Below are 115,343 nucleotides of genomic sequence, written 5' to 3' on the forward strand. Positions count from 1 at the left end.
AGTGAAGCAGCCCGTACCGTAAACCGACACAGGTAGTTGGGATGAGAATTCTAAGGTGCTCGAGAGATTCATGGCTAAGGAACTAGGCAAAATCGACCTGTAACTTCGGGAGAAAGGTCGCCCATCTTCGGATGGGCCGCAGTGAAAAGGTCCAGGCGACTGTTTATCAAAAACATAGGGCTTTGCTAAATCGAAAGATGATGTATAAGGCCTGACACCTGCCCGGTGCTGGAAGGTTAAGAGGAGGGTTTAGCTTCGGCGAAGATCTGAATTGAAGCCCTGGTGAACGGCGGCCGTAACTATAACGGTCCTAAGGTAGCGAAATTCCTTGTCGGGTAAGTTCCGACCCGCACGAAAGGCGTAATGATTTGGATACTGTCTCAGCCATGAGCTCGGTGAAATTGTAGTATCGGTGAAGATGCCGATTACCCGCAGCGGGACGAAAAGACCCCGTGAACCTTTACTATAGCTTCGTATTGACTTTGGATAAGTAATGTGTAGGATAGGTGGGAGACTTCGATCATGTGTCGCCAGGCATGTGTGAGTCGTTGTTGAAATACCACCCTTTGCTTATCTGAAGCCTAACCTCGCGAGAGGAACAGTGCGTGGTGGGTAGTTTGACTGGGGTGGTCGCCTCCAAAAGAGTAACGGAGGCTTCTAAAGGTACCCTCAGCACGCTTGGTAACCGTGCGTAGAGTGCAATGGCATAAGGGTGCTTGACTGAGAGAGATACAGCTCGATCAGGTTGGAAACAAGAGCATAGTGATCCGGTGGTTCCGCATGGAAGGGCCATCGCTCAACGGATAAAAGTTACTCTAGGGATAACAGGCTGATCTCCCCCAAGAGTTCACATCGACGGGGAGGTTTGGCACCTCGATGTCGGCTCATCGCATCCTGGGGCGGTAGTACGTCCCAAGGGTTGGGCTGTTCGCCCATGAAAGCGGTACGCGAGCTGGGTTCAGAACGTCGTGAGACAGTTCGGTCCATATCCGGTGTAGGCGTTAGAAATTTGCGTGGATCTGACTCTAGTACGAGAGGACCGAGTTGGACTAACCTCTGGTGTATCTGTTGTTCCGCCAGGAGCATTGCAGAGTAGCTACGTTGGGAAGGGATAAGCGCTGAAAGCATATAAGCGCGAAACCCACCACAAGATGAGATTTCTTTAAAGGGTCGTGGGAGATGACCACGTTGATAGGCTACAGGTGTAAAGGCAGTAATGTCATAGCCGAGTAGTACTAATTACCCGTAGGCTTATGTACTGGCTTCTTATTATTTTTCGTATAAAAACTCAAAAAAACTCAAATTTATCTCAATATGTTACCTTATTAAATAGTAGTGAGAGGTTAGTAGTGAGAAATTAGATAAAAAAGTCTAATTTACCTCAATACTAACAACTCAAATCTCAATACTATTAAAAGTTTAAGGTGGTTATAGCAATGGGGCTCACCTCTTACCATTCCGAACAGAGAAGTTAAGCCCATTAGCGCAGATGGTACTGCAGAAATGTGGGAGAGTATGTCGCCGCCTTTTTTTAAAAACCCTTATCCTAGAAATAGAATAAGGGTTTTTTTTATATCCAAAATCTTCACCGAAAATTGTAAAAGAAGGTGTTTCCTTTGAGGTTAGTCTTGCTAACTATTAGTGTGAGCTTCTTAAAGCTGGTCTTATTTTTATACTGAATTAGTATAGTTATACCAATTTTACTATCATCTGCAACTAATCATTAATCTTAATTCTATACATCGCATTTTATAGTAGAATTGGTATAATTTCTCAAAAGGAACCCAAACATAGATATGATGTAATAGTTCACTTTTTTTGTTAAAAACATATTAAAAAGCGATTATATTAGTTAATTAAAATTTAAACATATATTTAGAAATAACACGAAGAGTTAATTTTGTAATAAAAAATTAAGGTTATGAAAGTATTTTATTATGTATTGGTTTTTCTATTTCTTTTTAGTTCATGTGTTGTAGTGCGTCAAGACGAAGTCGCTGTGAAACGTCGGCAGGGAAAATTGATTGGAGAACCCATAAGTCAAACAGCTAGGATTTATAATCCTTTAGTGACGACTTATATAAAAGTGCCAACTCGTATTGTTAATTTTAAGATTAATTTAGACATCCCATCAAAAGAAGGGTTAACGATTGGTTCTGAAATGTCAATTTTATATCGTGTAAAATCGAGTGAGGTAAAGGATTTACTTGAAAATGTAGGAATGAATTATGAACAGGAATTAATAGCTCCTGTATTTCGTTCTGCATTAGCAGATGTAAGTGCAAGGTTTATGGCAAAAGATATGCATACAGGAAACCGAGCTTCTATTGAAGAAGAAGTTAAGAATATGATTAATGGGACTTTAGATAAAAAAGGAATTGTGATTGAGCAAGTGTTGATGAAGCGTATTGTACTTCCAGAGTCTTTATCTGCAGCAATTGAACAAAAACTTACGGCAGAGCAACGTGCACAACAAATGAAATTTGTTTTAGAAAGAGAACGTTTAGAAAATGAACGTAAACTTATTGAAGCAAAAGGTATAGCACAAGCTAATATTGTGGAAGCAGAAGGAAAAGCTAAGGCAAATCAAGAGTTAAATAAAGGTTTAAACGAATTAATTTTGCGCTTACGAGCGATTGAAGCTTTTGAAAAGCTCAGTAAATCACCAAATGCTAAAGTGATTATTACGAATGGAAAAACACCTTTTATTGTTGACGATAAATAATTTTTCGTTTTTGTATGAAAATATAAAGAAGAAACTGTCTCATAGCTTGAGGCGGTTTTTTTTATCTGGAAGTGAAGTATGATTTGTTAGATTGTAATATTGGATTGAAACTTTGTAAGATCAGTTGAACATGGAATCCATTATTTTTTTTAAGCCTTTAAACGCTAAAAATATGGCAGTCGCCGCAATTAGTAATCCCACTATGAGTACAGGAATGTAGAGTGGATGTTCTTGATTTTTGAATGCAGAATGTATTATTGTTGGACCAGCAAACATGCAGAATAACGAGCCAAACATCAACTTGATTCCTTTTGATAATACTGCTTTATTTGTTCTTTTTGTCATAGCTTGAGATTGCTTTTCGTACGTTTTTGTATTTGTTTAAAAGGTCCTTGGCAACTTCTACTGAAACTTGTAATTCTGCCATAATCATTTTTACTCCGCGTTCTACAAGTTTGTGATTGCTTAATTGCATGTCTACCATTTTGTTCCCTTTTACTTTTCCTAGTTGAATCATTACGGCGGTAGAAATCATGTTTAGCACTAGTTTCTGCGCAGTTCCCGCTTTCATTCGCGAACTTCCTGTTACGAATTCAGCGCCAACGATGACTTCTATAGGATGTTGGGAAACTTTTGATAATGGACTGTTGTGATTACAGGTAATACAACCTGTAAGTATGTTATGTGTGTTACATTGTTTTAAGGCACTAATGACATACGGAGTTGTGCCAGAAGCAGCAATTCCAATAACAGTATCGTTTTCGGAGATTTTGTGTTCTTGAAGATCTTTCCAGCCTTGTTGGGTATCGTCTTCGGCGAATTCGACAGCTTTGCGAATGGCAGTATCGCCACCAGCGATGAGTCCGACTACGAGTTCATGTGGAACTCCGAAAGTTGGTGGACATTCAGAAGCATCTACAATTCCGAGTCGTCCGCTTGTGCCAGCACCAATGTAGAACAAACGACCGCCATTTTTCATTCTTGAAACAATTTCAGTAACTAAATTTTCTATTTGTGAAATTACTTTTGAAACTGCAAGCGGAACTGTTTGATCTTCCTTGTTTATGTTCGTTAGTAGTTCCGAGACGCTCATTTTTTCTAAATGATTGTACTTTGAATCTTGCTCTGTTGTTTTGATGAATTCCATCCTACAAAAATACAGTATTTCGCTTAGAAACGGAATGGTTTTTTCGCGTTAGTGATAGAAGCTTTGTTGGAGCTCTTTTTGTGATGGGATTCCTGCCTGCGCAGGAATGACAGCGCAAAAAAGCGACTGCTGATAGCACGACCGTTTACGGGAACGCCCTTGAGATTTTAAATTATAAATGTTGATTTTTGAATGTAAAAATATTTGCTATGGTTTCGCTTGATACAAATTAAAAAAAGCTCCTTACGGATAATACCAATTTTACTATAGGAAGCTTTTGTATTATGTATTTGCTTATTAATTTTAGATAGATGCCAAAATTGTATTAAATGTTTCACTTGGTCGCATAGCTTTCGCTGTTACGTCGTCATTTGGCATGTAATACCCACCAATATCCATAGGCGAACCTTGTGCATTGTTGAGTTCTTTGACGATTTTTTCTTCATTTTCCGCTAATTTTGCAGCAATAGGAGCAAAGTGTGCCTTTAGTTCGGCGTCCTTGTTTTGAGTGGCCAACGCTTGCGCCCAGTATAGTGCTAAGTAGAAGTGACTTCCTCTATTGTCTAGCTCGTTTACTTTGCGTGAAGGCGATTTTTTGTTTTCTAGGAATTTATCTGTGGCATCGTCCAACGTTTCCGAAAGGATGATTGCTTTTTCATTGTCATAATTGGATCCTAAATGCTCTAAGGAAACCGCTAGGGCTAAGAATTCTCCTAAGGAATCCCAACGTAAGTGTCCTTCTTCGTTGAATTGTTGCACGTGTTTTGGAGCGGATCCACCAGCGCCAGTTTCAAACAATCCGCCACCATTCATTAATGGAACAATTGATAACATTTTTGCACTCGTTCCTAATTCTAAGATTGGAAATAAGTCTGTTAGGTAATCACGCAATACGTTTCCGGTTACCGAAATCGCATTTTCCCCTTTTTTGATACGCTCTAGTGTGAATTGTGTTGCTTCTGCTAGTGGAAGAATATGAATTTCTAATCCTTCTGTATTGTGATCTTTTAGGTATAGATTTACTTTTTTGATGAGTTCTGCGTCGTGAGCTCTTTCTGCATCCAACCAGAATACTGTTGGCCAACCTGTAGCGGTTGCTCTGCTAACAGCTAGTTTTACCCAGTCGCGAATTGGTGCATCTTTTACTTGACACATTCTCCAGATATCTCCAGTTTCTACTGAATGTTCTGTAAGCGTATTTCCTTCGGCATCTACGACACGAACTGTTCCATCTGCAGTAATTTCAAAGGTTTTGTCATGCGAACCGTATTCTTCGGCTTTTTGTGCCATGAGTCCTACATTTGGTACTGTTCCCATCGTGGCAGGATCAAACGCACCGTGTTTTTTGCAAAAGTCGATCGTAACTTGGTACAATGCTGCATAACTACTGTCTGGAATGACAGCTTTCGTATCTTGCGTTTTTCCGTCTGCATCCCACATTTGTCCTGAAGTACGAATCATGGCTGGCATGGAAGCATCAATAATGACATCACTTGGTACGTGTAAGTTGGTAATGCCTTTATCAGAATTTACCATAGCGATATCTGGACCGTTTTCCATTGCGACAGCAATATCACCCACGATTTCTTCTTTCTTTTCAGCGGATAATTCTTCAAGATTGTTTAGTAAGTTTCCAAAACCATTGTTGACATCTACACCAATTTCCTCAAACGTAGTTTGGTATTTTTCAAATAAGTCTGCAAAATATACACGCACTGCATGTCCAAAAATGATTGGATCGCTTACTTTCATCATGGTTGCTTTCATGTGAAGCGAGAATAGGATTCCTTTGTCTTTCGTGTCTGCAATTTCTCTTTCTAAGAATGAGAGCAATGCTTTTTTGCTCATGAGAGTTGCATCAATAATTTCGCCGTCTAATAATGCAATTCCTTCTTTTAAAATGGTTTTATTTCCGTGAGTATCTGTGTGTTCAATGTTTGCTAAAGTAGCTTTTTCAGTCGTGACTGATTTTTCGTTTGCGCGAAAATCTCCTGCTTCCATCGTTGCTACATGCGTTTTAGAATCTGCAGACCAAGCGCCCATTCTGTGTGGATTTTTCTTTGCGTAATTTTTCACCGCTTTTGGCGCTCTACGATCAGAATTTCCTTCACGTAATACAGGATTTACGGCAGAACCTTTTACTTTGTTATAGTTGGCTAAGATTGCTTTTTCTTCTTCTGTTTCAGCTTCTTCTGGATAATCAGGAATGGCGAAACCTTTGGATTGTAATTCGGTAATAGTGGCTTTTAATTGTGGAACAGAAGCGCTAATGTTTGGTAATTTGATGATGTTTGCTTCTGGTTTTTTTGCTAATTCTCCTAATTCAGCCAATGCATCTGAAACGCGTTGTGCTGGAGTTAAATATTCTGAGAAGTTTGCTAAAACTCTTCCTGCTAAAGAAATATCTTTTGTTTCAATGTCGATACCTGAGGATGCTGTGAATGCTTTTATTATGGGCAATAATGAATGTGTTGCTAATGCTGGTGCTTCGTCAGTTTTCGTGTAGATAATCTTTGTTGATTTTGCCATGTGTGTTTGTAGATATTATTTAGGTATTATAGATGTAATTTTTACGAAAGGCAAATATACAAAATGATGTGAGATTTAGGTAATGATAAACAATCTAGTATGGAAAGTTGTTGCGTTTTTTCGCATAATAAAAGCCGTATCATTGCAATTTGTGATCTTTATATGGTTTTTTCGAAACCTAGATCACTTATTTTCTGGCTTATTGAGTTGTTTTATATAGTAAGAAGGAAGCAAACCGGTTCTTTTTTTAAAATGTTTGTTAAACGTGTCTGAACCTCTATAGCCGATTTCATTACTGATAGATTCAATTGAAAACATTCTAAACTTTGTGTCTTTTTTGAGGCGAATTAAAGCATAGTTAATTCTAAAATCATTTATATAGGTTTTAAAATTTTTATCGTGTTTTATTCTTATTACATAGGAAATATATTTGGGATTTGTTTTTAGTTTTTTAGCAATGGAAGTAATAGTACATTCCGAATTTAAAAAATATTCTTGTGCTTCTAACTTTTGCAGCCCTTTTGAAATTTTTTCAATAGTGTTTGCTTTTAACGAAACATCCGCACTTTTTTCTATATTTTTTTCTTGAGTATTGATAATAGTAGGAGTGTTAACTTCCGCTATTTTTTGTAGCAATACCTCAAATCGGCGTTTGTTTTGTTTTCGTTTATAAAAAATATATACTAGAAAAGCTACTAGAAGCAAACAACTCAACAGGATACTGTAATTTATTTTGCTTTGTTGACTTTCTTCTTTTTTTAGCAATAATTGAATCTCTTTTTGATACTGTAAAGATTCTTTAATTTTATAGGATTGTATAACCTTATCACGCAATCGTTGAAGCTCCAAAATTGAATGAATATGTTTTTCAAAATAGTGCGTTGCTCGCTCATAATTGGCTAACTTTTTATACGCTTTCCCTAAATATTGATAGCTATCTTTTGTAAACATTCCTTCGTTGTCAGTAACACAGGAGTTAATTTCCAAATGTGCTTCTATGATTTCTACACATTTAGCATATTTCTTTTCTTCAAACGCAATTCTTCCTAATAAGTATGATTTTCGGAATTCGAAACCAATATTATCATTCACCGTAGTATATATGAGTGATTTATTGAAACTTTCTTTTGCAGCCTCGTAATCACCTTTTAGAAAATTAATTTCAGATGCATTCAAATAAAATTCTTTCTCAAAATGAGCATTTTCTTCTGTGTTGTTGAAAATTTGTTTTTTTAGTAGCTCATTGTAATAACTTGCAGAATCTACATCTTTGAGATTTATGTACCCTTTAATAATAGCATTATAAGATTTTTTTAAATTTAGATTTGCTTTTAATTTTTCTAATTCTTCAGAAGAAAGATTGTCGTTATCGGTATACTGTATCAATTCTTTATTCAGCATAATAGAATTTACCGATTCTCCAGTTGAAGACAATGTGCCTGCAATTCTATTTTTTATAGTGTACTCATAGAATGATCTTTTGTGTCGTATAGAAATATCTAAAGCGAGGTATAAATAATCTAGTCTATTTTTAAAATCCAACAGATCACCTGTAATAGATTTGTACATGTATGTAGAAATTAAATCATCATAAAGCGTATTCTGTTTGCACAAAACAATCATGCTATCCGAAATTTTATGACTCAATGCATATCTTTTATGAATTCTGTAGATATTACTTTTTATACGCAATCCTCTCAATTCTTTTTTAATATCGCTTTCTTGTCGTGCTTTTTCAATATACATGTCTGAAATAGAAGCTGCCTTTACAGTATCAATCATTCGATACTTTTTTACACTATCGGACAAAGCGGAATAGGTAAGATTGCGAAAAGATTCTTTGTTTGTTTGCGCATTGATTTGAAAGCTAACAAAGAAAAGAATGGTAGTTAAGAAAAAATATTTCATGGGGAATTTTATGGAAAGTATGATTTGATAGTTTTTTATAGGATTAAAAATAACACAAATCCACTTTGAGAACAAGAATATTTTAACTAGTAATTGAAAAGAATGTATAAAAGACTGAATGAGTCGTATGTAAAAAAACAAAAGCCATATCATTGTAATTGCTTACCTTGACATGGCTTTTTAGAAATGTGTGTTATCAAACGCGTCACTAATTTCTCAGCTAATTCATTAAATAATACGCCATTTCAATTCGAACTAAGCTTCATTGTTATTGGCATTTTACCCATATTGAAACTTACCTCTATTGTTTTTTAATATACCTACTTGTATATATCGACTTTCGTGATATATCCTTTTATACGATTTCGTATTCTTTGCAGAATCTTTCCTCATATAACACTTTATTCGCATCTTAGCAATACCAATAAATTTCGGCGTCATTCCTTGAGTCTATTGTAGCAAGCTACGCTAGAAATGGAATTCCATTTTCTTTGATGATCTTCTGTACCCAAAAAATCACTGCCAGAAAACTTATTAAAATAACAACTGTTTAGAACGTTCTTGTAGAATGTACAAAAAACGATTTGCACCTTTTTTTGTTTATTCTGATATAAATGTAGTATAAGTTTTTTAAAAAGCAAGAAATATAACAAATTAGAAATCAACAAGATATGAACCTAAGTTATGAACAATTGTTTATAACGAAAAAAGTCCCGCAAATTTGCAGGACTTTTTATGTGTGTATTTTGAAAAATTTTATTTAAATCTTCTCTCTTTAATTCTAGCTTTCTTACCAGTAAGACCTCTAAAGTAGAAGATACGTGCTCTACGAACTTTACCTCTTTTGTTTACTTCAATACGTTGAAGTGCTGGCAAATTAACTGGGAAAATACGTTCTACACCTACTGTTCCAGACATTTTTCTGATAGTAAAAGTTTCCGTTGAACCTGAACCTCTACGTTGAATTACAACGCCTCTAAAAAACTGAGTACGTGTTTTTTCACCTTCACGGATTTCATAATAAACTGTAATAGTGTCTCCTGCTGCAAATTCAGGAAAATCTTTTGTTGTAACAAATTCGTCTTGTACAAATTTAATTAAAGCTTCCATTTTAAACTTTTTATAAATATTAATTTAAACCAACATTCACGTCTATCGCCAGAGGTTGATCCAAAATTGAGTGCAAAAATAAGTATTTTTTTTGAATGTTTATGGTTTAAACTATAAATTTTGAAAGAGAATGATATTTTTAAAAGCTAAAAGCTAACCCAACACCTAATTAATCCTCCAACAAATCCGGTCGTAATTTCTTGGTACGTTCGTACGCTTGTTCTTCGCGCCAAGCTTCTATTTTTGGAAAGTTTCCAGATAATAAAATTTCAGGCACTTCCCAATCATTGTATGTTGCTGGTCGCGTGTATACAGGTGGCGCTAGTAAATTGTCTTGAAACGAATCGGTTAGGGCAGAGGTTTCATTTCCTAATACACCAGGAATCAATCGAATGATAGCATCACACAAAACAGCCGCGCCCAATTCTCCTCCCGATAGGACATAATCACCAATAGAAATTTCTCTAGTAATAAAATGATCGCGCACACGCTGATCCACACCTTTATAATGTCCGCACAAAATAATGATGTTTCCTTTGAGCGAAAGTTCGTTGGCAATTCCTTGATTTAGGATGTTGCCATCAGGCGTCATATAAATAACTTCGTCATAGTCACGTTGCGATTTTAAATCGGTCAAACAACGATCAATTGGACCAACCATCATCACCATACCTGCGCCGCCACCAAACTGATAATCGTCAATAGACTTGTAGTTATCGGTTGCATAATCGCGCAAATTGTGCAGATGTATTTCCACAATACCTTTGTCAATCGCTCTTTTTAAGATGGAAGCTTCAAACGGACTTCTTAATAAGTCAGGAACTACGGAAATGATATCAATACGCATTATTTGGCAGTATTATTTTTGTTCTTGTTGATTTCGTCTTGCAATTTTCTACGCACTTGTTGTTCACGTTCCAACGCACGTTTTCTATGTTCTTCGAATTCGTGTTCTGTTTCTGCTAATTTTGCCTTAGCTTCTTTGGTGATTGTGTTGCTCGCTTTGAATCGGTACGTAAAAAATAACCATAAAATTGCCAATACGCCAATAATTCCCCACATAAGGGTTTGATAATTGCCTTTGCTCAATTGCAAACCAAGCAATGAAATGCTGTCTTTTTCCGTATAAAGGTCTTCAATTTTTTGATTTACCGTCGCCAAATCTGTTTTTAATTTTTCAATCTCTATTTGTTGTGTCGCTACTTTTTCCACTTCCGTAGATAAGTCTTTCTGAATGGCGTTGATGGAATCTGCAACATTCTTTTGTAACTTCTCAATCCAATCGCGCTTTACAACTTTGTAGTTTTTATATTTATTAGAATTTTTAAGAATGAACTCAAATTGTTCGTCTATTGGTCCTTCTTTTAGTGGTAAATTAGCGTTTTTAGCTACATTTTGCGCATTTGCAAATAGCGAGAAACATAGTATGAATGCTGGGAATAGGTGTTTCACTTTCATCTTCTTTTCATGTTTAAAATAAGCGTTGACAAATAAACGAAGATATTTTTATTTATTGTGTGAATTTTTAAATAAAAAAAGAGCCTCGTTTTTGAGACTCTTTCTGTATCCTATACGTATCAATTTCTTAGTAATACGTAAAGCGTCTTACTTTTGAAATGTATTTTGCCAATCGAATCACTTGATGCGAATATCCGTATTCATTATCATACCAAACATACAAAATGATGTTTTTTCCGTCTTCACGAACAATCGTTGCTTTGCTATCAAATATGGATGGCGCTGAAGAACCTACAATATCTGAAGACACCAATTCGTCGTTCAACTCGTATTTAATTTGTTCTACCAAATCGCCTTCCAATGCATATTTTTTCATAATTGTGTTGACACCATCTTTTGAAGTAGCATTTTCAACTTCTAAGTTCAAAATTGCCAACGAACCGTTTGGTACGGGAACACGAATTGCGTTTGACGTTAATTTTCCTTCCAACGATGGCAATGCTTTTGAAACGGCTTTTCCAGCACCAGTTTCAGTAATGACCATGTTTAAAGCGGCTGCTCTACCACGACGGTATTTTTTGTGCATATTGTCTACCAAGTTTTGATCGTTGGTATAGGCGTGAATCGTTTCTAAGTGTCCGTGACGCAATCCAAAAGAATCTTCAATGACTTTTAAAACGGGCGTAATGGCATTGGTTGTACAGGAAGCGGCAGACCAAATATCCACTTCATCTGGATTATGTTCCGCGTGATTTACACCGTGTACAATATTAGGAACACCTTTTCCTGGAGCTGTTAACAATACTTTATCGGCACCATTTGGTACTAAATGTCTTGATAAGGCTTCTTTATCTCTAAACGCGCCAGTATTGTCAATAATAAGCGCACTGTTGATTCCGTAATCGGTATAATCAATATCTTCTGGAGCATTTGCCGAAATTACATGAACTGTAGTTCCATTAATGATTAAGGCAGAATTTTTAACGTCAACTCCAACCGTTCCTGGGAAATCTCCATGTACAGAATCGTTGCGTAATAACGAAGCTCTTTTTTCTAAAACCGTTTTGTCTACATTTCCGCGAGTTACAATCGCGCGCAAGCGTAATTGATTTCCACGTCCAGTACGCGTCATAAGTTCTCTAGCTAATAAACGACCGATACGTCCAAAACCATATAAAACTACATCTTTCGGTGTAATTCCATTCGATTTTTTAGCGTCGCTTAACTTGTCAACCACAAACGAAGTTGCGTTTGCATACTGATTGTCTTCTAAATGATATTCGTAGGTTAATTTCCCGATATCAATTTTAGATGGCGGCAAATCAATCTTAGCAATGGCTTGTGCAATTTCTACCGTATCAAAAATTGAGATCGGTTTTTGTACAAATTGACCTGCATATTCATGAAGATTCAAAATTTCACTAACATTTCGGTCAATCAGTTGATTTCTAAAAAGAACCAATTCAATAGATTTATCGTACCATAAATCGCTTACATTCTTAATAAATTCAACAGTAGCACGACGTCTATCTGCTTGAAAAGTGAGTTCCTTTTCGTAAATTTCATTAAAACTCATAGTCTTACGTTTGTGTAGTTGTGTTTACAATTTTGCGCAAAAGTATACAATTTCAAACGTTTTCGTAAATAAATAAAAGAGTTTTTTTGATTCACTCAAAACGTTTTTAAAGATGATACTATTTGTTTCTTGAAAGTAATGCTGATTAATATCATTAATTGTTACTGCTGAATGATTTATATTTGAAATCTTAACAATAGACATTAAATAAAATGAAGCGTAATTTTAATGATATCATAGATTCTGAAGTACCCGTTTTAGTTGATTTTTTTGCTGACTGGTGTGGTCCGTGTAAAATGTTAGCTCCCATTTTAAAACAAGTAAAAGAAGAGTTAGGAGATGCTGTTAAGGTGATAAAGATTGATGTGGATAAAAATCAGCCATTAGCAGCAAAATATCAAGTTAGAGGTGTGCCCACAATGTTGCTTTTTAAAAATGGTAAGCAATTGTGGCGACAATCTGGCGTGCTTCAAAAGAATGATATTGTTTCTGTGATTCAACAGCATTTCTAGAGGTATTTTTAGTTTTTCTTTTTGGGAAAACTAAAACCGCATGAATTTTTCTAATTTTTTTAGTTCACAATTCTCTATTTTCTTTTAAGGAGTTCATGAAATGAATCATTTGCTTGCCAAATCTGAATTCGGTGAAGCCAATCTTCGATTTCCAAGGCTTCAAAAATTTTTAACGAAAAATTCCTGCTATACTGCGGAAAAGAGAGTGTTACGATTAAAAATTTTATATCGAACTGACGTTAATTAAGTAAATGATTCTATTCTTTGTAAAACTGATATTCATCATTTCAAACTTATACTATTCGCAGTACATTTAATAAAAAGTAATGAAATTGTCATATTGCTATTTATAGTGATAAAACAATCAATTGGACAGGATTATAAAATGTACAAAAAAGTGTCATGGCATTTATAGATTATTATAAAGTATTGGGTATTTCCAAAACGGCTTCCGAGCAGGATATTAAAAAAGCCTATCGTAAACTTGCACGTAAGTATCATCCAGATGTAAACCCAAATGATAAAACGGCTGAACATAAATTTAAAGAAATTAATGAAGCCCACGAAGTATTGAGCAATGCAGAAAATCGTAAAAAGTATGATGCGTACGGAGAACATTGGCAAAATGCGGAAGCGTATGAGCAAGCAAAACAAAATCAAGAATACCAACGTAGGGCACAAGCTAGATCTGGCGGTTATTCTGAACAAGATTTTTCAGATATTTTTGGAAGCATGTTTAGTGGTGGTTCTACCAGACATAGAGAAGTTAAATTTAAAGGACATGACTACAATGCCGAATTACAACTCGATTTAAAAGAAGTATATACTTCACACAAAAGAACGCTAACGGTAAATACTAAAAATATTAGAATTACCATTCCTGCAGGAGTTGAAAATGGACAAATTATAAAAATAAAAGGGCATGGAGGACAAGGAATTAATGGAGGACCAAATGGCGATTTATTTATTCAGTTTTCCATAATAAACAATACTAAATTTAAGCGAGACAAAGAAAATTTATATACTACTGTCAATTTAGATGTGTACAAAGCAATGTTGGGAGGTGAGCTAATGGCAGACACTTTTGATGGTAAAGTAAAGCTCACTGTTAAGCCTGAAACTCAGAATTTGACAAAGGTAAAACTAAAAGGAAAAGGCTTTCCAAAATATAAAAAAGAAGGACAATTTGGTGATTTATACATCACATATCAACTACAAATTCCAACGAATTTATCTGAAAAAGAAAAAGAACTTATTAAAGAATTGCAAAATCTAAGGTAATTATGGAAAGAAAAGATTTAATATCAATTCAGCAATTTTGCATACATTATAATATTCCATCTTCTTTTATCAATGCTTTGCAGGAGTATGAATTGGTCGAAATTATAGTTTCAAACGATACACATTACATCAAAACCACTCAAATAAGCCATTTGGAAAAGATCATGCGTTTGCATTTTGAATTAAACATAAATTTAGAAGGCGTAGATGTTATTTACAATTTATTAAAACGAATAGAGTACTTACAAAATGAAGTCACAACGCTCAAAAATCAATTAAGACGTTATGAAGATTTTTAAATTGATTTTAAAAATAATCATAAAAAAAGCGAGGCACGTTATAAGTGTCTCGCTTTTTCAACATATATAAATGGCACTTTTTTATCTATTATAGATAAAACGCTCGATTTGTCCTTCCGTATTGATTAACGTCATAGTTTGTACTTGATCTTCACCATACGTTTCAATGAAGTTTTGTAAAGCTTCCGCAGATGTCACTTTCATTCCATTCACTTTCAGTAAAATATAACCAGAAGTAATTCCAGATTTTTTGTACAATTCATTAGTGCCGTCCGTTACTTCCAAACCATATTCCAAATTATATTTAGAAGCAACTTCTGGATTTAAATCTTCCAGTTGCATATCTTTAAAATTTATCGAAGTAGGAACTTCTTTTTTCTTTAATTCTACCGGGAAAATTTTATAATCTTCATTACGTAATACTGTGACATTGACAATATCTCCTGGACGTTTGGAACTTAAATAGCCTGATAAATCTGCAAAATTGGAGATTTTTATTTCGCCTAGTTTTTTGATAATATCACCTTCTTGAATTCCAGCTTCAGCTGCACCAGATTCCGCAAAAACTTTTCCAACATAAAAACCTTCCGTTTCCTCAGTTTCTAACTTTTCAGCAATCATTGAATTTAATGAACTCCCAGAAACGCCCAACAATCCTTTCTGAACATCACCATATTCTAATAAATCGGTAACAATTTTTTGCGCAATATTGCTTGGTACGGCAAACGAATATCCAATATAAGAACCTGTTTGTGAAGTGATTGCTGTGTTAATTCCAATCAATTCGCCATTCGTATTCACCAACGCACCACCAGAATTTCCTGGATTTACCGCAGCGTCTGTTTGTATAAATGATTGACTCAAGTTATCGCCTTCGTTTAAGTCTCTTCCTTTGGCACTGATAATTCCCGCAGTAACGGTAGATGTCAGATTAAAAGGGTTTCCAACCGCCAAAACCCATTCGCCAATCTTCGCATTGTCCGAATCTCCAAAAGAAATATACGGCAATTCTTCATCGGCTTCAATCTTTAACAAAGCAATATCCATTTTTGGATCTGAGCCGATTAATGTTGCTATATAATTTTTATTATTGTTCAGCGTGACTTGAATTTCGTTTGAACCTTTAATCACGTGATTGTTGGTCACAATATGTCCGTCAGGCGTAATAATAACACCAGAACCTGTGCCAATTTGTGTTTGTTGTCTTGATTTTCCGTTGTACAAATCCCAAATACTTCTTGGACCAACGGTTGTAATTTTATTTTTAACGTGTACCACCGCATTTACGGTCTTTTCGGCAGCTACAGTAAAATCAATTCCAGAAGTGGCTGCATCTGTTGTGCTACTCTTTGTTGGATTGTTAATGAAGTTCGTAGGAATGTACGATGATTTCTCAAAAACTGAAGCTTGTTCAACTTTTTCAGGGGATTCTGAAAACAATTTATAAGCTCCGATACTGATAATGCCTGCTAAAACAGAAACGAAAAGTAAACTTGCAAATTTTTTCATATTTATTTTTGTTTTTATTAACTTTTTATGATTATGACGCTATTGTTTGTCGTTTTTTAACACTTAAAATTACATATTTATTGTAGTCAGATTTTAACTTTAACGACACTTTAACAACGTAGTTAAATCAATACTTTATTTGTACTTTTGTCGATAGCAAATAGAATAAATGATACTCTCTTTTTACAAATACCAAGGAACAGGCAACGATTTTGTGCTCATTGACAATCGACAGCAAGTATTTTCCAAAAATGATACCAAACTCGTTCACTTTTTGTGCGACCGAAAATTTGGCATTGGAGCGGACGGTTTGATTCTTTTAGAAAATGACGATGTGTACGATTTTAAAATGGTGTATTACAACTCTGATGGAAATGAAAGTACGATGTGTGGAAATGGTGGCAGATGTATGGTAGCTTTCGCGAATTTTCTCGGAGTTATTAAAGACGAAACTACTTTTATTGCCATAGATGGGAAACATTACGCAACAATTGAAGGTGAGGAAGTGCATTTGCAAATGCAAGATGTTTCCACAATTGAAGATCATGAAACGCATGTATTTTTAAATACAGGTTCACCACATCATGTCACTTTTTCAGAAAATATAAGTCAACTTGACATCAAAAGAGAAGGAGCAGCGATTCGGTATGGTGCGCCATATTTTGAAGAAGGAGCCAACGTAAACTTTGTAAAAAAGCTTTCGGATACTGAATTCAGAGTGCGAACCTATGAAAGAGGCGTGGAAGACGAAACACTTTCGTGTGGAACTGGCGTTACAGCAGTCGCACTGGCAATGCATCACTTGCAAGAAACCAAGGCGAACGAAGTCACATTGCAAGTAGAAGGTGGACATTTACAAGTATCTTTTGAGCGCGACGCCAAAACCTATACAAACATCTTCCTCAAAGGAAAAGCAACTCAAGTATTTAAAGGAGAAATAACATGCTAACACTTACAGGCGAAAAACTATACTTACGCGCACTAGAACCCGAAGATTTAGATTTTATCTACGACATAGAAAATGATGAATCTATCTGGGAAATTAGTGCGACACAAACACCATATTCTAGATTTTTAATCAAACAATATCTAGAAAATGCACACCAAGATATTTACGAAGCCAAACAACTGCGCTTGGTCATGGTGAGCAATAAAAAAGAAAGCATTGGCTTGATTGATTTGTTTGAATTTGATCCAAAAAACAAACGTGTAGGTGTCGGTTTGCTTATCGCGAAAAACGAATTCAGACACAAAGGATACGGAAAAGAAGCGCTGGAAATGGTGTGTAAATACGCATTCAAACACTTACAAGTACATCAGCTTTTCGCAAACATTGGGGAAGAAAACGAAGCCAGCATTCATCTCTTTGAAAGTATAGGTTTTCAAAAAATTGGTGTAAAAAAAGACTGGAATTATGTCAATGGCGCGTATAAAAATGAACTCTTGTACCAAAAACTGAGCTAATGTACATTCGAAAAATACTCATTGGAATTTTAATGTTGGGAATTTTGGGAGGTTGTTACTTTATGTATTCCATCTCGCAAACCATCTTTAAACCTATTACAGCTTTTAATAATGAAGAAGCCTATCTTTATATTCCGACTGGCGCAGATTTTAAGGATGTAAAAGAGGAAATTTTGCCTTTGCTCAACGATATGAATGCTTTTGAAACCTTAGCCAAAAAACTTGGATATACAAAACGCGTAAAAGGAGGAAAGTATGTCATCCAAAAAGGAATGAATAGCAATGATATAGTAAAGACGTTATTAGGAAAAAGTGAATTTGTTGCGGTTACATTACCTTCTGCAAAGGAAATTACTCCGATAAAAAAAATAGCGAGAATCATATCTGCTGAAATTGAAGCCACTGAAACGGAAGTATATAATGTTATTGTTGATACAATATATCCCGTAAGCAAAGGATTTAAGCTTTCAGAATTGCAATATATTTATGACTCAAATACATATATGGTGCCTTGGAACACTTCTGCGGAAGCGTTTAGAGACACCATTTATAATAGGTTCGACAAGAAAAAAGCAAACGAGTAAATGAAAATATTCCCCAAAATCCTTTTTATGCTCTGTTTTGTAAATGTGGTTTCTGCACAACTCACGCCACCCGATTTTTTCAAAGCATCTGATACCTTACACAAACCGCGACGCAATTTTGTAGCCATTACAGAAGCTTCACTCGCCACAGCAACCTTGATTGGTTTGGACAGAATTTGGTATGCCGATTTCCCGCGATCTTCCTTTCAATTCATCAATGATAACAACGAATGGCTGCAAATGGACAAAGCCGGGCATGTATTTGCGTCATATTACATTGGCAATATTGGTGCAGATGTCTTGGACTGGGCAGGCGTTTCCAAAAAAAATCAGCTCATTTATGGTGCTACACTCGGATTTAGCTTTTTAACTGCCGTAGAAGTCATGGATGGCTTTTCAGCAGAATGGGGAGCTTCTTGGGGAGATGTGCTCGCTAACGGACTTGGAACAGGCTTATTCGTTGGGCAAGAATTATTATGGAACGAACAACGCATCAAATTAAAATACTCTTTTCATCGCACACGCTTTGCCGAAGTACGCCCAAATAAGCTTGGAAGCGGATTTTTAGAAGAAAGCTTAAAAGATTACAACGGACAAACTTATTGGTTGAGTGCGAACGTGCATTCATTCTTTAAACAATCTAAAATACCAAAATGGCTCAACGTCGCTTTTGGCTATGGTGCCGAAGGATTGGTGGCTGGAACTCCAGAAACACAACGCGAAATTTTACCACAACTAAAACGTTTTCGGCAGTTTTATCTGAGTCTTGATGTCGATTTGACAAAAATTGAGACAAAATCGAAGTTTCTAAAGAGTATTTTTAGCGTGATTAACTTTATTAAAATTCCTGCTCCAACATTGGAAATCAATAGTTTAGGAAAAATGAAGTTTCATTACAGCTACTTTTAACACGCTTTTAACAAAAATATTTGGTTTTTAAAAAATGTGTCGTATATTTGCACGCTGAAATTTCAAGCTTAATTCTCGAATTAGTCAGTCTTGAAGAAATCAATTTTTATGGTAAAAAAAGCAATAAAATTTTCAATTTTAGTAGCTGTTTTGACATTTGTAAGTTTAGGTTTCACTTCAAAAAAAGAAGCCAACGTTCTTAAAAATAATAAAAAAAATACGTCATCTGAACTGTTTACAGTAAACCCCATAGATGACAACTACTTCGGGAAAGCGCCAATTCCATTTACAGGACAAAGTTATTTGGGCTTCAAAGAAGCAGTAGGATTTAAAGAATCTCAGGGAAATTACTTTGTGGTAAATACCTTAGGTTATCTCGGAAAGTATCAATTTGGAAAAGGAACATTAGAAATGATCGGCATTTATAATCCGCAAGCATTCTTAAAAAATCCAAAATTACAAGAGAAAGCCTTTGAAGCAAATGCCTCAAGAAATAAGTGGATTCTTAGAAAAGACATTCAACGCTCCGTTGGGAAGCGAATCAACGGTGTAGTAGTGACCGAGTCAGGAATTTTGGCTGCGGCACACTTAGCTGGCCCAGGAAGCGTAAAGAAGTACTTGAGAAGCGGAGGAAGACAAGGTTTTTCTGACGCGTATGGAACGACGGTAAAATATTATATGAAGCGATTTGCTGGATATGATGTTTCATCGATCAAAGCCGACAAAAAAGCAAAAGCAAGAGTGTAACAACTCAAATTGGTTAACATTATATGAAAAACCTCAGTGTGGAAACATGCTGAGGTTTTTTTGGTTTTAGGTCGCTGTAATTTTGGGTTTTAGGTGTTGGTTAAGATTAGCGCATGCAATGTATATTCAAGCTATTAGTGTCTAACAGCGCAGCAGTCTAAGAAGTTTCAGCTTTAGCAAGAACAAGTCTAAAAGCGCGTAGCGCAGTCTAAAAGCAAAGCGTTCTAGCATCTAACAGCGGAGCGGTCTAATATCTAACAGCGATCTAACATCTAATAGCGAAATTCTATTTATCAATCACAAACATCGTAGGCCTTTTATGTAAACTTACGGATGTTTTTTTCCATTCGTTAATTGTCAATGTTTTGATGTATTCTGTAGCTAAAGTAATGTCACAAGCAACGCACAAACGGGTATTTCCTGAAAGCGTGGATGTCAAATCTGCCATGAGTTTGTCATTTCGGTAGGGCGTTTCAATAAACGCTTGTGATTGATCTAAATCTTTTGCACGTTTTTCCAATTGTTTGATGGCGCGTTTGCGTTCGTCTTTGTCAATCGGTAAATAGCCATTAAACGCAAAGTTTTGTCCGTTCATGCCCGAAGCCATCATTGCCATTAATATGGAAGATGGACCTACCAATGGAACCACACGAATTCCTCGTTCATGTGCTATTTTTACGATCTCTGAACCTGGATCGGCAACACCAGGACAACCCGCTTCTGAAAGTAATCCTACATTTTTTCCTTGATGAATGGCTTCTAAAAACGCAGGCAACTCTTGATCTTGTGTGTATTTATTCAACACATACAATTCTAAAAGTGGTTGTACTTTTTTTGGAGTAATTTTTTTAATGAAGCGACGTGCCGATTTTTCATTCTCAACAATGAAATGATTGGTTGCTTCAATGACTTTTTTTACAGATAAAGGCAATACTTCTAAAGGTTCATTATCGCCTAAAGTTGTAGGAATCAAATATAAAATTCCGTTTGGAGCTTGCATAGAGTGGAAGTTTGATTACAAATAAAACTAATTTTTGACGAATTTATGATAGGAAACGGCATCATTATTTGAAATTAGTTGCACAACATACATTCCTTTTGCCAATTGATTTGTGGTAATTTTTTGATTTTCAGTCAAAATTGTGGTTGTTGAGATGAAGCTTCCATCAAGAGAAAATATCATGACTTCTTTAATTTGAGAAGCTGCGTTTTGATTGCGAATCTGAAAATAGTCGCTTACAGGATTTGGATACAATTGATAGTTGGTCTCCAAAGAATTTTCAGCAATGCTCAACGTTGGATCGTATACTTGATATATAACGCCATCGGATAATCCTGCGGCATACATTTCTTTGTTCATATCTTCTCCAAACGTAGAAAGGTTTGCATTAAAGCCAATATGATTCATGTTCATGTTCCATCCATTGCCCATGATAGATGGCTCTAAAGTACCGACTTCATTACTGCAATAATCTGCGAAAATATACCAGCCTTGTATGTTTGGGTACATGCTTCCTCTGTAAACATAACCACCTGTAATGGCGCAACGAAAAGGCGTGCCGCCGTAATTATATTCGCTTACGGGAAATGCAATGGTGGCGATAGGTGGACAACCAGAAGTGTCGAATATAGCGTTTCCTTCATAACATTTCCAACCAAAATTATAACCAGCATTTACTATCGGAACATTGTTGATTTCTTCTCTGTTGCTTTGTCCCACATCACCAATCCACAATTCGCCATTGTCACTGTCAAAGGACATTTTCCAAGGATTTCGAAGTCCATACGACCAAATTTCATCCAAACCTGCGTTACTTCCCACAAACGGATTGCTTGGAGGAATTGTATAGCCAGTTGCGCCGCTTACATCAATGCGTAAAATTTTTCCTAGAAGTGATTGTAGGTTTTGCGCAAAATTTTGTGGATCGCCCGCGCTTCCGCCATCACCGATTGCAATGTATAAAAAGCCATCGTTTCCAAATGCCATACAACCGCCGTTGTGGTTGATGTATGGTTGTGAAATCGTTAATAAAATTTCTTCAGAGGTATCATCAGCAATGTTTGGATTGGCAGAAGTCGTAAACCGTGCAATGACCGTATCGCCGCTATTGTTGATGTAATTTACATAAAAACGGTTGTTTATAGTGTAATTTGGATCAAATGCCAAACCGAGCAAACCTTGTTCATTTCCGGTAGAACGAACACGTGCATCAATATCTAAAAAAGGTGTTGCGTTTGTAGTTCCATCAGGATTTAAAATTTTAATAATACCATCTTGTTCTACGATGAATAATCGTGAATCATTGGCATGTTTGATATCGACAGGTCTTGTGAATCCGTTAGCAAAAGGATTTAATAGCACTCCTTGAGCGCACATTAATATTGGAAATACCAATGCTAATAATAGGTGTATTTTTCTTTTCATGGCAAAGTAGGTTGGTAATTTTTATAGAAAGATACAAAAATTAGGAACTACTTTTGTTTGTAGATGATTTATGAAATTTTCTCAGCGAAAATGCTGCAAGCTTCTTCTAACATTCGATACACGTTCTCAAATCCTTGATCGCCGCCGTAATATGGATCGGGAACTTCAGCATTTGAGTTTGGTGTAATTTGGTTGAGAATCATGTGTATTTTTGCTTGATCTGTTTCCATTTCCGCCAAAGCGAGGATGTTATCATAGTTCGATTGATCCATCGCAAAGATGTAATCAAACGTTTGAAAATCGCTTTTAACGAACTTTCTCGATCGTTGGTAGGTAATGTCTAGTCCATATTGTTTCGCGATCGCAATTGAGCGTTTGTCTGGAAGTGCGCCAACATGATATCCTGCGGTTCCAGCGGAATCGACTTCAAACTTCGTAGGATCGAGTTTAGACGCTAAAATTCCTTCCGCTAAAGGAGATCGACAAATATTCCCTAAGCATACCATTAAAATTTTAGTCTTCATTTGGTGGAGTTTACAACGAAAGTTTCTTCGTTAAGTCTTCTACGTACTTGCGAAATTGCTTGTCTGTAGACGATAAATTATCAACCGTTTTGCAAGCGTGTAATACTGTCGCGTGATCGCGCTTTCCAATTTGAGAACCAATACTTGCTAAGGAAGCTTTGGTGAATTTTTTTGCAAAAAACATGGCTAATTGTCTCGCTTGTACAATATGACGTTTGCGTGTTTTTGATTGTAAGGTAGAAACATCCATCTGGAAATAGTCAGATACTACTTTTTGGATATAATCTATAGAAACTTCACGTTTTGTATTCTTGACGAATTTTTCAACAACTTGTTTCGCCAAATCAATCGTCACTTCTTTTTTATTGAAAGAAGATTGCGCAATCAATGAAATGATGGCACCTTCTAACTCACGCACATTCGATTTGATGTTTTTGGCAACATATTCAATAATGTCGTTTGGCATTTCCACGCCATCGCGATATAATTTATTTTTTACGATAGAAACACGTGTTTCAAAATCGGGTGTTTGCAATTCGGCAGAAAGTCCCCATTTAAAACGAGATAATAAGCGTTGCTCAATATCTTGCATGTCTACAGGAGCTTTGTCAGACGTTAAAATCACTTGCTTTCCATTTTGGTGTAAGTGATTGAAAATGTGAAAGAATACATCTTGCGTTCCAGATTTCCCAGAGAAGAATTGTACATCATCAATGATTAGTACATCAATCAACTGATAAAAGTGGATAAAATCGTTTCGTGTATTCTTTTTTACAGACTCTATATATTGTTGTGTAAATTTCTCTGCAGAAATGTACAACACCGTTTTTTCTGGATATTTATCTTTGATTTCGACACCAATTGCATGCGCAATGTGAGTTTTTCCTAAACCAACACCACCAAAAATTAAGAGTGGATTAAAAGAAGTTCCACCAGGTTTGTTGGCAACTGCCATTCCTGCAGAACGCGCTAGACGATTGGAATCTCCTTCTAGGAAATTATCAAAATTATAATTTGGATTTAACTGAGATTCAATCTTTACATTTCTGATGCCAGGAATGATGAATGGATTTTTCAGTTCAGGACTTTTATTTTTGATAGGAACATCAATTTCTTGTGCTTTCACATTGCTTCTATTGGCACTTGGAATTTTTTCTGTGAATGGCTTTTTATTGCCATAGGTATTTTCCATTTTAATGATATACACTAATCGTGCATTATTCCCCAATTCTTTCACTAAAGCTACTTTTAATAACTTCACATAATGCTCTTCAAGCCACTCATAAAAAAACTTACTGGGAACTTGAATGCTTAACGCTTTATTTGTTAACTTTACAGGCTTTATAGGCTCAAACCAAGTCTTATATGCTTGCGGTTGAATGTTGTCCTTTATGAAAGACAGACAGTTATCCCATACTGATTGCGCAGTTACATTCATTTATTGTCGTTAAAAGTGTTATTCTTAGGTTAGGAAAAAAAAAGAAAATTCGGGGTTTTCTCCTTTTATTTTTAGCGTGAACAAATATGTGAAAAAAAAAGTGAAAAAAAAATTTGAACGCTATTGAATTTGTTAAATTTTTTTCGCATGCTTGGAAACAATTTCTTTACAATTCATTAACATTACTAAATATATAAAAAACTTTGAGAAGTCACGAAATAAAAACAAGAATTCGCTATGCTGAAACCGATCAAATGGGTGTTGTATATCATGGTAACTATGTGCAATTCATGGAAATGGGGAGAACTGAATGGTTGCGCACACTAGGAATCTCATATAAAGAGATGGAGGAAATGGGCGTCATGCTTCCTGTAATTTCTATTCAGATCAATTATAAAAAGTCTGCGTATTATGACGAGGTGTTGACGGTAAAAACCACACTTAAAAAATTGCCGTCGGTTAAGATCGAATTTGACTACATAATTTTGAACGAAAGTAAGGAAATTATTACAGAAGCGAATGCGGTTTTGGCATTCATAAATATGGAGACTAAAAGACCTATGAAATGTCCTGCGCATTTGATCGAAAAATTATCGACGATTGACTTTAATGCATCCTAAATTTTATCAAATTTTTCAAATCGTGATTCAAAAACTAAAAAATACCTCGTTAGCTTTTACTATACAATTCTACATTTAATATTAGCATAAAATAAGTTTACAAATTTGTAAACATTTGGTTAAAAATTACCAAAATCGGAAATAAATTCGTAAATTTATGGTCATAACTGAAATAATAACGGGGAAAAAGCATCGTGTTCAAATAACACCTATCATTCATGACGATTATCGTACCATAACTAAAGCGCGTTACTTTTTCAATTGGAAACAAGAAAAGAACTTTGAAGTCTATAAATTATGTACCGTAACTTCAAATGATATCTTAGGTTTGATTTCCTTAGAACGAATTCCAAGTGAATGGCGTGTGCATATTCGATTGCTTACTGTTTCTGTTGAAAACTGTGGGAAAAAGAAGAAATTTGGTCAAATTGCAGGAAACTTGCTCACATTTGCAGCAAAAATAGCCATCTTAGAATATGCTGAACTTGCTTGCGTTTCTTTGCGTCCGAAAACAGAAATCGCGCAACATTATATTAACAGTTATAATATGACGTCAACTGGGCTTACACTCAGTATTGAAATGCCAGAAATTATACATTTGATAAACCGATTTGATCATGACTAAAGAAAAAAATTATACAGATCCAGAATTTGGCGTTGACAGTCGTTATGCGTCTGAACAAGAATACCAATCAGAAGCAACTGCCTTGATGGAAGCGCGTTTGCAACGTATGAAAGGTTTGTCTAAAGACCAAATCATTCGTGCCAAGTTGTTGCAATTAAAGTTGAAAATGCAAGAATTCATTAAGCAACCTGTATACGAGCAGCGTACTTATTTTTCTGATTTTTTACAATTATATGTAGATGCAATTTATTCCAAACGTGCTATTTTTGCAAAAGACATTGGCATTACGTCTGTTCAATTGAGCCAAATTATAAACAATCATCGTGCGCCACAAGATGATTTTATTTTAAAGTTAATGATACATTCTGAAATGATTTATAAAGATGTAAGTTCATTTCCCAAAGAACTCTGGTATCAAGTGTATTTTCATGAAAAGTTGTGCAATACCTTGTCTACACAACAAGAATGGAAATCGAAATTGGAGCAAGAAGTTTGTGTGAGTGAGCCGATTGTGAAGTATAGGAAAGGAAAGAAGTGATTTTTTTTATTAGTTGAATTTATAGAACAGACTTATCATGGGAATGTATATTTTATTATTTATAATTTTTATCTCTGCCGTTTTTTTAGAAAGAATCAAGCACCATTATACACACAACAAACAAGGTTGGAAAGTACAAAAGATCAGTTACAAACAAATAGATTATTCAGAAAAAATTAATGAAAAATGGCAAACGATTAAAATTGATGCTAACATTACTATTGGCACTTTTGAACCATTTTTTAAAAGTAAAGAAGCTTGGAAGTCATATCCCAACTGGGCACAAAATCGCTCTTTAATTATAGAACGTGTAACTAAAAAGTTTCCATTGAAAGATGAAATACGATTAATTGGTGCTGATGATGATATATGAATAAAGCTAAATTGAGTTTTATTCAATTTCCTCAATCGAAATTTCATACAAATTCTCAAATAACTCAAAAATCTGTTGGGCATCTTTTTTACGCACCGAAATGGTAATTCTGCAATCCATTTCTAATTTTTGTGAAATGATAGTTAAGTTTCGCTCTTTGATGACACGCATGACTTTGTTCATGTTTTTATAATCAAACACAAGCAAATACTCTACATTGATGGTTTTTTCAAGAATTTCAGAAGCTTCTAGCGCTAGTTGCGCGCCAGTTCTGTATGCATTGATCAATCCGCCGACACCTAGTTTCGTACCTCCAAAATAACGAACCACGACAATGAGAATATTGGTGACTTCAAACGACTGAATTTGTCCATAAATCGGCATGCCAGCACTGTTAGAAGGTTCGCCATCGTCGTTGGCACGAAAACGAAACGGTTCACTTTTTCCCAATTGCCACGCATAACACCAATGTCGCGCCGAATGGTGACTTTTCTTCAACGCTTCCAACTGTTGCTTAATGTCGTCTTCATTGGAAACCGGAAACGCATAGCCGAAAAATTTACTATTTCGATCTTTAAACAACACTTCTTCCGAAGGTTTGTCAATGGTTTTGTAGGTGTCTTTCATTTCCAAAGTTGAGATATTTTAAAAAGTTTACACCGAAACCGCAATCATCGCAATACTAACAATCGCAATGCCAATGCCGATCCAATTTTTGGTGATGAGTTTTTCTTTAAATAAGATAATTCCAAAGATAGTCGATAACATCACAATTGCGACATTGTTTATGGGAAATACGGTTGAACTATCGCCCAAGTTTTCAGGTCTGAGTGCTTTTAATAAAAATATAATCGAATAGAAATTTGGGATTCCAAGTGCAATGCCTCCCAAAATGGTTTTACCTGTAATTTTTAAGTTTCCACGAATAATTGCTACTACAATTCCAATGATAAACGCACAACCAAAAACTGTCGATGAAAAGATAGGAACTTCCCCTGCGGCCAAATATTTGGTTTCTATATATTTGATCGCAGTATCAATAACGCCAGAGCCTAAAAAGAGTAGGATAGGGAAGAGCAACTTTTTACGTTCAAAGGTATTGCCATCGTTTTTAACAGTGGTTAAATAGACCGCTAACAACGCCAAAAGAATACCCGAAATTTTTAGCAAACTCAATTTTTCTTGATACACGATCACTGCAAAAACGACAGGAATCACCACCGACATTTTACTTGCCACAGAAGCTACCGAAAGTCCGTTGCGTTGCGCTGTGGTTGCCATTACTATAAAAATTGCAATGAATAAAAACCCTAAAATTACGGAACCGAGAATCCACGGGCGTTGTGTAATTTCGGTAACAGTCATTCCGTTTCTGTAAAAGAAAAATCCGCAACAAAAAGCCGTTAAATAATTGACAACAATCGCTTGAAAGGTGTTGATTTGAAATTTGTCAAACAGTTTAAAAATGACAAATAACGAACTCGAAATGCAGACACTTAGGATGAGGTATATCAAAATAATGATTGTTTGTGTGTGAATATATCAACAATATCTTCTTTGCCAGGGATCAAATTCCAAACGTGAATTCCGAGCGTTGCCGCTGCATCTGTATTTTCTTTGGTATCGTCAATAAAAATAGTTTCTTCGGGTTTTAAATTGTTTTCATTCAACACAAATTCGTAAATGTCCACGTTAGGTTTTCGAAAATGAATTTCGTGCGATAAATAGAATTGTTCAAAACAATTTTTAAACTCATTATACAACTCCATCCCCCAATCTTCTTGAATCCACGAAATGTGCAAATCGTTTGTGTTGCTTAATATAAAAAGGCGATAGTTGTTGTCTTTTGCTAATTTTTGAATGAACTCCATACGATGTTTTGGAAAGTCTTTTAAAATCGCATTCCACGCATCAATTAAATCTTTTTTGGTAGTTTCCGGAAATTGTGCGTGATAAAAATTTACAAATTCTTCTGTTGAAATTAATCCTTTTTCATACGCTTGATTTTTTTCCATCATTTCGGTTGTGAAATCGTCAATGCCTAACTTGTCCAACTCGCGCTGTGTGGCAGGTTTGTCCAAATTGATAAAGATATCGCCGTAATCGAAAATTATATTTTTAATCATTCGTGTAAATGTCTAATGAATTGTCTAAAATTGTGGTGTTGGATTGTAACTTTCCTTGTAAAATAGGCACTTCAATTCCTTTTTCGAAAGAAATATTTCCTGTAAATACACGCGCTTCATCCCACAAATTGGCATCAATAAAAGTTTGCAACGTTTGTTTGCCGCCTTCAATAATTACAGATTGTAACTCGTTATTGTATAACACGTTACAGATTTGTTGTGCCAGGTTTTGAGAGAAATCAATCGTTTCAAAAAGCACATTTTCTGTAGAAGCTTTCGTTTGTTCCGTCAATACAATCGTTTTTACTAATGGATCAAACAGTGCATAACTTTCAGGAATTCGCAAACTTCTGTCCAACACAATTCGCACAGGATTGTTGCCAAACCAATCGCGTGTATTTAATTTCGGATTGTCTGTAATTGCCGTATTTGTTCCCACCAAAATTGCCGTTTCTTCACTGCGCCATTTATGAACCAACTGACGCGCATAAGTATTGGTAATCCAATTGGGTTGTACCGGATCGTTTTCATGGCGAATTTTATCCATAAAACCATCTTGTGTTTGCGCCCATTTCAAAATAATGTATGGACGTTTGTGCTGATGAAAGGTGAAAAATCGTTTGTTGGAAGCGATGCATTCATCTCTTAATACACCCAAAGTGACTTCACAACCTGCATCTTTTAGCTTTTCAATACCTTTTCCTGCCACTTTTGCAAACGGATCTATCGTGCCAATCACCACTTTTGGAATTTGATGCTTGATGATTAAATTGCTACATGGAGGCGTTTTCCCAAAATGACTGCACGGTTCTAACGAAACATAAATAGTAGCTTCTTTTAATAAGGATTTGTCTTTAACAGAAGCAACCGCGTTCACTTCGGCATGATTTCCGCCGTATGCACTTGTATATCCTTCGCCAATAATCGTTTCATTGTGCACAATTACAGCGCCCACGGAAGGGTTGGGCATGGCAGCCGATACACCATTCGCAGCCAACTGCAAACAACGTTTCATATAGGTTTTGTGCGTGTTTGTCATTAGATTTTAATTTTCACTTCTTGCGTTGTATTTACTTCATAATCATACGAAAACCCTAATTTTGTATAGGTAATAATTCCTTTGTATTGTACGTTTATTTTTTTGTTGAGAATGCTATTTAAAATGCCGCCCAACACTCCATTTTCGTTGTTGTCAAATACTTTTTTGGTAGGAATTACTACTTTAAGTGGAATCGTAAATTCTTCACCCGCAGGCACTTCAAACAGTTCTGAACTCATCTGCGCCACTTTTACATTGTTGATCAATATGTCGATGTTTTTGCTTTCCAAACTTCCGCCAATATCATTTTTATTGATGAAGAAAGCATCTGCCGTCAACACAATATTTTCTAACGTAGAAGAGACTACTTTCATGTTATCTACTTTTACAAATAATGGTTTTTCACGTACGTTACAACTGATAATCAGTAGCAACATTGGAATGATGATGCGTTTTTTCATGTTTTATTTTGTAAAATTTAATACGTTATTACGAGCGATAGCGCGGTAATCTGCTTATTAAGAAGCAGATTCCTGCAAGTTTATAAATAATACTTTCGTACGAATTTATAAACGTTCGCAATGGCTTTTCAAAAACATAAACAAGGTTGTAATTTCAATCTAAAACAACTAGAAATTCACAACCAAATTTAGTATCTTCACAGCATCGCAAAACTACACAATTTCTATTTGAAGCGAATACAAAATGAGTCAAGAATTCTATCAAGATCAAACTTTTACACAAATTGATTATACACAACAAACATTTCCGAAGGGCGAATACGACCATTGCACGTTTGTCAATTGCAAATTTGAAAATGTAGATATGGCAGCAATGACGTTTTTAGAATGTACGTTTGACACCTGCGATGTAACCAATGCAAAAGTGAAAAGCACCTCGTTCAACGTAGTCGATTTTGTGAATAGTAAGTTGTTAGGTGTAAATTTTAGTGTGTGCAAAGATTTTATGTTGTCGCTCACGTTTAAAGAATGCAATTTGGAATTGGCGTCCTTTGCGGAATTGAATTTGAAAGAAATCACATTTAGCGGAAGCAATTTGCAAAAAGTAGACTTTACTTCGACGAATTTGGAAAGTGCTACATTTGATGATTGCGATGTAAAAGGAGCTATTTTTGAGCAAACCAATTTGCAAAAAGCAGATTTTACGTCAGCACGTAATTACACGATTGATCCGACACAGAATCGGCTTAAAAAAGCGAAATTCTCCCGTTCGGAAGTTCATGGTTTGCTGGCGAAGTTTGATGTTACGATAGTTTAGGAGTGATGAGTTATGGGGTAGGAGTTTTTTAATTTTTAATTATAAAAAATGAACATCAGAAAAATACAACCAGAAGACAATGCAGCAATGGCAGCCTGCATTCGCTTGGTGATTCCGGAGTTTGACATGCCAAAAGTGGGCACAGCGTACGAAGATCCCGAAACGGATGTCATGTTTGAATCCTATCAAGGCGAACGCGAAGTTTATTATGTAATTGAAGAAGATGGAGAAGTGCTTGGCGGCGGTGGAATAAAGCAGTTACGTGACAATCCTCCGCATGTGTGTGAGTTACAGAAAATGTATTTTTTTCCGAAAACCCGAGGAAAAGGCTACGGAAAAATCTTGTTTGCCAAATGTTTGGAAGCAGCAAAAGAATTTGGATACTCGCAGTGTTACTTAGAATCGTCCCCAAAATTTAAAGCTGCCATTCACATTTATGAACTTTTCGGATTTAAGCATTTGGACAAACCCTTAGGTGCGACAGGACATTATTCTTGCGATGTGTGGATGTTGAAAGATTTATAGAATTAGGTCTTTGAACGCTTTGCTTTTAGGTCTTGGGTTGCTTGTATTTCCTTGAATACTATTGGCCCTTCGACAAGTTTAGCGTGAACGATATTTAGAATATTATATTTTAAATAAAAAAGATAAATTATTTTTGCGAACAGCGAACAGTTGGTTAAATTTTTAACGTCTTATTTTTAGTTATTTACAAAATAAGGAGTCCGAGAAAGTGTTGATTTCCATGCTTTTTGGTACTCTGAAACGGTACTCTTTTGACACTTTAAAATCAATATATTTTCGATTGATTTTTAGCTTTTTATCTATCGCTAAAAAAGTATCAGTTTTTCTCATGTAATTTAAACAAAAATACACGAAAAAATGGTACGTAAAGAGCAAACAAAAAGAAAGACAATTTTAGACAAACTAGATTTGGATACGATTCCTAAATCTACTAAACCACTCATTGATACAAAAAAGTATTGAAACACCCTGCGACTAAAGTAGTTATTTGTGGTGTGGCAATTTATGGAATCCTTAAAGTTTCAAAATACTTTAATAATGATTATGCAGAACTTATTCGAGCATCAAAGAACTTGAGTAATGCTCGTAAATAGTAATGAATTTAATTAAAATATAACCTACATGAAAAATTAGGTGTCATACCTAATGAAAAACGCCGTATATCAGAAACAGTATCTTGAGGATTAATTCGGTAATATTTTTCTATTTGGTTGTTCGTGTTTAGTACATTCCAGAGGGCAAATGCAAAATCTAATCGCATCTTTTCTGATAATTGGTAAGCATATTTAGCTGAAAAGTCCAATCGAAGGTACTCTTCCAATCGTGAAGAGTTTACTTTCTCATAGTTGATTTCTCCATTGGAAGTTTCATTACCAGCAACAGGCATTGTCATAGGTTTGCCTGTTCTCCAATTTAATCCTAAACCTAATTTTAAAGAATTGTAAGAATAGGTAATCCCCGAAGTTATTGCATGTGTTATGTCATAATTGCTCACAAACGGATTGGCTTCTAATGAATTGAATGTATATTCATTGTTCATATATGAATAACTAAGCCACATATTTAGACGATCAAGTCGTTTTCTGAGCAGCACATCAATTCCATAAACGCTATACTGCCCATTTGCTTTTGTAAATTCATATTGATTTTGAAAACCCTGACTTTGTGTTGTAATTCCGTCAACTTCTTTAAAATATGCTTCTGCACTTGCCAACCAATTGTTTTTTTGATAATTGAGTCCAACAGACATTTGCCTGCTGGTAAGCACAGGAATATCGTTATCATTCGATAATTGCCAACGTCTTTTTTCAATTCCTAAAAAATCATTTTGAAAGTTGATAATTTGTGACGTGTTTTGGTGCTTAAATTCTGCTTGTGCCTCAACGATAAAATCATTCAAAAACGTATGACTCAAACTAAATCTAGGTTCAATGATGTGTTTTTGAAACTTATCAAGATAGTTATAACGTCCTCCCAAACTGATTTGTGTGTTTTTGTCATTTGAACTGTAGTTAATTCCTGTAAAGAAAGCATGCGTGCGTAACACTTCAGAAATTAACAAACGAATTAAAGGAATATCAATGTCGTCTAAATTAGTTACTTCGGTTTCTACAAAATGATATCCCGCAGTAATGGTAAAGTTGTCATTATACAGATAATTCAATTTTAATTTTGCACTGGTTTCTGAAACTTTATTTTCTTGTAAAAACCGTTGCGCATCTAAAACATTGGCATTGATGGCTTTTAACTTATAGTCTGTTTCATAAATTTCAAGCGTTGTAAACAATTTATCTCTCCAATTATTTTTAAAATACAATCCTGCTGCAAAACTATTTTGTTGTAAGTTACTTTCTCTGGAATCTTCTACAGTATCCGTTGACAATGTTTCGGTAAAACGCAATGTATTAGACACAAAAATTCCATTCAATCGCAATTCATTACGATCGTCTATGTTATATAACCAACGAAAAGAAGTGTCAAAAAAATCAAAGCTTTTGTCAGAATTGATAATATTTTCTTGATTCTCTTGAACTTCTGTATCCTGCTCTATTTGCTCAAAATAGGCATTATATGCAGGCGTTTCTATCAGGTCATTAATTGATTTCCTCGCCGCAATTTGTATGGATGATTTTTTACCAAGTGGTGTGTCAAAGAATATATTGGCATCGGTAAAATTTACTCCAACACTTCCTTTAAAAGTTGTTGAAATGTTTTTAGCCGTTTCCATAGCTATTGTTCCTGAAACACCATCAGTTTCGCTCGTATCTGTACCATTTTTTAATAATTGAACGTTTTGGGTAATTTGAGGATTGTACATCGAAATCAATCCAAAAAAATGTCCTGATTGATACATTTTAATACCATCCCATTTGATTAGATTTTGATCGTGAGTGCCGCCACGTATATTTAGGTTTGAAACAGTTTCATTGGTGCTTTGAATACCTGGGAAAGCCTGAACAGCTTGCAAGACATCATTTTCTATCATTCCTGGCAACATGTCAAAATTTTTAAAATTTAAAGTGAATGAGCCATTGCTAAGTTTGCTAATTCCTGATGCGATGTAGTTGGAGATAATGACACTTGAAAGTGATTCGGTTTGTTGTATAAGATATACGCTTCCGCATCCTTTTTCGGTAAAGTTTTCACTAATACGTTGCACGGTTTTATAAGATATGTGACGTATGGTGATGATTTCTTTTGGAGAAGAAATTTGCAAGCGAAAAAAACCATTTTCATCACTTGTTGTAGCGTTTGTTATGCCTTGAACGGTCGCTGCTTCAATAGGAGCATTTGTGTCATTATTTTTTAAAAAACCACAAACGATTACTCCTTTTTTTAACTTTACAATAATGAACCGACTGTCAATTTTTTGAAATGTAAACTTTGTTTCTCTTTCGAGCTGAAGTAATATTTTGGAAAGTGATGTTGAAAAATCGGGCGTCGTTACACTTACTTCTTTGAGTTGTTCTTGTGAATAATTAAATTCGACTTGAAACTCTTTCTTCACATTTTCTAAAACTGCAATTAAAGACTCTTTGTCAGTACTTGAAATTCGATTTTGTCCAAAACTACAAGTAGTAAGGAGCAAAACCATGAAAATTACATATATGTTATTGGTTAACTTCATATACGATTACACTTTTTTTGGCACTCATTTCAAAGCGTAAATTCATAGGTTCGGTAACTGATCGCAAGGCTTTTTGCAGATCATCATGCTGAAAACCTCCTGTAAAGCGTTGATCATTGTTAATGTTTTCTGTGGAAATGTTTACATCAAATTGACGCGCTATCTCGTCAAACACTTCTTGGATCGGAACTGCCGAAAATGAACTTAGATTTTGCGTCCAATACGGTTTTGTATTGTTCAGTTTTCGTTCTGTCAATTCATTATTTAAGATCACAAATTGATCGCCTTGTTTCAAAATACGTTGACGCGTTCCTGCTAAAACTTTAACAACACCTTCATAACATGTTACCTCAAAATAGTTCGTTCGTTTTTTTACATTGAATTGCGTTCCTACAACACGAACTGTGTCTTTTTCAGCAATCACATCAAATGTTTCTCCTTTGGCAACTTTAAAAAAAGCTTCTCCATTTAGTTGTATCATTCGCTCATTGCTCCAATTCTTTTTATCATACGTAATTGACGATTCAGCGTTGAGCACAATTTCGGAAGCATCCGGTAATACAATGTTCGTTTTTTCGCTCGCCGTGGTGGTGATAGTCGTTAAGGAATCATTCAAAAAGAAAAGATAGAATCCCACAAAAACCACAAATACAGCTGCAATTTTCATCAATGGCATCCATACTTTTGAAAAACCTCTTTTTTGCGATTGCGCAACTAATTTTTTCGCTTTAAACGTTTCATAATCATCAACCGTGTGAAAGTTTGACGCTTTAAATCGTTGCGCATTTTTGATGATGGACTGATAATATTCAAAATCAGCACTTTGTTCAAAATCCTTCAATTCAGATTCTGAAAGCTCGCCATTCAGCCATTTTTGTATCAAATTATCATTGTCCATTTCTAGTACATTTTATATATAACAACTCATGGTTAAAAATCCCTGATTATTTTAAATTAAATCCTTCTAATTGTTCTTTTAGTATCATAAAAGCTCTGTGAACTCTATATTCTACTACTTTTACAGTAACTCCTAGCATGGCTGCAATTTCTTTTTGTTTTTTGTTTTCTGCCTTACTTAATAAAAAAGCGACACGGTATTCCTCTTTCATATCCTCTAAAATAGCATTGTATTTTTGTAAAAACTCTGCTTCTTGCATAATAAACTCTGGACTTTCGTGGGTATGCGTTTTGGTATTCGCTTTTTGATAATTGAGTTTTACCTTTTCATGTTTCAATTGATTCAATACCATATTATTTGCTACTGTAAACAGAAAAGATTTAGCTTTTGCGGGCGAAACTGTATTACAATTGTTCCAAAGTTTTAAAAAAGCTTCTTGCGTAGTATCATTCGGATTGCACGTACTTCCATACTTATAGTATAAAAAATCGTGTATACTTTTGGAAAGCTTTCGATAGAGGCTTTCAAAAATACGTTCTTCACAAACCGTTGTTTCTAGTTCTTTTTTCACAAAAAAAATATTGAAATCAAGATAGGTAAAAAATTTTTAAAAAAAGTCAGGGATTTTAATTTCGTGGTTGTTGTATAGTAAAAGAAGGAAAAAATAAAATCCCAAATAATTATGAAAACACTCACACAACTTTTAACAACCGCTTTATTTTTAGCGCTTGTGTTTACTTCCTGTAGAACAGAAGACATGGAAGTTATTGAAGCGCCGCAGGAACAAACATTAGATATCAACTCACCTGTAAAAACGTTGATGCAACGAACTGCAACTAATGATGGTTCTTTTGATAATATCATTGATAATGCAAACTGTATTTCTGTTCAATTGCCAGTTACAGTCGTAGTTAACGGATTGCAAATCATTGTAGATTCGGAAGATGATTTTGAAACGATTGAAGCTATTTTTGAAGAATTTGAAGATGACAATGACGATTTGATCATTGAATTTCCAATCACTATTATTTTAGTTGATTTTACAGAAGTTGTGATTAACAATGCAGCCGAATTCGCCACATTTACAGACAATTGTGCTGGCGAAAATGAAGCAGATGACGATATTGAATGTTTGGATTTTAACTATCCAATTGTTGCTTCGTTCTTTAATACAAATAATGAATTGATAGAAACGATTTCTATCATGAATGATGCACAAATGTATGCGTTTATTGAAAATATAGATGTCAATGATATCATTACGGTTCAATTCCCGATTAGCGTGACTACGTATGATGGCGAAACGATCACCATCAATAATTTTGCGGAATTGGAAAACGTTATTAATACCTACGATGATGCTTGCGATGAAGACGATGACAACGATTATGATGATGATGATTGCGACAATTGTACCAATGATCAATTAGCAACTGTGTTAAGTCAATGTTCCAATTGGACAGTTGATAAGTTAGAACGAAATGACAACGACTTGGAAGATATGTATGTAGGTTATAAATTCAACTTTGCAACGGATGGAAGTGTTCAAGTAGCGTTTGGGAATGATACTTTTACAGGAACTTGGCAATCTTCTGGAAGCGGAAATGGGATTACAGTAGCGATTACGATTCCTGATTTACCAGACTTTAACGCATCGTGGAATCTTCACGAAATAGAACAAGAAGGCGATGAAACCAAAGTTGATTTGCGATTGGGTGATGATCGTTTGCGATTTGAAAGCGACTGTTCTTCTACAGGAAATAATGGAATTGTTGATGATACTGCTTTGGTAAACGCACTCACAATGGGCGATTGGTACATTACCTATTATTTTGATGAAACGGATGAAACAGCGGACTACGCGGATTATAAATTTAACTTTTCTTCGGACGGATCGGCAACAGCTAACTTAATGGGTGCAATTACGGATGGTTTTTGGAATACTGGAGTTGGTGATGATACGCCTTTGGAATTGAACTTAAATTTTGGCACAACAATTCCACTAGATGAATTGGCAGAAGATTGGGATGTGTTGGAAGTTACCAATGACATTATACGTTTAAAAGATGTAAGTGGTGGCGATGGAAGTATTGATTACTTAACTTTTGAACGAAATCCTTCTGGCGGAGGCGGCAACACGAACTTAGATGTCATTTTAACAACAGGCATTTGGATAGTAGATTCGTATACTGACGACGGCGTAGATGAAACGGCAGATTATAACGGATATCAACTCACATTTGCTAATAATGGTACCGTACAGGCTGTCAATGGTGCAACCATTAACGGAACTTGGGATGTACAGAGTTCTGGCAGTGTTTTACTACTAAATTTTGGAGCCATTCCGTTTGATGAATTTAACGATGATTGGGATGTGATTTCTATTTCTGACACGCAAGTACAATTACAAGATGTCAGCGGTGGCGGTGGTGGCACAGATACATTAACACTTTCTAAACTATAAAAACACTTCTTATGAAAACACGACTTTATTTAGGCTTTTTAGTCATGCTGAGTTTCTCTTTGATGTCAACAACTTGCGATACAGACGATGATGTTGTCATTGACAATTCGCAAACCATTGCTGAAATTAAGGATATTGCAGAAACCAATACTTGGAGAATTACCAGTTATGTAGACTCTGGACAAGACGAAACCAACGATTTTAACAATTATACTTTTACTTTTGCTGATGGCGGAACCGTTACAGCGAGTAATGGAACCGATCAAGTACAAGGAACATGGTCAGTAACCGATAGTAGCAACAGTAATGATGATAGTAGTTCTGATGATGATATCGACTTTACTATTTCGTTCAACGTGCCTAACACAAGCAATTTCTTTGATTTGAATGACGATTGGGATATTATTAGTTATTCTTCTACCACCATAAGTTTACAAGATGTTAGCGGAGGAAACGGTGGAACAGATACCTTAGTTTTCCAAAGAAATAATTAATCTTTTTTTGCCCTAAAAAGTCTTGATAGTTAGTTTTGATTAAGAGCAATTTTAAGCTGTTTTATTACAATTTCTATCATTGTAGTATGACTTGTTTTAAAACGCTCCCAAAGTCTATCCAAAGAACCAATCACGTTAGCTAAATGTGGTTGGTTTTCTTTTGTAGGAGTGTTGTATGATGTATTTTCCTTTCTTCCTTCGATTAGCACTACCATTTTTCACAAGAGAAAAGTACTAATATTATAGATAAACCACAATGTTTTCACCCAATTTATGCAGGCAATTTATAACGCTTTTTCCCGCGAACATGCGCAATAGAAACCCCATCAATCAATAGTACTAATTGCGCATAACTCAGCTTGATACTGGTGACAGCTTCATCATAAACTGGTAATTCAAAATGACTATCTTCGCACGCAACAGATACAGTCTTGAAAAAGCACTATATTGACGAGCGAATCGTAGATAAAGCCATCAAAGAATTAGATATATTTGAAGAATGAAAAAAATAATAAAACGGTACTCTTATAAAAATCAAGAAAATAGAATTTTAAGAAAGTAAGCGTAAGTCCATATAATAGGGCGTTTGAAAATAAATTTATCGAAAATCAATAAACTAACTGACAGCGAACAGCGAAAGCGATCTAATTAAAAAACCTTGCTACTAAAAGACATACAAGACATATTTCACAAAGAATTGGACGACATTTACGGAAAGAATGAAGTGGATAGCTTCTTTTTTATGCTGACAGAAGCGTATGTTGGTTTGGAGCGATTTGCGTTGGTGTTAACGCCTGATTTTGTCATTACCAAAGCGCAAGAAACGCCGCTATTTGAAGCGTTGAGCGAATTGAAACTTGAAAAACCGATTCAGCATATTTTAGGAAAAGCGCACTTTTATGGTTTGGATTTTTTTGTCAATGAACACACCTTAATTCCACGACCAGAAACGGAAGAATTGGTGGCTTTGATTTTACTCAATATAAAAAAACTTTTTAAAGATAAACCGCTTCGAATTTTAGATATTGGTACAGGAAGTGGCTGTATTGCCATTGCTTTGCAGAAAAATTTACCCAACGCCGACGTATACGCGCTCGATATTTCAGAAGATGCGTTGAAAGTGGCACAAAAAAACGCAGAACGTAATGATGTTTCTGTCGAATTCATGCAGGCAGATGTATTGTCTTTGAAAGACTTGAACGTGTTTGAAGAAGACGAATTGTTGTTTGATCTTATTGTATCGAATCCGCCGTATGTGCGGAATTTGGAAAAAGCTGAAATGCAGAAAAATGTGTTGGAATACGAACCAGATTCCGCGTTGTTTGTAGCAGATGACAATCCGTTGGTTTTTTATGATCAAATTGCCAATCTCGCGAAAGCATACTTGCAACCAAACGGAAGCTTGTATTTTGAAATCAATCAATATTTAGGACAGGAAATGGTGGAAATGCTCAAGGAAAAGCAATTTCATAATATAGAGTTGCGAAAAGATATTTTTGGTGTGGATCGGATGGTCTTGGCAACGATATAGATGGATACTATTAAATTACAAATGAAAATATAGTTTCAATCAACAATCAACAATCAACAATCAACAAATTAACGAATCAACAAATACATGAAAAGCATCGCCATTTATTGTGGAAGTAGTTTAGGAAACGATCCGAAAATCGTTGCAGACGCTGCCGAATTGGGAAAGAAATTAGCCGAAGAAAATATTACTGTTATTTATGGTGGCGCCAGAATTGGAATTATGGGAACGGTTGCCAATACTGCTTTGAAACATGAAGGAAAAGTGATTGGTGTGATTCCTGAATTTTTGAAACGCAAAGAAGTTGTTCATACTGAACTCACGGAATTGCACACCACAGAGACCATGGTAGAACGCAAAATGAAAATGATTGATATGGCAGAAGGATTCATTGCATTGCCTGGTGGATTTGGAACACTAGAAGAGCTTTTTGAAGTCATCACCGCTTTGCAATTGGCTCAAATGGAACATCCTGTGGCAATTTTAAATAGCAATGGATATTATGACCAACTTATCGCGATGATGCAAACTATGATGCAGAAAGAATTGTTGAAACCTAAGAATTTTGACATGTTGATCATTGAAACAGACATTCAAATCTTGTTAGAACGCATGCGTAATTTTGTTCCAAAAACAACACCAAAATGGTTGAAAACCAATTAATTTATATTCTTTTCTATAAGACTTCTTACAATCAAAGGAGCATATTTGTCTTCCATTAGAAAGGCATCTACTTTGGTTCGGTACGTTACATTATTGTGTTTAAAAAATAACTTTCCTTGAATGCCTGTGAAACCATCTTCCGCTTTTTCTTCATAGGTGAAATCTACGAATTCAATAGCACTCCATTTGATCTTAAAGGTCTTAGCATTTTCTTGGAGTTCAGTGTATTCTTTAGTGATTTTTGCATGGTATTCTTCAGTGGTTAATCTATTGATTTCTCTTTTAGTATAACTTTCTTCAGCATCAACATGTTTGGTGGTATATGCTTTCAATTCCTCTAACGTTAACAAGCTATAAATAAACTCTTTATCAGAAGTGTTTTCAAAATTTTGTAAGAGCTTAAACGCATACATGCCTAATGCTTCTGGCATATCCACTTTTTTATTTATCTGAGCAAACGCTGAAAAGCTAATTGTTAGCGATAGTATGAAGAGGAATAGTGTTTTTTTCATGAGAAGTTGTGTTAAAATGTTGATAAGCTATATTATTCGGTAGGTTCTTTTTGTTTGAGTCTGTTTGCAATGACAGGAATGTACTTATTTTCAAGTTTTAAAGCAGTGGTTCGAACTTCATAAATGGTATCTTTAAACGTAAAAAGCAATTCTCCACCAATTCCTGTCAAACCATCAGCAGTACGTTCTTTAAAGTCAAATTGATAAAATGTAATGGCATTCCAATCAATATTATACTTTTCTCCGCCAGCTTTGATGTCATTGTAAGCCTTATTGGTGAGATTCTCGTAATTTTCTTTTTTAATACTTTCAATGCTTTTGATCGTTTCTTGTGAAAGTGTATCCGCATATTTTTTTCCATACGCTTTGATTTCCTCTAGCGTAAGCAGCTTGTTTTTAAAGTCTTCTAACGAAGTATTTTCAAAGTTTTTCAACAGATGTACTACATACGGACCTACATCTTCACTTTTGGAAAGGCGTTTTGATTGTTGACAAGAAAGAAAGAGTGTAGTGGCGATCAATACGATCAACACAAAAGATAGTTTTTTCATAAAACAGCCATATTCGTTGCGGTTAAAGATAAAAAAATTATAGATTCATTTCCCAGAAGGAGAACAATTCTAATAAGCCTGCTGTTTTGGGAGTGGACAACCAATGAATTTTAATGCTGTAATTTGCTTTGCTATTTTTGAAGCGTAAAACTCCTGCAATCAGCGTAACTCCATAGTCGCTATATTTTCGATATTCAAAATCAACATACTCCATATCTTTCCAAGTAATATAATTTTTCATTTCTCCTACTTTAAATTGGTGATATAAGTCGTTGATAGCTTCTGCATAACTGTCTTTGTCTAAAGGTGCATCGTAGAAAGCTTTTCTGGCAGCTGCTCCAATATCAGACATCGTGTTGTGGAGTTCATTGTACGATATAAAGTGCTTTTCAAAATTACTTTCAGAAAGCGTATCGAGCGTTTGCAATATGCCAAGCACATGTGTTCCTACATTGCTGGGCGCTACATGTTTTTCATCACAAGAAGAAAGGACGTATATATAACTCAACACAATAATAACAAGCACTAATTTTTTCATGAAAATGATTTGTTTTGAGGATAATTATTGGATTTGGCAAGTTTTAAAAGTGTATGACACATGCCAATAGGTGTTATTCCACGCGTTGCAATCCGCCCAAACCTAACAGCCCAGAAACATTTAAATCTGTCAGCCAATATATACCGATTTTGAAGTTTTCTTGATTTTTCTTAAAAAACAATGTTCCAAAATTTAGCGTCATGCTTCGGTTTCTGGTCGTTTGGTGTTTATAATCTACATACTCAATATCTTTCCAGAGGATGTAATTATTAGCTCCTTCTACACGGATGTTGTCAAAAATATAATTTATGTCAGAATTATACGTTTCTGAGGTCATTTGAGCAATCTTAGGAATTAACTTTTCACCTTCTTTAATAGTATTGATCATACTTTTAAGTTGCTCAAAAGCGATAAAGTTTTCACGGAATGTTTCTTTCGGAAGCGTATCAAGCGTTTTCAAAATTTGAAACACATGTTTGCCTACATTGGAGTGCGATACATAATTAGAGTCGCACGCATGGAACATTCCCGAAAGGGATACACAAATTAGGAGAATATATACTTTTTTCATCATGAAAAATCAAAGATTATTGCTTTCGTACAGGTTCAATGTTTGATAAATTGAACAAGCGTTGTTGGTTTTTAAAAGTAATGGAAACAATTTTAGTGACAAACTTTTTTTCGTTGAAATCAAACGCGACAAATCCGTCTTGAAAAGCAACGCCACTTTCATTTCGTACCGTATACGGATATTCTCTAAACGTAATGTTTCTCCAGTCAATATGATAACGATAGCCCGATTCTTGAATCATTTCGTAGGCTTGCTGTAGTCGCATAGTGTGTGTTTCTTTTGAAACATTCGTAATAGCATTTCTGAACGTATCTTCAATCGTACTGTCTTTGGCAAACTCCCGCAGTTCTTCTAAACTGATGAAGTAAGAATTAAATTCTTCTTGGGAAAGATTGCGCATATTCTGTAATAGTTGAAACGTATAGTTCCCAATAATTTCTTCGGGCTTTGGTTTGGAAGTGCAGGAAATAATGAAAGTTAGAATAACGATATATACAGCTTTTTTCATAAGTTGAAAGTCTAATTGAAGGCTAAAATACCAAAAAAGGCACGATTATTTTACAATAGGTTGTTGAATTCCATTCAAGGTCTTAAATGCTAAATCATCAATATGCTCAGCTTCTGTGGTAAACGTAATGGTAACTGTTTGATTTGGCAATACATCAAAGAAATTATCTGAAAAATGTCCTTTAGCTTTGGTATGAAAGAATACATCTTTTTGTAACGTCTTGGCAGAAACTTCAATGGTGAATCCAACTTCGGTTTTGGTGACTTTCGTCGAAATAGTTTCTTCAGGTAAGTTCAATTCTTTTGGACGTGCCACGTAGAATAGGGAAGTTGAGGTTGAACTCGAAGCTGAAGTTGAATTTGAAGCATTCGCAGTCTGAGCGGAGTCGAAGACTGCTTTCATTACATAATCGCTTGGATTGGCATTGATGTCTGAAACAGGCGTTTCCGCAACTAATAGACTTGTGTTTGCAGGGACTTTTATGTTTTTCTTTATTTCATGAATTTTTGATCCTTCAAAATCTAAAAAACTAAGGTTTAATTCACCTTCCAAGGCTTCTAATTTATCAGAAACAATATACGTGTGAATGGTATCATTTTCCACCACAGAAGAAATCAACACGTCTTCAAAAGACTTTTTTGTTTTGTAATGCAGCGCTTTCCAATTCCCCATAAAATCTATGCTCGACCATGAAACTACGGGCCAACAATCGTTTAATTGCCAATACAAACTTCCCATACAATACGGCATGGCACGGCGTTGTGCTTCCATGCCCATTGTCATACCTTTGGCTTGCGTTAATTGACTCGTATATACATAATCGTCACCCGAAGTTGGTACCGGATAATCGCGTTCCATATATTCACGAATCAGTTTGAAACCGCGCGGATGCTTTTGATGCGTACTATAACTGTCGTGATTGATGCTAATACTATCTTCTCCCGTAAAATACCGAATGGCTTCATACGAAGGAAACGACTGAAACCCGAATTCGCTCATAAAACGCGGTACTTTTTCTTCAAAACGTTCAAACGGAAATGCATCGTGCCAAACGCCCCAATCGTGCGCATCGCCTTCAAATTGAAAACGTGCATCGCCGCGTCCGTAACTTGGGGAACTTTCCCAATAGGAAATAGACGGATTGTATTTGGCAACCGTTTCTGGAAGAATTCGATTAAAGACTGTCACATAACTATCCCAGATTTCTTTTTTCTGAGCTTCTGTTTTATCAGTTTGCCAACCCCAACGATGCCACGCTTCATTGTTTTCATTGTTTCCACACCAAAGTGCAATAGAAGCATAGTTTCGCAATCGCTTTACTTGATCAATCGCTTCTTGCTGTACACTTTCTAAAAATGCTGCATCTCCGGGATACATCGCGCAAGCGAACATAAAATCTTGCCAGACTAGTATTCCTTTTTCATCACATAATTTGTAAAAGATATCATTTTCATAAATTCCGCCGCCCCAAACGCGCAACATATTCATATTGGCACCGACAACATCATTTAATAATTTTTCATAATGTGCATCCGTCACTTTGTCTTGCATGCTGTGTTGCGGAATGTAATTGGCACCTTTCATAAACACCGGAACGCCATTGAGTTTAAAATAAAAGGTTTCTCCTGCTTTGTCTTTATCTCGAATTAATTGAATGGTTCGCAAACCAACTTTTGCCGTTTCTTGTCCTTTGATGTCGTTTCCTTGCTTTAGTGTGACGTCAAACTCATATAAATGTGGTTCGCCCAAATTATACGTCCACCAACGTTTTGGGTTTTTAATTTGAAATCGTGTTGCGTATGTATGTGTGCCTTTGTAAATAGGTGTTTTGGCTGTATGTGTTGTTTCGCCGTATTTTATCTCGAAAGAAGCATCATTTACATCTTCATCAGAGGAAATCGTATATTCTACACTCAATGAAGCCAGTGAATCCGTTAGTGATTCTTGTTTAAAATACACATCGTCCAACTTCATATTGTTCCACGACGTAATTTTGATCGGTTTCCAAATTCCCGAAGTATTTACAATCGGTCCCCAATCCCAACCGTATTGAAATTGTGCTTTTCGTGTAAATACACGTGCGCCAGGCGGCAATATGTAATCTAATTTCGCCGTTTCTTTTTCTTCTTGAATGCTCGTTTTTTGAAAGTGAATCTGTAAGGAATTGCTCGCTTTCGCTAGATTTTTAATGTCGAAAGTCCATGTACGGAACGCATTGTTGGTTTTTCCGAGTAATGAATCGTTGAGGTAAATTTGTGCGTAGGTGTCCAAACCTTCAAAAGTCAGTTCGATATTCGATTTTTGCAACGTTTTTGCGTCAAGCTCGAATGTGGTTTGATAGTCCCAATTTTTCGTAGGAACCCATTGAACGCTGAGTTCGTTTGCGCCAAAAAACGGATCTTGGATTTTTGTATGATTTAATAAGTCTGAATATACATTGCCTGGGACACTTGCCGAATTCCATGTTGAATCTGTCGTTGCTTTGAATTCCCAGTTTTGGTGAATGTTTGCAACCGTTGGCACTTCCGTTTTTGCACAACTAATTAATATGAGGACTGCTAAGAGCGGTAAAAGTTTGTTCATAATTTGGTGTGAATGCGTGCTAGGATTTGTTTTATTTTTTCGGTGTTGGAAATTGGGATGTGTGTATCGCTTATAAATTTCTCACTATTCATGCTGATGTTTGGTGTGTTGATGGTTTGCTGAAAACTCGTAGCCGAACTGTGAATTTCTTGAAATCCAGCATCAATGAAGAGTTGCACATTTTCTGGATTGATTCCGCCGCCAGGCAGTATAATCAAACGATTTGGAACTATTTTTTGCAATGTTTGAAGCAACTCGATGCCTTTTTCTGCATTTTCTGCTTGTCCTGAAGTCAACACACGAGCTACGCCCAAATCTGCTAATTGTACAATGGCTTCTGTCGGATTTGGTGTCCAATCAAACGCGCGGTGAAACGTGAATGACATTGGTTTGGCGAGTTCTACGAGTTCTTGGGTTCGTTCTAAATCTATAGTGAAATCTTTGTGCAGCACTCCAGAAACAATTCCGCTACAGCCCAATTCTTTACATAGAATAATATTCGCTTTCATGATGTTGAATTCTGCATCTGAATAGGTAAAATTGCCACTTCTCGGACGAATTAGCACTTGCACAGGAATTTTGACATCGTGCATTACTTTTTTGAGCAATCCGTACGAAGGTGTGATGCCGCCAACTGCCAATTCCGAACACAATTCGATACGCTGTGCACCAGCTGTTGATGCATTTATGGAAGATTGATACGAATTTGCGCAGATTTCTAGAAGCATTGTTTTTTGGTTTTGGGTTTAGGTCGCTTCATTTTGCTAGGCTCAATGTGAACGCTTTTTGGTTTTTCTTTTTTGCTTCGCTTTTGTTGTCAGTTAGGAGTTGTCAGTTAGTATCTAATCATGTTCTTTGTTTTTACACTAAACTCTTCAACTTTAACTTCATTCCCAAAGATATCATTTAAAATTATTTTTTGTTGCGCTAAATCTTTCAATTATTGATATGATTTTTATTGATTAAACAGTGGAGCGTGGTCTTTTCGTTTTTAGCGGGAAGCTTGTTGCAGCGTTGCAGGAATGTTTTGTATGTTTCGGAATGCTAATTACAGTTTAGTAATTCATTTTCCGCAAAGAGAAAATTAAGAAAACAATTTTGTAATTAATATTCCGAAAGAAGTAATTATAAGAAACAGTTTTGTTTTTTAGAATCCGAATATAAATAATTGTTAAAACGTTACTGTATTCATAATCCCGAATCTAATTTATGAATGAAAATATAATTATATTAGTATGCTCGATTGAATCATTAGAAAAAACATAAAATGAACAACTTTCCGTCACCTTCGTTAAAAAACTATCGCAATAGCGAGTTTTTGCAATTTATGAAAGATGCGTTGAAATTGCTTGATAGCTATGATGTATTTGCTTTAGAGTTGATGAACGAACAAAACCATTTTGAAACTGCGATTCAAGCCTTAGCGTCGGTTTTTGAAACTGAACAAGAACGACCTTTAACAAATGAATTGACATTACTCGACAACCAACGCGATCAATTGTATGTGGGAATTCGTCATTTATTAAGAGGAAATAAGTATCATTTTGACGCAACCAAACAAGCGGCAGCTAAGCGTTTACATACACATTTTCAAAGTTATGGAAAGGATGTACACCGCATGGCATATCAATCCCAAACGGCACTGATTTCCAATATGATGCAAGAATGGCATACCGAAAAAGATTTACAAGCAGCTGTTGCATCGCTACAATTGTCAGAGTGGGCTAGTAGGCTCCAAACTGTCAATACAGAATTTGGCAAATTGTTTGTAGCAAGAATCTCAGAAATCACTGCTAATGATGCACCTACTTTCACCAGTCTACGCATTCATGCAAAAACTACCTATCGTATGTTGGTAGCGCGTATTTTAGCTTTTAAAACCTTAGATGTTCATGAAGATTATGCAAAATTGTATGCTGAAATTCATGAGTTGGCACGGGAATATAATTTGGTGTTGAAAGTGCGTGCGAAGCGTTGAGGTTGGTGACGGTGTTTTGAAGTTTATTTATAAAGTTTTGGTTAGCTTATTGTTTTATAAATCGGAAAATTGTTTGAGTATCTGTAGTTTTAACTTTCACAAAATACATTCCACTAGCAATATCTTTTATGTCAATTGTTGTGTCTGTTGCCGTTAAAACTAATTGACCATTGACTGCGTAAAATGCAATACTTTTAATTGTATTGGGTTCAATGTTTTTTATATTGACCAACGAAGTACTCGGATTGGGATACAACATCGTTTTTTCTTCAGAAATGTCCGTAATTGTCAGCGGAGCTTGGTTTTCAAGTGCGCCTATATCCAAAGTGTTTATAATTTGTTTGACTATACTATTTGTGTGCATAACATATTCATTCAATACATTATGATTTGGAAGGTGAATGGCAGGAATTGCACTTCCTGTATCAATTAATGGTGAAGTGTCTAGTAAGTTGAAATCTTGATTCGCGAAATCTACAAACAATGGATCAGAGCCAGCTAGATTATTACCTTGATCGTTCACAGTACCTGGTACTGAACCGCTGTGTGAGTTTACCCAATTTGTTTTAATCCAATTGTGATTAAGATTTAAAGTTCCGTTTGCATTGGTCATTGCCATACTGCTTCCATTATTGGAAGTATAGATTACATTGTTGAACGCGTGTATGGTCTCATCTTGCGTGGAGAGACGAGCAAGTGTCGTATTGGAATTTCTTGTGGATATAACTGTATTGTTATAAAAGTAGAGATTTCCCTTTCTATACCTGGATGTTGTTCCGCTATCTCCTCCATAATGTAGTATTTGAGAATTCCCAGCCCCATCAGGCTCTATGAGAATATTACCATATACATACGTGGAGGAATACGAGGGATCGCTATATAATTCTGATGTTCCAGATTCAACAAGATCTAGTTGACGGTTTCCGCTTTCAATCCAATTATATCGAACAACCAATCCTGCGGATCTATCTTTAAGGTTGTTACCTGTGGCTCCTGCTCTTAATGGACCAAACCTATTGTATTCATAGGTAATCCCTAATGCTTCTGTATATGTATTGTGTTCAAAAAAACTTCCCACAATTCCGTTATCATAGATATAATTATTGGCAATAAGAATATTGTTTGACTGTCCATTGTTAGCTCCAATAAAGATCCCATTTCCAGAGTCATGAATGTTGCAATTCCTAATGGTGATATGCGCTCCTTTTTCTATGTAAATGGACGCAGCATTACTTGCATAAGTATCTGTTTGACCATTATCCGTTGTAAAGTTGTAGGCAGGTCTTGCAGATTTTAGTTCTAAATTTTCAATGGTAATATAGCTCGGTAAACCATCAGCAGGAATGCTAGAGCCACCTATTTTGATAAGACCTCTTACTTCATTCCAATAATTTAGATTTGTAGGAGTGACAGCACCATTTCCATCAATTATGGGTTTTTGTCCACTTGGACCATTCACTCCAATAATTTCAATTCTATTTTGCGCTGTTCCTTGCGCATTAATCACCCATTTTTCATAATAAGGCGTGCTTTTCCAATGGATGTAAACTTTGTCTCCTGCTTGTAAGGCATCCCATGGAACTTCAGCGATATTTGCTAGTGGTTGTCCAGGACCGACGTGATAGTCTGTTGCATACATACTGTGAAACGATATTAGGGCGATTAAGGTAATTGTATAGTAGGATTTCATACGAATAAGATTTGGGCGTTATAAAGTTAAGTAATTGTAGGTCAACAACTTTATGATGTTAATATAAAGAATTCAAGAGTGTTAACAAAATTTTATTGAAGTCAAAAACCTTTTTGGAATATCAATTAAGAATAGTACGCAACAATTTTCAATGATGTAATGGCAGTGCTAAAGAATACTTTTATTGTTTTTTAGTGGTTATATCTTGATTTTCAGCAATGTTCATTTGAGGATTTTATGGAAAAACTAAAAGAAAGACATTCTTAGAAGTACTAAGAATGCCTTGTTTTTATGAACTTATTGGGTTTTGTAATGGTTGCTGGTGTTGCAGGTAGTTTTCTATTCTTGTTCAACTCCACCTACAAAATTCAAAACTTTACGAGCAGCAATTGAACCTTCTTTTAATGATTTTTCTATGTTTTTAGTTTTCAGCCATTCAATACTAAAAGCTGCTTGAAAAGCGTCTCCACAGCCTGTTGTGTCAACAATTTTATCAACTTCAATCGCTTTTTGGTAATATCTTTTATTTTCAAAAAGGGCTACACTGCCTTTCGCTCCTAAAGTTGTCACTATTAGTTTTCCCTTTTGGGAAGAAAGTTCTTGTAGTTCATCTAGCATTTCTTCTTTACCACTCAGAAACACAATGTCGATATTGTTTATATGTTCTTTGATAAAGTCGATTCCCAAGTAGTCTAAAAAATCAATCACTATTAATTGATTTTCATTTCGTCTCTTTAAAAGTTCTTTCAAGTTTGGGGCACCAGCTGGCATTGCAACAATTTTACTGTCGGCTAATGAATTCCAATCACTTTCTGATAATCTAAACTTATCAAATGCGCCTCCATTCCAGCTATCGTTTTTAAAATATCGGTCTCCTTTTTCATTAATGAAAATTTTATTTGATGCAGTCGGTTCGTTAATTTGATATAACCTAGAACGATTGATATTTAATTTATCTAATTGATTTTCTATTAGTTTTCCAAATTTATCTTTTCCAATGGCACCAATTACAGAGGTATTTTTATATCCTAAAAGTTTGCATTGAGCCGCAAAGTTCAATGAATTTCCTCCAACGTATATTTTATCCAATTCAGGAAAGAAATCGACACAAAAAGATGTTAATGCTGTTATTTTCATTTTTGTTATACAAATTATGGTTTTGTTATGTTATATTATATCAATTCTACTATAGGATGCAAAACATTCGCAGCGTTCTGTAATGCCAAAGCAACTTCGCTTTTTAAGTCGCATCTTATAGTAAAATTAGTATTGTTTAGCCCTTGATTACTGAAAGACAACAATCCTATTGAAAATATATGCTGAATTTTCTAGGAATCTAAGAACCAAGTAATGAATTCAATACTGTGCGATGCATATTTTTTATCGAGTCTGCTTTTTCAAGCGTGAGATAAAACTGGAAAACTCCATTTATTATTTTTGAAATAGTTAGCCATATCTTTAATTACAAAGAGTGTATCTCCTGTTTTTAACAAACTTCTTTCGTAATCGGTTTCATCAAATGGCGTAAATCCCAATATTACTCTTTTTATAGTTTCATCCGTTATTCGTTGAATTACATCGTTAAGTTGAACTCGTTCTTTTGAAAATACATCGCTTAAATAAAGCGTGTCATCTTCGATATCCATAATAATAGCAGTATTGAGTTTTTCGAGGTAATAAATACTATTTTTCTTATATGATAAACAATAAAACATAATTAACGATGTATTATTTTGCATTGACACTTTGGATATTGGACTTGTATCGTTTACGATACTTAGAAATAACTCCCTGTCAAATTTGGCATCTATATTAAGTTTTTTTAATGATGAATTTTGAGTTTTACTAGTGCTTAGCTCTTTCGAATATTGGTATTGATCTGTAATCTCGAAATTAAATTTTGGATAGAAATCAAGAACACTATCGTTTGCAAATAGATATATAAAGTCAGACTGTTCTTTCCATTCATTTATTACTTCCTCCATAATGAACTTGCTAAGACCTTGATGTCGATACTCTTTGTGTGTCATTACAGTACCAATTTGAACAGCTACTTTTCTCTCATTTTCAATAATAAACTCCATTTTATTAACCGAAACATTTGATATCACTTTATTTTTATGCAATAACGAATATGGAATGTAATTGTCATTCCAGTAACCATTTGAATACCATTTTTCTAAATCGAATTGAAATACTGCCTGAGTCAGCTCATTGAAACTCGCTCTAATTTCTTGGTTGTGTTTAAAATCTTTTACAAACCTGTAGTTTGTATTGTTGACTTCTATAAGTTTCATAAATGTTTACTTTTTCACCTAGTACCATTTAAATGTAAATTGGTATAATTCTCTAAAGGTTTTTCTAATTATGTGCAACGTGTTTGTGTATGGTTTGTTGCGTGTTTTAAGCACCTAATTTAGCAAATACAAATCGAATAGAAAATCCGAGAGGATTTTCGTAAGTAGGCGAGTACTAGCAATGAATTATACATGGTGTTGTACCACGTTATTCTTTCAGGCGATTATATTTTTTCAAGGTTTCAATAAGTAAATCGTGCGGTAAAGCATAGGCTTTATTTCCGTTAATTCCTTCCATAGTTTCAGCTGCTACCATTGCATTGATAATTGCTTCCTCTACTGCTTGAACAGTTGCTTCAAAAACTGGCATTAGTTGGTCATTAGGTAATGATTCAACAGTTGTGGTTTCATCTCGATTAAATGCGTTTTCATTTGCAGTAGAGAATGCCAAAAAAATATCTCCAGAGCCATTACTTCCTCGTCCGCCAACAATTCCAACTCCTAGTGGAATTCTTTGAGCGATTTTTTTTAATTGATGAGGCAAAAGAGGTACATCTGTTGCTATTATTACTATAATTGAACCATCTCCTTCTTGTCTCCTAGATTTCGGTGGCGCATTAAACTTGTAGTTTAAAGTGTCTTTTAATTCAACTCCAACTGGAACTCCCGCTATTGATAAATTTCTCTTGGCTCCGAAATTGGATTGTACAATTGCTCCAACTGTATATGTCGAATCCTTAATTTTAAAAACTCTAGAAGACGTTCCTGTTCCCCCTTTAAAGCCCAAGCACATCATTCCCGTTCCTCCACCAACATTTCCTTCAGCAATCTTTCCACTTGAGGTGTTTTCTATAGCTTCTAGTACGTGCTCTTCTTTGACGTGGAAACCATATATGTCATTTAGAAAACCATCATAAGTTTCAGCTACTACAGGATAGGTGTACCACCAATTTTCTCCGCTATACCAATCTGACTCTACATACCACTTCAATACTGCGTCTCGAACAACTCCAACACTATTGGTGTTTGTAATCATAATGGGTGTTTCCAAAAAACCTGATTCTGTTACCCAAGTTGTGCCAGTCATTTCTCCATTTCCATTAAGACTATACCAGTTAGCATATACTGGACTAAATTTTTTGGACTTTCCTCTGGGAAATATTGCAGTAACGCCAGTCCTTATAGGTCCTTTGCCAATAATGTTTTCTCCTTCTCCAGAAATTATAGTACTATAACCTACTTCAACTCCTTTAACATCCGTTATGGCATTAAATTCGCCAGTCTTACCAACAAACGGAACTCCTAAATCTCTTGCTCTTGGTTTTTGAGCATAAGATTGAGAATAAATTAGGGATACTAAAAAAACTATAAATACTCTTTTCATATTGGTTGGTTTTAATGTGGTACAACGTCAGTCTGTCTCAAAACTACCTATTAAGATTCTAATTTACACTAAATTTTAAAATTACGCAGCTATTTTAAATACTTCTTGTCTTTTATAGAATAATGATTTTAACACGCCAATATTGCTCTTTTTGGGCTCATGTAAGCGGTTGAGCCTTCTAAAATGGCACAAACAGTGTTTTTTGCTACTCCTTGAAGCTTTACGGATATTGATAATTCTTTTCAGATTATAGGCTAAAGCAATCAATCCAAAATCAGCAGATGCCGATTCAATTGTTCGTTTCGTAATAATATAATCAAAACCCCATTGTCTTTTAATGGTTCCAAAGGGATGTTCTACGATAGCTTGTCGCTTTTTGTATGTTGTTTCATTGGTTTTTACTCGTTTTGCATTGGCTTCAATTGCATAGGCATACTGACTTCGCTGTACGATCTTTCCATTGACTTTAGCTGTTGTACATAAGTTCCTAACAGGGCAAGTTTTACATGCCTTGGTTTTATATTGTTTGAACTTATAGTTACGTGTCTTATACCAATTTTGGTTACTTGTTAGTTCTTGTTCTTTTGGGCATATATAACAATCTTTGTGCTTATCATATTTAAAATATTCTACATTATATTTAGGATCAGGAGCTTGACTGGCTCTTCCTATATTTGGTATAGCTACTAAAGTTTTTATTCCTAATGTATGTGCAGTATCAAATTCACTTCCTGTATGATATCCTTTATCGTAAAGAGCTGTAAACTGATGATGCCTTAAAATAGATTTAGCTCTTCTGAGCATCATTCCCATTGCTTTTTTATCGTTTTGATTGGTCACTTTATAATCAATAAGTATGTTATGTTTTTCGTCAACAGTAGTTTGTGCAGTATAGCAAACTTCTGTTATCATTCCTCTTACTATTTGATGTCTGCTGTCTGGATCACTCGTAGATAACTGAGGATTTTCAGTAGTTGTATCAGCTTCTAATTCTTGCTTTATCTGCGTATACTTAACTTGATGTCGTTTATGATTTTCAATATTTTTCTGAATTTGAGCTTTACTATCATTATCAGCAGTAGCCAATTCTGCATTGTATTGTGATAGTTTTTTATCAATATATGCTAAATGCCGTTCAATCTTTTTCTTATTGTAATTATTCTTCTTGCTATTCTGCGCTCTTAATTTGGTAGAATCACCCGCGATAAGAACTCCACCAATCAAGTTAAAGTTCTTTGCAATGGTTACACTTTGCCTGAAAACTCGTTTGATAGCTTTTGGATTTTCTTTTCTAAAACGCGCTATCGTATTATGATCTGGTTTAAGATTTTTCAAAAGCCACATCACTTCAATATTTCGGGAGCATTCTTTTTCCAAAACTCTGGAGGATCGAGTGCGATTCATATACCCATAGATATATAACTTTAGTAAATCAGCAGGGTTGTAAGGTGGTCTTCCTTGAGAAGCTATGGCATCAAAACCTAATTCTTGCAAATTAAGTGTGTTGACAAATTCGTCTATAAATCGTACTGAATTATCTTGAGGTATCATATCGTCAAGACAAGTAGTATATAATGTAAGTTGTGTCCTAGAATCTCCTTTTAAATATTCCATACTTAAATATCGGAATATTTAAGATAAATAGAAAATTATGTGTGGGTTTTGAGACAGTCTGACGTATTTGTGTATGATTTTTTGCGGGAAAAGGATGCTAGTTCTTTTCTGTTTATGCGGAAAGATAATTAATAAGATTGAATTTCCGTAGAGAAAATTCAGCCGCAATTAATTATACACCTTGTGGCTGTTGCACAAGTCCAAGGTAAAGAATTATTATTTATCTTAATATATGCAAGGCAAGAAAATCTATCAAGAAAAGTTATTCAACAATTTTCAGTGAAGTGGTCGTATTCCTAAAGAGAATTTTTATCGTCGTTTATCTTCTTAGCTGGATTAAGACTATTTTATGAACTTACTGCTTATAACTTGAAGAAATACCTGAAATTCATCACAAAAACTACAAAAAGTGAAGCCACATCACTTACTTTAGTCATTTCCAAAATAATGCTACTATTTGGCAACTATATCTTGATTGTAAGCGATATTAATTTTAGAACTCTGTAACGAGAGTCAAAAGAAAGACACTCTTAAAAGTGCTAAGAATGCCTTGTTTTTTTTGAAATTATAGGGTTGCGCAACGGTTACCGGTGTTGGCATTAGTTTTTAATTCCGATTAATTGCTAAAACCAAAGTCGAATTCGGTAAAAGTTTTATTGCTTTTCTAATTTTGCTATCATAACGATTCATTAATTCTATTTCTTTAGTAATTCTTATAATTAGATATTCAGCACTATTTTCAGACTTATAAGAGTATTCAAGTCCATTAATAACTAAATCACACGCTCCATCGATTAACGATAAATCATAATATTCTCCTTTGAATTCAATTCCGATTGAGTTTGCGTAAGCGTAGGTTTCGTATTTAATTTCCGTTTTTCCGCTTGTTGTTTTTCCAGTATATTTTTTATAACTCACATCATAAACTTCGTCTTCATCTTTTTCTATTTCCAATTTTGCGTAACTGCCTTGAAAATCTAATAAAGATTCCTTGTTTTCAGAATCTCTCACAATTAAAACTCCGTTTATAGTTCCGCTAAAATTTCCTGATTCCATATTCTGAAAAACAGAATCAAATCCGTTTCCATCAATTGCACGTGAAGAATATTCTTGTCCAAAACATTGAAAAGAAGCAAAAATCAGTAATGTTATGATTAGTATTCTCGGTTTTTTCATAATTGTAGGTAACGGACTTGTGTTTGAAACGTAGCGTGTAAAAAGACACTAACTTTTCGGATTAACACAGAGCCAAATTTTTATATTTTGTTTTAATTTATCAGTCTTAAAAGCCAAATTTAAAAATTTGACGTTGTTTATGAGAAAGTACCAATCTTTAAATTTGACACTTAGTAGCTATGTTTTTATACCCCTTGTTACTGAACGTGTTTTTAACCATTCTACTTTTTAATTAAAGATAAATTACATTTATTTTTTGATTATTCTCTTGGTATAATATGTTGAGTCAGTTTCTATAACCAAAAAGTACACTCCATTACTTAAATTACTCATATCTACGGAATATTTTTCATTAATGGTATGTTCTATTTTGACGTGGAATTGGGATCCGACAATGGAAATAAGTGAAATATTTTTTATATTTTCTTTTGTGTTGACAATTATTTTTGAGGACGTAGGGTTTGGAAGAATAGTGAAATTATTATATTCAAATGTGTCATTGGATAAAGTAGCGGTGTCAAAGGAGAATCCTGTAGCTGTATCGGTAGCTATGGGATTACCAACGGAATCTTGATATTCTAGGGTTATATCGTAAATACCATCTTCTAAACTGTTTGAGCTAGCGATAAGAATTTCTGGAGATGATGCAAAATTTAATCCGTCAATGTTTCCACTAAAAGAGGTTATATTCGATAGTGTTAAAACAGTATCATTATTACTTGCATCAGTAAATGTTAATTTAACAGTTCCTGCAAGAGGTGTTTCTGGAATTGTAAATTGTAAGTCTATTATTGAAGATCCTGCTATCGTAGCAGCGTTATCCATAGGACTAATAAGTAATGGAGGCAAGGTAATGGAATCATAAGTAATATTAGTATTGATATCACTAAGAAAGGGATTCCCTGTTGTATCCAAATACGCTAATTGTACAGAATAGGTGTCATCTGGCAAAACAGAAGAATTACTAGAGGCAACAAAAGGACTGTTTGTGATATCAGAAACATCAAGAGTTGTACTATGTTGTCCTGCATTTTCAAAGGTGTTATTAAAGATAACTACGACTATCGATGATCCTGTAAATGTTAACGTTACGCTTCCTGGCATTGCATCTAAGGGTAATGTAAAATCTACAAAAATATCATTAGCATTAGCGGAATTGGAAGGAGGAGAATTGAGGGTCGGAGTACTTAAAACTACTGAAGTACTTCGACAAACAGGATTGAAAGAAATATGTTCTAAACTATTTACTTCTGCCGATGCATTGTAACTTCTAACTAGAGGATTACGATAGTTATGAGCTTGAGTAAAAAACCAAGAAAATAGGATCATAGACACGGTAATTATTTCTTTCCATTTAAAAGTGTAGTGTTTTTTCATTTAGAATTATTTTTTATTCAATTTATAAAAATATAGAGTATTGCTAAAAATTAAAGGAACTTATGATCAAGTACTAAACATTTTGCTTCGGTCAAATATATAGTTTTCTAGAATATATTTTTAACCATTTTAATTCTCCCTCAAACCCTTTGCAAATTCTTCTTCAAAACGGGTTCGATTTTTGAATTTCACCTACGTTTAGCATTTCAGATTTCACTAGCATCATTCGTTTTCACTTCAGCTTGCGTTCAACTTTTTCGCCTCAGTTTGCGTATCTACATTCAAGGATATTACGCCACTTAGCCGCTAAGCTTCGTTATACTTATAACATTCTCACTATGTTCTGTAACGTGTTCGTGTATGGTTAGTTGCGTGGTTAAGCAACTAATTTAGTAAATACAAACCGAATAGAAAATCCTCGAGGATTTTCGTAAGTAGGCGAGTACTAGCAATGAATTATACACGTTGTTGGCTGTAGTTTTTATTTTCAAATATATAATTTCCAATTTCTGTCTGTTTTAAATCCATGCTCGGGTTCTGCAATCTTTTTAATTTCCTTTTTATTTTTCAATTCATATTCAAAGTGCTCAATTTGTTTCTCTTTTAAATAGTCTATCTTACTTTTTCCGCTATTTTGATTCCAAGGTTCACAGTCACAAACTTTACAAATATTGTTTCTAACAGCCACAATTCCACAAACTTCGCAAGATTTCAGAGAGTCAATAATGAAATTTACTTTTTTAAAATCAAATTGCTTAAATGATTCAGGAATATTTTGGATAAATTCAAACCAACCAATTTGGTCATCATTCAAAGCGATTTCGTTTTCGGCTGTTTTTACAATTAGGACTTTGTCATTATTCGAAAAGCGAATTGATTTTACGTCATTCCATTCAAGTTCTTTAGGTTTAGCACCAAAAGGTTCATTTATCACAAATCCACTTTTAGTCAACTCGATGTCAGTTATCGCATTCGACAACTTTTTGAAAAGAAATTTTCTCATTAAGTATCCTACCATAGGGTTTGTTTAAATTACAGCCAACGTATGTATATACGGAATTCCTGTTTTTATACTAAATATGATAAATAACAGGAACTAATTTCATTTCAACTTCCTCTTATTTTCCATAAAAGTAAAACAAAACGTACACTTATACAATGTGGTTTTCCGTAAAGCTTTTTTTAGTACTGAGAATTGAGAAGTTAGTATTGAGTATTGAGAAGTTTCGAAGATCAATTCAACATCCAATAGAAAAAATATAAAATGTAAAACTCAAAATGTGTCACATCGAGCGCAGTCGAGATGTAAAATGTAAAAGTATTTTTACGAACAACGAACAACGAACAACGAACAACGAACAACGAATAACGAATAACCAATAATGAATAATGAACAACAAACAACGAACAACAAACAACAAACAACGAACAACGAACAACGAAATTTAAATTATAAATGTTAAATGCTGAATTTTAAATGAAAAAAGTATCCTAACTAACAACAGGAGCAAAGCGACCAACCCAATCACCTGACAACAATCTCATCCAAAAACGTCCACGCTTTGTTTCCTGCACCTTGCAAACCTTCAGGAATGGTTCCGTAATTTGGAATGAAAATTTCAATATGTTTGGTCGTAATTTCTGGAATTTGAAACGTATGCGGAATTATTGTAGCTTCACTTGTAGCAATTTGGTTGATTTGATGCAGCGTTCTGCCATCTTCTTCGTTTACATAACTCACACCAATTTCTTTCGGCGCATAAATCCACTGTCCGTTCGCATTGTAAAAACGTGTAGCAATACTACTAATTTTTTTAGGTGCGTCAAATTGTATGGTAATTGTGACATCTTTTCCCCAGAACCCTAGCCATTCTTTATCACCATAGCGTGTATCGCTTCCAGAAATTCCATTAATTAAACCATCTTTTCCGCTTCCAGCATACGCTTTGTGTGCTTTTGGTTCGAGTGTGATGGTGGCACCAATTGCTTTATGCTGATTAAATGTCAATGAAAAATCGCGACCTAATTTTTCTTTTTCGTCAAAAACTGCGGCTTTCAATATCGTAGAACCCTCAATTGGCAACACATTTGTATATTTTTTCGATTGTAAATTAGGAGACGATTCATCTGTTGTGTAACGAATTGTTTTGTCTCTAATAACCGTTTGTAAGTCAAACACCATTGTATTGTTTCGTTTGGCAACTTCCCCTTCAATCTCATACAAATGATTGGCATACTTTACGTTTTGCGCATCCAAACGCTTGTGAAACTGCTCCAAGCCATTAACAAAAAAATCATAATCTCTTCGTTCTGGAATTGACCAAGCAACTTCCGCCATGGCAATCGCTCTTGGAAATGCCATATATTCTACTTTTTCAGGAGAAGTAATATACTCCGTCCATACGTTTCCTTGTACACCTAACACATGTTTAGCTTCTTCTTTGGTTAATTCTTTCGGAATTGGAGTAAAATTGTATACTTTTTTCAACGGCAAATAACCACCAATCGCCAACGGTTCGTCTCCATTATCTGATTGATAGTAATCAAAATACGCATGCGAAGTTGGTGTCATAATAACGTTGTGACCTGACTTTGCAGCTTCAATAGCACCATTCATGCCGCGCCACGACATTACGGTAGCATTTGGCGCCAATCCGCCTTCCAAAATTTCATCCCAACCAATAATTTGTTTGCCTTTGCTATTGATGTATTTTTCCATACGCGTGATGAAATAACTCTGCAAACCATGTTCGTCTTTTAAATCTTCCTTTTTGATCAATTCCTGACAATATTCACAAGCTTTCCAACGGGTTTTGGGTGCTTCATCGCCACCAATATGAATGTATGTTCCTGGAAACAGCGGCATGACTTCATCCAATACATTTTCTAAAAACGTAAAGGTTTCTTCGGAAGGACAATATACTTCTTCAAAAACGCCCCATTTGGTCGCTACGTTCACGTTTTCGCCTGTACAACCCAAATTCGGATAGGCGGCAATTGCTGCTTGTGCATGTCCGGGCATTTCTATTTCAGGAATTACGGTAATAAAACGTTCAGCAGCATAGTTTACAAGCTCTTTAACTTGTTCCTGTGTGTAAAATCCGCCGTAGCGTTTGCCATCAAACTGTTGAGGTGCATCGTTGTAATGTCCCATCAACGTTTCATCGCGAAAAGCGGCAACTTCTTGTAACTTGGGATATTTCTTAATCTCAATGCGCCAACCTTGATCGTCTGTTAAATGCCAATGAAAAGTGTTCATTTTCAATTGTGACATGAGATCAATATATTTTTTGATGAACTCAACGGAAAACATGTGACGTGAAACATCTAAGTGCATACCGCGATACACAAACCGAGGCGCATCTTTTACAGTAGCATTTTGAAGTTGAATTTCCGTATTTGGAAACGTCTTATTTTCTACCGTTGGCGGGAAAAATTGGCGTAAAGTTTGAAATCCGTAAAAAGCACCTTTTGGAGTTTTCGCTTTGATTCTGATGATAGAAGAATCTATACTCAATTCATAACCTTCGTCATTTTCAATAGTTTGATCGTACGTAAAAATAATTGCATTGCGTTTAGGCATACTGTGTACTATTAGCCTAAAACCTAATTTTTCTTCCAGATAACCATTAAAAAAATCTGCCACAGCATAGAGTTCTTCATCTGCATGAAAAGTAACATTTTTATCAAGTACAAAAGTACCTTCTTGCATTGTAAAATCATTCGGAATAGGAATAATATGTGGTTTAATTGCGGGTGTTGGTTTTGAACAACCAATCAAACAAAACAAAATTAACAACCTGAAAATAAAAGTACTTTTCATTTTAGTATATTAGATGCCATAAATTTAGCAATCTATTTAATGAAACTCTCATACATCGCCATTTTTGTGGTCATTTCACTGTTTTTTAGCTGTGCGAATGATCAAAAAACACACATTGCTCAAAAAGATCAATCACTCATCAACTATGTAAATCCGTTTATTGGTACAGGCGGACACGGACATACGTATCCAGGCGCCACGATGCCGTTTGGAATGATGCAACTCAGTCCTGACACACGTTTGGACGGTTGGGATGGCTGCTCAGGCTACCACTATTCGGACGAATATATATATGGATTTTCGCATACGCATTTGAGCGGAACTGGTGTTTCAGACTATGGCGATATTTTGCTAATGCCAACGAATGAAGTGAATTTTAATAACGGTTCAAATGGAAAAAAAGGCTATCGTGCACATTTTTCACATGATAAGGAAATAGCAGAAGCAGGTTATTACAAAGTATTTTTAGACAGTACAAATATTCAAGTAGAATTGACGGTTTCGGAACGAAGTGGCATGCACAAATACACATTTCCATCTGCGGAAAATCAAGTTGTGATGTTAGATTTGGTACATCGAGATAAAGTATTGGATGCTAAAATCGAGAAGGTTTCCGATACCGAAATTGTTGGCTATCGTTTTTCAGAAGCTTGGGCTAGCGATCAACGTGTATTCTACGTACTAAAAACGTCACATCCGTTTGATGATATCTTGCAATCGCCACCAACACAAGGAATGCCAGGCGCAAGACGATCAGCACTGACATTTAAAAACCCAAACAATGAACCAATTATCATTAAAATTGGAATCTCTGCGGTTGATGTGGAAGGCGCACGAAAAAACTTAGAAACTGAAATAGGAGCGAAGTCGTTTGACGAAGTGAAGCAACTAGCACAAGACACTTGGGAACAACAATTAGAAAAAATTGTGATTGAAAGTGACAATAATGATTACAAAACAAACTTTTACACTGCGTTGTATCACACGATGCTTGCGCCAAATCTATACCAAGATGTAGATGGTCGTTACCGCGATATGGACATGAAAATTCATCAGTCTAACGATCACACACATTATACGGTTTTCTCGTTGTGGGATACGTATCGTGCGGCACATCCGTTGTATACGATTATTGAACAAGAGCGCACGAACGATTTTATTAAAACGTTTATTAAAAAATACGAATCGGGTGGCATCATGCCCATTTGGGATGTATCCGCGAATTACACAGGTTGTATGATTGGGTATCACGCCGTTCCTGTCATTGCAGATGCGTACATGAAAGGCATTCGCGACTATGATGTAGACAAAGCTTTTGAAGCCATGAAACATAGTGCGACGCGTGATAAATTAGGCTTGGACTCTTATAAGAAATTAGGCTACATTCCTGTAGAAAAGGAATCGGAGTCGGTTTCTAAAACCTTAGAATATGCGTATGACGATTGGACCATTGCGGAAATGGCAAAAGCCATGGGAAAGACAAACGATTACGAAACCTTCATTAAACGTGCACAATTCTACAAAAATGTATACGATCCAGCAACACAGTTTATGCGCGGACGTTTCCGAAACACATGGTTTGCACCGTTTGATCCGTACGAAGTCAATTTTAACTACACGGAAGCCAATTCGTGGCAATACAGCTTTTATGTACCGCAAGATGTTTCTGGTTTTATAGAATTGTTGGGCGGAAAAGACAAATTAGAAGCACAATTAGACAAATTATTCACGGCAAAACAAGCAACTTCAGGACGCAATCAGGCAGATATTACAGGATTGATTGGACAATATGCACACGGAAACGAACCGAGTCACCACATGGCATATTTGTATAATTTCATCAACAAACCTGCAAAAACACAGCAATATGTGCATCAAATCTTAACCACACTTTACAAAAACGAACCTGACGGCGTTTCGGGCAATGAAGATTGTGGACAAATGAGCGCGTGGTATGTATTGAGCAGTTTAGGATTCTATTCCGTAACGCCAGGAAGCAACGAATACATCATTGGAACGCCGTTGTTTGACAAAGCCACCATCAATCTTGAAAATGGCACAACGTTTACCATAACTGCGAAAAATCTCTCGAAAGAGAACATATATATCAAAGCAGCCACATTGAATGGAGAAGTGTATTCAAAATCATTTATTGAGCATGAAGCGATTCTAAATGGAGGAAATTTAGTTTTTGAAATGACCAACGAGCCAACCAATTGGGGAACGCAAGACGAACACATTCCGATCACGGAAATTACACAACACAAAATAGTGCCGTCACCATTTATAGCCAAAGGTGCTATTGCGTTTAAAGGAAATACGGAAGTAACTTTACAAACAGTTGATAAAGATGCTACTATTTTTTACAAATTGATGAATCCAGTGCAAGCTGCGATGCCAGATTTTAAGGAATACACGAAACCGTTTGCAATCTCTGAAATGAGTTTCTTGGAAGTATATGCGCAACGTGACGATGAAAAGAGTCCCACAATTGCGACAACATTCTTTAAAATTGATCCGAATTTAAAAATAAAACTCGAAACAGAATACGCAAATCAATACAATGCGGGTGGACAAAACGCGCTGATTGACGGCATTTTAGGAACAGAAGATTTCCGAACTGGAACGTGGCAAGGCTATTTTGATAAAGATGTGATTGCTACGGTCGATTTAGGAAAAGTAAAACCAATCAATACGATTCAAGTAAATTTCTTGGAAGATCAGAAAAGCTGGATATTTCTTCCAACCGAAGTTGAATGTTACGTGAGCGACAATCCAAACCGTTTTTACAAATCATTACCAAAACAAACCTTTGACGTTACCAAACCCAAAGAAGGTGCACATATTAAAAATGTAAGGTTTGATATGAGAGGCTACAGCGCACGTTATGTAAAAATTGTAGCAAAAAAATTAGGTGTTTTACCAGCATGGCATTTGGGGCACAAACACGATGGACGCAGTTGGTTGTTTGTGGACGAAATAGAAATAAAATAACGTGTAGAGTGCCGAGATATAAATGAAATACATTCATCAAGGCTTCTCGACTGCGCTCGAAGTGACAAAATTAAATAGTATCAAAAGAAGTCAAAATACGATTGCCAGTTTTTCATTTTATTCATTTAATTTGAAACATGTGAAAGGCAGCGTTTAAAACTAACAACATGAAACGAAGAAAGTTTATTCAAAATGCTGCATTAACAGGCTTAGGACTTACGGTAGGTGCTGCATTGACCGCTTGCGCAGATGATGAAAAATCCAAAGAAAAGGCTGCGGCTACCAAGTTTACATCTGACGTAAAACCTAGCATACCGATGGTGATTGCTACATGGAATGTGCCGAATGCCACGAAAAAAGCATGGGAAGTTATAGAAGCTGGAAATTCAGCATTGGACGCTGTAGAAAAAGGCGTAATGGTAGAAGAAGCTGACGTAAACAATCAATCGGTTGGAAAAGGCGGTTTGCCAGATAGAGATGGAAATGTAACGCTTGACGCGTGTATTATGAACAAAGATGGCGATTATGGTGCGGTTGTCTGTATCGAAAATATCAAACATCCAATTTCGGTCGCTAGAAAAGTGATGGAAGACACGCCACATGTGCTATTGGCAGGAAATGGCGCGAAGAAATTTGCGATAGAAAGTGGTTTTACACCAGAAAACCTTTTAACAGAAGCTTCCAAAAAAGCGTGGGAAAAATGGAAAGTTGAGGCTAAATACAAACCAATTATCAACGTAGAAAATCATGATACCATTGGAATGTTAGCGATTGATAAAAAAGGAAATATTTCTGGCGCGTGTACCACAAGCGGATTGTCTTATAAAATGCAAGGTAGAGTAGGAGATTCGGCAATTATTGGTTCCGGATTGTTCATTGACAATGAAGTAGGCGGCGCCACCGCCACAGGAATGGGCGAGGAGGTTTTAAAAACTGTCGGAAGCTTTTTAATTGTAGAGTTGATGCGACAAGGGAAATCGCCACAAGAAGCCTGTGAAGAAGCCGTAAAACGCGTCATTAAGAAAAGTCCAAATTATAAGGATTTTCAAGTGGGCTACATCGCTGTCAATAAAAAAGGAGAAACGGGCGCGTATTGCATTCACGAGTGGTTCAACTATACGACGTATCAAAATGGAGAAAATGTGAATCATAAATCGGATTTTTATAATAAGCAGTAGTTAGATTTTAGTATTGAGTATTGAGTATTGAGTATTTAGTATTGAGAACTTTTAAAATACAAACAACACTTTGACAGGCTCAGTGTAAACAAAAAACGAACAAATAACCACCAACATGAACACCAACAAATCATACAAAAGTGCTTTTATATTTTTAACATCCTTATTTTTTCTTTGGGGATTTATTACGGTGTTAGTCGATCCACTAATTCCAAGATTGAAAGAAGTATTCGAATTGACCTATTTTCAGTCAGGATTGATACAATTTGCATTTTTTGGCGCGTATTTATTACTCTCCATTCCCGCAGGATTTATTTTGTCTAAAATTGGTTATAAAAAAGGAATCATTCTCGGTTTGATGATCATGGGAACTGGCTGTTTATTGTTTTATCCAGCAGCTTCATCACGATTGTTTGTCCTTTTTCTGTTAGCTGTATTTGTACTGGCAAGCGGAATGACCATTTTGCAAGTAGCCGCGAATCCGTATGTTACTGCGCTTGGTTCAGAAGAAACAGCTTCAAGCCGATTGAACTTGTCGCAAGCTTTTAATTCGCTCGGAACTGCGATTGCACCTGCAATTGGCGCGATGTTTATTTTAAGTGATAAAATTAAAACGAGTGATGAAATTTCGCTATTGTCAGAAGCAGACAAAGAAGTCTATTTTGCTGCGGAAGCCTCAAATGTGCAATTGCCATTTGTGGCAATAGGTGTGTTTACGTTGATTTTAGCTGGAATTTTTATCTATGTAAAACTGCCAAAGTTATTGCAAAAAGCGCCAAAAGGTGGATATCTCAGTTTATTGAAAAAGCCTTCGTTAGTGATGGGCGCAATCGGAATTTTTGTATACGTTGGCGCAGAAGTTGCCATCGGAAGTTATTTGACGAATTATTTTAGAGATATGAATCTGGCAGAAGCCATCATGAACAGTCCGACAATGAAAAGCATTTCAGAATGGATTGTTGGTTCGGATTTGGCGGAATTAGATTCAAAAGCGATTGTTGGTGCATTTGTCACATTTTACTGGTCTGGCGCGATGATCGGACGTTTTATTGGCGCGTATTTAACCAAAATATTAGATCCAGCAAAAGTATTGATTAGCTTTGCCATCGGTGCATTATTAATGATTCTCATTTCCATGAACACGGTAGGTTTTGTATCTATGTGGAGCATTCTCGCAGTTGGATTGTTTAACTCCATCATGTTTCCAACAATCTTCAGTTTGGCGTTGAGCGGATTGGACGAATTGAAACCACAAGCTTCAGGTATTTTGTGTACCATGATTGTTGGTGGCGCCATCATTCCACCATTGTTTGGATTGTGTACAGATACCTACGGGTTTAAAACCGCATTTATTCTAGTATTGGTTTGTTATGGATATATTCTATTTTATGGGTTTATGAAACGTAAAAAGCCCGTTGTTGCATCATAATCTAACGGAAAGTATGGTTGCCATAGTATAGTTTGCTATATTTGTTATAAGACTTCTATAACAAGTATATTGCATGAGTACTATTCAAGAAAAGTTAACCGCTTTGCGCGATGAATTACGCGAACATAATTACAATTATTACATCCTAGATAACGCTACGATTTCTGACTATGAGTTTGATATGAAACTCAAAGAATTGCAGGAATTGGAAGCAAAACATCCCGAGTTTTATGATCCAAATTCGCCAACGTTGCGTGTTGGTGGCGCGATTACCAAGAATTTTAATACGGTTGCACATGAATATCGTATGTATTCGTTGGACAATTCGTATTCGAAAGAAGATTTGTTGGATTGGGAAAAGCGCATTCATAAGATTCTCGGTGTGGAAACGGTGGAATATACCTGCGAGCTCAAGTATGATGGCGCTTCTATGAACCTCACGTACGAAGATGGAAAGTTGATCAAAGCGGTCACACGTGGCGATGGTTTTCAAGGAGATGAGGTGACCAATAATATCAAAACGATTAAAACGGTTCCGTTACGCTTAAAAGGTGATTTTCCTGCAAAGTTTGACATTCGCGGCGAGATTATTCTTCCGCTTGACGGATTTAATAAAATGAACGAAGAACGTGTTGCCAATGGTGAAGAACCGTACATGAACCCACGAAATACCGCTTCTGGAAGTTTAAAATTGCAAGACAGTAGCGAAGTCGCGAAACGTCCGTTAGAATGCTTGTTATACAGCTTAAAAGGCGAAAAACTACCAATAGCTACACAGTTTGAAAGTTTAAAGAAAGCCCGCCAATGGGGATTTAAAGTACCAACCGTGGCAAAAGTTGCTAAAAATGTGGATGAAATCCTGGATTTTGTAAATCATTGGGAAGTGCATCGGCACGAGTTGGCATACGAAATTGATGGCGTCGTGATTAAAGTCAACAATCTGCAATATCAAGATGAATTGGGCTATACGTCCAAAGCACCACGTTGGGCAATGGCGTATAAGTTTAAAGCTGAGCAAGCGGTGACGGTTTTGAATGAAATTACGTATCAAGTTGGACGTACAGGTGCTATTACGCCTGTTGCGAATTTAGAACCTGTATTGTTAGCAGGAACTACCGTAAAACGTGCTTCATTGCATAATGCCGATCAAATTGCAAAATTGGATATTCGCGAACGCGATACTGTTTTTGTAGAAAAAGGCGGCGAAATTATTCCGAAAATCGTAGGTGTTCATTTTGATGCGCGTCCGGTAGATTCTACCAAAACCGTATACGCGACACACTGTCCCGAATGCGATACACCTTTAGAACGAAAAGAAGGTGAAGCACAACATTATTGTCCAAACACAATGGGCTGTACGCCTCAAATTGTGGGACGAATTCAGCATTTTATTTCGCGCAAAGCGATGGATATTGACGGTTTAGGAGGCGAAACGGTGGCATTGTTAGTCAAAGAAGGATTGATTACCAATTATGCCGATTTATACGAATTGACCAAAGAACAGATCATTCCGCTAGAGCGCATGGCAGAAAAAAGTGCAGAGAATTTAGTGAATGGTATTGAAGCGTCGAAACAAATTCCTTTTGAGCGTGTGTTGTATGCGTTGGGAATTAGATATGTAGGAGAAACTGTGGCTAAAAAATTGGCAAAACACTACAAATCTATTGATGCGCTGATGAACGCTTCGTCGGAGGATTTAGTGTCAGTCGACGAAATAGGCGTGAAGATCGCCGAAAGTGTGGCGCAATTCTTTCAAGAAGAAGCTAATTTGCAAATTATTACACGTTTACAAGAAGTTGGCGTGCAATTAGAATTTTCAGCAGCACAGTTGGAAGGATTGACAGAAACCTTGTTAGGGAAGTCATTTGTTGTTTCGGGTGTGTTTGAAAAAGTATCGCGAAATGAATTGAAAAAACTCATAGAAAATAATGGAGGAAAAGTATCATCGTCCATTTCTTCTAAAACTTCGTATGTAGTTGCAGGCGACAAAATGGGACCGAGCAAACGTGCAAAAGCAGAAAAGTTAAACATTACTATTTTGACAGAAGATGAGTTTTTGAATATGATTTAAATGAATTTTACAAAACCCACACATATTGCTTTTTTGATTGCTTCGGTGATTACAATGGTGGTGGCTATGTTTTTTGAAAAATTTTATTTGATATATGCGCAGCCGTTTACAGTGTTTACAATTTTAGTCATCTATTTTGTAGAAAAAAAAGATCCTACAAGCGTGCTGTATATTTTATCGCAGCTTATTGGTTTGGTAGGTGGAATTTTGCTCATTTTAGGCATGCGTGATCATTTGAAAGCAGTTTCTATATTATTTTCGTTGTTTTATATTATCTACTTGCGATTGATGTATGTACGTAATGAAATGACAAAGCCCGAAGTGCGCACATATATGTATGTAATATTGTTTTCAATTCCTATACTATACATTTATTATATTTTGATAAAAACTGTCTCTTCAGAGTTAAAAGATGTGGTTATCTACTTTAGTTGTTTGATGTTTTTTATGTTGAGTTACATTATTACAGCAGTATATTACTATTTAAAAGATAAAAAACCGACCAATTTATGGATGCTGATAGCCGCTGTGAATCTTGGTTTTATGAACATTTTAATCGGTTTGAATGAATTGTACATGTATGAAACTATTTTCACTGTAATTGTAACATTTTGCAGTGTGTGTATTCAAGTTTTTGTATTGAAATTTATGTTGCATGACAAAAATGATGATGCCAATGTATTGAATCTGTCGGACGAATGAAATATACACAACCAATTTATATAGCATTTTTCACAATAGCATTCATTTCGTTATTGGTAGCGCTATTTTTTGAGAAACAAGATTTGTTGTATGTATATCCATTTACCTTTATTGCCATTGCGATTGCGTATGTAATGGAAAGAAAAAAACGGATAAGTATTACTTTTTTATCAGCACTTTTTTTTGGATTGTGCGGAGGTATTTTTTTGATTTTAGATTTTAAAGAAGCTATTCCTATGATTTCTATTTGTATTTCCATTTTTTACCTTTTGTATTTGCGACTCATGTATTTGAAGAATGAAAGAAAGAAAGCACATGGAAAAACATATGTAAGTCTGCTGTTCATTTTTATTCCGGTACTCTATATCTATGATCGTGTTTTTTGTTTGGTATATGAAGAAATACATAATGGATTTGTCTATTTTACAGTAATGGCAGTGTGTATGTTGGTTTATATTATGGCTGCGATTTATTATTATTTGCGTACTAAGAATCAATCGAATTTATGGATGCTGATTACCGCCGTAAATTTGGGAATTATGAATATTATTGTCATCATCAATGAATTGTATGTATACGAACGCATATTTACGGTGATGGCTATTTTTTGTAGTAATTTGATGTTATTCTTTTCCATAAAATTTATGTTGGAAGAAGATACCAATGTGCTTACAGAAGTAGTTTAGTAGTATAAAAATAGCATTAATTAGTAAGCATATAGAAGTATTAAAATTAATTAAACATGAGCATAACAGTAAAATCATTCGTAAATGTCTAAGCAAAAAATCCTTACATATTTGTACTTTACTCTTTTAGTGTTAGATGTATTCGGAATTGTGTATCCTGAAATCATTTATAGGAAGTATGTAACATTTTTGCCTTTTCCTATATTAATGCTCTTGTATTTTGTTTCTTTAAAAAAGATGAACTGGCTATATACAATAGCCTTATTCAGTACTTTTTTAGGAATTCTCTTTTTTAAACTTTCTATGCATTTTAAAATTGCTTTGATATTTTACGGAATTGGAGTTTGTATCTATGTGGTTTTAGCACTCAAAACCGCAATAGTGATTCCTACACAGACTATTTTTAAGGCAACAATTCCTTTTCTAATAGTATATCTAGTGCCACTATTTTTGTACTATGAAGCAGTAAATTTTGAAATCTTCAACTATATATTGTTTTATGTATTCTTCGTCGGATTATTTGTTTTCATTTCTGTGTTAATTTACATTCATCAACAAAACAGAACGAACTTGTGGTTATTTAGCTCAGGCATTATCTTCTTAATTTCTACTATTATTCATGGATATCATCTTTTTATAGAGCAACTTGACGTGTTACGTGTTGGAATCGTTATCACATTTCTCATCATGCATTATACAATGTATCGCTATGTAATTTTACAGCAAATAAATGCAATGTCTCAAAATCAACCTAAAGTACACTCAAAATAAGTGTAGGATTTCTATTCAGAAATAAGTTACTTTGCGAAGCTCATGAAAAAGATAGCCAAGCTTTTAGTCATATTACTCATTTGCATTGCTAGTGTAGATCTTCTGTGGTTTTTCTTCCCAGATTACATCTCACGAAAGTATGCCATTGTACTGACGATTCCAGCAATTACCATTTGTTATTTTTTATATGTTGAGGTGAAAAACATCATGTATTTATTGGCGCTAACAGCGTTTATGGTAGCAGACTATTATTTCTTTATAGAAAAAAATCTTGGTATTGGAATTATAAGTAGTGGTGTTGCATTATCCATCTATGGTGTGCTTGTTTTAAAACAGTCGCATTATATTTCTACGAGAAAATTGCTCATTAGTACCGTTCCTTTTTTGACATTATACATGTTGCCATTTGTCTTTTTTGTAGATAGAATTAAGGATGAAATTTTTGGCGAGGTCATATTTTACACCTTTGCAATTGCATATTTTGCCTTCATGTCTACCATGGCATTCATTAGCAAAAGAACAAAAGTCACCAAAACATTACTGTTGGCAGGCTTATCAACGGCATTCATGGGTGTTTTATTTGGAGCGTTTTTATTTGTGGAAAGAAAACCAATGTATTCCATGTTTGCCAATCTGCTTTTTGTGTATTCACACTACAAAATGTGGCAATATATCATTATTAAAGATGCTTCTGAAACTGTTGAGGAAGTGTGAAGGTAGTTGGGAGTATTGAGTATTGAGAAGTTTCAAAGCGCAGTTTAAAAGTTTATAGGTTTAGTAGTTTAAGTTTCAAACAAAAAGACGAATTAACGAATAACGAAAATCAAATTATAAATGTTGAATGCTAAATTTTAAATGTAAAAAGTAATTCAACAGAAAACAGACAACACACAACAGGTGCAAAGCGACCAGAACCCAAAAGCGAAGCGACCTAACACCTAAAACCCAATTCCCAAAAAACTACACCACAATCGACTTCCCATTGGCAATTACATTTTTCTCGTCGTCAAAATAAAAATCTACGCGTCCCACATAAATGCCATAAGCACCAACTTGATTGACTAATACAGATTCTCCTTTGCTGTTTTTTTCTATCGTAGGTTTTGGTAAAAATGTATGTGTATGTCCTCCAATAATCAAGTCGATATCTTTGGTAGCCCGCGCCAATTTCAAATCAGACGGACGTTCTGGGTTTCGTTTGTAATGATAGCCAATGTGTGATAAACAAATGACCAAATCACATTTTTCTTCTTCTTTTAAGATGCGACTCATATCTTGCGCCTTCTCAATAGGATCATTGTACACAGTTTCTTTATACATGCGCTTGTCTACCAAACCTTCTAACTTTACACCAAGCCCAAAAATTCCAATCTTAATGCCATCTTTCTTAAAAATTTTATAGGGTTTTACATGCGTATCTAAAACAGTGTTTTTAAAGTCATAATTGGCAGAAACAAAATCAAAGTTCGCATTCGGTAATTGCGCGTACAATCCGTCAATACCATTGTCATAATCGTGATTTCCAATCGTTGCCAAATCGTACTTCATCATGCTCATCAGCTTAAATTCCAATTCGCCGCCATAATAATTAAAATACGGCGTTCCTTGAAAAATATCACCTGCATCTAGCAATAATGTATTTGGGTTTTCCTTTCGGATATTAGCAATCAAACTCGCTCTACGTGCGGCACCACCTTGATTTGGATTTCGTGGATGATTCGCGCCAAACGGATCAATATGACTGTGTACGTCGTTCGTATGTAAAATGGTAATATGTTTCTTTGCGGAACTCGCTGTAAAACTTTGTAAAGACAAACCTCCTAATGTCACAAAAGCACTAGAAGCCAACGAATTTTGTATAAAATCTCTTCTCTTCATTCTAATTAAGGTTATTGTTGTACAAATCTGCCATCCAAGCGCGCAGGAATGGTGTCAACACTTTTAAAATAATCAATCATGGCGTTTCTAATTTTATAATCTAACACCTCTAACGATTCGGGGTTTTTCAAGAAATTCATCCGATCACCACCATTTTGCAAATAATCAGAAGTTACCACCGTGTATGTTTTGCCATCTTCAATCGGTTTTCCGTCAATCAATGCTTCTGTAACCTTGGCGTCTTTATCGAGTTTGATGGTCAAGCCAGAAATGGGATGCGCGCGTTTTGCTTCTGCTAAATACGCTACCATATTGTGCACATTCTCCGAAGTCAATTCTGCCACAACAATTGAATTTTCAAAAGGCATTACATTAAAAGCGGTTCGTGTTTTTATCGGTCCTTGAGGAATTGGCGCGCGAATTCCACCGTGATTCAACAAGCAAACATCAATGCTTCTTCCAGTTCGTTTCTTGTACACAGGCTCACTTTGTGATTTTACCAAATCTGCCATGACATTTCCAATGGTTGTTTCTAACGCACCGTCATTCTTATGCATATCTTTGGGTGCATAACTCAGTACTTTGTTCATATCTTCTTCGATACGCTCACGAAAAGGCTTTATAAAATCTTCAATTTCCTGATTCGCAGTTAACGAATCGTTGATATTGATACGTTTTCCTTCAATTTTGGAAACACGTTGTTTTTCTTGGGAACAAGAAACTGCTATCAAAATGGCAAGCAGCACAATAATTTTTCTCATAAACAGTAAAATATGCGGCAAATTATAAAAAATACAAGATACTGTCATTGCCAAACACACTAAATAATTGTAAAAACACACACTTTTTTTGTGATTACTTGCCAAAAATCAACGCTCATTGTTAAAAAACGACGCTTACAAACTTATTTTTTTCTTCTCAAAAACTCCTTGTAACTTCGTGAATATCTAACGTTCACGAGGAAGAACTAGATTCATAAATTTTTAAAACGAAAGAGATGCATATTCATACATGCGTCTCTTTTTTATGGAAAAAGAGTATTTTTGTCCAATATCAATTTCATTTCATGTTTTTAAAAGGATTACAGCAGAAGTCTGCGAAGAAAGCACTTACGCAAAAGCTACACAAAACCACAACAAAAGAAGTGGAGGCTACACCGATTCAAACCATAGGATTGATTATAAATGCTGATATAACAGATAATGTTACGTACATTGTGCAAAGTTTGCAATTCAATGTTGCGGTAGACGTGTTGTATTATCATAAAAACGCACAAAAAAACCGCGAAGTAAACCATCCTGTTTTTTATGACAAAGATTTTGGTTGGAAAGGAAAAGCAAAAACGGAAGAATTAGCGCAATTTTTAAGCAAACCTTTCGACTTACTCATCAGTTATTACAGTGATAATATAGTAGCATTACAATTAGCATCTGGCTTGCAAGCGGCAACGTTTAAAGTTGGTATTACAGGCTGCGATCAAAAAATACATGACGTCATCATTCAAACAAAAGAAGAAGACATTGCCACATTTGCAAAAGAATTACATAGATATTTACAGATACTTAATAAATTATAATAATGAAGAAATTCATCGGAACTGGCGTTGCGTTGGTAACTCCTTTTAAAGAAGACACTTCGGTAGATACAGTTGCATTGACAAACATTGTAGAACATGTCATTGAAGGCGGCATAGAATATTTAGTGGTTATGGGGACCACTGCGGAAAATGCGGTGTTGACAAACGACGAAAAACAAGTGGTGATTGATACGGTGGTAAAAGCTAACAACAAACGTTTGCCGATCGTTTTAGGTATTGGCGGAAACAATACGGCAGCGGTTGTACATGAATTAAAAACGAGAGATGTAAGTGATATTGATGCGATTCTTTCGGTATCACCCTATTATAATAAACCTACACAAGAAGGCATTTACCAGCATTTTAAAGCAGTAGCAGAAGCCACTACAAAACCAATCATAGTGTATAATGTGCCAGGAAGAACGGCAAGCAATATTTTGCCAGAAACGATTGTAAAGTTGGCAACTGATTTTAAAAATATCATTGCTGTGAAAGAAGCCGCTGGTGATATTGTACAAGCGATGCGATTGATAAAAGATACACCCGAAAATTTCTTGGTCATTTCGGGAGATGATATGATTACCTTGCCCATGGTACAAGCTGGTGGTGCAGGCGTTATTTCTGTGATTGGTCAAGGATATCCTAAAGAATTTTCGGAAATGGTGCGCTTAGGATTGGCAGGAAACGGACAAGAAGCCAATGCGTTGCATTACAAACTGATGCCCGCCATTGATTTCATTTTTGAAGAAGGAAATCCTGCGGGAATCAAATCGGTTTTTGAAATCTTGAAACTTTCTACAGCAACGGTACGTTTGCCTTTGGTAGAAGCATCTACAGCACTCAAAGAAAAGTTACGTACATTTACGGAAGCATTGAATTCGTAAAAAATTTGAATGGCAAAAAAAGTAAAAGATCCTGGATTAGGAGAACAATCAATCACATCTGCAAGACGAATTGTTAACAAAGACGGTTCGTTCAATATAAAACACTTAAATGGTAAGACGGGAATCTCTGCGCTATATGCGTATTTGGTAGATATTAGTTGGGCGCGTTTTTTCTTGTTGGTTTTCTTGGTGTATTTTGTCATCAACATGGCGTTTGCTATGGTATATGTGACAATTGGTGTGGAATATATTTCGGTAGCACCCAAAAACTTTTTTGCGGATTTTGTAAATGCCTTTTTCTTTTCTTCACAAACCATTACTACGTTGGGATATGGAGCCATGGCACCCACAAGCATTTTGGCGGGAATTGTGTCTAGTTTTCAAGCGGTTGCTGGATTGTTGAGCTTTTCATTCGTAACAGGATTGTTGTACGGACGTTTTTCAAAACCCAAAGCGTCTATCCAATTTAGTGAAAATATCATCTATCGTGATTTTAAAGAAGGAAAAGCCTTGATGTTTCGCTTGATGAATAGTAAAAAAGATGTCATGATCAATCCGCGCGTTAAAGTCACGTTAGCAATCACCGAAGATGATGAAAAACAAGGATATCGCCGTAATTTTTATCAGTTAGCCCTAGAAAGAGATCACATTACGTATTTGCCAACTACGTGGACTTTGGTACATGAAATAGACAAAGACTCGCCTTTATATAAATTTTCTTCAAGCGAATTAAAAAAGCTAAATGGCGAATTCCTAATCATGGTTTCTTATTACGACGAAGCGTTCAATGAAGAAGTATATAAACTCCATTCTTATACTTTTGAAGAATTATTGATGAATGTTGCCTTTGAAAAATCATTTTATTTTGATGAGGAAGGGTATACGGTGTTAGATCATCACAGAATAAGTCGTACGGAGAAGATGTAGACTTGACCGCTATCGCTATTAGATATTAGACCGCTATCGCTGTTAGATTGTTAGACTCTTTCATACAATGTTCGCATTTTCTTTGAAACTTCATTTTCAAATTGAAGAATTTTCAAATTGACACATTGGGTTAGACTCGCTTTACTTTTAGATTTTTAGACCGCTATCGCTGTTAGATTTTAGACTCTTTCATGCAATGTTCACGTTTTCTTTGAAACTTCATTTTCAAATTGAAGAATTTTCAAATTGACACATTGGGTTGGACTCGCTTTGCTTTTAGATTTTTAGACCGCTATCGCTATTAGATATTAGATCGCTGTTAGATTGTTAGACTCTTTCATACAATGTTCGCGTTTTCTTTGAAACTTCATTTTCAAATCATCAAATCATCAAATCATCAAATCACCAAATCATCAAATCAACAATAAAAAACTTACTCCAACAAACTCTCAATAGTCAATCCTAATCGTTGCAACTGTGGGAAATTTTTAAAATCTTCTAGCAGCATTTTTTTAAAACTTAGAAAATCGGAGGTTTTTTTCATTTTTGATTGAAATCGTTTTTTTTGAAACTTAAATTTTTCTATTTCTTCAGAAGTATCTTCGCCCGCGTTTTTCTTTCGTGAAAAGGCTTCAATACTATCTAAAAGTCCCATGAAAATAGATTTTAAGTCCAAACCAGCTTCCATACGATCTGCCACTAATTTTGTTCTGTTTAAGCCATACAACGCAATTGAGATTTCCCCTTTTTTGCTAGGCTGTGCATTTTCTTGAATTTTAGCTCTTACAATACCTACATCTTTTTCTTCTTTTACAGGAAATACAAAATGATCGTCGGGATCATCGGCACACGGATCAACAATTAATAAGATCGCTTTTTCAGTTTCTAAATTTTGGTTGTGCGAACGTATGCGTTTGGTTTCTTCGGCAATGGGAAAACGATTTTTCTTCCCAAGTGGTTTTAGTCCTTCCACATTTGGTTGGTCTAAATTACTTTTTCGATTGCAAAGAATACACGACCACAATAAATTGTGCCAATCGGCGGCAAGCCAATAATAGCCAGGTTCAATCAGTTTTTCGTCAATTCCATCTTTAAAAGGATTGAATGCTTTTTTTGGTCTAAAATGTTCAATGTCTGCAGTACTATTTCCTAAAAAAACACTGTCACAATATGCACATTTATCATTGAAGAGTGTACGGATATGTTCTCTTAATTCTTTGTTCTTATACACCGTAAAGCTAGGTACTTTTTTGTCTTTATTTTTAAAATTCTCAGGATCTGCATAATAGTTGATCGCTTCTAAAGTTTCTTCTTCGGCTTTGGTAAATTTTTCGTTTTCATCTTTCAATCGCGCCACAAAATCTGGAAAATGGACTGCATTTTCATCAATCAATTTCAAAAGGTTGGCGCGCAATTCTGGAGCGAGTGATTCGCTCTTTTCTGCATATATTTTGATATTTGGAATCTTAGGACGATTAATTTTTATCATGGCAAATAGTTCTCATTAACACGTTACGATTTCCAAAGTTCTTGCACAGCTGATAAGGTGTCATCTGAAAGCTTCTCTAGATTGCTTGGTTTTTCATTCTTCTTATAAAACTCATACTTTTCCTTTACGATTTTATATTCCTGCGTATTCAATAAAGTTTCGCCCAATAACAAATCGGGTTTTAATTGTGCTTCCAAATCGCTCATTTCGTCGTCTTCCTCTGGCGTTCTTGAATTCATAGCTCTTAGTTCAAAATAGCGATTAAATTCAGCTTCTAATTCTGGATCCATCGTAGAACTTAAACCAAATACGGACGTTAAAATTTGACCAATACGCAATTCGCGCGGATTCGGAAGTTCGGTGATGACTTCTACATGTTTGTCAGCATCACGTCGCATCAAAATAACTTCTCCTTGATCCAAGCCACGTAAACATAAAGGTTGGTGTGTAGAAGCGATGAATTGCATGTTTTTAAATGCATTGCGAATGCTACTTACAATGCGCATTTTCCATTGCGGATGTAAATGTGCGCCAATTTCATCAATAATAACAATTCCTCTAGCTTCGTCTGGGTTTTCCCAAAAATTCATGACCAATTGTAAAATATCGGTTGTCAATGCCATGACAGATTGGTAGCCATCACTTAAATCTTTGAAGGTTTCTAAATGATTATTGACGTATATTTTGACTTCGGTTTCGGTTCTTTTAATTTCTTTATCGTCTGGAATGCGCAACAAATCTTTGATAATAATCGCAGCTCTTCGGAACAATTTTTCATCTAAGTTTAACAACCATTGTTCCGCATTTCCAAGTGGAACAAACGGATTGAAAAGATTGTCAACTTTATTAAGTTTATTGATAATATTTGTTGCTTCATGTTTGGAACCTCTTGGGAGCAAGCGTGTAGCTCCATATCCTAATAAGAAAGTAGGAGAGGACCAAACGTCACTCTGAATGTTTTTATCTGACAACGGCAACGAAATGGAAACACTTTCTTCAAGCATATTGGTAAAGGTCACCGAATCTTTTTTCAGTTCTAAGATTCTAGGGTTTTTACTTCCAGTCATCCACACTTTAATGGTCGCTTTTGATTCATGGTGTTTTATAAAACTCGTCGGATCAATCAAATCCATTCGAATCATATTCTGAAAATAATCAATATCGCATAAATTCATGCACAAGGACTTTAGCACCGTACTTTTCCCCGTACCATTTTCACCTAACAACATCAGCCATAATACAAAAGAACCTTCATCATTGACCAAATTAAATTCTTGATTCTCATAGGTTTTTACATTTGTCAATTCAATTTTAGCGACAAAATGCTCTTTCAACATGTACATGGAACTCTTTTCAGTTTCTTGATACATGTTGCTACTTTCTACTTTTTGAGTAAAGTCTTCATATTCTTTGGTGACAGCACGTTTTTCCTCGTCACTGTAGGTTTTGGTATGCTTAAAACGTTTGTTGTCAATACGATCAGCTCCAAATTCTTTTAAAAATGCCAACACATATTGCCTTTTAATTCCCGCATATTCTTCAGAGCTAGCCGTCATTTTTTGCAAAGTTTCAATTTCTGATTTCAAGAGTTGTTCATCTTTTACATCAGCATTCATCATGCTATTAATTCTTGAAATACTAGCTTTTACAGCTCGCACTTCATTTTCACGCGCATACACCAGTGGTTTTCTATTCAAATTTAACAATAGGATAGACGCTTTTCCTCTTTCTGTTTTAGAAACAATAGTTCCATCATCCGTATACATAAAATGATCTTCAGGATAGTCAATACAAGGATTTAATACTAAAGGCTCTTCTTTGGTAAGATCATCTTCTGAGGTAAACACTCTTTGTGTTTCATCTTTAATTGGGAAGTGATTCTTCTTTTTTACATTGCAATTTCGACAAGAAATTAACAAATTATCCCAATCATTAACCAACCACCAATATCCTGTATGATCGGAAGATTCTGCAACGCCACCTTTAGGTCGATAATGTTCCAAGTCTCCTGCAAATGTGGTCATTATAGAACTTTCGCAATATGCACATTTTCCATGGAAAAGTTCTTGCAAGGTCTTTCTGATAGATCTGTCTAGATAATTTTTGAAGCGAAATCTTCGTTGTCCTCTTGAATGTTCAGCATATTCAAAAAAAGCTTTGGCTTCTTCTAGCTCTCTTATTACTCTTTTATTATTAGGAAGAAGTGCCTCTGGAATTTGTACTGAAGTACGATCTATGTGAATCATTACACTAGGAGTAAATGGTTAATAAGCTTTTAAGAATCTCTTAAAACTACAAATTTTTCTGACGAAAACAAAGACCTGTGGGAGATTTGAATTTGGTTTTATTTGTTGATTGTCAATATGTTTACCTGTTAATTTGATAATTTGATAATTTGATGATTTGATGATTTGAAAATGTGTGGATTTGAAAATGAGTTAACGAGAACCTTGTAAGCAATATACCAAAATACCAATTACACAACATCGAGTCTAACAAGTCTAAAAGGCAAAGTTGCTCTCAAAACAAAGCGGTCTAACAGCACCAAAGGTCTAACCCTGAAGCAATCCGTGCGCATAGCCAACTCACAAAAAAGTTAAAACTATGATAAAGAATACGAAAAACAGATTTGTACTGTTATTTTAGCGGTCTTAAAAATGTTTTCATAATACATAATAAATACCTATTTTTGCCAGATGTTTAAAAAGATGCCAAAATTTCTATACCTAATTTTAGCGGTTGCAACACTTGCTTCTTGTAGCGAATACCAAAAAGCACTAAAGTCGGAAGATACGAAAGTAAAATACGAACTTGCAGAACGTTTGTACAATGAAAAAAAGTTCAAAAAATCGAGTAGACTTTTTGAGCAAATTGTACCAAAATATAGAGGGAAGCCACAAGGGGAACGCGTTACATTTTTGTACGGACGTTCGCTGTTTGAAACAGAACAATACATTATATCGGGATATCAATTTGAGCGTTTTGTACGTTCATATCCTAAAAGTGATAGCTTGCAAGTAGCTTCTTTTTATGAAGCAAAAAGTTATTATATGCAATCGCCTCGTTACAGCATTGATCAACGCGAAACAATCACAGCCATCAACAAATTACAAGGATTTATCAATAACTATCCAGATTCTGAATTGTTAGATCAAGCCAATGTAATGGTAGACGAATTGACTACTAAAATTGAAAAGAAAGCCTACGAAATTGCAAAACAATACAATACGATTTCCGATTTCAAAGCTTCTATCAAAGCAACAGAAAACTTTTTGTCCGACTATCCAGGAACAAAATTTAGAGAAGATGCAATGTATTTAAGACTAGATGCAATGTATAATTTGGCAGTACGAAGCTTTCAATCACTGATGGAAGAACGTTTCAATGATGCCGCATCAGCTTATAAAACGTTGGTAAAGTTTTATCCAGAATCAAAATACAGAGAAGAAGCTGACAAATTGATGGCTTCTATCACAGAAGAATTATCAAAAATTTCAAAATAACAAATATGGTTGATATTAAAAACTTAGACGCTCCAGTAAGCACCAAAACGATTGAGAGAAATCAGTTTGATTCACCAACAGATAACATTTATGAAGCAATTTCTGTTGTGGCTAAAAGAGCCATTCAAATCAACTCTGAAATCAAAAAAGAACTCATCGAGAAATTAGACGAATTTGCGACACACAACGATAGTTTAGAAGAAATCTTTGAAAACAAAGAGCAAATTGAAGTATCTAAATTCTACGAAAAACTTCCAAAACCACATGCTATTGCAGTACAAGAGTGGTTGGAAGAAAAAATTTATTACCGCAACACAAAAGAAGAAGCTTAATATATGTCTATTTTAAGTGGCAAAAAAGTATTACTCGGCATTACTGCTGGCATTGCCGCTTACAAAACAGCTTCTTTAGTACGGTTATTCATAAAAGCAGGCGCCGAAGTCCAAGTGATCATGACGCCTGCTGCCAAAGACTTTATTACACCACTTACCTTATCTACCTTATCAAAAAATCCAGTGCATTCTTCTTTTACCAATGAAGAAGATGAAAATGACATGTGGACCAATCATGTAGAGTTAGGGTTGTGGGCAGATTTTATGCTGATTGCACCCGCAACAGCCAATACGATGTCGAAAATGGCATCGGGAACTAGTGATAATTTATTACTTGCTACCTATCTTTCAGCAAAATGTCCTGTATATTTTGCACCTGCGATGGATTTGGACATGTACAAACATCCATCGACAAAAAACTCCTTTGAAACACTTACGAAATTTGGAAACACGATGATTCCTGCAACAAGCGGCGAATTGGCAAGTGGTTTGGTAGGCGAAGGACGCATGGCAGAACCCGAAGACATTGTTTCATTTATTGAAAAAGATATTTTAAATCAGCTTCCGCTGAAAGGAAAAAAAGTGATGATCACCGCAGGACCAACTTATGAAGCCATTGATCCTGTGCGTTTTATTGGGAATCATTCCTCTGGGAAAATGGGCTTCGAATTGGCAAAAGCAGCAGCAAATTTAGGCGCTGAGGTCACGTTAATTGCTGGACCAAACCATTTGAGTATTTCACATGCGAGCGTACATGTAGTAGATGTTGTTAACACAGAAGCTATGTACAAAGCAGCACATGCGGCGTTTCCAACGGCAGATATTGCCATACTGTCTGCAGCAGTTGCCGATTATACTCCAAAAGATGTAGCGACTCAGAAAATAAAAAAGAAAGATTCATCGTTACATATAGAGTTGGTGAAAACCAAAGACATCCTAAAATCGTTAGGAGCCATCAAAAAAGAGCAGTTTTTAGTCGGTTTTGCTTTAGAGACGAACAATGAATTGGAAAATGCCAAAGGAAAACTGATACGTAAAAATTTAGACATGATTGTGCTCAATTCTCTAAACGATGCAGGAGCAGGTTTTGGAAAACCAACCAACAAAGTCACGATTATTGACAAAAAAATGAATACCTTAGCCTTTGGGTTAAAATCGAAAGCCGAAGTAGCCATTGACATATTTAATGAAATTTTAAAGCGAATCCATGCGTAACCTAGTTTTAAGCATCTTACTTTTTAGTGTAGTATCTGTAACCACTGCACAAGAACTCAACTGTCAAATTACGGTTGATGTACAACAAATCAATCAAACGAACCAACAAATTTTCAAAACGTTGGAACGTTCATTGAATGATTTTGTGAACAAAACGCAATGGACTAATAAAAAATTTAAGGCAAGTGAACGCATCAACTGTAATATGTTGATTACGGTATCACAATACAACTCGGACGAATTTGTAGCTACGCTTCAAGTACAATCGTCACGACCAATATACAACTCGTCGTTTGAATCGCCTGTATTCAACTTTAACGATCGTCAATTCCGATTCATCTATCAAGAATTTCAACCAATCGTATACAATCCGAATGCATTTACAACCAACTTGGTATCTGTAATTGCGTATTATGTATACATTGTTTTGGGAGTTGATGCAGATACCTACTCGCTTCGTGGCGGTTCTGACTATTATGCCATTGCACAGCAAATTGTAAACTTATCACAAACGAGTGCATTTTTAGGATGGAAAGAAGCAGATGGAAACCGTACACGTTGGAGATTGTTAGACAATATGCTCAACAACACACATAAAGAATACAGAACCGTAATGTACAACTACCACAGAGTAGGTTTGGACGTCATGGCAGACGATCCGCGTGCAGGAAAATCGGCGATTAGCAGTACGTTGGAAATCTTTAAAGCATTGAGCAATCGAAGACCAAATTCCTTCTTATTACAAACCTTTTTTGATGCCAAAGCCGAAGAAATTCAACAAATATTTTCAGGGGGTCCCAAAGTAAATGTTATTCGCTTGGTAGAAACCTTAAACAAGGTAGCTCCGTTTCATGCCACAAAATGGGGAAAAATTAAATTCTAATTTTTGCGAAAACTTATCGCAATACACTATTTTTGTGAGTAGAAACTAACGTACTAAAAACGCAACTGCATTGCTCACACAACTTTCTATAAAAAACTTTGCGCTGATTGATTCTTTACAAGTGGAATTTGATAAAGGATTGACGATCATTACTGGAGAAACAGGTGCTGGAAAATCTATCCTTTTAGGTGGATTGGCGCTCATACTCGGAAAACGCGCAGATTTATCGTCTTTGAAAAACAAAGAACGTAAATGTGTGATTGAGGCTGAATTTGCCATTAAAAAGTACAAACTCAAACATTTTTTTACAGAGAATGATCTCGATTACGATCAGGATACCATTGTGCGTCGTGAAATATTGCCTTCTGGGAAATCGAGAGCCTTTGTCAATGATGTTCCAGTTCGTTTGGGCGTTTTGCAAGCCTTGGGCGATCAGTTGATTGACATTCATTCGCAGCATCAAACCTTGCAACTGACGGATAATCAATTTCAATTTCAAGTCATAGATATTTTGGCAAATGTTTCTGAAGAAGTCCATTCGTATCAAGAATTACTGAAAACCTATCAATTCACACAAAAAGAACTCAAAAAAATACGCGAAGAACGATCGGCTTTAGAAAAAGAACACGATTACAATATGTTTTTGTTGAAAGAATTGGAAGAAGCAAGATTGGAAGGGTTGATTCTTGCCGATTTGGAAGCACAATACGAACGTTTGAACAATGCGGAAGACATTAAAACGAATCTAAGCGCGTCAGAACAATTGCTTTCTGATGAACAAGTAGGTGTGTTAAATTTATTGTCAGAATTGCAAGTAGCTTCTGGAAAACTTGCAGATATTGCACCTGAATTTGCGCAATTGGCAGAACGCGTACAAAGTTCATACATTGAGTTGGATGACATTTATAACGAAATCATCAACTTGCAAAGTGAAGCTTCTTTTGATCCGGATTTGTTAGAAGAAATCTCTGGAAAGCTGCAAAAAATATTCGATCTACAAAAAAAGCACAATGTACTTTCAGTAGAAGAATTAATATCGATTCAAACAGAACTTTCCGAAAAAGCATCAGTTTCAGAAAACATTGACGAGCACATTCAAACCAAAGAAAAAGCATTAGCAGCTATAAGCAAACAATTGCAACAAATTGCCAAAACTATTCACGATCAACGTTCCAAAGGAATTCCATCGTTAGTAGCACAATTGGAAAAGATGTTGGCAACTTTGGGCATGCCAAATGCACGTTTTAACATCAACGTGCAATTGAGCAATCAGTTTTATGCGAACGGAATGGACGATTTGCAGTTTTTATTTGCGGCAAACAAAGGCGGAAACTTTAATGAATTGAAAAAAGCGGCTTCTGGTGGAGAATTATCGCGTGTCATGTTGTGTATCAAAGCAATTCTATCCACTTACATGCAACTACCAACCATTATGTTTGACGAAATTGACACAGGAGTTTCGGGAGAAGTTGCGAATAAAATGGCGAACATTATGCAAAAAATGAGCAAAAGCATGCAAGTATTTGCCATTACACATTTGCCACAAATTGCTGCCAAAGGAAAGCAACATTTTAAAGTGTACAAACAAGACATTAATGAAGTCACCACCACACAATTAAAGGAATTACAGGCAGAAGAACGCATCCAAGAAATTGCGCAGATGTTGAGTGGTGCTAAAATTTCAGATTCTGCCATGGCTAACGCAAAAGAATTATTAAATTAAGATGGATTTCAGAGACGAAGAAGACATGCTTTTTGATGTGGATAACCTCATAGAAGAAGGCGCAGTAAAAGAAGCGAAAGCATTGCTATATAAAGTGTTGGAGAATTATCCAGATTACAGCAAAGCACATAATCATTTGGGATGGATTTATCATTACAAAATGCTAGATTATGAGAAAGCAGAAATGCATTACAAACTGGCAGTTAAATTTGCAGGAAACTATCATTCGCCATATCATAATTATGCATATCTCTTAATTGATAAGGGGTACAACGAAGAAATGTTGACATTCGGTGAAAAAGCATTGCAAATTAAAACGGTAGATGAATCCATAATTTTTAGTCTCATTGCAAAAGCTCATGAATTGAATGGAGATTTTTTCAAAGCATATTCATATTATAAAAAAGCAAAGCAAAAGGCGTTGAGAAATGACTTCATTAAAGATATAGATGCATCATTACAAAGACTTCATAATAAAATGAGTATATTTCAAAAACTAAAACTAATTTTTAAATAAACCAAAATGGGTTACAACTTATTAAAAGGAAAAAAAGGAATCATATTTGGTGCTTTAGACGAAAATTCTATTGCGTGGAAAACTGCCGAACGTGTGCATGAAGAAGGAGGAACGTTTGTATTGACAAACGCGCCTATTGCGATGCGTATGGGAAAAATAAAGGACTTAGCAGAGAAAACAGGTTCAGAAATCATTCCTGCTGATGCTACGAATGAAGAAGACATTCAAAACCTCGTAGAAAAATCTATGGAAATCTTAGGTGGGAAAATTGACTTCGTATTGCATTCTATCGGAATGTCTGTCAATGTTCGTAAAGGAAGACACTACACAGATTTAAAATACGATTGGCTGACCAAAGGTTGGGATGTGTCTGCGGTTTCTTTTCACAAAGTAATGCAAACTTTATACAAAGCTGACGCGATGAGCGAGTGGGGAAGTATTGTAGCGTTGACGTATATGGCGGCGCAACGTACATTTCCAGATTACAACGATATGGCAGATAACAAAGCCTATTTAGAATCTATTGCACGTAGTTTTGGGTATTTCTTTGGAAAAGATAAAAAAGTACGTGTCAACACCATTTCACAATCGCCAACGCCAACAACGGCAGGACAAGGTGTAAAAGGTTTTGACGGATTCATCTCGTATGCAGAAAAAATGTCGCCACTTGGAAATGCTACGGCATTAGATTGCGCCAACTACACTGTGACACTATTCTCTGATTTAACGAAGCGTGTTACCATGCAAAACTTATACAACGATGGTGGATTCTCTAACACAGGAGTCAGTCAAGAAGTGATTGAAAGATTCACAGAAGAATAAAAAAGAAATACATAATTATATACAAAGATGCCTCTGAGTTATGAACTTAGAGGTATTTTTTTGTAAAAAGGTTTAACATGGTATTACTATAAAATAATCTCAGAATTCTATAAAATTTAGAAAGTATCTAGCCTTATCAATTATTTCATCGTACAAAAACTGCAACTACAGCGATTATATTGTTAAATATTTGTGAAATTTAAGTTCTTTTAATAGTTTAGGAGCCTCGAACTCAATAATTTATTTACCGACTGCCTATGAAAAGACAATTACACCTATTCTTTTCGTACCTATTATTTATATATTGCTTTCAACAGCTAAATGCACAAGCCTATTTTGAAAACCATGCTACAGTAGCAGGAGTGGACGATCATAGTGGCACTATTTTTCTTGGTGCAGGAATTTCTTTTTGCGACTTCAATAATGATGGTTGGGATGATATTACCATTGCCACGCAAAGCGGCGATCCTTTAAAAATTTACAAAAACAATGGAAATGGTACGTATTCGTTAGAAACTTCTTTGGTGCCTAATAACAATTCGCAACAAAAACAAGTCATTTGGGTTGACTTTGACAACGATGGTGACAAAGACTTATATCTGTCAAGTAATGCCGATGGAAGTCGTTTGTATAGAAATAATGGAAACGCTCTTTCTGATATTACAAGTGCATCTGGTTTGCCGCTGGCGGTACAAGATAATTTTGGCTCCTCTTGGGGCGACTATAATAATGATGGCTTTTTAGATGTATTTCTATGCAATCGGGAAATAAACAACGGCCCACAACCAAACTATCTTTACAAAAACAATGGCGACGGAACATTTACCAATGTCAGCGCTGCTGCGGGAATAGACAGCGGAAGTCATTTATCATTTTGTTCTGCATTTTTCGATTACAATAATGATGGATGGCAAGATATTTATATGGCAAATGACAAAACAAACACCACAAACATTCTGTACAAAAATAATGGTGACGGTACATTTACGGATGTAAGTGAAGTATCAGGAACAAATCTTGCTATTGATGCTATGTCAGTAACTATAGCTGATGTTGATGGCGATACTTTTTTTGATATATACGTAACAAATGGAGTTCCGGGAAACTATTTTTTACGGAATAATGGTGACGGAACCTTCTCAAATATTGCATCAGGCTCAGGAACCATGTTTCAAAGTGTGGCTTGGGGAGCTGTATTTTTAGATGCTGAAAACGACGGTGATTTAGACTTATATGTAAGTGGATCTTTAGATGGAGCTGTTCCTAGTTTACTATCAGCAGCATATTACTCCAACAATAATGACGGAACCTTTAGCATCTTAGGAACTTCAGGATTTCAAAATGATACCAGTGAAAGCTATGCAAATGCTATTGGTGATACAGATAATGATGGTTTTCCAGAAATCATTGTAAACAATAACGGTGGCGATGATATCTTTTTATGGAAAAATCAAACCACATCTACCAATAACTGGTTAAAAGTAAATTTAGAAGGAGTCATAAGCAATCGTCAAGGTATTGGAGCAACGATTGAACTCAGAAGTCAAGCAGAATCGCAATACAGATACACGGTCTGTGGCGAAGGATACATTGCACAAAACTCAGGAACAGAATTCTTTGGAATAGGTGCAAATACTACAATTGATTATGTAAAAGTTACCTGGTTAGGTGGCGCACAAGATATACTCTATAATGTTACGCCAAATCAAACGTTAAACATCTTAGAAGGAAGTAGTCCTTTAAACACCGAAGAATTTCAAGAAAAAAATAAAATACAAGTATATCCTAATCCAACCACGGGAAAAATTTGGGTACAAACTACTTCAAACAAATCGTTTCAATACATACTTTTTGACAGTAGAGGCGTACACGTAAAAAGAGGAAAAATAGACGCACAAAATTCAATTGATATGGCAACATTATCTTCAGGGTATTATACCCTTAAAATTTTCAACGAAAAAGAGGTATATAACAAAAAAATAATGTTAAAATAATACTAACAAAAACTGTAAGAAAATGCTTTTTTTGAGTTTTTCACCGATAAAACCAACTCTTTTGTCGATAAAAACATGATGCATCCAAAAAAAATGTGGTTCTTTCAGTTGATATTCAACTAACTAACAAAAATCAAACTTTTATGAAAAAAATTACACTTAAACTTTTTATGATTATGTGTTTTTTGGGAACCTATATTGGTGTCTCTCAAACATTGAATCAAGCCGCAAGTTGGCCTAACGCAGGTTGGACACTTTCAGGTACATACACCGCAGGTGGATTGTTATCTGATCCGACAGGAGCAGGTACCTCATTTACATGGGATGATGATGCTGCAGGAAATGGCTCTGCGGACGACATTATTGCTACATCACCAGTAATCGATCTTACTGCTGCAAATGGAGCTGGAGAAACGTGGATCACTATCAACAGTGAATTCACATACAGAGCCCTTGGAGGCGATGTATTGATTATTGAAACGTATGATGCAGACGCAATGACATGGTCTACATTATATACGTTTGCAGGTAATGCTACAGTAAATGATTTTCAAACATGTGCTAACACACAAGCATACACTACACCAGTACTTGATATTTCTGGATTTACTCCTACACAATTATCTGGATTTCAATATCGTATTTCGTATGACGACCAAGGTGGTTGGCAATGGGGATGGTGTGTAACCTCACCTACAATTACATCGGCAGCACCGCCATCATGTATTGATCCTTCTATGTTAACTGCAACAAACATCACAGATACTACAGCTGATTTAGGATGGACTGAAGGAGGAACTGCTACAGCATGGGATGTAGAAATTTTAACTAGTGGTACCATGCCAACAGGAACACCAACGGCTTCTGGCGTAATGAATCCTTACGGAGCTACAGGACTTACAGCTGATACAGCATACGATTTTTATGTAAGAGCTGATTGTGGTGTAGCTGGAACATCTGCTTGGGTAGGACCATTCACATTCTCAACAGCGTGTACATCAATTCCAGCACCATATACAGAAGATTTTGAAACATTTACACCAGCAGTAGATGCTGCATTTGCAGCAGAAAACTGTTGGACAGGAAGTAACACAGGAGGATCTTACTTTTGGGAATCTGCAGCTGGTACAGATGCAGGGTCAGGAGGAACAGGCCCATCACCAACGATTACTACTGGAAATTACTTTTATACAGAAGCATCAGGAGCAAGTAACGGAGACGTAGCTGAATTAGTTTCTCCATTGGTAGATTTATCAGGATTAACTGCACCTGCATTGACGTTTAACTATCACATGTTTGGTGTACAAATAGGTACTTTAGATGTAATTGTTAATGGAACAACAAATGTTTGGACATTATCAGGTCAGCAACAAGGAACTGATATTACAGCATGGGAATTAGCTGTAGTTGATTTAGCTGCGTATGCAGGACAATCTATTACTATTACATTCAGAGGAACTGCAGTAGGTACTTTTGAAGGAGATATTGCTATTGATAATGTATCATTTACGGAATTACCAGCATGTTCAGTGCCGAATGCGCTAACTGCTACTATGATTACAGATACATCAGCTGATTTAGGATGGACAGAAAACGGAACAGCTACAGTTTGGGATGTTGAAATCGTGGATATTACTGGTGGCGGAATGGCTACAGGAACACCAACGGCTTCAGGAGTTACAAATCCTTACTCAGCAATGGGGCTTACACAAAACAATGATTATGCTTTTTATGTAAGATCTGATTGTGGTGGAGGAACATTCTCTGGTTGGGCTGGACCTTTTAACTTTTCAACACTTGAAACTTGCCCTACACCATCAGCGTTAACAGCAACCAATATTATGGAAACTACGGCTGATTTAGGCTGGACAGAAAACGGAACTGCAACCACTTGGAATATAGAGATCGTAGACCTAACTGCTGGAGGAATGGCAACAGGAACGCCAACTGCTTCTGGAGTAATGACGAATCCATACAACGCAACAGGTTTAGTAGGCGATAATAGCTATGAATTTTATGTGCAAGCTGATTGTGGAGTCGATGGAACATCTGCATGGGCAGGACCATTTGCATTTGCTACACCTTATGTAGCAGTACCACCATCTTGTTCTAATGGAATCTTCTTAGATTCAGGAGGACAATCAGGTGATTATGGTATTAACGAAAATATTACCTATACAATTTGTCCAGATATGGCTGGTGATGGTGTAAATGTTGAATTTACGTTCTTCTCTGCTGAAAACAATGGTGCTACTGCATGTTGGGATGGTATGACCATCTATGATGGACCAGATAATATGTCACCAACAATTGATTCACCAAATGGGTCACTTTGGTGCTGGGATAGAAATGATACACCAGCGGTAGGATCAGGTGACTTGCAAGGAATGACAATTACGTCCACAGATGCATCAGGATGTTTAACATTTGTATTTACATCTGACGGATCAGTAACACGTCCAGGATGGACCGCTAATGTAACATGTACTCCTTTATCAATAGAATCTGCAGAAGTAAGAGGTTTTATTCACTATGTAGATACGGTAGAAAATACGTTTGTGGTAAATGCACAAAGTACTATCAGTGCTATTGAAGTATACAACTTAGTTGGACAAATCATTACAACTTCTAAGCCTAATGCTCCAGCAGGACAAGCAAACTTAGGTTCCGTTAAAAATGGCGTATACTTTGCAAGAGTAACCTTAGAAAATGGAAGAACTTCAGTAGTAAAATTTGTGAAGTAATCTTACAAAAAATAAACATCATTAAAAGCTGTTCATTCTTGAGCAGCTTTTTTTGTTTATCTATATGATATACAAATAAATAATTCATATATTTAGCATTACAACTAGCTAAAACTAATAACAAATGAAAAAAACTACAATTAAAATTTTTTGTATAATGTTTTTTGTGTGTACCTATCTAGGTTTCTCACAAACATTAAATCAAAATGCAATGTGGCCAAATCCAGCTTGGTCGCTAACAGGAACTTACAATGCAGATCCTTCGGCTCTTGAGGCTGATCCTACGGTTACAGCAAACTTTGCCTTTGATGACGATGATGCTGGAAATGGAAGTGATGATGACATCGCTGCAGAATCACCAGTTATTGATTTAACAGCTGCATTCATGGCAGGAGAAACATGGATTACCGTGTCTGGAAACCTTGTTTACAATTATAATAATGACGACATTCTACAATTCGAATATTGGGATGCAGATGCAAGTACTTGGAATGTATTCAGTGGACCAATTGATGCTGACACAGCTACACCTCCAACAAATAATTTTTGTGCTGGTACTAGCGAAGCTTACACAACAGATGTTCTTAATATCGTAGGATTTACACCAACACAATTATCCGGATTTAGATACAGAATCTATTTTGACGATTTAGTAGGTGGACCAGGGTTTGAGTGGGGATTTTGTTTTGATGCTCCAACAATCACTTCGGCAACACCGCCATCATGTCCAGATCCATCTATGTTAATGGCAGCGAATATTACTGATACGACTGCAGATTTATCATGGACAGAAAGCGGATCAGCAACAGCATGGGATATTGAAGTTGTCACTACAGGAACACCTCCAACAGGTACACCAACAGCAACGGCAGTTACAAATCCATATACACTAACAGGTCTTACGGAAAATACAGAATACGACTATTATGTAAGAGCAAATTGCGGTGTTGACGGCACTTCTGCTTTTATTGGACCTTTTACATTCAGAACTGCTTGTGCAGCAATAGCAGCGCCTTACACGGAAAACTTTGAAACTTTTACGACAGGAGGTGCAGCATTTATATTCGAAAACTGCTGGACAGGAACAGGCGGCGGATACTATTGGGAATCTGCACCAGGAACTGATAATGGATCGGCCGGAACAGGACCAGACCCAACGATTACTACAGGAAATTATTTTTATACAGAAGCATCTAATGGATCTTCTGGAGACACTACAGAGTTAATCTCTCCGTTAATAGATTTAACAGCTCTTGCGGCACCAGCATTGACGTTTAACTATCACATGTTTGGTGTACAAATAGGAACTTTAGATGTATTGGTAAATGGAACAACAAATGTATGGTCTTTATCTGGAGAACAGCAAGCTAGTGCAACGGCTCCTTGGGAACTTGCAGTGGTAAACTTATCTGCGTATGCAGGGCAAACGATAACTGTTACTTTCAGAGGAACGAGCGCAGGAACATTTGAAGGAGATATCTCAATAGATAATATAGCATTTACAGAATTACCATCTTGTGCTGCGCCAAACGCACTCACAGCTACAAACATTGATGGTTTCTCTGCGGATTTAGGTTGGACAGAAAACGGAACAGCAACCGTATGGAATATCGAATTAGTTGATATCACTGGCGGTGGAACAGCAACAGGAACGCCAACAGCTTCAGGTATTACTACAAATCCTTACAGCGCGACTGGGTTAGAAACAACTAATGATTACGAATTTTATGTGCAAGCAGATTGTGGTGTTGATGGCACTTCCGCATGGGTTGGACCATTTGCATTTTCTACAACTGTAGCATGTCCAGAACCAACTGCTTTAACAGCAACTAATATATTAACTACATCTGCTGACTTAGGATGGACAGCCGGAGGTTCAGAAACCTTATGGGATGTTGAAATCGTTGATATCACAGGAGGTGGAACTGCTACAGGAACTCCAACAGCAACGGGAGTAGCAAACCCTTACTCTGCTACTGGCTTAACAGATGACAATACTTATGAATTCTATGTAAGAGCCGACTGTGGAGGTAATGGAACTTCTACATGGGCAGGACCATTTACCTTTACAACTGCATGTAATGCACTTGTGGCTCCATATACAGAAGATTTCGAAACATTTACAACAGGAGGTTCAGCTTTTACAAATGAAAACTGTTGGACAGGAACAGGTGGTACTTATTATTGGGAATCTGCTCCAGGAACGGATGCCGGTTCAGGAGGAACAGGACCATCACCAACTATTACTACTGGAAACTATTTTTACACAGAAGCATCAGCAGGAGCAAGTGGTGATACAACAGATTTAATATCTCCGTTAGTAGATTTATCTGGATTAACTGTACCAGCATTGATTTTTAACTATCACATGTATGGCGGACAAATAGGAACTCTAGATGTACTCGTAAATGGAACAACAAATGTTTGGACATTAAGTGGAGAACAACAAACATCTGATACAGCTCCTTGGGAATTGGCGGTAGTTGACTTATCTGCCTTTGCAGGTCAAACAATATCTGTGACATTCAGAGGAACAAGTGCAGGTACCTTTGAAGGAGACATTTCTATTGACAATGTATCTTTTACAGAATTCCCAGCATGTGCAACACCTAATGCTTTAAATGCAACAAACTTAACAGATACAGCTGCCGATTTAGGATGGACGGAAAACGGAACAGCTACAGCTTGGGACATAGAAATTGTGGATATAACTGGAAGCGGAATGGCTACAGGAACACCAACAGTTTCTGGAGTCATGAATCCTTACACAGCTACAGGACTCACACAAAATAATGATTATTGTTTTTATGTAAGAGCCGATTGTGGTGGAGGAACATTCTCAGCGTGGGCTGGACCATTCTGCTTTACAACATTGGAAACTTGTCCTGCACCATCAGCGTTGACAGCTACCAATATTATGGAAACTTCTGCTGATTTAGGTTGGACAGAAAACGGAACTTCAACTCTTTGGAACATCGAAATTGTTGACATCACTGCTGGCGGAACGGTAACTGGAACTGCCACTGATGAAGGAGTTACCACAAATCCGTTCACTGCAACAGGTTTAGTTGGAGATAATAGCTACGAGTTTTATGTACAGGCTGATTGTGGTGTAGATGGCGTATCTGCTTGGGCAGGACCGTTTTCTTTCAGTACACCTTATGTAGCTGTACCGCCAGATTGTACAAATGGTATCTTCTTAGATTCAGGAGGACAATCAGGTAACTACGGTATTAGTGAAAATATTACCTATACAATTTGTCCAGACATGGCAGGTGAAGCGGTAACAGTAGAATTTACATTCTTTTCTTTAGAAAACAATGGAGCTACTGGATGTTGGGATGGATTAACAATTCATGATGGGCCAGACAATATGGCTGCCACAATTGATTCACCTAATGGACCACTTTGGTGTTGGGATAGAAACGATATGCCAGCAGAAGGTTCAGGAGATTTACAAGGAATGATGATTACATCTTCAGACGCTTCTGGATGTTTAACATTTGTATTTACATCTGATACCTCAGTAACAAGACCAGGATGGACAGCAAATGTTACCTGTGGACCATTATCTGTAGAATCTGCTGAAGTGAGAGGTTTTGTACACTATGTAAACACAAACAATAATAGCTTTGTAGTAAACTCGCAAAGTATTATTGAGTCCATTGAAGTATATAACTTAGTTGGACAAACGATTACACGTGTAGAACCAAATGCATCTGAAGGTGCAGCATTCTTAACTTCTGCCAGAAACGGAGTGTACTTTGCAAGAGTAACCTTAGAAAATGGAAGAACTTCAGTCGTCAAATTCGTGAAGTAACTTTCTAAACATATATTTATCATTAAAAGCTGTTCTTCATTGAACAGCTTTTTTTGTTTCGCTATATTTGCGGCATGCAAATAACATTTTCCATTGTGGTTCCTGTATACAACAGACCAGATGAAGTAGCAGAACTATTAGAAAGTATTTCTAAACAAACCTTTCAAGAAGATGTTGAAGTGGTTATTGTAGAAGATGGTTCTACGCTACCCGCAAAAGATGTGGTAGCTCCGTATACAGATTCGCTAAACATTAGCTATTACTTCAAACCAAATTCAGGACCTGGCGATTCACGCAATTATGGAATGAAACGCGCCAAAGGAAACTATTATCTTATCTTTGATTCAGACTGTATTTTACCACCGCAATATTTATCAGAAGTTTCAAAAGCATTAGAAAACAAGTATGTTGATTGTTTTGGTGGACCAGATGCAGCACATAGTTCCTTCACAGACATACAAAAAGCAATCAGCTATGCAATGACTTCACTTTTAACTACAGGTGGAATTCGTGGCAGAAAAAAGGCAGTCAATAAATTTCAACCAAGAAGTTTCAATATGGGCATTTCTAAAGCAGCCTTTGAAGCCACACAAGGTTTTGGACAAATTCACCCAGGAGAAGATCCTGATCTCACCATTCGCATTTGGAACGCGGGTTACGAAACACTACTCATTCCAGAAGCGTATGTGTATCACAAACGTAGAATTTCTTGGAAAAAATTTTATATTCAAGTCAATAAGTTTGGAATGGTGCGTCCAATACTAAACTCGTGGCATCCGGAAACGGCAAAACTTACGTATTGGTTTCCTACGTTATTTTGTGTTGGTTTACTAGTTTCTATAGTATTGAGCATATTTTTTGTTTTTCATTGGTTTTTAATAGGATATGCTGTATATTTTAGTATCCTATTGCTAGATGCTTTCCGAACAACGAAAAGTGTCAAAATTGCGATATTATCCATCATTGCGGTGTGTATTCAATTTTATGGCTATGGTGTTGGATTTCTAAAATCGACCATCGCACTAAAACTATTTAAACAAAAACCTGAAGAATGCTTTCCGAAGCTCTTCTTTAAAAAATAAACATGCTTAAAGGAATTAAAAGTTTATTTGCAGAAATATTTAAAAAGAAAAAGATAAACGTGTTTCTTCTCTTTTTCTTGATTTCTTTTGTGGTGTGGACACTCGTAAAGCTTGCCAATACGTACACAGATACGGTGGTCATGAAAGTAGTATATGCAAATTTGGCCGACGATAAAATTCTATTAGGAGGTGATGAAAGTATGCTGCAAGTGCAAGTGAAAACGACAGGTTTTCGCATGTTGCGACAAAAATTCTTTACAAAAGAAGTAGAAGTTGATCTGAATAAAGTTTCCAAAGCAAACAAAGAAAACACTTTTTATGTATTGGCAGATGCTGCTGTAAATAAACATTTGTATCAAGAAATTGAAATTTTAAAAGTATCACCAGACACCTTATTTTTTACCTTAGGAAAGAACAAAACCAAACGTGTTCCCGTAATTCATCAATTAGAATTGGAATTTGAAAAAGGCTATAATCTGTATGATTCCTTACGTGTAGCACCAGAATTTATAGACATTTCTGGTCCTGAAGATGTTGTAGATGAAGTAAAAGTTGTGTACACTGAAATCAAACAATTGGAAGCGATCAATACCGATATTGATCTAACATTACAATTGCTTAAAAATGATTCTTTAAAGCGTTTAACATATGCACAACCAACGGTAAAAGCAATTGCGAAAGTAGATAAATACACGGAAGGAAAACTGAGCATTCCATTACAAGTACAAAATCTTCCGCAAGGATATTCCATCAAGCTATTTCCTAAAGAAGTAAGCGTTACGTTTACCACAAATGTTTCTGACTTTAATGAAATTACACAAAACGACTTTACCATGTATTGCGATTACAACGATGTAAAAAACACGAATGCTTCCTTTTTCATTCCGAAATTGGCTAAGTTTCCAACATCGTTGAAGAGTTATCGCATTGAAAACAAAAAAATAAACTTTTTAATCAAAAAATGATTGTAGGACTTACAGGCGGCATTGGCAGCGGAAAAACCACCATTGCAAACATGTTTCATGAATTGGGCGTTTCTATCTATATTGCGGATGTTGAAGCGAAAAAGCTGATGAATGCTTCTAAGGAAATCAAAGAAGAACTGATGGCTGCTTTTGGTGCAAAAACCTATGTTGATGGAGAACTCAACCGAAGTTATTTGTCAAACATTGTATTCAATCAGCCAGAAAAACTTCAACAAATCAACGCCATTGTGCATCCGCGTGTTGGTCAGCATTTTAAAGATTGGTATGCGGCTCGAAGCAAAGAAACCTATATTATAAAAGAAGCAGCGATTCTTTTTGAAAATGGTTCTTACCAACAATGCGATAAAATCATCACAGTAGTCGCGCCCTTAGAAACACGTTTTCAACGTTTGCTAAAGAGAGACCAAACCACACGGGAAGCCATTCAAAGTCGCATGGACAATCAGTGGACTGATGCCAAAAAAATAGCACTTTCTGATTATGTAATTCACAACGAAGACTTGGAAAAAGCAAAAGAACAAGTCGCTAAAATTCATCAAGAAATATCGCTGTTACGCTCGAAAATCTGATGAAATTAACATATTTGTTAAGGTTTGGTTAAAAAGTTAATATAACCGATATTATACGTTAATTTTGATCAAATGAGTAAACGATTATTTATTGTTCTAGTCATTTTGATGAGTCTATCGCTCTTCGGGATTATATTTGTTCAAGGATATTGGATCGCTTCTGCTGTTGAAGAAAAGCAGGAATCTTTCTCTCTAAATGCAAATCAAATCTTAAATAGTGTGTCGGAAAGAGTCACCGAATACGAAGATCGTAGATACTATTTAAAGTTTCAAAAATTAATAGATAGTGTTGGTGATTTAAAAGATTCACAAGTATTAAACGTCTTTCAAATTACTAGTAGAGATGAAAAAAACAATGAAACTAGTATTTACACACGCGGTATAATAGAAGAAGATTACAATATATTTCCAACGTTCATTGACAGTGCTTCCGAAGATGACAGCACCTCCATAAAAAATTACAAAGTCATTGAATCACGTGTGACTTTTCGAGAAGATATGCTAGATGGTACAGGTTTGAAACTGTCACCTGTGCAGAAATTTAGGAAAGTAAACAGTATCTCAAAAATGATGGCACAGTATATAGATGCCATTAGGGAATTGGCAAAACAAGCGCCGATTGACGAACGTGTAACAACAGACTTGCTTTCGTTTTTGATACAAGGATATTTGAATGAAATGGATTTGGATTTAGATTATGAATATGGTGTGTACGATGACGGACTTGCCACAAAGATAAAATCTGACGGATTCAAAATCACTGATGACGGATTGTACGATGTACCACTTTTTGAAGATGAAGACGAAGAAAGCGGTTATACATTATATGTAAACTTTCCGAAGCGTAACAAATATGTATTATCATCTATCATGGGCATGGCAATTATGTCTATTGTTTTTACGTTAATCATTATAATAGCGTATTCAAGTGCTTTGTATCAGTTGATAAAACAGAAACAAATTTCTGAAATCAAAACGGATTTCATCAACAATATGACGCATGAGTTTAAAACGCCGATTGCAACCATTAATCTAGCTTTAGATGCAGTGCGAAACCCTAAAGTAATTGATGATAAAGAAAAAGTAAAGCGGTATTTAAGAATGATTCGCGAGGAAAATAAACGCATGCACGCACAGGTTGAAAATGTATTGCAAATATCCAAGTTAGAAAAAAATCAATTGGATATCAGTAAGGATGAAGTAGATGTACACGACTTAATTGAAGATGCGATGTCGCATATTGAATTGATTGTAGAAGATCGTAAAGGATATATAAAAACGCATTTAGAAGCAGGAGATTCAATGGTTATGGCAAACGACACACACTTTACCAATGTATTGGTAAATGTATTGGACAATGCTATTAAATACACGGAAGGTGAACCAAAAATTGATATTTTCACAGAAGTAGTGAAAAATAATAGTACCATACAGATTAAAGTAAAAGATCAAGGACAAGGAATGTCCAAATCTGTACAAAAGAGAATATTTGAAAAATTTTATAGAGAACATACAGGTGACATACATAATGTAAAAGGGCACGGACTTGGCTTGGCTTATGTAAAACGTATTATTGATGACCACGGTGGTCAAATCAGCGTTGAAAGTGAAAAAGGCAAAGGAAGTACATTCATTATCAAATTACCATTAATATCGTAACTAACATGGAGATTCAAAACAAAAAGATTTTATTAGTAGAAGATGATCCGAATTTTGGAACTGTATTAAAAGACTATCTTTCAATGAACGATTATGACGTTGTTCATGCAAAAAACGGAATGGAAGGATTTGAAAAATTCAAAAAAGACAATTTCGACCTTTGCATCTTAGACGTGATGATGCCGTACAAAGATGGTTTTACACTTGCGAAAGAAATTCGTGAAAAAAATACCGAAGTTCCTATCATTTTCTTAACTGCCAAAGCATTAAAAGAAGATGTGATGAAAGGATACAAAGTAGGCGCAGACGACTACTTAAACAAACCTTTCGATTCGGAAGTATTATTGATGAAAATCAAAGCAATAATGCAACGTAAAACATCAGATTCTGTAGCAGATAGCAAACAATTCGAATTCGAAATTGGACGATTCAGCTTAAACTCAAAACTTCGTTTTTTAACGTTTGATGAGGAAGAGCCAATTAAATTATCCCCAAAAGAAAACGAATTATTACGTTTGTTAGCATTGCACGAAAATGATTTGATGCCTAGAGAATTAGCATTGACTAAAATTTGGAGAGATGATAACTATTTCACTTCAAGATCTATGGATGTATATATAGCCAAACTACGTAAATACTTGAAAAGAGATGAAGACGTAGAAATCTTAAACATTCACGGAGAAGGATTCAGATTAGTGATCAAAAACAAAGCAGAGTAATAGAGTAGTACTGCTCCAGTTTCCCCTCAAACATTGAAAAAATAGTCGACTTCCCGAATGTCGACTTTTTCATGTATTCCCTAGTAAGTCTATGGAGTATACTTTTTAACACTTGCCAAGCAAATTACTTTTTTAAAAAATAATTCAGTTTTTTTAGTACCTTTAACTAAACTGATTGCTATGAAAAAATACTACTTACTACTTACCTTTTTAATTGGGGTATGTTCTTTATATTCTCAAAATTTAGATTCCTATAATTTTGTAAAAACAACGATTTCAGGATTTGATTTATGGAGTTATGCAATGACTACAGATAATGCTGGGAATATATATGCTACCGGTAAAACTGAAAGTCTTGACACTGACTACGAGGAAATTGTCGTTATAAAATACTTGCCAAATGGAGCTATCGACAGTTCATTTGGTACAGATGGTGTTTTTTCGTATGATTTTGGTTCAATGTTATATCAAAGAGGCAATGATATTACAGTAGCTACGAACGGGAAAATATTAATAACAGGTTACGCTTCAGTATCTTACACACATCAAAATTTGTTTGTGATGCGATTGAATCAAAATGGAACGTTGGACACGAGCTTCAATACGGATGGCGTATTTACAATTGATAACGGATATAAAAATAATGCTCATAAAATTGTGATTGCTAATGGAGGTAAAATTTTTATTGGTGGAACTATTGCTACAAGTACTACTAGCCAACTAGCTATGCTAAAATTGAACGATAATGGAACTTATGATACTACTTTTAATCTTGATGGAATAAGTGCTACTGATATCGGAAATAATTCCGATAACAATTATATAAAAGACATGGATATACTTCCCGATGGCAAAATAATGACGCTTGCCGCCACAGGATACAGTATATTACTTGTCAGATTCACAAATAATGGTGAACTAGATACAACCTTTGGTGCTGGTGATGGAATCTACGAATACAGTCCAGGAAATATTAATTATGAATATTATGCAAGCGAATTTCATATAAATACTGATGGCACTATATTTATATTAGCTACGAAAGACTGTGTTGGCTGCAATCCTGGAAGTGGAAGTAATGTTAGTCGTTGGGTTTTTAAAATAGACACTAATGGAGCTTTTGACAATACATTTAGTGGCAATGGAGAATATTATATAGACAATTTTCTCTCTCCACGAGTGGCTTTTGCCATTACCGATGCACAAGAAATATACATCGCAGTTAAAAGGTATGATTTTGAACTTCGAAAACTTACCAGTAGCGGAACTTTAGATACTTCCTTTCATTCAGATGGAATCTGGAATACAACTACAGTAGATCATAGAAAAATGTATCCTTTAGAAATGAGTTTGGATTCAAGTGGAGAATTAATGATCTTAGGAAAATTCTTTTATCCTGGGTTTTTAGATAATTCATTCATCTTTTATAACGGACCTACACAAAATAATGTTGTACTTAGCGTGGAAGAAGCTCAGTTAGATGGAGGTTTTGCACTATATCCAAATCCTACGAAAGATGTTTTTTATGTAAAAAATGACAATATCAATTCGCCAATAGCTATTGAAGTTTACAATAGTTTAGGAATGCAATTATTTACCAAAAAGCTCTCTCACATAGACAATAGTATAAGTTTGCAAGGATATGCAAGTGGCGTGTATTATGTGAAATTTTCAGGAACAAATACAACTCAAACAATTCTAAAAAACTAGCGTGTTAATTTGTGGATAATGTCCGAATGTTGCGGATATTCTTCTTGCAATGCTGCACGATCTGCCAATTCGAAATCATCAAAATCAAATCCTGGTGCTACGGTACAACCGACAAATGCATACGAATCTTTTTTTGCCACACTTGACGCGAACCAACAACCCGCAGGAACTACCAATTGCGGTTGCTCTCCGTTGTCAAAATCCATTCCGACTTTATATTCTGTATACGTTCCAGAAGCATCCATCACATGAACACTTAAAGAACTTCCGCCGTAAAAGTGCCAAATTTCATCTTGTTTAATTCGGTGAAACGCAGAAAAATTCTCAGAAGTCAATAAAAAATAAATACTCGTACAATAACTGCGATCACCTGAAAAATTAGCTGGTAACGCTTCTTTTGGAATCATAGTTTTACTTCTGTAGACTTCTTTATAAAATCCACCTTCGGGATGTGGTAACAATTGTAAATTTTGAACGAGTTTGTTTATAGCTGGGTTCATTTTTTTGGGTTTAGTATGTTAGTATCGGCTTCGCCATTTAGAATTGGTATTACTACACAACTCTAGCGAGATTTGTAATCTCATGTACAATTTGAAACGTTAGCGGTTCAATAGAAGTGTATCAACTTTCTCAATAATCGTATTTATATCTTCTTCATAATCAAACCACAACGTATGTTCATCTCTTCGAAACCATGTTCCTTGTCGTTTGGCAAAACGGCGTGTATTCTTTTTAATCTCGCTCACGGCGAATTCTAAGGTCCAATTTCCATCTAAATATTCAAAAAGTTCACGATAGCCAACCGTTTGCAAGGCATTCAAGGTTTTGTGTGGATGCAACACTTTGGCTTCTTCCAACAAACCCTCTTGCATCATCATATCTACTCTGCGGTTGATGCGATCATACACAATTTCCCGATCGGCAGTAAGGCCAACTTTAATCGTTTTAAAACTTCGTGATGCTGATGTGTCTTTCAAAAAGCTAGAATACGGTTTGCCACTTCCAATGCAAATTTCCAACGCGCGTATCAAACGATGTGGATTTTCCAATGCCACACGCTCATAATACACAGGATCTAACACTTTCAATTGTTGTTGAAGCGAAGCAATACCTTCTTTGGCAAGTTGTGCGTTCAACTGTGTTCTTATGTTTGAATCTACTTTTGGGAACTCGTCCAAACCTTTTACAACTGCATCGACATACAATCCGCTTCCGCCAACCATAATGACAATATTGTGTTTTTCAAACAATGCATCAAGTTTGGCAATGGCATCTCTTTCAAACTGTCCGACATTATAACTATCAAAAATGCTCACATGCTGAATAAAATGATGTGGTGCAGCATGCAGTTCTTCATCCGAAGGAACGGCAGTTCCTAGCTGCATTTCTTTAAAAAACTGTCGCGAATCGCACGAAATAATTTCTGTTTGAAAATGTTGCGCCAATTTGATACTTAGCGCAGTTTTTCCAATAGCAGTCGCACCGACAACAGAAATAAGGGTTTTTGTCATAAAAAAGATTAATCAGTTTCTTCGGGATGTAATGGTTCTCCACAATCAAAACAATATTCTGCTCCATTGCGGTGTCCTTCCGTAGCACAATTTGAACAAGACAATGTATTGAGTTGAATGTCGTCTTTTTCCATGCTGGCGAGCTCCGCAGTGACAATTCCCGTAGGAACGGCGATAATTCCATAACCTAAAATCATAATGATGGAGGCGATAGATTGCCCAAGTGGAGTCAGTGGTGCAATATCTCCATAACCTACAGTTGTAAGCGTGACAATTGCCCAATAAATACTTCGAGGAATACTCGTAAAACCACTTTCTTCATTGCTTTCTATCAAATACATGATAGAACCTAAAATGGTACACAAAATCAAGATAAACATAATGAATACGCCAATTTTGATACGACTCGCTCTCAAAGCACGCATGATATTATTAGATTCACCAATATAACGCGTAAGCTTTAAAATTCTAAAAACACGCATCAAACGCAATGCACGTAAGGCAATGAGTGATTGTGATCCTACTATAAATAAAGAGAGGTATTTTGGAATGGTAGATAAAAAGTCGATAACACCATAAAAACTAAATATATACCTACTTGGTTTTCTGATAGAAATGATTCTGGCAATATATTCAATGGAAAAAAGAATGGTAATGACCCATTCAGCGATATCTAAAAATTTGCCATGCTTCAATCGAAATTCATCTACACTTTCAAGCATCACCAATGCAATACTCGCCAAAATTAAGATGAGTAAAACAATATCAAAAAGTTTACCTGCAGGTGTATCTGCTTCGTAAATGATTTCATGTAATTTAGATTTCCAACTTTTCGCCATATTGCTAAAATACTACAATTTCTTTTTAATGGCTATTCTTGTGTTTTTTTGAAGAATGGATAATTTACTAAAAAATTCTTTAAGCTCCTGATATTCTGAGGGTTCAAAATAATAATTATTCAAAATAAGTTTGAATGAAAGGTTTAATTGTCCACCTTGTTGAATGGTTTTCATTCCGCAAACAGCTTTTCCACCTGCTAAGGTAAAAGTTTGGTTTTCTGGAACATTTACATATTCATAATTGGAAGGAATGGACGCCAAAAAACGCGTCGTATAAATTCGTGAAAACGCAAAATCTACAGGATATTCTCGTTGTTCAAGTGTAAACGGATTTTTAGAAAATACTTTCATAAAGAAAGGATCTAAAAAAGTTTCGTTAGCCGAAAAACCATCTTCGTCAAATTCTAAAGTAAAAACTTCTTTGATGGGTTTTTCTACATTTAACAATTCGTCAACTTCATAATCTGAAATTTCTAAATAAGTAAAATTATCTTCTAAATCGTTCAAATATGCTTCCGTGCCTTGTTCCGAAAATTCTGCACGTTTTTGATAGGCTAAGTATCCTGTGTTCGTCTGCGAAAGCTTCCCTTTGGCAGTTCCATCTTCTTGCACTGTAAGCGTTACCATCGTATTTTGACGATTTTCAGGAAATGGACTGATCGGATACCAATAACTCGGATTCTTAAAATCCATAGCGCGACCATTGTAATTGAGCGCGCGCGTTGGCAACAAACCAAATGATAATTCTTTTTCAGTAGCATCTAACAAAAACGTTTCTTTACCAATGGTAATTTTCGCAATCAAATAATTAAAATCAGACATCACAGGATGCTTTTGTGTTGGCAACCCTTTGGCACGTGTAGACAACATCACCGTTTCCGTTTTAATATCTGCCGCTAACAAACTATTGACTAGTGACAGATTGATCTCAGAAACGTTTCCAACTTTCTCTTGAAACGCTTGACGCACATTCGCATCATCAAACAATCCATATTCTCCATTCCACGCATAATGATTTTTGATAAATTCATACACGCCTTTTGCTTTTTTTAATGAAGATTTTTCATTCAACACTTCATCTGGAAGTTGATTTTTAAAGAACGATTTTTTTCGTACTTGTGCGCCAATATCTTTGTCTTTTCGCATTTCCTTATCAATCGCTTTCCAAGTTTTGGTATACACATCTTTTCCGCCATCAAAACGAATAAATTCTGAAAGTTCAAAAGCAATTTTAGACAAATAATTATTTTTAGAAAGCATATACGATTCTTCCTTAAATGCAGGAATATCTCTCATGGCGTACTTTAACAATTCGCAATCTGCACGACCAATCATGCCTGGAATTTTAAAACATTTTTTTTTGACAGTAGCTTTATTAACGTCTAAATTTTGAAATCCTTTCAAGGTGCGATTATAGCGATAATTGGCAGGGATTTTTGCGTTGAATTCACTATACACTTTTGGAATATCTGATTGAAAATCCCATCCTTCAAAATTGAAAATAAACGGCGATTCTAGCGTATATTGGTATTCCAAAACGCTTCCCACTTTTACATTCGGAAACGTGAAGCGTTCTTCTCCATAAAATCTATTGATGTCTACCTTAAACACTTGATTCGTTGCAAGCTCATTTTTTTCCCCAGGATTGTGGGTAATGGCTTTTACATTTTTGATGACTTCAAACGATTTTTTCCCTCTATAAAAAGGAATGTTAATGTTGGCTTCTGTAATTCCTTGTTTGTCTAAAATTTTAATTTTTGCGTAAAAATGCTTTACCAAGAAAATACGTTCGTTAATCACATCAAAATAATTCTCGCCATATTCTTCTAAAATAACGGCGTGTGCAGTGGTATCTTTTGCATACACAGTCATGTTCAACTCGTCTTGTGTGACTTTATTAAACTTAACGCTCATTGGATTTTGCGCATGCAATGTGAGGGTACATAAAATGGTAACTAGGATGTAAATCGGTTTCATGAAATTGTTAATGTATTATAAAGTAATGATTTTTAATTTATTTTTTCTGCGGAGATGACTCTGAATAATATGTTGCACATCGCGATTGTTTTGCATCGGAGTAATGATACTTTTCAGTACGTCTTTGTTGGTAATTTGATAATTAAGACTGTAAAACCCAAAGCCTTTATATTCACCATTTTCAATTAAAATAGCGCTGCGTTCATCATGGTGACGTCCCCGATCAATAATCAACATATTTTTGCTTGCGTAGCTGTGTTGATCAATCGCTTGCTGTACACGTTTGTTGTAACTTTCAGGCGATTCTTCCTGTATACACGCACCATTACATTCCTTAATCGTATATTGAAAACAGTGTGTTTTACTAGGATGCAATTCGTTAATTTTTTGACACAATCTATAATCTTCTGTCAATTTAAACATAATATGTTTGGCTTGCGACATATTGGTAAATGTGGTAATATATTTTTTGCGTCCGTCTGCTTTTTCAATACGAAATCCGACATAACCGTTTTCGTCTCTATAAGAAGTCATCGCAAATTGAAAAATATGTACTCGCTGTGCGCGATTGTACATAGGTTTTTTACGTTTAATTTCTTCACTTTCCTTCAAAAGCGCAATGAGTTCGCTTCCAGTACGTTCAAAAGTAACTGCAGCAACTTGTTTTTGAATCTTTTTCGATTTGTTATTCGTTCCTGTAAAGTGTTGATTGACCCGTTTTTTGATGTTTTTACTCTTTCCAATATAAATAATATCACCTTTCGCATTGTGCATATAATATACGCCGGTGGCAGAAGGTAAATCTTCAATAATATCGAGTAGGCGTGTGGCTACTTTTTTCCTAATTTCTGTTTTAACTGCTTGCTGAATAATACTTTTCTCAGAATCTTTATCCAACAACAACTGAAACAGTTTTACAGTCGCCAATGCATCGCCAGAAGCTCTATGTCGATCACTCATCGGAATGCCCAATGCACGAACTAATTTTCCAAGTTTGTACGACTCCATTTCTGGAATAAGCTTTTGAGAAAGTTCAACGGTACACAAGGATTTGCGATTGTATTCAAAGCCTAAACGTTTAAATTCTGTTTGAAGAATTCGGTAATCAAAACTTGCGTTGTGCGCGACAAGAATACAATCTTGCGTAATTTCAACCACACGTTTGGCAACCTCGTAGAATTTTGGTGCATCGCGCAGCATTTTGGAATTAATACCTGTCAAATTCACGACAAATGGTTGAATTTCACGTTCTGGATTTACCAAACTGATAAACTGATCTACAATTTCATGACCATCAAATTTATAAATTGCAATTTCTGTAATTCCTTCTTCATTATATTTTCCGCCAGTGGTTTCTATGTCTACTATTGCGTACAAATGATATGCATTGTTTTTAGGATTTCGATGTAAATATAAAAATATCCTTACGATGTTACCTACCGAATGACGCTTAATCTTTAAAAATTATGGATGAAATGCGTGTAAATACCTATTTGTTACTTTTCTTACAATAGTTTCAGGCTATTATCTAATGATTTTTCAAAAAAACAACGGATAAATGCAGCACTATTGATAATTTCGCGCACCAAAAATACTACTTCCAATGCGAACCATTGTGCTTCCTTCTGCAATTGCCAATTCATAATCGCCACTCATGCCCATGGAAATAATTGTTAAGTTTGAATGTATAGGTTGCAAGGCATCAAAAGTAGTTTTTAAGTGTTGAAACTCTTTTTGCACTTGCGTTTGATCGTCTGTAAAGGTTGCCATTCCCATCAAACCGACAATTTGTACATTTTCTAACTGTTGCAACTCCTCAGAAGCGAGTAGGGAAGTTGCATCTTGGGCAGCCATTCCAAATTTAGAATCTTCTTCTGCAATTTTGATTTGAAGCAAACAATTGATCACGCGATTGTGTTTTTTAGCTTGTTTGTCAATTTCTTTCAACAACTTCAAACTATCTACTCCGTGAATCAAATCGACAAACTCCGCCATGTACTTCACCTTATTGCGCTGAACATGACCGATCATGTGCCAAGAAATATCTTTGGGAAGTTGTTCCCACTTTTCCGCCATTTCTTGAATCTTATTCTCGCCAAACACACGTTGTCCTGCGTTGTATGCTTCTTGCAAATCAGAAACAGGTTTTGTTTTAGAAACCGCAACAAGTGTAACGTGCGTTGGTAATTTCTGTTGGTATTCTTGAATTTTGGATGTGATGGACATGTCTTGTAATTAGAATTGTAAAAATAACGATAATTTTAGGAAAAAGCTTGCTTTGGTTGTATTGTGAATTGCCACTTCAATTTTTTAGATGCTATATTATAAATGTTGAATGTTGAATTATTTCAAAGGACATTCAATACTATACAAGTAACAATAGTGAAAGCACAACAATTCGAGTAAATTTTCGCAAGAATACTTATAAAATCATTCGTGAATTCGCGACAAAAAATGGTTAATAGTTTATGAGTTTAGTGATTTAAATAGAAAACCAGCAACAAATAACGAAGTTAAAATGTTAAGTTACGAACGTTAAATTTTAAATTGAAAACAACTCACAACAGGAGCGAAGCGACCAACCCATAACAATCAAAAAAGAAATGTAAAACGCTAAATGTAAAATGAACAAGTATTTTTTCAAACTTTAAAACTCATAAATCGTCACGCCACTGCGCAATTTCGGTTCTATGTAGGTACTTTTTGGTGGCATGACCAATCCTTCATCAGAAATGCGTTTCATTTCATCAACATTCACAGGAACGAGTCCGAAACCAACAGCAAATTCGCCAGAGTCGATGCGGTTTTTCATTTCAATAACATTGTGTTTGTCATACCCGTAATCAATACGATCGTCGTTTCGCAAATCGGTAATGCCCAAAATAGGTTTTAAAATGGTAATATAGAGAATATGTGTGTCTAATTCGCTTAACGAATTGGTGAAATTATAATGTGTTTTTCGCAAATACAACGAATAAAATTCACCGTCCAAATACATGCTAAAATGATGCTTTTTTGAAGGCTTGTACCATTCGTGACCTCGATTTTCAATACGATACATCTGATCTAACTTTAGCAGAAACTGTTCTTTAGACAAACCGTTCAAATCTTTGACCAAGCGATTAAATTCGGAAATACACAATTCAGATTCAGGAATCAAATAACTCATAAACGATTGGTAACTTTCCTTTACCGAAGCATCATTCTCACAATCTTCACTAAGCAAATACGAAGAAGCCGAACGGTGATGTCCGTCTGCAATATAAATAGCTTCCATCTGCGTAAACTCGTCTTGAATGGCTTTAATATCATTTTGATCTTCTACCAGCCATAAATAATGTGTATCTCGATAGGTGGTTGTAAATTCAAATTCTGCGCGTGTGTTGGTGTATTTTTTTAAAATGTTACTAATCACATCAGAATCTGGATAGGTAAGCAGCACAGGTTCGGCATTGAAACCAACTGTTTTTAAGTAATCTTTAAAAATTTGCTCTCTATATTCTATCGTATCTTCATGTTTTTTGATGACGTTGTTTTTATAATCTTCTGTACTTGCTGCGGCGACAATACCTGTAAACACACGTTTTTCACGATTGACAACTCGGTAAATATAAAAACATGGAGATTCATCCTGTACAAAAGTGCCATCTTCCTTAAATTCTAAATAGCGATTGCGCACCAAACCATAGCGTTCTTTTCCAGAAATTTCTTTGTGATATCTGTAGCCAGGATTGACGATGTGTAGAAACGAAAACGGATTGTAATCCAAACGTGCTTCGCGCTCACTTTGCGTATAACTCTGATACGATCGAGAAGCCACCAAACTCACTTTATCGCGTGTGGGACGTACTGCTTTGAATGGATGAATTTTTGCCACCTTAGTTCCTGTTAGAATTGATAAATGTTGTCGGATTGATAAATCCAGTTGTATCTGTACGATATCCGCCACCAAGTTCCATAAAAATATTGTCGCGAATTTCTAAATGTAAATGTGCATAATATGCGCCATCTGCATTTCCAATCGTACCAATTTGCGTACCTTTTGTAACAAAGCTACCTTTTTTTATAGAAATCCTGTCACAATGTGCATATAAAGATTCATAATAGTTGCCTTTATATTTGTGTACAATGCGAATCACATTTCCCCAACCACCGCCAACATTTTCAGCAGCTTTTACATATCCATTTCCAATCGCGTAAATCGGATCGCCTAAGTCAGTATTTCCACCACCTGTTCCGTTCCAATCGTCGCCTAAATGATTGTTTTCAGTGAATTTTTGTGCATTGTAATAGCCTTTAGCGTTGGGTTTCCCGACAGGAAAATCAAAGCTTTTTGAAACATAATTTTTATTTTTCTGAAAAAGATCATCAAAAAATGCCAGCGAATCTTGTGACACAGTCGCCTTTGATGTTTTTTGGTTCGTTGCGTTTTTTGGCTCCGTTTGATGGCAACCAAGCAACCCCAAACATACTATGAAGATGAGTTGCTTCAAGCGTTGATATAGGTTGTGAATTTTTTAAAATCGTCTTCCGAGAAAAAAATATCTCGTGCTATGTATACATATTTTGTTTTGGAGACGTAAATCAGCCAATAATCTTCTTTCGTAACTACATTTTTAAGCTCGCCCATTTTCCATTGCGTACTTTTTTCGTTGATCGTAATTTGCAAGGTTTCCGCATCAAAATGTACTTGTGTTTCCGAGAAAAAAGGTTCTAAATTTTTCACGTAGGTTAAAATCAAATAACTAAAACCTACTACTACAAGCACAATCAAACTATACAAAGCAATCAAACGCCCGAGTTGCCAACCTAATAAAAGTGTCCAAACAATTAGAAAGGGCAAGAGTTGCAACAAACTTCTTCTAAAAATGAAAAAGAAGATATCTCTGTATTTTTTTCGTGTTACCTGATACGTTTTGGTACCAATCATTAGCTAAATATTTTTGCGACTTTTTCCGCTTTTCTACTTTCTGCATAATCGTAAAATCCTTCACCCGATTTTACCCCTAATTTTCCTGCCATTACCATATTGACCAACAACGGACACGGTGCGTATTTTGGATTTTTAAATCCTTCATACATCACGTTTAGGATAGACAAACACACATCCAACCCAATGAAATCTGCCAATTGCAAAGGTCCCATAGGATGCGCCATTCCTAATTTCATCACGGTATCAATTTCTTGAACACCTGCAACGCCGTTGTATAAGGTTTCAATAGATTCGTTGATCATTGGCATCAAAATTCGGTTTGCCACAAATCCTGGATAATCGTTCACTTCCGTAGGCACTTTGTTCAACTTTTTAGACAACTCCATGATGGTATTTGTCACTTCATCAGACGTATTGTAGCCACGGATAATTTCCACCAATTTCATAATCGGCACAGGATTCATAAAGTGCATTCCGATCACCATTTCAGGACGTGAGGTCACCGCTGCAATTTGTGTGATAGAAATGGAAGACGTATTGGTTGCCAAAATGGTGTCATCTGGACATAATTCGTCTAAATCTCTAAATATTTTTAGTTTTAAATCTACATTTTCAGTCGCTGCTTCTACCACCAAACTTGCATATTCAACGCCTTCTTTAATACTTGTGAACGTTGTAATATTGTTTAGTGTATTTTGCTTGTCTTCTTCCGAAATTCGTTCTTTTGACACCATACGATCTAAGTTTTTCGTAATCGTTGCCATTCCTTTATCTAAAGAAGCTTGAGAGATATCTATTAATTGAACATTAAAGCCAAATTGAGCAAAGGTATGCGCAATTCCATTGCCCATCGTTCCTGCCCCGATAACAGCTACATTTTTCATAATATATAGTTTATTTAGTCTGTAATTTTAATTTTTTTCCATGCCAAGGACAAAATTTCCAATTTCCATTGAGCAATTCGTCATCTGTTGGGCACACTTTTTCTTCCACCATGCTGGCTAACGGCAATTTGAATTTAAAACTGGTGTTTCCGTTGAGTAATACGGTCAATACTCCGTAATCATTGATCGGCGCAAGTAGTTTTCCATCTTTTCCTGTTTTTTCGAAAACGTGGAATTCCAATTGCTTTCCAAAATTCCCAAGAGTTTGCGTCATAGAAGGCTTTAGCGAGGAAAGCATTTCCATATATTCACTAGAAATTTCCGATTTTTTCAATTCTTTATAGATGTTTCCTTGACTGTCTTGTAATTGAAGTATTTGGTATTTCGGTTTAAAATCACCAAATTGAGTCAATTCGGCGTGTAACGAACCTATCAAAATATATTCATCCAGCGATTCTGTTAATACATCCACATCTTCTGCTCGTACAATATTACTACCATTCATGACAACTTTCCAATATTCAGTAGGAATCCACCAAACCATTTTAAAATTATCTTTATCCTTTTTTACGATCTGAATATCTTTAGTCAGTTGTGACACATCCACTTGATCAATAGGTTTCAGTTGTACTTTTTCTTGTGCGAACGAAAACGTTATCGCGCACACACAAAAAAGCGTGAAGAGCCGTTTAATGTTTAACATGAACTTAATTATTTTTTGAAAGTTTCTATAATTTGAATTGCTACACGTAAGGCTTCTGTTCCTTGTTCCAGCGAAACGATGGGCGTCGTATCATTATTGATAGCATCTGCAAAGGTTTCCAATTCGTCCAAAATAGCATTGTTTTGCGCAATATCTGGATTTTCAAAATAGATTTGTTTCTTTACGCCTTCTGCATTTTGAAGAATCATGGCGTATTCGTCTGCGTCTTTCGGCGCATCTTTCATTTTTACAACTTCTACTTTCTTCTCTAAGAAATCTACTGAAATATAGGCGTCACGCTGAAAGAAACGACTTTTACGCATGTTTTTCATGGAAATACGACTGGACGTCAGATTGGCAACACAGCCATTTTCAAACTCAATACGCGCATTGGCAATGTCAGGTGAATTGCTAATGACCGAAACACCACTCGCATTAATTTGTTTTACTTTAGAATCAACTACGCTTAAAATGGCATCAATATCGTGAATCATCAAATCTAACACCACAGGAACATCGGTACCGCGCGGATTGAATTCCGCCAAACGGTGCGTTTCAATAAACATCGGCGAATTAATTTTATCTTTCACCGCCATAAATGCAGGGTTGAAACGTTCTACATGTCCCACTTGTCCTTTTACGTTGTGCTTTTTTGCCAACGCGATCAATTCTTCAGCTTCTGCAACTGTATTTGTGATTGGTTTTTCAATAAAAACATGCTTTCCTTTCGTAATTACTTTTTTCGCACATTCGTGATGTGAAAGTGTTGGAGTGACAATATCCACTACATCTACGGCATCAATCAATGCATCAATCGTATCAAAATACGTATATCCAAACTCTTTCGCGATGGACTTTGCATATTCGGGATTGGCATCATAAAAACCGACAAGTTCGTATTGGGAAGATTGTTGTAATAAACGAAGGTGAATTTTTCCTAAGTGTCCTGCACCTAAAACTCCAGCTTTTAACATAAAAAAGTGTTTTGCACAAAAATAATTTATTTTTCTAAAACCTATTACCTTATCATAAACAATTATGCAATTATCTGCTATTTTTTACTATAGTTTTTAAAGACTTGTCAATATAGAAGCAAACATATTCGCAATCAATCACTTGTATTTTAAATGTTTTTTATGGCTTGATAGATAAAAAATACTATTATTTTTGTACACAGATGAAAGACACGTTCAAACATAAAGGCATGCGGAATCAGTTGGCACAAGTAGTTGCTAACAAGGGAATTACTGATGAAAAAATATTAGAGGGTATCCGAAAAATTCCGCGTCATTTGTTTATGGATTCAAGTTTTGAAGCACATGCATATCAAGACAAAGCGTTTCCTATTGGCGCTGATCAAACCATTTCTCAGCCATATACGGTGGCTTTTCAAACACAATTACTAGACATTCAGAAAGGTGACAAAATTCTAGAAATTGGCACAGGAAGCGGCTATCAAACCGCCATGTTGCTTGAACTAGGTGCCAAAGTGTACAGTATTGAACGTCAAAAAGAACTGTTCAAACGTACGAGTTTGTTTTTGCCAAAATTAGGGTATCGACCTAAAAGACTCATCTTTGGCGATGGTTACAAAGGTTTGCCCGAACAAGCTCCTTTTGACGGAATTGTGGTTACAGCAGGCGCGCCATTCGTTCCAAAACCCTTACTAGCTCAATTAAAAATAGGAGGAAAGTTGGTCATTCCCGTAGGGGAAACCAACAAAGTGCAAATCATGACTTTATTTGTCAGAACTTCAGAAAAAGCATTTAGCAAAAAAGAATTTGGAGAATTTCGCTTTGTGCCGATGTTGGAAGACAAAAACTAATCGTCTAAAAACTTCTTCAATTGTTGACGATGTATTACAAAAATTACGGTAATTCCGTAATACTTCAAGTAAGTTTTTAAAAACCAACTGTTTTATTTTGATATTCCACAATTTAAGGCTAGTTTTAGAATATATCATGTGGAAAAACAAAAAACAATCTTAGGATAAACTCACATTGATATTGACTGTATTCATACTCCGAAAACATATTTTTCCAGTACATTTTAGCAGTATGCTAAAACATAATTGACTTCCCTTTATCCATGTAATTTTTCGGAAAAACTTAATCAATAACGTATAAATTAAGAAGTACATGAATACAATATCGCAACATCCCAGAACTAATTTAGAAACCACTATTGTGGATTTAATAAAGATAGAAACACTCAACAATCCCACAAGAACCGCTATTGTTGATGGTGAACTTCGCGTAAGCTACGCCATGTTACAAGACAAAGCCAATGAAGTTGCTGGCGAATTAATCAGTCATAACATCGCACCAAAATCCCTAGTGGCGGTATGTATGAACCGTTCATGGGAATTGATTGCCACGTTGATTGGCGTTATGCAAGCAGGTTGTGCGTATGTGCCGCTAGATCCGTCCTATCCAAAAGATCGAATTGCGTACATGTTGTCAAATGCGCAAACGGTTGCTACGATTGTAGACACTGATGAAACTGCGAATTTGTGCAACAATTCAGAAATGCTCATACGGACGGACGCGTTGAACGCTGAAAAAGATACAAACATAAAAACCTCT

General features: G+C 35.7%; 103 protein-coding genes and 2 rRNA genes (2 of these 105 cut by a window edge). 51 read left to right on the top strand and 54 right to left on the bottom strand.

Going from position 1 to position 115,343, the window contains the following annotated elements; all coding sequences use genetic code 11:
• From KORDIASMS9_RS15255 to KORDIASMS9_RS15265, 3 genes are all read left to right on the top strand, one after another.
• Nucleotides 1–1,259, top strand: a 23S ribosomal RNA gene (locus KORDIASMS9_RS15255) (it extends 1,563 nt beyond the left edge of the window).
• Between the two features lie 161 nt (nucleotides 1,260–1,420).
• A 5S ribosomal RNA gene (gene rrf, locus KORDIASMS9_RS15260) occupies nucleotides 1,421–1,530 on the top strand.
• A gap of 391 nt (nucleotides 1,531–1,921) precedes the next feature.
• Nucleotides 1,922–2,725: a prohibitin family protein gene (locus KORDIASMS9_RS15265; protein WP_114903671.1), complete on the top strand. Its 804-nt coding sequence runs from the start codon at nucleotides 1,922–1,924 to the stop codon at nucleotides 2,723–2,725.
• Nucleotides 2,726–2,845: 120 nt separating this feature from the next.
• On the opposite strand, the gene KORDIASMS9_RS15270 is transcribed toward KORDIASMS9_RS15265, so the two are convergent.
• The 8 genes from KORDIASMS9_RS15270 to KORDIASMS9_RS15305 all read right to left on the bottom strand — a co-directional run bounded on the left by KORDIASMS9_RS15270 (nucleotide 2,846) and on the right by KORDIASMS9_RS15305 (nucleotide 12,453).
• Nucleotides 2,846–3,070 (bottom strand): DUF6095 family protein, encoded by a 225-nt coding sequence (locus tag KORDIASMS9_RS15270; RefSeq protein WP_114903672.1) that lies wholly within the window; start codon nucleotides 3,068–3,070, stop codon nucleotides 2,846–2,848.
• On the bottom strand, nucleotides 3,051–3,872 hold the full coding sequence (murQ, locus tag KORDIASMS9_RS15275) for an N-acetylmuramic acid 6-phosphate etherase (RefSeq protein ID WP_114903673.1): 822 nt from the start codon (nucleotides 3,870–3,872) through the stop codon (nucleotides 3,051–3,053). Before murQ ends, KORDIASMS9_RS15270 begins: the two co-directional genes overlap by 20 nt.
• Before the next feature lie 303 nt (nucleotides 3,873–4,175).
• Nucleotides 4,176–6,401: an NADP-dependent isocitrate dehydrogenase gene (locus KORDIASMS9_RS15280; RefSeq protein ID WP_114903674.1), complete on the bottom strand. Its 2,226-nt coding sequence runs from the start codon at nucleotides 6,399–6,401 to the stop codon at nucleotides 4,176–4,178.
• A 183-nt stretch (nucleotides 6,402–6,584) separates the two neighbouring features.
• Nucleotides 6,585–8,309 carry an AraC family transcriptional regulator gene (locus KORDIASMS9_RS15285; RefSeq protein WP_162819989.1) on the bottom strand — a complete coding sequence of 575 codons (1,725 nt, stop codon included), beginning with the start codon at nucleotides 8,307–8,309 and terminating at the stop codon, nucleotides 6,585–6,587.
• 756 nt (nucleotides 8,310–9,065) lie between these two features.
• On the bottom strand, nucleotides 9,066–9,419 hold the full coding sequence (rplS, locus tag KORDIASMS9_RS15290) for a 50S ribosomal protein L19 (RefSeq protein ID WP_114903676.1): 354 nt from the start codon (nucleotides 9,417–9,419) through the stop codon (nucleotides 9,066–9,068).
• 169 nt (nucleotides 9,420–9,588) lie between these two features.
• Entirely contained in the window at nucleotides 9,589–10,266 is a 678-nt protein-coding gene (gene trmD, locus KORDIASMS9_RS15295) for a tRNA (guanosine(37)-N1)-methyltransferase TrmD (RefSeq protein WP_114903677.1), read from the bottom strand.
• Nucleotides 10,266–10,877: a tRNA (guanine-N1)-methyltransferase gene (locus KORDIASMS9_RS15300; RefSeq protein ID WP_114903678.1), complete on the bottom strand. Its 612-nt coding sequence runs from the start codon at nucleotides 10,875–10,877 to the stop codon at nucleotides 10,266–10,268. The genes trmD and KORDIASMS9_RS15300 overlap by 1 nt, the downstream gene beginning before the upstream one ends.
• A gap of 127 nt (nucleotides 10,878–11,004) precedes the next feature.
• Nucleotides 11,005–12,453: a glyceraldehyde-3-phosphate dehydrogenase gene (locus KORDIASMS9_RS15305; protein WP_114903679.1), complete on the bottom strand. Its 1,449-nt coding sequence runs from the start codon at nucleotides 12,451–12,453 to the stop codon at nucleotides 11,005–11,007.
• Nucleotides 12,454–12,665: 212 nt separating this feature from the next.
• Between KORDIASMS9_RS15305 and trxA the strand changes: the two genes are divergently transcribed.
• The 3 genes from trxA to KORDIASMS9_RS15325 all read left to right on the top strand — a co-directional run bounded on the left by trxA (nucleotide 12,666) and on the right by KORDIASMS9_RS15325 (nucleotide 14,545).
• On the top strand, nucleotides 12,666–12,965 hold the full coding sequence (gene trxA, locus KORDIASMS9_RS15315) for a thioredoxin (RefSeq protein WP_114903681.1): 300 nt from the start codon (nucleotides 12,666–12,668) through the stop codon (nucleotides 12,963–12,965).
• A 402-nt stretch (nucleotides 12,966–13,367) separates the two neighbouring features.
• A complete protein-coding gene (locus tag KORDIASMS9_RS15320; protein WP_114903682.1) occupies nucleotides 13,368–14,246 on the top strand; it encodes a DnaJ C-terminal domain-containing protein in 879 nt (292 codons plus the stop codon).
• A 2-nt stretch (nucleotides 14,247–14,248) separates the two neighbouring features.
• Entirely contained in the window at nucleotides 14,249–14,545 is a 297-nt protein-coding gene (locus KORDIASMS9_RS15325; RefSeq protein ID WP_114903683.1) for a chaperone modulator CbpM, read from the top strand.
• A gap of 81 nt (nucleotides 14,546–14,626) precedes the next feature.
• Here KORDIASMS9_RS15325 and KORDIASMS9_RS15330 read toward each other — a convergent pair whose 3' ends face one another.
• On the bottom strand, nucleotides 14,627–16,054 hold the full coding sequence (locus tag KORDIASMS9_RS15330; RefSeq protein ID WP_114903684.1) for a trypsin-like peptidase domain-containing protein: 1,428 nt from the start codon (nucleotides 16,052–16,054) through the stop codon (nucleotides 14,627–14,629).
• Between the two features lie 169 nt (nucleotides 16,055–16,223).
• On the opposite strand from KORDIASMS9_RS15330, the gene dapF reads away from it, so the two are divergent.
• The 5 genes from dapF (at nucleotide 16,224) to KORDIASMS9_RS15355 (ending at nucleotide 19,758) form a co-directional block, all read left to right on the top strand.
• Nucleotides 16,224–17,003: a diaminopimelate epimerase gene (gene dapF / locus KORDIASMS9_RS15335; RefSeq protein WP_114903685.1), complete on the top strand. Its 780-nt coding sequence runs from the start codon at nucleotides 16,224–16,226 to the stop codon at nucleotides 17,001–17,003.
• The gene (locus KORDIASMS9_RS15340) at nucleotides 16,997–17,518 is read left to right on the top strand and encodes a GNAT family N-acetyltransferase (RefSeq protein ID WP_114903686.1); all 522 of its coding nucleotides are present in this window, start codon (nucleotides 16,997–16,999) and stop codon (nucleotides 17,516–17,518) included. Before dapF ends, KORDIASMS9_RS15340 begins: the two co-directional genes overlap by 7 nt.
• A complete protein-coding gene (locus KORDIASMS9_RS15345; protein ID WP_114903687.1) occupies nucleotides 17,518–18,102 on the top strand; it encodes an endolytic transglycosylase MltG in 585 nt (194 codons plus the stop codon). The genes KORDIASMS9_RS15340 and KORDIASMS9_RS15345 overlap by 1 nt, the downstream gene beginning before the upstream one ends.
• On the top strand, nucleotides 18,103–19,011 hold the full coding sequence (locus KORDIASMS9_RS15350; protein ID WP_114903688.1) for a DUF2279 domain-containing protein: 909 nt from the start codon (nucleotides 18,103–18,105) through the stop codon (nucleotides 19,009–19,011).
• 108 nt (nucleotides 19,012–19,119) lie between these two features.
• Complete coding sequence (locus KORDIASMS9_RS15355) at nucleotides 19,120–19,758, top strand: hypothetical protein (RefSeq protein WP_114903689.1); 639 nt, start codon at nucleotides 19,120–19,122, stop codon at nucleotides 19,756–19,758.
• A 286-nt stretch (nucleotides 19,759–20,044) separates the two neighbouring features.
• On the opposite strand, the gene KORDIASMS9_RS15360 is transcribed toward KORDIASMS9_RS15355, so the two are convergent.
• The 4 genes from KORDIASMS9_RS15360 to dnaA form a co-directional block, all read right to left on the bottom strand.
• Nucleotides 20,045–20,758 (bottom strand): SAM-dependent methyltransferase, encoded by a 714-nt coding sequence (locus tag KORDIASMS9_RS15360; protein WP_114903690.1) that lies wholly within the window; start codon nucleotides 20,756–20,758, stop codon nucleotides 20,045–20,047.
• A gap of 27 nt (nucleotides 20,759–20,785) precedes the next feature.
• Nucleotides 20,786–22,183 (bottom strand): PQQ-dependent sugar dehydrogenase, encoded by a 1,398-nt coding sequence (locus KORDIASMS9_RS15365; RefSeq protein WP_114903691.1) that lies wholly within the window; start codon nucleotides 22,181–22,183, stop codon nucleotides 20,786–20,788.
• 68 nt (nucleotides 22,184–22,251) lie between these two features.
• A complete protein-coding gene (locus tag KORDIASMS9_RS15370; protein ID WP_114903692.1) occupies nucleotides 22,252–22,707 on the bottom strand; it encodes a low molecular weight protein-tyrosine-phosphatase in 456 nt (151 codons plus the stop codon).
• Nucleotides 22,708–22,717: 10 nt separating this feature from the next.
• Nucleotides 22,718–24,145 carry a chromosomal replication initiator protein DnaA gene (gene dnaA, locus KORDIASMS9_RS15375; protein WP_114903693.1) on the bottom strand — a complete coding sequence of 476 codons (1,428 nt, stop codon included), beginning with the start codon at nucleotides 24,143–24,145 and terminating at the stop codon, nucleotides 22,718–22,720.
• A gap of 203 nt (nucleotides 24,146–24,348) precedes the next feature.
• Here dnaA and KORDIASMS9_RS15380 point away from each other — a divergent pair, with 203 nt between their 5' ends.
• From KORDIASMS9_RS15380 to KORDIASMS9_RS15395, 4 genes are all read left to right on the top strand, one after another.
• Nucleotides 24,349–24,765: a thioesterase family protein gene (locus tag KORDIASMS9_RS15380; RefSeq protein ID WP_114903694.1), complete on the top strand. Its 417-nt coding sequence runs from the start codon at nucleotides 24,349–24,351 to the stop codon at nucleotides 24,763–24,765.
• 157 nt (nucleotides 24,766–24,922) lie between these two features.
• Nucleotides 24,923–25,390, top strand: a complete 468-nt coding sequence (locus KORDIASMS9_RS15385; RefSeq protein ID WP_114903695.1) for an N-acetyltransferase — start codon at nucleotides 24,923–24,925, stop codon at nucleotides 25,388–25,390.
• Nucleotides 25,383–25,928, top strand: coding sequence for a hypothetical protein (locus KORDIASMS9_RS15390; RefSeq protein ID WP_114903696.1), 546 nt, complete (start codon nucleotides 25,383–25,385; stop codon nucleotides 25,926–25,928). The genes KORDIASMS9_RS15385 and KORDIASMS9_RS15390 overlap by 8 nt, the downstream gene beginning before the upstream one ends.
• Nucleotides 25,929–25,965: 37 nt before the next feature.
• Entirely contained in the window at nucleotides 25,966–26,301 is a 336-nt protein-coding gene (locus KORDIASMS9_RS15395; RefSeq protein WP_114903697.1) for a hypothetical protein, read from the top strand.
• A gap of 18 nt (nucleotides 26,302–26,319) precedes the next feature.
• Here KORDIASMS9_RS15395 and KORDIASMS9_RS15400 read toward each other — a convergent pair whose 3' ends face one another.
• Genes KORDIASMS9_RS15400 through KORDIASMS9_RS15420 form a run of 5 tightly spaced genes read right to left on the bottom strand, consistent with a single transcriptional unit; the run spans nucleotide 26,320 to nucleotide 29,927 of the window.
• Nucleotides 26,320–26,928: a YigZ family protein gene (locus KORDIASMS9_RS15400; RefSeq protein WP_205317998.1), complete on the bottom strand. Its 609-nt coding sequence runs from the start codon at nucleotides 26,926–26,928 to the stop codon at nucleotides 26,320–26,322.
• Nucleotides 26,929–26,955: 27 nt separating this feature from the next.
• Nucleotides 26,956–27,816, bottom strand: a complete 861-nt coding sequence (locus KORDIASMS9_RS15405) for a DMT family transporter (protein WP_114903699.1) — start codon at nucleotides 27,814–27,816, stop codon at nucleotides 26,956–26,958.
• Nucleotides 27,813–28,427 (bottom strand): HAD family phosphatase, encoded by a 615-nt coding sequence (locus tag KORDIASMS9_RS15410; RefSeq protein WP_114903700.1) that lies wholly within the window; start codon nucleotides 28,425–28,427, stop codon nucleotides 27,813–27,815. The genes KORDIASMS9_RS15405 and KORDIASMS9_RS15410 overlap by 4 nt, the downstream gene beginning before the upstream one ends.
• A complete protein-coding gene (gene ribD, locus KORDIASMS9_RS15415; RefSeq protein ID WP_240321060.1) occupies nucleotides 28,420–29,466 on the bottom strand; it encodes a bifunctional diaminohydroxyphosphoribosylaminopyrimidine deaminase/5-amino-6-(5-phosphoribosylamino)uracil reductase RibD in 1,047 nt (348 codons plus the stop codon). The genes KORDIASMS9_RS15410 and ribD overlap by 8 nt, the downstream gene beginning before the upstream one ends.
• Nucleotides 29,466–29,927 carry a hypothetical protein gene (locus KORDIASMS9_RS15420; protein WP_114903701.1) on the bottom strand — a complete coding sequence of 154 codons (462 nt, stop codon included), beginning with the start codon at nucleotides 29,925–29,927 and terminating at the stop codon, nucleotides 29,466–29,468. Before KORDIASMS9_RS15420 ends, ribD begins: the two co-directional genes overlap by 1 nt.
• A 244-nt stretch (nucleotides 29,928–30,171) precedes the next feature.
• Here KORDIASMS9_RS15420 and KORDIASMS9_RS15425 point away from each other — a divergent pair, with 244 nt between their 5' ends.
• Together KORDIASMS9_RS15425 and KORDIASMS9_RS15430 are read left to right on the top strand one after the other, a co-directional pair.
• A complete protein-coding gene (locus KORDIASMS9_RS15425) occupies nucleotides 30,172–30,744 on the top strand; it encodes a pentapeptide repeat-containing protein (RefSeq protein ID WP_114903702.1) in 573 nt (190 codons plus the stop codon).
• 48 nt (nucleotides 30,745–30,792) lie between these two features.
• Entirely contained in the window at nucleotides 30,793–31,269 is a 477-nt protein-coding gene (locus KORDIASMS9_RS15430; RefSeq protein ID WP_114903703.1) for a GNAT family N-acetyltransferase, read from the top strand.
• 601 nt (nucleotides 31,270–31,870) lie between these two features.
• Here the strand turns inward: KORDIASMS9_RS15430 and KORDIASMS9_RS15440 are convergent.
• The 3 genes from KORDIASMS9_RS15440 to KORDIASMS9_RS15450 are packed head-to-tail and all read right to left on the bottom strand — an operon-like array spanning nucleotide 31,871 to nucleotide 35,865.
• A complete protein-coding gene (locus KORDIASMS9_RS15440) occupies nucleotides 31,871–34,396 on the bottom strand; it encodes a TonB-dependent receptor plug domain-containing protein (protein WP_240321061.1) in 2,526 nt (841 codons plus the stop codon).
• On the bottom strand, nucleotides 34,380–35,294 hold the full coding sequence (locus tag KORDIASMS9_RS15445) for a FecR family protein (protein WP_114903704.1): 915 nt from the start codon (nucleotides 35,292–35,294) through the stop codon (nucleotides 34,380–34,382). Before KORDIASMS9_RS15445 ends, KORDIASMS9_RS15440 begins: the two co-directional genes overlap by 17 nt.
• Nucleotides 35,295–35,340: 46 nt before the next feature.
• On the bottom strand, nucleotides 35,341–35,865 hold the full coding sequence (locus KORDIASMS9_RS15450) for an RNA polymerase sigma factor (protein WP_114903705.1): 525 nt from the start codon (nucleotides 35,863–35,865) through the stop codon (nucleotides 35,341–35,343).
• A gap of 111 nt (nucleotides 35,866–35,976) precedes the next feature.
• Between KORDIASMS9_RS15450 and KORDIASMS9_RS23730 the strand changes: the two genes are divergently transcribed.
• Together KORDIASMS9_RS23730 and KORDIASMS9_RS15460 are read left to right on the top strand one after the other, a co-directional pair.
• Nucleotides 35,977–37,758, top strand: coding sequence for a hypothetical protein (locus tag KORDIASMS9_RS23730; protein WP_205317999.1), 1,782 nt, complete (start codon nucleotides 35,977–35,979; stop codon nucleotides 37,756–37,758).
• Between the two features lie 11 nt (nucleotides 37,759–37,769).
• The gene (locus KORDIASMS9_RS15460; protein ID WP_240321062.1) at nucleotides 37,770–38,252 is read left to right on the top strand and encodes a hypothetical protein; all 483 of its coding nucleotides are present in this window, start codon (nucleotides 37,770–37,772) and stop codon (nucleotides 38,250–38,252) included.
• Nucleotides 38,253–38,281: 29 nt separating this feature from the next.
• Here the strand turns inward: KORDIASMS9_RS15460 and KORDIASMS9_RS15465 are convergent, their stop codons facing one another.
• On the bottom strand, nucleotides 38,282–38,467 hold the full coding sequence (locus tag KORDIASMS9_RS15465; RefSeq protein ID WP_205318000.1) for a hypothetical protein: 186 nt from the start codon (nucleotides 38,465–38,467) through the stop codon (nucleotides 38,282–38,284).
• A gap of 443 nt (nucleotides 38,468–38,910) precedes the next feature.
• Here KORDIASMS9_RS15465 and prmC point away from each other — a divergent pair, with 443 nt between their 5' ends.
• A complete protein-coding gene (gene prmC / locus KORDIASMS9_RS23735) occupies nucleotides 38,911–39,783 on the top strand; it encodes a peptide chain release factor N(5)-glutamine methyltransferase (RefSeq protein ID WP_205318001.1) in 873 nt (290 codons plus the stop codon).
• 87 nt (nucleotides 39,784–39,870) lie between these two features.
• Nucleotides 39,871–40,446 (top strand): TIGR00730 family Rossman fold protein, encoded by a 576-nt coding sequence (locus KORDIASMS9_RS23740; protein WP_205318002.1) that lies wholly within the window; start codon nucleotides 39,871–39,873, stop codon nucleotides 40,444–40,446.
• On the opposite strand, the gene KORDIASMS9_RS15475 is transcribed toward KORDIASMS9_RS23740, so the two are convergent.
• The 7 genes from KORDIASMS9_RS15475 to KORDIASMS9_RS15505 all read right to left on the bottom strand — a co-directional run bounded on the left by KORDIASMS9_RS15475 (nucleotide 40,443) and on the right by KORDIASMS9_RS15505 (nucleotide 46,437).
• Nucleotides 40,443–40,958: a hypothetical protein gene (locus tag KORDIASMS9_RS15475; protein WP_162819990.1), complete on the bottom strand. Its 516-nt coding sequence runs from the start codon at nucleotides 40,956–40,958 to the stop codon at nucleotides 40,443–40,445. The genes KORDIASMS9_RS23740 and KORDIASMS9_RS15475 overlap by 4 nt on opposite strands.
• A 32-nt stretch (nucleotides 40,959–40,990) precedes the next feature.
• A complete protein-coding gene (locus KORDIASMS9_RS15480) occupies nucleotides 40,991–41,509 on the bottom strand; it encodes a hypothetical protein (protein WP_114903708.1) in 519 nt (172 codons plus the stop codon).
• Between the two features lie 37 nt (nucleotides 41,510–41,546).
• Complete coding sequence (locus KORDIASMS9_RS15485) at nucleotides 41,547–42,047, bottom strand: hypothetical protein (RefSeq protein ID WP_114903709.1); 501 nt, start codon at nucleotides 42,045–42,047, stop codon at nucleotides 41,547–41,549.
• Between the two features lie 73 nt (nucleotides 42,048–42,120).
• On the bottom strand, nucleotides 42,121–42,621 hold the full coding sequence (locus KORDIASMS9_RS15490; protein ID WP_162819991.1) for a hypothetical protein: 501 nt from the start codon (nucleotides 42,619–42,621) through the stop codon (nucleotides 42,121–42,123).
• 13 nt (nucleotides 42,622–42,634) lie between these two features.
• Entirely contained in the window at nucleotides 42,635–43,126 is a 492-nt protein-coding gene (locus KORDIASMS9_RS15495; RefSeq protein ID WP_114903711.1) for a hypothetical protein, read from the bottom strand.
• Between the two features lie 45 nt (nucleotides 43,127–43,171).
• Nucleotides 43,172–45,709, bottom strand: coding sequence for a glycoside hydrolase family 2 protein (locus KORDIASMS9_RS15500; RefSeq protein ID WP_114903712.1), 2,538 nt, complete (start codon nucleotides 45,707–45,709; stop codon nucleotides 43,172–43,174).
• On the bottom strand, nucleotides 45,706–46,437 hold the full coding sequence (locus tag KORDIASMS9_RS15505) for a copper homeostasis protein CutC (RefSeq protein WP_114903713.1): 732 nt from the start codon (nucleotides 46,435–46,437) through the stop codon (nucleotides 45,706–45,708). The genes KORDIASMS9_RS15500 and KORDIASMS9_RS15505 overlap by 4 nt, the downstream gene beginning before the upstream one ends.
• Nucleotides 46,438–46,976: 539 nt before the next feature.
• Between KORDIASMS9_RS15505 and KORDIASMS9_RS15510 the strand changes: the two genes are divergently transcribed.
• On the top strand, nucleotides 46,977–47,687 hold the full coding sequence (locus KORDIASMS9_RS15510; RefSeq protein ID WP_114903714.1) for a DUF6261 family protein: 711 nt from the start codon (nucleotides 46,977–46,979) through the stop codon (nucleotides 47,685–47,687).
• A 46-nt stretch (nucleotides 47,688–47,733) separates the two neighbouring features.
• Here KORDIASMS9_RS15510 and KORDIASMS9_RS15515 read toward each other — a convergent pair whose 3' ends face one another.
• From KORDIASMS9_RS15515 to KORDIASMS9_RS15555, 9 genes are all read right to left on the bottom strand, one after another.
• The gene (locus KORDIASMS9_RS15515) at nucleotides 47,734–49,377 is read right to left on the bottom strand and encodes a T9SS type A sorting domain-containing protein (RefSeq protein ID WP_114903715.1); all 1,644 of its coding nucleotides are present in this window, start codon (nucleotides 49,375–49,377) and stop codon (nucleotides 47,734–47,736) included.
• A gap of 339 nt (nucleotides 49,378–49,716) precedes the next feature.
• The gene (locus KORDIASMS9_RS15520; protein ID WP_114903716.1) at nucleotides 49,717–50,514 is read right to left on the bottom strand and encodes a carbohydrate kinase family protein; all 798 of its coding nucleotides are present in this window, start codon (nucleotides 50,512–50,514) and stop codon (nucleotides 49,717–49,719) included.
• 260 nt (nucleotides 50,515–50,774) lie between these two features.
• Complete coding sequence (locus KORDIASMS9_RS15525; RefSeq protein WP_114903717.1) at nucleotides 50,775–51,674, bottom strand: GNAT family N-acetyltransferase; 900 nt, start codon at nucleotides 51,672–51,674, stop codon at nucleotides 50,775–50,777.
• A gap of 208 nt (nucleotides 51,675–51,882) precedes the next feature.
• Complete coding sequence (locus KORDIASMS9_RS15530; protein ID WP_114903718.1) at nucleotides 51,883–53,058, bottom strand: P1 family peptidase; 1,176 nt, start codon at nucleotides 53,056–53,058, stop codon at nucleotides 51,883–51,885.
• 81 nt (nucleotides 53,059–53,139) lie between these two features.
• Nucleotides 53,140–54,672 carry an IS1182 family transposase gene (locus KORDIASMS9_RS15535; RefSeq protein ID WP_114902588.1) on the bottom strand — a complete coding sequence of 511 codons (1,533 nt, stop codon included), beginning with the start codon at nucleotides 54,670–54,672 and terminating at the stop codon, nucleotides 53,140–53,142.
• A 606-nt stretch (nucleotides 54,673–55,278) separates the two neighbouring features.
• Complete coding sequence (locus KORDIASMS9_RS15540) at nucleotides 55,279–55,848, bottom strand: hypothetical protein (protein ID WP_114903719.1); 570 nt, start codon at nucleotides 55,846–55,848, stop codon at nucleotides 55,279–55,281.
• A gap of 249 nt (nucleotides 55,849–56,097) precedes the next feature.
• Nucleotides 56,098–57,225, bottom strand: a complete 1,128-nt coding sequence (locus KORDIASMS9_RS15545; RefSeq protein ID WP_114903720.1) for a T9SS type A sorting domain-containing protein — start codon at nucleotides 57,223–57,225, stop codon at nucleotides 56,098–56,100.
• Nucleotides 57,226–57,712: 487 nt separating this feature from the next.
• Entirely contained in the window at nucleotides 57,713–58,243 is a 531-nt protein-coding gene (locus KORDIASMS9_RS15550) for a hypothetical protein (RefSeq protein ID WP_162819992.1), read from the bottom strand.
• A 507-nt stretch (nucleotides 58,244–58,750) separates the two neighbouring features.
• A complete protein-coding gene (locus tag KORDIASMS9_RS15555; protein ID WP_240321063.1) occupies nucleotides 58,751–61,006 on the bottom strand; it encodes a beta-N-acetylhexosaminidase in 2,256 nt (751 codons plus the stop codon).
• Nucleotides 61,007–61,087: 81 nt separating this feature from the next.
• Between KORDIASMS9_RS15555 and KORDIASMS9_RS15560 the strand changes: the two genes are divergently transcribed.
• The 8 genes from KORDIASMS9_RS15560 to KORDIASMS9_RS15595 all read left to right on the top strand — a co-directional run bounded on the left by KORDIASMS9_RS15560 (nucleotide 61,088) and on the right by KORDIASMS9_RS15595 (nucleotide 71,593).
• Nucleotides 61,088–64,042 carry a GH92 family glycosyl hydrolase gene (locus tag KORDIASMS9_RS15560; RefSeq protein WP_114903723.1) on the top strand — a complete coding sequence of 985 codons (2,955 nt, stop codon included), beginning with the start codon at nucleotides 61,088–61,090 and terminating at the stop codon, nucleotides 64,040–64,042.
• Nucleotides 64,043–64,209: 167 nt separating this feature from the next.
• Entirely contained in the window at nucleotides 64,210–65,220 is a 1,011-nt protein-coding gene (locus KORDIASMS9_RS15565) for a N(4)-(beta-N-acetylglucosaminyl)-L-asparaginase (RefSeq protein ID WP_114903724.1), read from the top strand.
• 115 nt (nucleotides 65,221–65,335) lie between these two features.
• Nucleotides 65,336–66,649: a sugar MFS transporter gene (locus KORDIASMS9_RS15570; RefSeq protein WP_114903725.1), complete on the top strand. Its 1,314-nt coding sequence runs from the start codon at nucleotides 65,336–65,338 to the stop codon at nucleotides 66,647–66,649.
• A 73-nt stretch (nucleotides 66,650–66,722) separates the two neighbouring features.
• The gene (gene ligA / locus KORDIASMS9_RS15575; protein WP_114903726.1) at nucleotides 66,723–68,720 is read left to right on the top strand and encodes an NAD-dependent DNA ligase LigA; all 1,998 of its coding nucleotides are present in this window, start codon (nucleotides 66,723–66,725) and stop codon (nucleotides 68,718–68,720) included.
• On the top strand, nucleotides 68,721–69,422 hold the full coding sequence (locus KORDIASMS9_RS15580) for a hypothetical protein (protein WP_114903727.1): 702 nt from the start codon (nucleotides 68,721–68,723) through the stop codon (nucleotides 69,420–69,422).
• Entirely contained in the window at nucleotides 69,419–70,108 is a 690-nt protein-coding gene (locus KORDIASMS9_RS15585; protein ID WP_114903728.1) for a hypothetical protein, read from the top strand. Before KORDIASMS9_RS15580 ends, KORDIASMS9_RS15585 begins: the two co-directional genes overlap by 4 nt.
• Before the next feature lie 84 nt (nucleotides 70,109–70,192).
• Entirely contained in the window at nucleotides 70,193–70,879 is a 687-nt protein-coding gene (locus KORDIASMS9_RS15590; protein WP_162819994.1) for a hypothetical protein, read from the top strand.
• A gap of 42 nt (nucleotides 70,880–70,921) precedes the next feature.
• The gene (locus KORDIASMS9_RS15595; protein ID WP_114903730.1) at nucleotides 70,922–71,593 is read left to right on the top strand and encodes a hypothetical protein; all 672 of its coding nucleotides are present in this window, start codon (nucleotides 70,922–70,924) and stop codon (nucleotides 71,591–71,593) included.
• 246 nt (nucleotides 71,594–71,839) lie between these two features.
• On the opposite strand, the gene KORDIASMS9_RS15600 is transcribed toward KORDIASMS9_RS15595, so the two are convergent.
• Both KORDIASMS9_RS15600 and KORDIASMS9_RS15605 read right to left on the bottom strand, forming a co-directional pair.
• Complete coding sequence (locus KORDIASMS9_RS15600) at nucleotides 71,840–72,757, bottom strand: bifunctional UDP-sugar hydrolase/5'-nucleotidase (protein WP_114903731.1); 918 nt, start codon at nucleotides 72,755–72,757, stop codon at nucleotides 71,840–71,842.
• Between the two features lie 11 nt (nucleotides 72,758–72,768).
• A complete protein-coding gene (locus KORDIASMS9_RS15605; protein ID WP_114903732.1) occupies nucleotides 72,769–73,518 on the bottom strand; it encodes a 5'-nucleotidase C-terminal domain-containing protein in 750 nt (249 codons plus the stop codon).
• 305 nt (nucleotides 73,519–73,823) lie between these two features.
• On the opposite strand from KORDIASMS9_RS15605, the gene KORDIASMS9_RS15610 reads away from it, so the two are divergent.
• The 3 genes from KORDIASMS9_RS15610 to KORDIASMS9_RS15620 are packed head-to-tail and all read left to right on the top strand — an operon-like array spanning nucleotide 73,824 to nucleotide 76,144.
• Nucleotides 73,824–74,333 carry a hypothetical protein gene (locus KORDIASMS9_RS15610; protein ID WP_114903733.1) on the top strand — a complete coding sequence of 170 codons (510 nt, stop codon included), beginning with the start codon at nucleotides 73,824–73,826 and terminating at the stop codon, nucleotides 74,331–74,333.
• A gap of 2 nt (nucleotides 74,334–74,335) precedes the next feature.
• Nucleotides 74,336–75,217 carry a 4-hydroxy-tetrahydrodipicolinate synthase gene (gene dapA, locus KORDIASMS9_RS15615; protein ID WP_114903734.1) on the top strand — a complete coding sequence of 294 codons (882 nt, stop codon included), beginning with the start codon at nucleotides 74,336–74,338 and terminating at the stop codon, nucleotides 75,215–75,217.
• Nucleotides 75,218–75,226: 9 nt separating this feature from the next.
• Nucleotides 75,227–76,144 carry an ion channel gene (locus KORDIASMS9_RS15620; RefSeq protein WP_114903735.1) on the top strand — a complete coding sequence of 306 codons (918 nt, stop codon included), beginning with the start codon at nucleotides 75,227–75,229 and terminating at the stop codon, nucleotides 76,142–76,144.
• Between the two features lie 433 nt (nucleotides 76,145–76,577).
• On the opposite strand, the gene KORDIASMS9_RS15625 is transcribed toward KORDIASMS9_RS15620, so the two are convergent.
• Both KORDIASMS9_RS15625 and KORDIASMS9_RS15630 read right to left on the bottom strand, forming a co-directional pair.
• Nucleotides 76,578–77,633, bottom strand: a complete 1,056-nt coding sequence (locus tag KORDIASMS9_RS15625; protein ID WP_114903736.1) for a hypothetical protein — start codon at nucleotides 77,631–77,633, stop codon at nucleotides 76,578–76,580.
• Between the two features lie 23 nt (nucleotides 77,634–77,656).
• Nucleotides 77,657–79,879, bottom strand: coding sequence for an AAA family ATPase (locus KORDIASMS9_RS15630; protein WP_114903737.1), 2,223 nt, complete (start codon nucleotides 79,877–79,879; stop codon nucleotides 77,657–77,659).
• Nucleotides 79,880–80,341: 462 nt separating this feature from the next.
• On the opposite strand from KORDIASMS9_RS15630, the gene KORDIASMS9_RS15635 reads away from it, so the two are divergent.
• The 16 genes from KORDIASMS9_RS15635 (at nucleotide 80,342) to KORDIASMS9_RS15710 (ending at nucleotide 101,911) form a co-directional block, all read left to right on the top strand.
• On the top strand, nucleotides 80,342–81,136 hold the full coding sequence (locus KORDIASMS9_RS15635; RefSeq protein WP_114905261.1) for an outer membrane protein assembly factor BamD: 795 nt from the start codon (nucleotides 80,342–80,344) through the stop codon (nucleotides 81,134–81,136).
• 5 nt (nucleotides 81,137–81,141) lie between these two features.
• Entirely contained in the window at nucleotides 81,142–81,468 is a 327-nt protein-coding gene (locus KORDIASMS9_RS15640) for a DNA-directed RNA polymerase subunit omega (protein WP_114903738.1), read from the top strand.
• 3 nt (nucleotides 81,469–81,471) lie between these two features.
• Nucleotides 81,472–82,683, top strand: a complete 1,212-nt coding sequence (gene coaBC / locus KORDIASMS9_RS15645; RefSeq protein WP_114903739.1) for a bifunctional phosphopantothenoylcysteine decarboxylase/phosphopantothenate--cysteine ligase CoaBC — start codon at nucleotides 81,472–81,474, stop codon at nucleotides 82,681–82,683.
• The gene (locus KORDIASMS9_RS15650; protein WP_114903740.1) at nucleotides 82,676–83,566 is read left to right on the top strand and encodes a DUF4835 family protein; all 891 of its coding nucleotides are present in this window, start codon (nucleotides 82,676–82,678) and stop codon (nucleotides 83,564–83,566) included. Before coaBC ends, KORDIASMS9_RS15650 begins: the two co-directional genes overlap by 8 nt.
• A 70-nt stretch (nucleotides 83,567–83,636) precedes the next feature.
• Nucleotides 83,637–85,289: a DNA repair protein RecN gene (recN, locus tag KORDIASMS9_RS15655; RefSeq protein ID WP_114903741.1), complete on the top strand. Its 1,653-nt coding sequence runs from the start codon at nucleotides 83,637–83,639 to the stop codon at nucleotides 85,287–85,289.
• 1 nt (nucleotide 85,290) lies between these two features.
• The gene (locus KORDIASMS9_RS15660; RefSeq protein ID WP_114903742.1) at nucleotides 85,291–85,806 is read left to right on the top strand and encodes a hypothetical protein; all 516 of its coding nucleotides are present in this window, start codon (nucleotides 85,291–85,293) and stop codon (nucleotides 85,804–85,806) included.
• 6 nt (nucleotides 85,807–85,812) lie between these two features.
• Nucleotides 85,813–86,628, top strand: coding sequence for an enoyl-ACP reductase (locus tag KORDIASMS9_RS15665; protein ID WP_114903743.1), 816 nt, complete (start codon nucleotides 85,813–85,815; stop codon nucleotides 86,626–86,628).
• 257 nt (nucleotides 86,629–86,885) lie between these two features.
• On the top strand, nucleotides 86,886–88,622 hold the full coding sequence (locus tag KORDIASMS9_RS15670) for an FG-GAP-like repeat-containing protein (protein ID WP_114903744.1): 1,737 nt from the start codon (nucleotides 86,886–86,888) through the stop codon (nucleotides 88,620–88,622).
• A 143-nt stretch (nucleotides 88,623–88,765) separates the two neighbouring features.
• On the top strand, nucleotides 88,766–91,366 hold the full coding sequence (locus KORDIASMS9_RS15675) for a T9SS type A sorting domain-containing protein (protein ID WP_162819995.1): 2,601 nt from the start codon (nucleotides 88,766–88,768) through the stop codon (nucleotides 91,364–91,366).
• A 124-nt stretch (nucleotides 91,367–91,490) separates the two neighbouring features.
• A complete protein-coding gene (locus tag KORDIASMS9_RS15680) occupies nucleotides 91,491–95,186 on the top strand; it encodes a fibronectin type III domain-containing protein (RefSeq protein ID WP_114903746.1) in 3,696 nt (1,231 codons plus the stop codon).
• 74 nt (nucleotides 95,187–95,260) lie between these two features.
• A complete protein-coding gene (locus KORDIASMS9_RS15685; RefSeq protein ID WP_205318003.1) occupies nucleotides 95,261–96,268 on the top strand; it encodes a glycosyltransferase family 2 protein in 1,008 nt (335 codons plus the stop codon).
• 2 nt (nucleotides 96,269–96,270) lie between these two features.
• The gene (locus tag KORDIASMS9_RS15690; protein ID WP_114903747.1) at nucleotides 96,271–97,233 is read left to right on the top strand and encodes a hypothetical protein; all 963 of its coding nucleotides are present in this window, start codon (nucleotides 96,271–96,273) and stop codon (nucleotides 97,231–97,233) included.
• Nucleotides 97,230–97,823, top strand: a complete 594-nt coding sequence (coaE, locus tag KORDIASMS9_RS15695; protein ID WP_114903748.1) for a dephospho-CoA kinase — start codon at nucleotides 97,230–97,232, stop codon at nucleotides 97,821–97,823. The genes KORDIASMS9_RS15690 and coaE overlap by 4 nt, the downstream gene beginning before the upstream one ends.
• A 72-nt stretch (nucleotides 97,824–97,895) precedes the next feature.
• The gene (locus KORDIASMS9_RS15700) at nucleotides 97,896–99,482 is read left to right on the top strand and encodes a sensor histidine kinase KdpD (RefSeq protein ID WP_114903749.1); all 1,587 of its coding nucleotides are present in this window, start codon (nucleotides 97,896–97,898) and stop codon (nucleotides 99,480–99,482) included.
• 5 nt (nucleotides 99,483–99,487) lie between these two features.
• Nucleotides 99,488–100,201 (top strand): response regulator transcription factor, encoded by a 714-nt coding sequence (locus KORDIASMS9_RS15705; protein WP_108115881.1) that lies wholly within the window; start codon nucleotides 99,488–99,490, stop codon nucleotides 100,199–100,201.
• Nucleotides 100,202–100,381: 180 nt separating this feature from the next.
• Nucleotides 100,382–101,911 (top strand): T9SS type A sorting domain-containing protein, encoded by a 1,530-nt coding sequence (locus KORDIASMS9_RS15710; protein WP_114903750.1) that lies wholly within the window; start codon nucleotides 100,382–100,384, stop codon nucleotides 101,909–101,911.
• Here the strand turns inward: KORDIASMS9_RS15710 and KORDIASMS9_RS15715 are convergent.
• The 12 genes from KORDIASMS9_RS15715 to KORDIASMS9_RS15770 all read right to left on the bottom strand — a co-directional run bounded on the left by KORDIASMS9_RS15715 (nucleotide 101,908) and on the right by KORDIASMS9_RS15770 (nucleotide 113,732).
• Complete coding sequence (locus tag KORDIASMS9_RS15715; RefSeq protein WP_114903751.1) at nucleotides 101,908–102,411, bottom strand: cupin domain-containing protein; 504 nt, start codon at nucleotides 102,409–102,411, stop codon at nucleotides 101,908–101,910. The two genes, KORDIASMS9_RS15710 and KORDIASMS9_RS15715, sit on opposite strands and share 4 nt — an antisense overlap.
• A gap of 99 nt (nucleotides 102,412–102,510) precedes the next feature.
• Nucleotides 102,511–103,422 (bottom strand): tRNA (adenosine(37)-N6)-dimethylallyltransferase MiaA, encoded by a 912-nt coding sequence (gene miaA / locus KORDIASMS9_RS15720; protein ID WP_114903752.1) that lies wholly within the window; start codon nucleotides 103,420–103,422, stop codon nucleotides 102,511–102,513.
• A gap of 8 nt (nucleotides 103,423–103,430) precedes the next feature.
• The gene (locus KORDIASMS9_RS15725; RefSeq protein ID WP_114903753.1) at nucleotides 103,431–104,261 is read right to left on the bottom strand and encodes an ion transporter; all 831 of its coding nucleotides are present in this window, start codon (nucleotides 104,259–104,261) and stop codon (nucleotides 103,431–103,433) included.
• Between the two features lie 12 nt (nucleotides 104,262–104,273).
• Complete coding sequence (locus KORDIASMS9_RS15730; RefSeq protein WP_114903754.1) at nucleotides 104,274–106,238, bottom strand: DUF3857 domain-containing protein; 1,965 nt, start codon at nucleotides 106,236–106,238, stop codon at nucleotides 104,274–104,276.
• A gap of 15 nt (nucleotides 106,239–106,253) precedes the next feature.
• The gene (locus tag KORDIASMS9_RS15735) at nucleotides 106,254–107,615 is read right to left on the bottom strand and encodes an exonuclease domain-containing protein (RefSeq protein ID WP_114903755.1); all 1,362 of its coding nucleotides are present in this window, start codon (nucleotides 107,613–107,615) and stop codon (nucleotides 106,254–106,256) included.
• Between the two features lie 189 nt (nucleotides 107,616–107,804).
• Nucleotides 107,805–108,464, bottom strand: coding sequence for a YggS family pyridoxal phosphate-dependent enzyme (locus KORDIASMS9_RS15740; protein ID WP_114903756.1), 660 nt, complete (start codon nucleotides 108,462–108,464; stop codon nucleotides 107,805–107,807).
• Nucleotides 108,465–108,885: 421 nt separating this feature from the next.
• Nucleotides 108,886–110,115, bottom strand: a complete 1,230-nt coding sequence (locus KORDIASMS9_RS15745) for a DUF1015 domain-containing protein (RefSeq protein ID WP_114903757.1) — start codon at nucleotides 110,113–110,115, stop codon at nucleotides 108,886–108,888.
• 1 nt (nucleotide 110,116) lies between these two features.
• A complete protein-coding gene (locus tag KORDIASMS9_RS15750) occupies nucleotides 110,117–110,731 on the bottom strand; it encodes a M23 family metallopeptidase (RefSeq protein WP_114903758.1) in 615 nt (204 codons plus the stop codon).
• On the bottom strand, nucleotides 110,728–111,168 hold the full coding sequence (locus KORDIASMS9_RS15755) for a YcxB family protein (protein WP_114903759.1): 441 nt from the start codon (nucleotides 111,166–111,168) through the stop codon (nucleotides 110,728–110,730). The genes KORDIASMS9_RS15750 and KORDIASMS9_RS15755 overlap by 4 nt, the downstream gene beginning before the upstream one ends.
• A complete protein-coding gene (locus KORDIASMS9_RS15760; protein ID WP_114903760.1) occupies nucleotides 111,168–112,055 on the bottom strand; it encodes a 3-hydroxybutyryl-CoA dehydrogenase in 888 nt (295 codons plus the stop codon). Before KORDIASMS9_RS15760 ends, KORDIASMS9_RS15755 begins: the two co-directional genes overlap by 1 nt.
• Nucleotides 112,056–112,065: 10 nt before the next feature.
• The gene (locus tag KORDIASMS9_RS15765; protein WP_114903761.1) at nucleotides 112,066–112,758 is read right to left on the bottom strand and encodes a hypothetical protein; all 693 of its coding nucleotides are present in this window, start codon (nucleotides 112,756–112,758) and stop codon (nucleotides 112,066–112,068) included.
• Nucleotides 112,759–112,766: 8 nt separating this feature from the next.
• A complete protein-coding gene (locus KORDIASMS9_RS15770; protein ID WP_114903762.1) occupies nucleotides 112,767–113,732 on the bottom strand; it encodes a Gfo/Idh/MocA family protein in 966 nt (321 codons plus the stop codon).
• Nucleotides 113,733–113,935: 203 nt separating this feature from the next.
• Between KORDIASMS9_RS15770 and KORDIASMS9_RS15775 the strand changes: the two genes are divergently transcribed.
• Complete coding sequence (locus KORDIASMS9_RS15775) at nucleotides 113,936–114,583, top strand: protein-L-isoaspartate(D-aspartate) O-methyltransferase (RefSeq protein WP_114903763.1); 648 nt, start codon at nucleotides 113,936–113,938, stop codon at nucleotides 114,581–114,583.
• A 313-nt stretch (nucleotides 114,584–114,896) separates the two neighbouring features.
• Nucleotides 114,897–115,343: the beginning of an amino acid adenylation domain-containing protein gene (locus tag KORDIASMS9_RS15780; protein WP_114903764.1), read on the top strand. The gene runs 3,135 nt beyond the window's last position; 447 of the gene's 3,582 nt are visible here — the first part of the coding sequence; the start codon lies at nucleotides 114,897–114,899; the stop codon falls past the right edge of the window.

Origin of the sequence: Kordia sp. SMS9, assembly GCF_003352465.1 — a bacterium.
Taxonomy (GTDB): Bacteria; Bacteroidota; Bacteroidia; order Flavobacteriales; family Flavobacteriaceae; genus Kordia.

Excerpts from the sequence above, each read along its gene's own strand:
- KORDIASMS9_RS15265 (WP_114903671.1), top strand. The coding sequence starts at position 1,922 with ATGAAAGTATTTTATTATGTATTGGTTTTTCTATTTCTTTTTAGTTCA.
- KORDIASMS9_RS15270 (WP_114903672.1), bottom strand. The coding sequence starts at position 3,070 with ATGACAAAAAGAACAAATAAAGCAGTATTATCAAAAGGAATCAAGTTG.
- murQ (WP_114903673.1), bottom strand. The coding sequence starts at position 3,872 with ATGGAATTCATCAAAACAACAGAGCAAGATTCAAAGTACAATCATTTA.
- KORDIASMS9_RS15280 (WP_114903674.1), bottom strand. The coding sequence starts at position 6,401 with ATGGCAAAATCAACAAAGATTATCTACACGAAAACTGACGAAGCACCA.
- KORDIASMS9_RS15285 (WP_162819989.1), bottom strand. The coding sequence starts at position 8,309 with ATGAAATATTTTTTCTTAACTACCATTCTTTTCTTTGTTAGCTTTCAA.
- rplS (WP_114903676.1), bottom strand. The coding sequence starts at position 9,419 with ATGGAAGCTTTAATTAAATTTGTACAAGACGAATTTGTTACAACAAAA.
- trmD (WP_114903677.1), bottom strand. The coding sequence starts at position 10,266 with ATGCGTATTGATATCATTTCCGTAGTTCCTGACTTATTAAGAAGTCCG.
- KORDIASMS9_RS15300 (WP_114903678.1), bottom strand. The coding sequence starts at position 10,877 with ATGAAAGTGAAACACCTATTCCCAGCATTCATACTATGTTTCTCGCTA.
- KORDIASMS9_RS15305 (WP_114903679.1), bottom strand. The coding sequence starts at position 12,453 with ATGAGTTTTAATGAAATTTACGAAAAGGAACTCACTTTTCAAGCAGAT.
- trxA (WP_114903681.1), top strand. The coding sequence starts at position 12,666 with ATGAAGCGTAATTTTAATGATATCATAGATTCTGAAGTACCCGTTTTA.
- KORDIASMS9_RS15320 (WP_114903682.1), top strand. The coding sequence starts at position 13,368 with ATGGCATTTATAGATTATTATAAAGTATTGGGTATTTCCAAAACGGCT.
- KORDIASMS9_RS15325 (WP_114903683.1), top strand. The coding sequence starts at position 14,249 with ATGGAAAGAAAAGATTTAATATCAATTCAGCAATTTTGCATACATTAT.
- KORDIASMS9_RS15330 (WP_114903684.1), bottom strand. The coding sequence starts at position 16,054 with ATGAAAAAATTTGCAAGTTTACTTTTCGTTTCTGTTTTAGCAGGCATT.
- dapF (WP_114903685.1), top strand. The coding sequence starts at position 16,224 with ATGATACTCTCTTTTTACAAATACCAAGGAACAGGCAACGATTTTGTG.
- KORDIASMS9_RS15340 (WP_114903686.1), top strand. The coding sequence starts at position 16,997 with ATGCTAACACTTACAGGCGAAAAACTATACTTACGCGCACTAGAACCC.
- KORDIASMS9_RS15345 (WP_114903687.1), top strand. The coding sequence starts at position 17,518 with ATGTACATTCGAAAAATACTCATTGGAATTTTAATGTTGGGAATTTTG.
- KORDIASMS9_RS15350 (WP_114903688.1), top strand. The coding sequence starts at position 18,103 with ATGAAAATATTCCCCAAAATCCTTTTTATGCTCTGTTTTGTAAATGTG.
- KORDIASMS9_RS15355 (WP_114903689.1), top strand. The coding sequence starts at position 19,120 with ATGGTAAAAAAAGCAATAAAATTTTCAATTTTAGTAGCTGTTTTGACA.
- KORDIASMS9_RS15360 (WP_114903690.1), bottom strand. The coding sequence starts at position 20,758 with ATGCAAGCTCCAAACGGAATTTTATATTTGATTCCTACAACTTTAGGC.
- KORDIASMS9_RS15365 (WP_114903691.1), bottom strand. The coding sequence starts at position 22,183 with ATGAAAAGAAAAATACACCTATTATTAGCATTGGTATTTCCAATATTA.
- KORDIASMS9_RS15370 (WP_114903692.1), bottom strand. The coding sequence starts at position 22,707 with ATGAAGACTAAAATTTTAATGGTATGCTTAGGGAATATTTGTCGATCT.
- dnaA (WP_114903693.1), bottom strand. The coding sequence starts at position 24,145 with ATGAATGTAACTGCGCAATCAGTATGGGATAACTGTCTGTCTTTCATA.
- KORDIASMS9_RS15385 (WP_114903695.1), top strand. The coding sequence starts at position 24,923 with ATGGTCATAACTGAAATAATAACGGGGAAAAAGCATCGTGTTCAAATA.
- KORDIASMS9_RS15390 (WP_114903696.1), top strand. The coding sequence starts at position 25,383 with ATGACTAAAGAAAAAAATTATACAGATCCAGAATTTGGCGTTGACAGT.
- KORDIASMS9_RS15395 (WP_114903697.1), top strand. The coding sequence starts at position 25,966 with ATGGGAATGTATATTTTATTATTTATAATTTTTATCTCTGCCGTTTTT.
- KORDIASMS9_RS15400 (WP_205317998.1), bottom strand. The coding sequence starts at position 26,928 with ATGAAAGACACCTACAAAACCATTGACAAACCTTCGGAAGAAGTGTTG.
- KORDIASMS9_RS15410 (WP_114903700.1), bottom strand. The coding sequence starts at position 28,427 with ATGATTAAAAATATAATTTTCGATTACGGCGATATCTTTATCAATTTG.
- ribD (WP_240321060.1), bottom strand. The coding sequence starts at position 29,466 with ATGACAAACACGCACAAAACCTATATGAAACGTTGTTTGCAGTTGGCT.
- KORDIASMS9_RS15420 (WP_114903701.1), bottom strand. The coding sequence starts at position 29,927 with ATGAAAAAACGCATCATCATTCCAATGTTGCTACTGATTATCAGTTGT.
- KORDIASMS9_RS15425 (WP_114903702.1), top strand. The coding sequence starts at position 30,172 with ATGAGTCAAGAATTCTATCAAGATCAAACTTTTACACAAATTGATTAT.
- KORDIASMS9_RS15430 (WP_114903703.1), top strand. The coding sequence starts at position 30,793 with ATGAACATCAGAAAAATACAACCAGAAGACAATGCAGCAATGGCAGCC.
- KORDIASMS9_RS15440 (WP_240321061.1), bottom strand. The coding sequence starts at position 34,396 with ATGAAGTTAACCAATAACATATATGTAATTTTCATGGTTTTGCTCCTT.
- KORDIASMS9_RS15445 (WP_114903704.1), bottom strand. The coding sequence starts at position 35,294 with ATGGACAATGATAATTTGATACAAAAATGGCTGAATGGCGAGCTTTCA.
- KORDIASMS9_RS23730 (WP_205317999.1), top strand. The coding sequence starts at position 35,977 with ATGAAAACACTCACACAACTTTTAACAACCGCTTTATTTTTAGCGCTT.
- KORDIASMS9_RS15460 (WP_240321062.1), top strand. The coding sequence starts at position 37,770 with ATGAAAACACGACTTTATTTAGGCTTTTTAGTCATGCTGAGTTTCTCT.
- KORDIASMS9_RS15465 (WP_205318000.1), bottom strand. The coding sequence starts at position 38,467 with ATGGTAGTGCTAATCGAAGGAAGAAAGGAAAATACATCATACAACACT.
- KORDIASMS9_RS23740 (WP_205318002.1), top strand. The coding sequence starts at position 39,871 with ATGAAAAGCATCGCCATTTATTGTGGAAGTAGTTTAGGAAACGATCCG.
- KORDIASMS9_RS15475 (WP_162819990.1), bottom strand. The coding sequence starts at position 40,958 with ATGAAAAAAACACTATTCCTCTTCATACTATCGCTAACAATTAGCTTT.
- KORDIASMS9_RS15480 (WP_114903708.1), bottom strand. The coding sequence starts at position 41,509 with ATGAAAAAACTATCTTTTGTGTTGATCGTATTGATCGCCACTACACTC.
- KORDIASMS9_RS15485 (WP_114903709.1), bottom strand. The coding sequence starts at position 42,047 with ATGAAAAAATTAGTGCTTGTTATTATTGTGTTGAGTTATATATACGTC.
- KORDIASMS9_RS15490 (WP_162819991.1), bottom strand. The coding sequence starts at position 42,621 with ATGATGAAAAAAGTATATATTCTCCTAATTTGTGTATCCCTTTCGGGA.
- KORDIASMS9_RS15495 (WP_114903711.1), bottom strand. The coding sequence starts at position 43,126 with ATGAAAAAAGCTGTATATATCGTTATTCTAACTTTCATTATTTCCTGC.
- KORDIASMS9_RS15500 (WP_114903712.1), bottom strand. The coding sequence starts at position 45,709 with ATGAACAAACTTTTACCGCTCTTAGCAGTCCTCATATTAATTAGTTGT.
- KORDIASMS9_RS15505 (WP_114903713.1), bottom strand. The coding sequence starts at position 46,437 with ATGCTTCTAGAAATCTGCGCAAATTCGTATCAATCTTCCATAAATGCA.
- KORDIASMS9_RS15510 (WP_114903714.1), top strand. The coding sequence starts at position 46,977 with ATGAACAACTTTCCGTCACCTTCGTTAAAAAACTATCGCAATAGCGAG.
- KORDIASMS9_RS15515 (WP_114903715.1), bottom strand. The coding sequence starts at position 49,377 with ATGAAATCCTACTATACAATTACCTTAATCGCCCTAATATCGTTTCAC.
- KORDIASMS9_RS15520 (WP_114903716.1), bottom strand. The coding sequence starts at position 50,514 with ATGAAAATAACAGCATTAACATCTTTTTGTGTCGATTTCTTTCCTGAA.
- KORDIASMS9_RS15525 (WP_114903717.1), bottom strand. The coding sequence starts at position 51,674 with ATGAAACTTATAGAAGTCAACAATACAAACTACAGGTTTGTAAAAGAT.
- KORDIASMS9_RS15530 (WP_114903718.1), bottom strand. The coding sequence starts at position 53,058 with ATGAAAAGAGTATTTATAGTTTTTTTAGTATCCCTAATTTATTCTCAA.
- KORDIASMS9_RS15535 (WP_114902588.1), bottom strand. The coding sequence starts at position 54,672 with ATGGAATATTTAAAAGGAGATTCTAGGACACAACTTACATTATATACT.
- KORDIASMS9_RS15540 (WP_114903719.1), bottom strand. The coding sequence starts at position 55,848 with ATGAAAAAACCGAGAATACTAATCATAACATTACTGATTTTTGCTTCT.
- KORDIASMS9_RS15545 (WP_114903720.1), bottom strand. The coding sequence starts at position 57,225 with ATGAAAAAACACTACACTTTTAAATGGAAAGAAATAATTACCGTGTCT.
- KORDIASMS9_RS15550 (WP_162819992.1), bottom strand. The coding sequence starts at position 58,243 with ATGGTAGGATACTTAATGAGAAAATTTCTTTTCAAAAAGTTGTCGAAT.
- KORDIASMS9_RS15560 (WP_114903723.1), top strand. The coding sequence starts at position 61,088 with ATGAAACTCTCATACATCGCCATTTTTGTGGTCATTTCACTGTTTTTT.
- KORDIASMS9_RS15565 (WP_114903724.1), top strand. The coding sequence starts at position 64,210 with ATGAAACGAAGAAAGTTTATTCAAAATGCTGCATTAACAGGCTTAGGA.
- KORDIASMS9_RS15570 (WP_114903725.1), top strand. The coding sequence starts at position 65,336 with ATGAACACCAACAAATCATACAAAAGTGCTTTTATATTTTTAACATCC.
- ligA (WP_114903726.1), top strand. The coding sequence starts at position 66,723 with ATGAGTACTATTCAAGAAAAGTTAACCGCTTTGCGCGATGAATTACGC.
- KORDIASMS9_RS15580 (WP_114903727.1), top strand. The coding sequence starts at position 68,721 with ATGAATTTTACAAAACCCACACATATTGCTTTTTTGATTGCTTCGGTG.
- KORDIASMS9_RS15585 (WP_114903728.1), top strand. The coding sequence starts at position 69,419 with ATGAAATATACACAACCAATTTATATAGCATTTTTCACAATAGCATTC.
- KORDIASMS9_RS15590 (WP_162819994.1), top strand. The coding sequence starts at position 70,193 with ATGTCTAAGCAAAAAATCCTTACATATTTGTACTTTACTCTTTTAGTG.
- KORDIASMS9_RS15595 (WP_114903730.1), top strand. The coding sequence starts at position 70,922 with ATGAAAAAGATAGCCAAGCTTTTAGTCATATTACTCATTTGCATTGCT.
- KORDIASMS9_RS15600 (WP_114903731.1), bottom strand. The coding sequence starts at position 72,757 with ATGAAGAGAAGAGATTTTATACAAAATTCGTTGGCTTCTAGTGCTTTT.
- KORDIASMS9_RS15605 (WP_114903732.1), bottom strand. The coding sequence starts at position 73,518 with ATGAGAAAAATTATTGTGCTGCTTGCCATTTTGATAGCAGTTTCTTGT.
- KORDIASMS9_RS15610 (WP_114903733.1), top strand. The coding sequence starts at position 73,824 with ATGTTTTTAAAAGGATTACAGCAGAAGTCTGCGAAGAAAGCACTTACG.
- dapA (WP_114903734.1), top strand. The coding sequence starts at position 74,336 with ATGAAGAAATTCATCGGAACTGGCGTTGCGTTGGTAACTCCTTTTAAA.
- KORDIASMS9_RS15620 (WP_114903735.1), top strand. The coding sequence starts at position 75,227 with ATGGCAAAAAAAGTAAAAGATCCTGGATTAGGAGAACAATCAATCACA.
- KORDIASMS9_RS15625 (WP_114903736.1), bottom strand. The coding sequence starts at position 77,633 with ATGATAAAAATTAATCGTCCTAAGATTCCAAATATCAAAATATATGCA.
- KORDIASMS9_RS15630 (WP_114903737.1), bottom strand. The coding sequence starts at position 79,879 with ATGATTCACATAGATCGTACTTCAGTACAAATTCCAGAGGCACTTCTT.
- KORDIASMS9_RS15635 (WP_114905261.1), top strand. The coding sequence starts at position 80,342 with ATGCCAAAATTTCTATACCTAATTTTAGCGGTTGCAACACTTGCTTCT.
- KORDIASMS9_RS15640 (WP_114903738.1), top strand. The coding sequence starts at position 81,142 with ATGGTTGATATTAAAAACTTAGACGCTCCAGTAAGCACCAAAACGATT.
- coaBC (WP_114903739.1), top strand. The coding sequence starts at position 81,472 with ATGTCTATTTTAAGTGGCAAAAAAGTATTACTCGGCATTACTGCTGGC.
- KORDIASMS9_RS15650 (WP_114903740.1), top strand. The coding sequence starts at position 82,676 with ATGCGTAACCTAGTTTTAAGCATCTTACTTTTTAGTGTAGTATCTGTA.
- KORDIASMS9_RS15660 (WP_114903742.1), top strand. The coding sequence starts at position 85,291 with ATGGATTTCAGAGACGAAGAAGACATGCTTTTTGATGTGGATAACCTC.
- KORDIASMS9_RS15665 (WP_114903743.1), top strand. The coding sequence starts at position 85,813 with ATGGGTTACAACTTATTAAAAGGAAAAAAAGGAATCATATTTGGTGCT.
- KORDIASMS9_RS15670 (WP_114903744.1), top strand. The coding sequence starts at position 86,886 with ATGAAAAGACAATTACACCTATTCTTTTCGTACCTATTATTTATATAT.
- KORDIASMS9_RS15675 (WP_162819995.1), top strand. The coding sequence starts at position 88,766 with ATGAAAAAAATTACACTTAAACTTTTTATGATTATGTGTTTTTTGGGA.
- KORDIASMS9_RS15680 (WP_114903746.1), top strand. The coding sequence starts at position 91,491 with ATGAAAAAAACTACAATTAAAATTTTTTGTATAATGTTTTTTGTGTGT.
- KORDIASMS9_RS15685 (WP_205318003.1), top strand. The coding sequence starts at position 95,261 with ATGCAAATAACATTTTCCATTGTGGTTCCTGTATACAACAGACCAGAT.
- KORDIASMS9_RS15690 (WP_114903747.1), top strand. The coding sequence starts at position 96,271 with ATGCTTAAAGGAATTAAAAGTTTATTTGCAGAAATATTTAAAAAGAAA.
- coaE (WP_114903748.1), top strand. The coding sequence starts at position 97,230 with ATGATTGTAGGACTTACAGGCGGCATTGGCAGCGGAAAAACCACCATT.
- KORDIASMS9_RS15700 (WP_114903749.1), top strand. The coding sequence starts at position 97,896 with ATGAGTAAACGATTATTTATTGTTCTAGTCATTTTGATGAGTCTATCG.
- KORDIASMS9_RS15705 (WP_108115881.1), top strand. The coding sequence starts at position 99,488 with ATGGAGATTCAAAACAAAAAGATTTTATTAGTAGAAGATGATCCGAAT.
- KORDIASMS9_RS15710 (WP_114903750.1), top strand. The coding sequence starts at position 100,382 with ATGAAAAAATACTACTTACTACTTACCTTTTTAATTGGGGTATGTTCT.
- KORDIASMS9_RS15715 (WP_114903751.1), bottom strand. The coding sequence starts at position 102,411 with ATGAACCCAGCTATAAACAAACTCGTTCAAAATTTACAATTGTTACCA.
- miaA (WP_114903752.1), bottom strand. The coding sequence starts at position 103,422 with ATGACAAAAACCCTTATTTCTGTTGTCGGTGCGACTGCTATTGGAAAA.
- KORDIASMS9_RS15725 (WP_114903753.1), bottom strand. The coding sequence starts at position 104,261 with ATGGCGAAAAGTTGGAAATCTAAATTACATGAAATCATTTACGAAGCA.
- KORDIASMS9_RS15730 (WP_114903754.1), bottom strand. The coding sequence starts at position 106,238 with ATGAAACCGATTTACATCCTAGTTACCATTTTATGTACCCTCACATTG.
- KORDIASMS9_RS15740 (WP_114903756.1), bottom strand. The coding sequence starts at position 108,464 with ATGTCCATCACATCCAAAATTCAAGAATACCAACAGAAATTACCAACG.
- KORDIASMS9_RS15755 (WP_114903759.1), bottom strand. The coding sequence starts at position 111,168 with ATGATTGGTACCAAAACGTATCAGGTAACACGAAAAAAATACAGAGAT.
- KORDIASMS9_RS15760 (WP_114903760.1), bottom strand. The coding sequence starts at position 112,055 with ATGAAAAATGTAGCTGTTATCGGGGCAGGAACGATGGGCAATGGAATT.
- KORDIASMS9_RS15765 (WP_114903761.1), bottom strand. The coding sequence starts at position 112,758 with ATGTTAAACATTAAACGGCTCTTCACGCTTTTTTGTGTGTGCGCGATA.
- KORDIASMS9_RS15770 (WP_114903762.1), bottom strand. The coding sequence starts at position 113,732 with ATGTTAAAAGCTGGAGTTTTAGGTGCAGGACACTTAGGAAAAATTCAC.
- KORDIASMS9_RS15775 (WP_114903763.1), top strand. The coding sequence starts at position 113,936 with ATGAAAGACACGTTCAAACATAAAGGCATGCGGAATCAGTTGGCACAA.